This is a genomic window from Streptomyces sp. NPDC006487 (genome assembly GCF_042870555.1).
Classification (GTDB): Bacteria; Actinomycetota; Actinomycetes; order Streptomycetales; family Streptomycetaceae; genus Streptomyces.
Window position 1 is genome coordinate 226,566 of the sequence record NZ_JBIAHN010000005.1, and the last position, 115,343, is coordinate 341,908.

At 73.3% G+C, this 115,343-nt stretch carries 83 protein-coding genes (2 of these 83 cut by a window edge); 60 read left to right on the forward strand and 23 right to left on the reverse strand.

Features of this window, described 5'->3' with window-relative positions:
- From ACFYM0_RS10465 to ACFYM0_RS10550, 18 genes are all read left to right on the forward strand, one after another.
- Positions 1-461, forward strand: the 3' portion of a protein-coding gene (locus tag ACFYM0_RS10465) for a hydrogenase maturation protein (protein WP_388498942.1). The gene continues 1,333 nt to the left of window position 1, outside the view; 461 of the gene's 1,794 nt are visible here — the last part of the coding sequence; its start codon lies beyond the left edge, outside the window; the stop codon is at positions 459-461.
- 97 nt (positions 462-558) lie between these two features.
- The gene (locus ACFYM0_RS10470; RefSeq protein WP_388498944.1) at positions 559-1,632 is read left to right on the forward strand and encodes a hydrogenase expression protein HypE; all 1,074 of its coding nucleotides are present in this window, start codon (positions 559-561) and stop codon (positions 1,630-1,632) included.
- 106 nt (positions 1,633-1,738) lie between these two features.
- Positions 1,739-3,523 (forward strand): nickel-dependent hydrogenase large subunit, encoded by a 1,785-nt coding sequence (locus ACFYM0_RS10475; RefSeq protein WP_388498946.1) that lies wholly within the window; start codon positions 1,739-1,741, stop codon positions 3,521-3,523.
- Positions 3,520-4,080, forward strand: a complete 561-nt coding sequence (locus tag ACFYM0_RS10480) for a hypothetical protein (RefSeq protein WP_388498949.1) — start codon at positions 3,520-3,522, stop codon at positions 4,078-4,080. Before ACFYM0_RS10475 ends, ACFYM0_RS10480 begins: the two co-directional genes overlap by 4 nt.
- Positions 4,077-4,733 (forward strand): DUF5947 family protein, encoded by a 657-nt coding sequence (locus ACFYM0_RS10485; RefSeq protein WP_388498951.1) that lies wholly within the window; start codon positions 4,077-4,079, stop codon positions 4,731-4,733. The genes ACFYM0_RS10480 and ACFYM0_RS10485 overlap by 4 nt, the downstream gene beginning before the upstream one ends.
- Positions 4,730-5,422, forward strand: coding sequence for a DUF6084 family protein (locus ACFYM0_RS10490; RefSeq protein WP_388498954.1), 693 nt, complete (start codon positions 4,730-4,732; stop codon positions 5,420-5,422). The genes ACFYM0_RS10485 and ACFYM0_RS10490 overlap by 4 nt, the downstream gene beginning before the upstream one ends.
- Complete coding sequence (locus ACFYM0_RS10495) at positions 5,419-6,846, forward strand: hypothetical protein (RefSeq protein ID WP_388498956.1); 1,428 nt, start codon at positions 5,419-5,421, stop codon at positions 6,844-6,846. The genes ACFYM0_RS10490 and ACFYM0_RS10495 overlap by 4 nt, the downstream gene beginning before the upstream one ends.
- A complete protein-coding gene (locus ACFYM0_RS10500) occupies positions 6,843-7,403 on the forward strand; it encodes a hydrogenase maturation protease (RefSeq protein ID WP_388498959.1) in 561 nt (186 codons plus the stop codon). Before ACFYM0_RS10495 ends, ACFYM0_RS10500 begins: the two co-directional genes overlap by 4 nt.
- Positions 7,400-7,504, forward strand: coding sequence for a DUF6893 family small protein (locus ACFYM0_RS10505; protein ID WP_388498962.1), 105 nt, complete (start codon positions 7,400-7,402; stop codon positions 7,502-7,504). Before ACFYM0_RS10500 ends, ACFYM0_RS10505 begins: the two co-directional genes overlap by 4 nt.
- A 117-nt stretch (positions 7,505-7,621) precedes the next feature.
- A complete protein-coding gene (locus tag ACFYM0_RS10510; RefSeq protein ID WP_388498964.1) occupies positions 7,622-8,035 on the forward strand; it encodes a hydrogenase maturation nickel metallochaperone HypA in 414 nt (137 codons plus the stop codon).
- Between the two features lie 3 nt (positions 8,036-8,038).
- Positions 8,039-8,998 carry a hydrogenase nickel incorporation protein HypB gene (hypB, locus tag ACFYM0_RS10515; protein WP_388498967.1) on the forward strand — a complete coding sequence of 320 codons (960 nt, stop codon included), beginning with the start codon at positions 8,039-8,041 and terminating at the stop codon, positions 8,996-8,998.
- On the forward strand, positions 8,998-11,445 hold the full coding sequence (gene hypF, locus ACFYM0_RS10520) for a carbamoyltransferase HypF (protein WP_388498971.1): 2,448 nt from the start codon (positions 8,998-9,000) through the stop codon (positions 11,443-11,445). Before hypB ends, hypF begins: the two co-directional genes overlap by 1 nt.
- Positions 11,414-11,710, forward strand: a complete 297-nt coding sequence (locus tag ACFYM0_RS10525) for a HypC/HybG/HupF family hydrogenase formation chaperone (RefSeq protein WP_388498974.1) — start codon at positions 11,414-11,416, stop codon at positions 11,708-11,710. Before hypF ends, ACFYM0_RS10525 begins: the two co-directional genes overlap by 32 nt.
- Positions 11,707-12,849 carry a hydrogenase formation protein HypD gene (gene hypD, locus ACFYM0_RS10530; protein WP_388498977.1) on the forward strand — a complete coding sequence of 381 codons (1,143 nt, stop codon included), beginning with the start codon at positions 11,707-11,709 and terminating at the stop codon, positions 12,847-12,849. The genes ACFYM0_RS10525 and hypD overlap by 4 nt, the downstream gene beginning before the upstream one ends.
- A complete protein-coding gene (hypE, locus tag ACFYM0_RS10535; protein ID WP_388498980.1) occupies positions 12,842-13,906 on the forward strand; it encodes a hydrogenase expression/formation protein HypE in 1,065 nt (354 codons plus the stop codon). The genes hypD and hypE overlap by 8 nt, the downstream gene beginning before the upstream one ends.
- 102 nt (positions 13,907-14,008) lie before the next feature.
- The gene (locus tag ACFYM0_RS10540; protein ID WP_388498982.1) at positions 14,009-14,848 is read left to right on the forward strand and encodes a class II glutamine amidotransferase; all 840 of its coding nucleotides are present in this window, start codon (positions 14,009-14,011) and stop codon (positions 14,846-14,848) included.
- 37 nt (positions 14,849-14,885) lie between these two features.
- A complete protein-coding gene (locus ACFYM0_RS10545; RefSeq protein WP_388498985.1) occupies positions 14,886-15,299 on the forward strand; it encodes a glutamate-cysteine ligase family protein in 414 nt (137 codons plus the stop codon).
- Between the two features lie 313 nt (positions 15,300-15,612).
- Positions 15,613-16,074, forward strand: a complete 462-nt coding sequence (locus ACFYM0_RS10550; protein ID WP_388498989.1) for a DUF5133 domain-containing protein — start codon at positions 15,613-15,615, stop codon at positions 16,072-16,074.
- On the opposite strand, the gene ACFYM0_RS10555 is transcribed toward ACFYM0_RS10550, so the two are convergent.
- The 6 genes from ACFYM0_RS10555 to ACFYM0_RS10580 all read right to left on the reverse strand — a co-directional run bounded on the left by ACFYM0_RS10555 (position 16,020) and on the right by ACFYM0_RS10580 (position 20,646).
- The gene (locus ACFYM0_RS10555) at positions 16,020-16,544 is read right to left on the reverse strand and encodes a DUF6328 family protein (RefSeq protein WP_388498992.1); all 525 of its coding nucleotides are present in this window, start codon (positions 16,542-16,544) and stop codon (positions 16,020-16,022) included. The genes ACFYM0_RS10550 and ACFYM0_RS10555 overlap by 55 nt on opposite strands.
- A 423-nt stretch (positions 16,545-16,967) precedes the next feature.
- A complete protein-coding gene (locus ACFYM0_RS10560; RefSeq protein ID WP_388498995.1) occupies positions 16,968-17,972 on the reverse strand; it encodes a Ku protein in 1,005 nt (334 codons plus the stop codon).
- Positions 17,973-18,373: 401 nt separating this feature from the next.
- Positions 18,374-18,562: a hypothetical protein gene (locus ACFYM0_RS10565; protein WP_388498997.1), complete on the reverse strand. Its 189-nt coding sequence runs from the start codon at positions 18,560-18,562 to the stop codon at positions 18,374-18,376.
- Between the two features lie 138 nt (positions 18,563-18,700).
- Entirely contained in the window at positions 18,701-18,958 is a 258-nt protein-coding gene (locus ACFYM0_RS10570; protein ID WP_388498999.1) for a hypothetical protein, read from the reverse strand.
- 44 nt (positions 18,959-19,002) lie between these two features.
- A complete protein-coding gene (locus tag ACFYM0_RS10575) occupies positions 19,003-20,022 on the reverse strand; it encodes a D-alanyl-D-alanine carboxypeptidase family protein (RefSeq protein ID WP_388499001.1) in 1,020 nt (339 codons plus the stop codon).
- A 468-nt stretch (positions 20,023-20,490) separates the two neighbouring features.
- Entirely contained in the window at positions 20,491-20,646 is a 156-nt protein-coding gene (locus tag ACFYM0_RS10580) for a CsbD family protein (protein WP_388499355.1), read from the reverse strand.
- Positions 20,647-20,826: 180 nt separating this feature from the next.
- On the opposite strand from ACFYM0_RS10580, the gene ACFYM0_RS10585 reads away from it, so the two are divergent.
- Positions 20,827-21,093, forward strand: a complete 267-nt coding sequence (locus ACFYM0_RS10585; RefSeq protein WP_327257336.1) for a DUF4235 domain-containing protein — start codon at positions 20,827-20,829, stop codon at positions 21,091-21,093.
- 364 nt (positions 21,094-21,457) lie between these two features.
- Here ACFYM0_RS10585 and ACFYM0_RS10590 read toward each other — a convergent pair whose 3' ends face one another.
- A complete protein-coding gene (locus ACFYM0_RS10590; protein WP_388499357.1) occupies positions 21,458-22,771 on the reverse strand; it encodes an AI-2E family transporter in 1,314 nt (437 codons plus the stop codon).
- 370 nt (positions 22,772-23,141) lie between these two features.
- On the opposite strand from ACFYM0_RS10590, the gene ACFYM0_RS10595 reads away from it, so the two are divergent.
- On the forward strand, positions 23,142-24,776 hold the full coding sequence (locus ACFYM0_RS10595) for a phospholipase D family protein (RefSeq protein WP_388499004.1): 1,635 nt from the start codon (positions 23,142-23,144) through the stop codon (positions 24,774-24,776).
- Between the two features lie 18 nt (positions 24,777-24,794).
- Here the strand turns inward: ACFYM0_RS10595 and ACFYM0_RS10600 are convergent, their stop codons facing one another.
- From ACFYM0_RS10600 to ACFYM0_RS10610, 3 genes are read right to left on the reverse strand one after another with little or no spacing between them, the layout of a single operon-like run.
- Positions 24,795-25,379 carry a hypothetical protein gene (locus tag ACFYM0_RS10600; protein ID WP_388499007.1) on the reverse strand — a complete coding sequence of 195 codons (585 nt, stop codon included), beginning with the start codon at positions 25,377-25,379 and terminating at the stop codon, positions 24,795-24,797.
- A gap of 1 nt (position 25,380) precedes the next feature.
- Positions 25,381-25,923 carry a hypothetical protein gene (locus tag ACFYM0_RS10605; protein ID WP_388499010.1) on the reverse strand — a complete coding sequence of 181 codons (543 nt, stop codon included), beginning with the start codon at positions 25,921-25,923 and terminating at the stop codon, positions 25,381-25,383.
- Positions 25,902-26,504, reverse strand: a complete 603-nt coding sequence (locus ACFYM0_RS10610) for a metallophosphoesterase (protein WP_388499012.1) — start codon at positions 26,502-26,504, stop codon at positions 25,902-25,904. The genes ACFYM0_RS10605 and ACFYM0_RS10610 overlap by 22 nt, the downstream gene beginning before the upstream one ends.
- Between ACFYM0_RS10610 and ACFYM0_RS10615 the strand changes: the two genes are divergently transcribed.
- A complete protein-coding gene (locus ACFYM0_RS10615) occupies positions 26,391-26,903 on the forward strand; it encodes a DoxX family protein (RefSeq protein WP_388499015.1) in 513 nt (170 codons plus the stop codon). The two genes, ACFYM0_RS10610 and ACFYM0_RS10615, sit on opposite strands and share 114 nt — an antisense overlap.
- A gap of 41 nt (positions 26,904-26,944) precedes the next feature.
- On the opposite strand, the gene ACFYM0_RS10620 is transcribed toward ACFYM0_RS10615, so the two are convergent.
- Entirely contained in the window at positions 26,945-27,577 is a 633-nt protein-coding gene (locus ACFYM0_RS10620) for a pyridoxamine 5'-phosphate oxidase family protein (protein ID WP_388499019.1), read from the reverse strand.
- Positions 27,578-27,811: 234 nt separating this feature from the next.
- On the opposite strand from ACFYM0_RS10620, the gene ACFYM0_RS10625 reads away from it, so the two are divergent.
- From ACFYM0_RS10625 to thpD, 6 genes are all read left to right on the forward strand, one after another.
- Positions 27,812-29,812, forward strand: a complete 2,001-nt coding sequence (locus ACFYM0_RS10625; RefSeq protein WP_388499021.1) for a hypothetical protein — start codon at positions 27,812-27,814, stop codon at positions 29,810-29,812.
- Positions 29,813-29,816: 4 nt separating this feature from the next.
- A complete protein-coding gene (locus tag ACFYM0_RS10630) occupies positions 29,817-31,295 on the forward strand; it encodes an ABC transporter substrate-binding protein (protein ID WP_388499024.1) in 1,479 nt (492 codons plus the stop codon).
- 331 nt (positions 31,296-31,626) lie between these two features.
- Complete coding sequence (gene ectA / locus ACFYM0_RS10635) at positions 31,627-32,205, forward strand: diaminobutyrate acetyltransferase (protein WP_388499027.1); 579 nt, start codon at positions 31,627-31,629, stop codon at positions 32,203-32,205.
- A gap of 80 nt (positions 32,206-32,285) precedes the next feature.
- On the forward strand, positions 32,286-33,554 hold the full coding sequence (gene ectB / locus ACFYM0_RS10640; protein ID WP_388499029.1) for a diaminobutyrate--2-oxoglutarate transaminase: 1,269 nt from the start codon (positions 32,286-32,288) through the stop codon (positions 33,552-33,554).
- Between the two features lie 41 nt (positions 33,555-33,595).
- Positions 33,596-34,000 carry an ectoine synthase gene (locus ACFYM0_RS10645; RefSeq protein WP_388499031.1) on the forward strand — a complete coding sequence of 135 codons (405 nt, stop codon included), beginning with the start codon at positions 33,596-33,598 and terminating at the stop codon, positions 33,998-34,000.
- Between the two features lie 84 nt (positions 34,001-34,084).
- Positions 34,085-34,987 (forward strand): ectoine hydroxylase, encoded by a 903-nt coding sequence (gene thpD, locus ACFYM0_RS10650; RefSeq protein ID WP_388499033.1) that lies wholly within the window; start codon positions 34,085-34,087, stop codon positions 34,985-34,987.
- A gap of 87 nt (positions 34,988-35,074) precedes the next feature.
- On the opposite strand, the gene ACFYM0_RS10655 is transcribed toward thpD, so the two are convergent.
- A complete protein-coding gene (locus ACFYM0_RS10655) occupies positions 35,075-35,467 on the reverse strand; it encodes a hypothetical protein (RefSeq protein WP_388499035.1) in 393 nt (130 codons plus the stop codon).
- A gap of 531 nt (positions 35,468-35,998) precedes the next feature.
- Between ACFYM0_RS10655 and ACFYM0_RS10660 the strand changes: the two genes are divergently transcribed.
- The 3 genes from ACFYM0_RS10660 to ACFYM0_RS10670 all read left to right on the forward strand — a co-directional run bounded on the left by ACFYM0_RS10660 (position 35,999) and on the right by ACFYM0_RS10670 (position 38,738).
- Positions 35,999-36,712 carry a S8 family serine peptidase gene (locus ACFYM0_RS10660; protein WP_388499036.1) on the forward strand — a complete coding sequence of 238 codons (714 nt, stop codon included), beginning with the start codon at positions 35,999-36,001 and terminating at the stop codon, positions 36,710-36,712.
- A 254-nt stretch (positions 36,713-36,966) separates the two neighbouring features.
- Positions 36,967-38,145: a lipase family protein gene (locus tag ACFYM0_RS10665; RefSeq protein ID WP_388499037.1), complete on the forward strand. Its 1,179-nt coding sequence runs from the start codon at positions 36,967-36,969 to the stop codon at positions 38,143-38,145.
- 179 nt (positions 38,146-38,324) lie between these two features.
- Positions 38,325-38,738: a rodlin gene (locus ACFYM0_RS10670; RefSeq protein ID WP_388499039.1), complete on the forward strand. Its 414-nt coding sequence runs from the start codon at positions 38,325-38,327 to the stop codon at positions 38,736-38,738.
- Between the two features lie 150 nt (positions 38,739-38,888).
- Here the strand turns inward: ACFYM0_RS10670 and ACFYM0_RS10675 are convergent, their stop codons facing one another.
- On the reverse strand, positions 38,889-39,347 hold the full coding sequence (locus ACFYM0_RS10675; protein ID WP_388499040.1) for a GNAT family N-acetyltransferase: 459 nt from the start codon (positions 39,345-39,347) through the stop codon (positions 38,889-38,891).
- 260 nt (positions 39,348-39,607) lie between these two features.
- Between ACFYM0_RS10675 and ACFYM0_RS10680 the strand changes: the two genes are divergently transcribed.
- The 8 genes from ACFYM0_RS10680 to ACFYM0_RS10715 all read left to right on the forward strand — a co-directional run bounded on the left by ACFYM0_RS10680 (position 39,608) and on the right by ACFYM0_RS10715 (position 59,686).
- A complete protein-coding gene (locus tag ACFYM0_RS10680) occupies positions 39,608-40,882 on the forward strand; it encodes a peptidoglycan-binding protein (RefSeq protein ID WP_388499043.1) in 1,275 nt (424 codons plus the stop codon).
- A gap of 355 nt (positions 40,883-41,237) precedes the next feature.
- A complete protein-coding gene (locus ACFYM0_RS10685; RefSeq protein ID WP_388499044.1) occupies positions 41,238-41,816 on the forward strand; it encodes a class I SAM-dependent methyltransferase in 579 nt (192 codons plus the stop codon).
- 23 nt (positions 41,817-41,839) lie between these two features.
- Entirely contained in the window at positions 41,840-42,631 is a 792-nt protein-coding gene (locus ACFYM0_RS10690) for a class I SAM-dependent methyltransferase (RefSeq protein WP_388499046.1), read from the forward strand.
- Positions 42,632-42,673: 42 nt separating this feature from the next.
- Positions 42,674-43,324: a DUF6308 family protein gene (locus ACFYM0_RS10695; protein ID WP_388499049.1), complete on the forward strand. Its 651-nt coding sequence runs from the start codon at positions 42,674-42,676 to the stop codon at positions 43,322-43,324.
- A gap of 770 nt (positions 43,325-44,094) precedes the next feature.
- Positions 44,095-47,250: an amino acid adenylation domain-containing protein gene (locus ACFYM0_RS10700; protein ID WP_388499052.1), complete on the forward strand. Its 3,156-nt coding sequence runs from the start codon at positions 44,095-44,097 to the stop codon at positions 47,248-47,250.
- A gap of 131 nt (positions 47,251-47,381) precedes the next feature.
- On the forward strand, positions 47,382-53,090 hold the full coding sequence (locus ACFYM0_RS10705; protein WP_388499055.1) for an amino acid adenylation domain-containing protein: 5,709 nt from the start codon (positions 47,382-47,384) through the stop codon (positions 53,088-53,090).
- On the forward strand, positions 53,087-56,479 hold the full coding sequence (locus tag ACFYM0_RS10710) for a condensation domain-containing protein (protein ID WP_388499058.1): 3,393 nt from the start codon (positions 53,087-53,089) through the stop codon (positions 56,477-56,479). Before ACFYM0_RS10705 ends, ACFYM0_RS10710 begins: the two co-directional genes overlap by 4 nt.
- 90 nt (positions 56,480-56,569) lie before the next feature.
- Positions 56,570-59,686 (forward strand): AMP-binding protein, encoded by a 3,117-nt coding sequence (locus ACFYM0_RS10715; RefSeq protein ID WP_388499059.1) that lies wholly within the window; start codon positions 56,570-56,572, stop codon positions 59,684-59,686.
- Between the two features lie 120 nt (positions 59,687-59,806).
- Here the strand turns inward: ACFYM0_RS10715 and ACFYM0_RS10720 are convergent, their stop codons facing one another.
- A complete protein-coding gene (locus tag ACFYM0_RS10720; protein WP_388499061.1) occupies positions 59,807-60,235 on the reverse strand; it encodes a hypothetical protein in 429 nt (142 codons plus the stop codon).
- Between the two features lie 439 nt (positions 60,236-60,674).
- Complete coding sequence (locus ACFYM0_RS10725; protein ID WP_388499064.1) at positions 60,675-61,037, reverse strand: transglycosylase family protein; 363 nt, start codon at positions 61,035-61,037, stop codon at positions 60,675-60,677.
- Between the two features lie 436 nt (positions 61,038-61,473).
- Between ACFYM0_RS10725 and ACFYM0_RS10730 the strand changes: the two genes are divergently transcribed.
- Positions 61,474-62,688: a 4-hydroxybenzoate 3-monooxygenase gene (locus ACFYM0_RS10730; protein WP_388499066.1), complete on the forward strand. Its 1,215-nt coding sequence runs from the start codon at positions 61,474-61,476 to the stop codon at positions 62,686-62,688.
- A 108-nt stretch (positions 62,689-62,796) separates the two neighbouring features.
- Positions 62,797-64,587, forward strand: a complete 1,791-nt coding sequence (locus tag ACFYM0_RS10735; protein ID WP_388499069.1) for a methyltransferase — start codon at positions 62,797-62,799, stop codon at positions 64,585-64,587.
- A gap of 67 nt (positions 64,588-64,654) precedes the next feature.
- Here ACFYM0_RS10735 and ACFYM0_RS10740 read toward each other — a convergent pair whose 3' ends face one another.
- Entirely contained in the window at positions 64,655-64,987 is a 333-nt protein-coding gene (locus ACFYM0_RS10740) for a hypothetical protein (protein ID WP_388499072.1), read from the reverse strand.
- Positions 64,988-65,281: 294 nt separating this feature from the next.
- Here ACFYM0_RS10740 and ACFYM0_RS10745 point away from each other — a divergent pair, with 294 nt between their 5' ends.
- The gene (locus ACFYM0_RS10745; protein ID WP_388499074.1) at positions 65,282-68,569 is read left to right on the forward strand and encodes a BTAD domain-containing putative transcriptional regulator; all 3,288 of its coding nucleotides are present in this window, start codon (positions 65,282-65,284) and stop codon (positions 68,567-68,569) included.
- A 258-nt stretch (positions 68,570-68,827) separates the two neighbouring features.
- Here ACFYM0_RS10745 and ACFYM0_RS10750 read toward each other — a convergent pair whose 3' ends face one another.
- Entirely contained in the window at positions 68,828-69,010 is a 183-nt protein-coding gene (locus ACFYM0_RS10750) for a hypothetical protein (RefSeq protein ID WP_388499077.1), read from the reverse strand.
- Between the two features lie 331 nt (positions 69,011-69,341).
- On the opposite strand from ACFYM0_RS10750, the gene ACFYM0_RS10755 reads away from it, so the two are divergent.
- The 6 genes from ACFYM0_RS10755 to ACFYM0_RS10780 all read left to right on the forward strand — a co-directional run bounded on the left by ACFYM0_RS10755 (position 69,342) and on the right by ACFYM0_RS10780 (position 86,506).
- Positions 69,342-70,742, forward strand: a complete 1,401-nt coding sequence (locus ACFYM0_RS10755) for a helix-turn-helix domain-containing protein (RefSeq protein ID WP_388499078.1) — start codon at positions 69,342-69,344, stop codon at positions 70,740-70,742.
- Positions 70,743-70,890: 148 nt separating this feature from the next.
- On the forward strand, positions 70,891-77,292 hold the full coding sequence (locus tag ACFYM0_RS10760) for an amino acid adenylation domain-containing protein (RefSeq protein ID WP_388499080.1): 6,402 nt from the start codon (positions 70,891-70,893) through the stop codon (positions 77,290-77,292).
- Entirely contained in the window at positions 77,289-78,101 is an 813-nt protein-coding gene (locus tag ACFYM0_RS10765) for a thioesterase II family protein (protein ID WP_388499083.1), read from the forward strand. Before ACFYM0_RS10760 ends, ACFYM0_RS10765 begins: the two co-directional genes overlap by 4 nt.
- A 51-nt stretch (positions 78,102-78,152) precedes the next feature.
- Positions 78,153-79,193 (forward strand): TauD/TfdA family dioxygenase, encoded by a 1,041-nt coding sequence (locus ACFYM0_RS10770; RefSeq protein WP_388499086.1) that lies wholly within the window; start codon positions 78,153-78,155, stop codon positions 79,191-79,193.
- 5 nt (positions 79,194-79,198) lie between these two features.
- A complete protein-coding gene (locus ACFYM0_RS10775; RefSeq protein ID WP_388499089.1) occupies positions 79,199-81,082 on the forward strand; it encodes an amino acid adenylation domain-containing protein in 1,884 nt (627 codons plus the stop codon).
- A gap of 12 nt (positions 81,083-81,094) precedes the next feature.
- Positions 81,095-86,506 (forward strand): condensation domain-containing protein, encoded by a 5,412-nt coding sequence (locus ACFYM0_RS10780; RefSeq protein ID WP_388499092.1) that lies wholly within the window; start codon positions 81,095-81,097, stop codon positions 86,504-86,506.
- 91 nt (positions 86,507-86,597) lie between these two features.
- Here ACFYM0_RS10780 and ACFYM0_RS10785 read toward each other — a convergent pair whose 3' ends face one another.
- The gene (locus ACFYM0_RS10785; RefSeq protein WP_388499095.1) at positions 86,598-86,975 is read right to left on the reverse strand and encodes a DUF4440 domain-containing protein; all 378 of its coding nucleotides are present in this window, start codon (positions 86,973-86,975) and stop codon (positions 86,598-86,600) included.
- 302 nt (positions 86,976-87,277) lie between these two features.
- Between ACFYM0_RS10785 and ACFYM0_RS10790 the strand changes: the two genes are divergently transcribed.
- From ACFYM0_RS10790 to ACFYM0_RS10835, 10 genes are all read left to right on the forward strand, one after another.
- Positions 87,278-94,462, forward strand: coding sequence for an amino acid adenylation domain-containing protein (locus tag ACFYM0_RS10790; protein WP_388499098.1), 7,185 nt, complete (start codon positions 87,278-87,280; stop codon positions 94,460-94,462).
- On the forward strand, positions 94,459-94,665 hold the full coding sequence (locus ACFYM0_RS10795; RefSeq protein WP_388499101.1) for an MbtH family protein: 207 nt from the start codon (positions 94,459-94,461) through the stop codon (positions 94,663-94,665). Before ACFYM0_RS10790 ends, ACFYM0_RS10795 begins: the two co-directional genes overlap by 4 nt.
- 152 nt (positions 94,666-94,817) lie before the next feature.
- Positions 94,818-95,294: a cobalamin B12-binding domain-containing protein gene (locus ACFYM0_RS10800; protein WP_388499102.1), complete on the forward strand. Its 477-nt coding sequence runs from the start codon at positions 94,818-94,820 to the stop codon at positions 95,292-95,294.
- The gene (locus tag ACFYM0_RS10805; protein ID WP_388499105.1) at positions 95,291-96,694 is read left to right on the forward strand and encodes a methylaspartate mutase; all 1,404 of its coding nucleotides are present in this window, start codon (positions 95,291-95,293) and stop codon (positions 96,692-96,694) included. The genes ACFYM0_RS10800 and ACFYM0_RS10805 overlap by 4 nt, the downstream gene beginning before the upstream one ends.
- Positions 96,695-96,794: 100 nt before the next feature.
- Positions 96,795-97,778, forward strand: coding sequence for an asparagine synthetase A (locus ACFYM0_RS10810; protein WP_388499106.1), 984 nt, complete (start codon positions 96,795-96,797; stop codon positions 97,776-97,778).
- A complete protein-coding gene (locus ACFYM0_RS10815) occupies positions 97,775-99,091 on the forward strand; it encodes a glutamate synthase-related protein (protein WP_388499108.1) in 1,317 nt (438 codons plus the stop codon). Before ACFYM0_RS10810 ends, ACFYM0_RS10815 begins: the two co-directional genes overlap by 4 nt.
- Complete coding sequence (locus ACFYM0_RS10820; protein WP_388499111.1) at positions 99,088-99,477, forward strand: hypothetical protein; 390 nt, start codon at positions 99,088-99,090, stop codon at positions 99,475-99,477. Before ACFYM0_RS10815 ends, ACFYM0_RS10820 begins: the two co-directional genes overlap by 4 nt.
- A 44-nt stretch (positions 99,478-99,521) precedes the next feature.
- A complete protein-coding gene (locus ACFYM0_RS10825) occupies positions 99,522-100,790 on the forward strand; it encodes an MFS transporter (protein WP_388499114.1) in 1,269 nt (422 codons plus the stop codon).
- Positions 100,791-100,801: 11 nt separating this feature from the next.
- Complete coding sequence (locus ACFYM0_RS10830) at positions 100,802-101,512, forward strand: 4'-phosphopantetheinyl transferase family protein (protein WP_388499116.1); 711 nt, start codon at positions 100,802-100,804, stop codon at positions 101,510-101,512.
- A 199-nt stretch (positions 101,513-101,711) separates the two neighbouring features.
- Complete coding sequence (locus ACFYM0_RS10835) at positions 101,712-105,680, forward strand: AAA domain-containing protein (protein WP_388499118.1); 3,969 nt, start codon at positions 101,712-101,714, stop codon at positions 105,678-105,680.
- Between the two features lie 75 nt (positions 105,681-105,755).
- Here ACFYM0_RS10835 and ACFYM0_RS10840 read toward each other — a convergent pair whose 3' ends face one another.
- On the reverse strand, positions 105,756-106,412 hold the full coding sequence (locus ACFYM0_RS10840; protein ID WP_388499120.1) for a response regulator: 657 nt from the start codon (positions 106,410-106,412) through the stop codon (positions 105,756-105,758).
- Positions 106,413-106,459: 47 nt separating this feature from the next.
- Positions 106,460-107,662: a sensor histidine kinase gene (locus tag ACFYM0_RS10845; RefSeq protein WP_388499122.1), complete on the reverse strand. Its 1,203-nt coding sequence runs from the start codon at positions 107,660-107,662 to the stop codon at positions 106,460-106,462.
- A gap of 397 nt (positions 107,663-108,059) precedes the next feature.
- On the opposite strand from ACFYM0_RS10845, the gene ACFYM0_RS10850 reads away from it, so the two are divergent.
- Complete coding sequence (locus ACFYM0_RS10850) at positions 108,060-109,031, forward strand: PP2C family protein-serine/threonine phosphatase (protein ID WP_388499124.1); 972 nt, start codon at positions 108,060-108,062, stop codon at positions 109,029-109,031.
- 37 nt (positions 109,032-109,068) lie between these two features.
- Here ACFYM0_RS10850 and ACFYM0_RS10855 read toward each other — a convergent pair whose 3' ends face one another.
- The 3 genes from ACFYM0_RS10855 to ACFYM0_RS10865 all read right to left on the reverse strand — a co-directional run bounded on the left by ACFYM0_RS10855 (position 109,069) and on the right by ACFYM0_RS10865 (position 114,220).
- The gene (locus ACFYM0_RS10855) at positions 109,069-111,663 is read right to left on the reverse strand and encodes a SpoIIE family protein phosphatase (RefSeq protein ID WP_388499127.1); all 2,595 of its coding nucleotides are present in this window, start codon (positions 111,661-111,663) and stop codon (positions 109,069-109,071) included.
- 271 nt (positions 111,664-111,934) lie between these two features.
- Positions 111,935-113,176 carry a hypothetical protein gene (locus ACFYM0_RS10860; RefSeq protein WP_388499129.1) on the reverse strand — a complete coding sequence of 414 codons (1,242 nt, stop codon included), beginning with the start codon at positions 113,174-113,176 and terminating at the stop codon, positions 111,935-111,937.
- A gap of 198 nt (positions 113,177-113,374) precedes the next feature.
- Positions 113,375-114,220, reverse strand: coding sequence for a YhjD/YihY/BrkB family envelope integrity protein (locus ACFYM0_RS10865; RefSeq protein WP_388499132.1), 846 nt, complete (start codon positions 114,218-114,220; stop codon positions 113,375-113,377).
- 211 nt (positions 114,221-114,431) lie between these two features.
- Here ACFYM0_RS10865 and ACFYM0_RS10870 point away from each other — a divergent pair, with 211 nt between their 5' ends.
- Both ACFYM0_RS10870 and ACFYM0_RS10875 read left to right on the forward strand, forming a co-directional pair.
- Complete coding sequence (locus tag ACFYM0_RS10870; RefSeq protein WP_388499360.1) at positions 114,432-115,109, forward strand: GAP family protein; 678 nt, start codon at positions 114,432-114,434, stop codon at positions 115,107-115,109.
- Positions 115,110-115,267: 158 nt separating this feature from the next.
- Positions 115,268-115,343, forward strand: the 5' portion of a protein-coding gene (locus tag ACFYM0_RS10875; protein ID WP_388499134.1) for a potassium channel family protein. 467 nt of this gene lie beyond the right edge of the window; the window shows 76 of its 543 coding nt (coding positions 1-76); its start codon is at positions 115,268-115,270; the stop codon falls past the right edge of the window.

Sequence of the window (115,343 nt, forward strand, 5' to 3'; positions counted from 1 at the left end):
CCGCCGCGGCGGAGCACCAGACCACGGAGGCCCTGCCGCTGAGTGCCGAGGCGGCCCGGCGGCTGGGCCTGGTCGACCGGACGGTCGCCTGCCCGCCCGCGGAGTTCGCGGGCCGGGCCGCGGCCCTCGCCGCACGGCTCGCCGGGCACCCCGCCACCACCTCCCGGATCGCCGTGAAGAAGGCGCGGCGGGAGCGGGACGAGGAGCAGCGTCCGCTGGCTTCCTACCGGGCGGCCGAGCTGGAGCGGATGTGGCAGACCTTCTTCGACCCGCAGGCCCCGTACCACGCGCTGCGGCGGGCCTTCGTGGGGAAGGTGCGTCCGGGCGAGACCCCGCCGCACCTCGCCCGCGCCGTGCCGGCCCGGCGCGGTGCGCCGCTGTCCGCGCGACCGGGCTCGTCGCCGGACTCCGTCACCGGACCGGGTGTACATGACGCGGCACCGGTCCGCGGCGGGTGCTAGCAAGAAAGGTGGGGCCGATGAGCCCCTCGCGGTGAGGGGCCCCCTTGCGGGCCCCGCCGCCGCTCCTCCCCCTCCCCCTCCCCAAGGAGGCCTCCGCATGGACGCAGCAACGCCGGCCCCGGTGACGGACGACCCGGCAGCGGACGACCCGTTGATCCACATCCTCTGGATCAACGCGGGCCTGAGCTGTGACGGTGACTCCGTGTCCCTGACCGCCGCGATGCAGCCGAGCATCGAGGAGATCGTGACCGGGACGCTGCCCGGGCTGCCCCGGATCGCCGTCCACTGGCCGCTGATCGACTTCGAGTGCGGTCCCGTCGGGGGCGCGGACACGTTCATCGAATGGTTCTTCAAGGGCGAGCGGGGCGAGATCGATCCCTTCGTGCTGGTGGTCGAGGGCTCCATCCCCAACGAGAAGATCAAGTCCGAGGGCTACTGGTGCGGTTTCGGCGACGATCCGGCGACCGGCCAGCCCATCACCACCAGCGAGTGGATCGACCGGCTGGCGCCCAAGGCGCTCGCCGTGGTGGCCATCGGCACCTGCGCCGCATACGGCGGCATCCACGCGATGGAAGGCAATCCGACGGGTGCGATGGGCCTGCCCGACTACCTGGGCTGGGACTGGAAGTCGCACGCCGGGATCCCCATCGTGTGCGTGCCGGGCTGTCCGATCCAGCCGGACAACTTCTCCGAGACCCTGACCTACCTGCTCTACCAGGCGGCCGGCTCGGCCCCGATGATCCCGCTGGACGACAAGCTGCGGCCCACGTGGCTGTTCGGCAACACGGTGCACGAGGGGTGCGACCGGGCCGGCTATTACGAGCAGGGCGAGTTCGCGGAGACCTACGACTCCCCCAAGTGCCTTGTGAAGCTCGGCTGTTGGGGTCCAGTGGTGAAGTGCAACGTACCCAAGCGCGGCTGGATGAACGGCATCGGCGGCTGTCCGAACGTGGGCGGCATCTGCATCGCGTGCACGATGCCGGGCTTCCCCGACAAGTTCATGCCGTTCATGGACAAGCCGCCTGGCGCCACCGTCTCCACCAAGGCCAGCGGCGCGTACGGCGCGCTGATCCGCAGGCTGCGGGCGATCACCCTTCACACCGTCGATCAGGAGCCCAAGTGGCGCCACACGGGCGAGAAGCTGACGACGGGATACCGCCCGCCCTGGTGAACCGGGCCCGACGGCCACCCGCCCGCTCCGCACTCCTCTCCCCACCCGCTCCCCTCTCCACCCGCTCCTCCTCCACCCGCGCTGATGAAGGGCCACGGCAGACACGATGGAACCGAAGACGAAGGCGGCCGGCGACGGCAGCGGCCTGGTCGAGATGGCATGGGATCCGATCACCCGGATCGTGGGCAGTCTCGGCATCCACACGAAGATCGACTTCAAGCAGAAGCGGGTCGCCGAGTGCTACAGCACCTCGTCGGTCTTCCGTGGCTACAGCGTCTTCATGCGCGGCAAGGATCCCCGTGACGCGCACTTCATCACCAGCCGCATCTGCGGGATCTGCGGCGACAACCACGCCACGTGTTCCGTGTACGCGCAGAACATGGCCTACGGGGTGAAGCCCCCACACCTCGCCGAATGGATCATCAACCTCGGCGAGTCCGCGGAGTACATGTTCGACCACAACATCTTCCAGGAGAACCTGGTCGGGGTCGACTACTGCGAGAAGATGGTCCGCGAGACCAACCCCGGGGTCCTGGAGCTGGCCGAACGGACCGCCGCCCCGCACGCGGGCGAGCACGGGTACCGCACCATCGCGGACATCATGCGCTCGCTCAACCCCATCGAGGGCGAGTTCTACCGCGAGGCCCTCCAAGTCAGCCGGTACACGCGGGAGATGTTCTGCCTGATGGAGGGCCGCCACGTGCACCCCTCCACGCTCTACCCGGGCGGTGTCGGCACCATCGCCTCGGTCCAGCTCTTCACCGACTACATGAGCCGCCTGATGCGGTACGTGGAGTTCATGAAGAAGGTGGTGCCGCTGCACGACGACCTGTTCGACTTCTTCTACGAGGCCCTGCCCGGCTACGAGGAAGTCGGCCGCCGGCGTGTCCTGCTGGGCTGCTGGGGCGCCCTCAACGACCCCGAGTACTGCGACTTCACGTACGCCAACATGACCGACTGGGGACGGAAGATGTTCGTCACCCCGGGCGTGGTGGTGGACGGAAAACTGGTCACCAACGACCTCACGGAAATCAACCTGGGCATCCGCATCCTGCTGGGCAGCTCGTACTACGACGACTGGCAGGGGCAGGAGCAGTTCGTCACGCACGACCCGCTCGGCAACCCGGTGGACCCGCGCCACCCGTGGAACCAGCACACCATCCCGGCCCCGCAGAAGCGGAACTTCGACGACAAGTACAGCTGGGTGATGTCGCCCCGCTGGTTCGACGGCAAGGACCACCTGGCGCTCGACACCGGCGGCGGTCCCATCGCCCGGCTCTGGTCCACCGCACTGTCCGGCCTGGTGGACGTCGGCTACGTCAAGGCCACGGGGCACAGCGTGGTCATCAACCTGCCGAAGACGATGACCAAGCCCGAGACGACCTTCGAGTGGCAGATCCCCAAGTGGAGCAACGCCCTGGAACGCAACCGGGCCCGCACCTACTTCCAGGCCTACGCGGCGGCCATCGCGCTGCACTGCGCCGAGAAGGGGCTCGCGGAGGTGCGCGCCGGACGCACCCAGACCTGGGAGAAGTTCGAAGTGCCGGACCAGGCGGTAGGCGTCGGATTCACCGAGGCCGTACGCGGTGTCCTGTCGCACCACATGGTGATCCGCGACGGGAAGATCGCCAACTACCACCCGTATCCGCCGACTCCGTGGAACGCCAGCACCCGGGACACCTTCGGCACTCCCGGTCCGTACGAGGACGCCGTGCAGAACACGCCCATCTTCGAGGAGAACCCCCCGGAGAACTTCAAGGGAATCGACATCATGCGAGCGGTCCGCAGCTTCGACCCCTGTCTGCCGTGCGGGGTGCACATGTACGTCGGCGGCGGCAAGACGGTCAAAACCATGCACGTGCCCACCGGCCTGAGCGGACTGGGCGGATGAGCGCCGCACGCGCGGGCGCCGCGGGCGCCGCGGGCGCCGCGCCGGACGCACGACAGGCCGGGCAGCGGGTGGACGAGGTCCTCGACCGGCTCGCCGCCACGGGCGACCGGGCGGCCTGCGCCGCCGCCGAGGAACTGGTCCGGGGCCTCATGGAGTTCTACGGGGCGGGGCTCGCCCGGATCACGCAGCGGCTCGGCGACCACGGCCTGGCCCCGCTGCTGGACGACGAGCTCGTGGCGAGCCTGCTGGCCCTGCACGACCTGAACCCCGAGGACGTCCACGTCCGGATCGGGCGGGCGCTGCGGTCCGCTCCGGAGCAGACGGAACTGCTCGGCTTCGACCCGGCCTCGGGCGTACTGCGGCTGGGCGTTCCCGCCGGCGGCGGCTGCGGCTGCGGCGGCTCGGAGACCGATCCCGACGGCGTCCCGCGCGGTGTGGCGGACGCCCTGGCGGCCTTCGCACCCGAAGTGACCTCCGTGGAGGTGGAGCAGGCGTCCCCCGCCCCGGCCCTCCTCCAGATCGGCGCCCGCCCGCAGACCCCGGCACGGGTCCGGTGAGCGCGCCGGCCCCGGCCGCGCGCGGCCTGCGCCGGTTCGCCGGCGCCCGCCCGCCGCGCCCCGAGACCTGCGAACTGTGCGCAGTGGCGGTCGCCGAGGACGGGCACCGCCACCTGGTGGAGACCGAACGGCGGGCCCTGGTCTGCGCGTGCACCGCCTGCGCACTGCTTTTCGACCGGCCCGGCGCGGCCAGCGGCCGGTTCCGCGCCGTACCCGACCGCTACCTCACCGACCCGGCGCATCCGCTGGGTGACGGCGCCTGGGAGACCCTCCAGATCCCCGTCGGGGTGGCCTTCCTGTTCCGCAACGCCGCACTGGACCGCCTGGTCGCGCTCTACCCGAGCCCCGCCGGGGCCACCGAGAGCGAGCTCGACCCCGAGACCTGGCAGCGCGTGCTCGGCGCCGGGCGGCTGGCCGGCCTGCTGGAGCCCGACGTGGAGGCACTGCTGCTGCACCGCGCGCAGGGCCGTACCACCTGCCACCTGGTCCCCATCGACATCTGCTACGAGCTGGTGGGCCGGATGCGGATGCTCTGGCAGGGCTTCGACGGGGGCGCGGAGGCCCGGGAGGCGCTGCGCGTGTTCTTCGAGCGGGTGGAACGGCGGGCCCGGGTGCTGGCCCCGGATCCGGTGGAAGCGGGGCGGCGGCCGTGACGGACTTCGACTTCGCCTGCACGGGGGTGCGCGCCGATCCGTACGCCGCCGGACCCACCCTGGTGTTCCGGCTGCGGCTGACCGCCTCGCCCGGGGTGCGCGTGCACGCCGTCGCCCTGCGCTGCCAGCTCCGTGTGGAGCCGGCCAAGCGCCGCTACGTCCCGGCCGAGGCCGACGGTCTCGCCGACCTCTTCGGCGAACCCTCCCGCTGGGGGTCCACCCTTCAGCCGGTGCAGTTCGCGCTGGTCTCGGTGATGGTCCCGAGCTTCACCGGGGAGACCGAGGTCGACCTCGTGGTGCCGTGCAGCTACGACATGGACATCGCGGCGACCCGGTACTTCGCCGCGCTCAAGGGCGGTGACGTCCCGATGCTGATGCTGTTCTCGGGGACGGCCTTCACCGGGGCGGGCGGCTTCCACGTGGAACCGGTGCCCTGGGACCGCGAGGCCTCGTACCGGATGCCCGTGGCCGTATGGCGGGAGATGGTCGAGCAGCATTTCCCCGGGTGCGGCTGGCTGCGTCTGCCCGCCGACACGATGGCCGAACTGCTCGCCTTCCGCTCGCGGCACGCACTCCCCTCATGGGAGGCCACCGTGCGCGTCCTCCTGGACGCCGCGGCCGGGCCGGCGCCCGCCCCGGTCCGGCTGGGGACGCCGCCGCCGCTCGTCACCGAGAGGACCGCGCCGTGACCACGACCGCCCCCGGCCCCGCGGGCGCCGTCGGCGCCGCGGACTCCCGCTTCGCCACGGCCCGGCAGGTGGCCGACGCCGTCCTCTTCGAGGGGTACGTCCTGTACCCGTACCGGGCTTCCGCGGCGAAGAACCGGATGCGCTGGCAGTTCGGCGTGCTCGTGCCGCCCGCCTGGGCTCCCGCGCACGGGGAGCACTCCTTCCAGCGGACCGAGATCCTGCTGGAACCCCGGGGCGCGGCGACGCTCCATGTGGAGCTTCGCTTCCTGCACGCGCAGCGCCGCACGGTCCAACGGGCCCGCGCCGACGGTTCGTTCGAGGAGGTCGCCGAACTCCAGCTGACAGACCGAGTGCTGGTCCCCTGGGACGAAGGGACCGAAGAGCGGATCGAGTTGTCCGTCGCCTTGGCCGAACTGACGGGCACGGAAGCCGTCTTGCCCTTCGACCGGCCCGCCCGCGAGGAGGTGGAGCCGGTCCTCGACTCCGACGGCCGCACGGTCGGCCGCCTGGTGCGGCGTACGGAGCGGATCGACGGGCTGTTGCGCCTGCGCACCGCCGAACTCGAAGGCCCCTACCGGGTGTCGAAGCTCACCGCGGTGGTGGAGAACACCAGCCCGTGGTCCCCGGCGGATCCGTCCGCGACCCGGGAGGAGGCACTGCCCCGCTCCCTCGTCGCCGCCCACCTCCTGCTGGCGCTGGACTCCGGGTCCTTCCTGTCGATGACCGACCCGCCCGAGTGGGCCAAGGGGGCGGTCGCGCGCTGCGAGAACCGCCACACCTGGCCGGTACTGGCGGGCCAGCCCGGCAGCACGGACGTGGTCCTGTCCTCCCCCATCATCCTGGAGGACCACCCGGCCATCGCCCCGGAGAGCGCCGGGGCCATGTACGACGCCACCGAGATCGACGAGATCCTGGCCCTGCGCACCGCCGCCCTCACCGACCAGGAGAAACGGGAGGCCCGCGGGACGGACCCCCGGGCGGCCGCCGTGATCGAGCTGGCCGATTCGATGCCGCCCGAAGTCCTGGAGCGCCTGCACGGGGCCGTACGGGGCCTGCGCGACATCACCGGTGAGGCCGCCTCCCAGGACGCGGACGCGCTGTTCCGGCCCGGGACGCCCTGGTGGGACCCCGCCGGGGCGGACTCCGCCGCACCTGTACCCGAGCACGTGACGGTCGACGGCGTACGGGTGGGCGCCGGAAGCCGTGTGGTGCTGCGCCCGGGGCTGCGCCGGACCGACGCCCAGGACCTCTTCCTCCAGGGCCGCACGGCCCGGGTGGAGGCGGTCCTGCACGATGTCGACGGAGGGGTTCACCTCGCCGTCACCGTGGAGGGCGACCCGGGTGCCGACATCCGGCGGGAACAGGGCAGGTTCCTGTACTTCCAGCCGGACGAGGTCACCGTCGCCCCCGAGGGGCCGGCGTGAGCGGCCGCACCCCGATCGGCGGCCGCACCCTGATCGCGGGCATCGGCAACGTCTTCCTCGGAGACGACGGCTTCGGCGTCGAGACCCTGCGGGCCCTGTCGGCGCACCCGCTGCCGCAGGGCGTGGAGGCGGTGGACTTCGGGGTGCGCGGGGTCCACCTCGCCTACCAGTTGCTGGACGGCTACGACACGGTCGTCCTCGTCGACGCCACCGCGCGCGGCGGCGCCCCCGGCACCCTGTACCTGATCGAGGTCGGTGAGGAAGACGTGGGCGCCGCCCCGGGCGCGGCCGCTCTCGACGGCCACGACATGTCGCCCGCCACCGTCCTCGCCCTGCTGGACACCCTGTGCGCCGGAACGGGCGCGCAGGCGCCCGGGCGCGTGCTCGTCCTCGGCTGCGAACCGGCCTGCGTCGAGGAGGGCATCGGGCTGAGTGCACCCGTGGCCGACGCCGTGCCCCAGGCCGTGCGCGCGCTCCTGGACCTGCTCGGGCACGGGGAGCCGCACGCCCCCGGAGCGGAGGACCCGAACCGCCGAGAACTGAGGAGTACCCCATGAAGAAGGCAGTCGTCGGCGGAGCCGCCGCATTGGCCCTGGTCGCCGCCCTCAAGCAGCTCCTGCCGGACATCAGGCGCTACTTGCGCATCCGCCGCATGTGAACGCGTACGCCCCGGCCTCCGAATGGAGTACGGGGCGTACCGGTTCCCGGCGTGCCCGGCCGCGCCTCCCCGGTCCTGCCGGTGTAATAGCCCCCGGCAGGACGGAGACCGAATCCGATGCACGAGATGTCGATCGCCATGGCCGTCGTGGGCCAGGTGGAAGAGGCGGCCCCGGAAGCCGGCAGCGCCGTGAGCCGAGTGGAGCTCCAAGTGGGCGAGTTGGCCGGAGTGGTGCCGGACGCACTCGGCTTCTGCTTCGAACTCGCCTGCGCCGGAACGGTTCTGGAGGGGGCCGAGCTCGTCGTCCGGTCCGTGCCGGCCCGCGCGCGCTGCGGCGCCTGCACGGGCGACTGGGCCGTGGGGATGCCCCCCGACCTGTGCTGTCCCACGTGCGGACGGGCCACGGAGGTGGAGCTGCTCTCAGGGCGCGAGCTGCGCATCCTGACGGTGACCTGGGAGGACGCGCAGTCCGCCGAGGCCGCCGCAGCCGCCGTCGCCCCCTGCCGCGCCCCGATCTCCGAGGAGGCCTGACCCATGTGCCGAGTGGTCGACCTGCAACAGGCGGTACTCGCCAAGAACGACGGGGCCGCGCGGGCCCTGCGCGCCGAACTCGCCTCCCGCGGCACGACGGTGGTCAACATGCTGTCCAGTCCGGGCAGCGGCAAGACCGCGCTGCTCGAACGGGAACTGCTGCTCGCGAGGGAACGCGGGGTGGCCGTGGCCGCCCTGACCGCCGACCTGGCCACTGAGAACGACGCGGTACGGCTGGCCCGTTCGGGGGCCCCGGTCAAGCAGGTGCTCACCGACGGGCTCTGTCATCTGGAGGCCACGATGCTGGGCCGCCACCTGCACGGCTGGCTGCCCGAGGAGACACGGCTGCTCTTCGTCGAGAACGTCGGCAATCTGGTCTGCCCGGCCTCGTACGACCTCGGGGAGTCGCTGCGCGTGGTCCTCGCCTCCGTGACCGAGGGCGAGGACAAACCGCTGAAGTACCCCACGGCCTTCGGGCTGGCCCAGCTCGTCCTCGTCACCAAGACCGACATCGCGCGGGCCGTCGAGTTCGACGAGGCCGCTTTCCGGGCGAACGTCCAGCAGGTCAACCCGGGGGTGGAGGTGGTACTCACCTCGGCCCGCACCGGCGAGGGTCTCGGCCTCCTGCTGGACCGGGCGCAGGCGGTCGGAAGGGGAGCGGCGGCGCACACGCCGGTGATGGCCGGCGCCCTTGCCTCGGCGCGGAGCGGCGCTGAAGGCGGCGACCACCTCGCCGGGCCCGGGCCCGGGCCCGGGCCCGGCGAGGGCAGCCGCACGCACCGGACGGCAGACGGGCACGACCACGATCACGGGCACCGGCCGGAGCACGATCACGATCACGGGCACGGACACCGGGCGGAGCACGATCACGGCCACGGCCACGGCCCGGAGCACGAGCAGAGGCACGCCCCGATGCCGGCCCGCACCCCGGCGGCAGCGCCGACGCACGGGCAGACCGGCTGATGGAGTCCGTCCAGCGCCGCCGGGTCACCGTGCAGGGTGTGGTGCAGGGCGTCGGCTTCCGGCCGTACGTCTACGCCCGCGCCACCGGGCTCGGTCTGGCCGGACACGTCACCAACACCCCGGAGGGAGTGGTGACCGAGGTCGAGGGAGCGGCCGCCGCCGTCTCCGCGTTCTGCGAGCGCCTCGCGGCGGACGCACCGCCGCTGGCCGTGGTGGAGGCCGTCGACCACTGTGAGGTGCCGGTGGTCGGGGGCGCGGGATTCGCGATCATCGCCTCCCGGAGGGGCGGCCCGGCCAGGACGCTGGTCTCCCCGGACACGGCCACGTGCGCCGCCTGCCTCGCGGAGCTGGCGGATCCCGGCGACCGCCGCCACCGCCACCCCTTCATCACGTGCACGCACTGCGGCCCCCGCTTCACGATCGTCACCGGTCTGCCCTACGACCGCGCGCACACCACCATGGCCGGCTTCCCGATGTGCCCCGACTGCGCCCGCGAGTACTCCGATCCGGCCGACCGCCGGTTCCACGCGCAGCCCGTCGCCTGCCCGGCCTGCGGTCCCCGGCTGCGGCTGCTGGTCGCCGGCGGCGGGCGGGACCCGTACGAGCTCACCGGTACGGATCCGGTCGCCGAGGCACGCCGCATGCTGGCCCGGGGCGCGATCCTGGCGGTCAAGGGACTCGGGGGCTACCACCTGGCCTGCGACGCCACCCGTCCGGAGGCCGTGGCGGAGCTGCGCCGGCGCAAGTGCCGGGGCGACAAGCCGTTCGCGGTGATGGCACGCGACCTCGCCGAGGCGGAGCGGCTGGCCCACATCGGCCCCGAGGAGCGTGCCCTGCTCACCGGCGGTGTCCGGCCCATCGTGCTGCTCCGCAGGCGGGCCGGGGGCCCCGGACCGTCCGAGGAGGTCGCCCCGCGCAGCCCCGACCTGGGCGTCATGCTCCCGTACACCCCGCTCCACCACCTGCTGTTCGGGCTTCCCGGCGACCCGCCGGGGCCCGGGCTGCTCGTCATGACCAGCGGCAACCTCGCGGGTGAGCCCATCGCCACCGGGGAGGACGAGGCCCTGGCGCGGCTGGCCGGGATCGCCGACGGCTGGCTCACTCACGACCGGCCCATCCACGTACCGTGCGACGACTCCGTGGTGCGGGTCTGCGACGGCGCCGCGCTGCTGGTCCGGCGCTCGCGCGGCTACGCCCCGCTGCCACTGCCGCTGCCGTTTCCGGTTCCGGCCACGCTGGCGACGGGGGGCGACCTGAAGAACGCCCTCTGCCTCGGGGAGGGCCGCCGGGCCTGGCTGTCCGCACACATCGGCGATATGGACGACCTGGCCACCCAGGTCGCCTTCGAGCGGGCGGAGGGGCAGCTGGAGTCCGTCACCGGGGTCTCGCCCGTCCTGCTGGCCGCCGACCGTCATCCCGGGTACCGGTCGGGCCGGTGGGCGGTCCGCAACGCGGGGGGCCGGCCGCTGGTGCGCGTACAGCACCATCACGCGCACGTCGCGTCCGCATTGGCCGAACACGGCCTGGACGGCGGCCACCGGGTGATCGGCGTCGCGTTCGACGGCACCGGCTACGGTGACGACGGCGCGGTCTGGGGCGGAGAGGTGCTCCTCGCCGACTACGCCGGGTACACCCGCTTCGCGCACCTCGCGTACGTGCCGCTGCCGGGCGGCGACGCCGCGGTGCACCGCCCGTACCGCATGGCCCTGTCGCACCTGCGGGCCGCGGGGATCCCCTGGGATCCCGACCTGCCGTGTGCGAGCAGCTGCCCGGAGGACGAATTCCGTCTCCTGTCACGGCAGTTGGAGCTCGGACTGAACTGCGTTCCGACCTCCAGCATGGGCCGCCTCTTCGACGCCGTGTCCTCGCTGGCGGGCATCTGCCAGCTCTCCGGGTACGAGGCCCAGGCCGCCATGGAGCTGGAGTCCACCGCGCTGGGGTCGGCCGCGCCGGAGTACGTCGCGCCCGAGTCGGCCGCGCCGGGGGCGGCGGGGCGGGCCGCCCCGGATCCCGAGCCCCGCCCGTACGCCTTCGCCCTGAACTCCCCGGCTCCCGGCGGCGACGGCCCCGTCACCGCGGATCCGGCGCCCCTGCTGGTGTCGGTGGTGGCCGACCTCCGGGCGGGGGTGGATCCGTCCGTGATCGCGGCCCGCTTCCACGCCGCCGCCACCGCGCTGGTCGCCGACCTGTGCGTCCTGGCGCGCGAACGGCACGGGCTGGACACGGTGGCGCTGACCGGCGGGGTCTTCGCCAACACCTTGCTGTCCTCGGCCTGCGCCCGTGCGCTGCGCGAGCGCGGCTTCACCGTACTGCGGCACCGCCAGGTCCCGCCGAACGACGGCGGGCTGGCACTCGGTCAGCTCATGGTGGCGGCCGCGCGCGGCGTCACCGACCCCCCACAGCGAGGAGAGGCCCATGTGCTTGGCGGTACCCGGCAGAGTGCTTGACATCGCGGAGAAGGACGGCACCCGCATGGCCACGGTCGATTTCGGCGGCGTGCAGAAGGAGGTGTGCCTGGAGTACCTTCCCGACCTCCAGGTCGGCGAGTACGCCATCGTCCACGTGGGCTTCGCCCTCCAGCGCCTGGACGAGGAGTCCGCCCGGCAGACCCTCGAACTGTTCGCCGAACTCGGCATGCTCCAGGAGGAGTTCGGGGATCCGTGGGAGCTGGCGGCCGACGCCGCCGACGGTGACGAGGGAGGACCGCGGTGAAGTACATCGACGAGTTCCAGGATCCCGCCCTCGCCCGGCGGCTCCTGGACGAGATCCACTCCGCCGTGACCCGCCCCTGGGCACTGATGGAGGTGTGCGGCGGCCAGACCCACACCATCATCCGGCACGGGATCGATCAACTTCTGCCCGATCAGGTGGAGTTGATCCACGGACCGGGATGTCCCGTCTGCGTGACCCCGCTGGAGGTCATCGACAAGGCGCTGGAGATCGCCTCCCGGCCGGGCGTGATCTTCTGTTCCTTCGGAGACATGCTCCGCGTCCCCGGGACCGGCCGCGACCTGTTCCGGGTCCGCAGCGAAGGCGGTGACGTACGGGTCGTCTACTCCCCCCTCGACGCCCTGACCATCGCCCGGCAGAACCCGGACCGGGAGGTGGTGTTCTTCGGCATCGGCTTCGAGACCACGGCCCCGCCGAACGCGATGACGGTCCATCAGGCGAAGCGGCTGGGCATCCACAACTTCAGCCTGCTGGTCTCCCACGTACGGGTTCCCCCGGCCATCGAGGCCATCATGCGCTCCCCCAGCTGCCGGGTGCAGGGCTTCCTCGCCGCCGGGCACGTGTGCAGCGTGATGGGGATGGCGGAGTACCCGGAGCTCGCGGCACGGTACCGTGTGCCGATCGTGGTCACGGGCTTCGAGCCGCTGGACATCCTCGAAGGCGTACGGCGGACCGTGCTGCAGCTCGAACGGGGCGAGCACGCCGTGGAGAACGCCTACGAGCGGGCCGTCCGCCCGGAGGGCAATCCCGCCGCCCTCGCCATGCTTGAAGACGTCTTCGAGGTCACGGACCGGGCCTGGCGCGGGATCGGGGTCATCCCGGACAGCGGCTGGCGCCTGTCCGAGCGCTACCGGGAGTTCGACGCCGAGCACCGTTTCTCGGTCACCGGGATCACCACGCGGGAGCCCGCCGAGTGCCGCAGCGGCGAGGTGCTCCAGGGGCTCATCAAACCGCACGAGTGCGAGGCCTTCGGCACGCTGTGCACGCCGCGCAACCCGCTCGGCGCCACGATGGTCTCCAGCGAAGGCGCCTGCGCCGCGTACTACCTCTACCGCCGGCTCGACCTCCAGGCCGCGCCGGCCTCCCCGACGACGCCGCTGGAGGCGAGCCCCGTTGGCTGAGACCGCACCCCTGGACATCACCGGCTGGACCTGCCCGGCCCCGCTGCGCGACCATCCCCGGGTGGTGATGGGCCACGGCGGAGGCGGCGCGCTGTCCGCGGAGCTCGTCCAGCACCTCTTCCTCCCGGAGTTCGGCGGCCCCGCCCCGGCCCAGCTCGGGGACTCCGCCGCGCTCTCCCTCGGAGGCGTGCGGCTGGCCTTCTCCACGGACTCCTACGTCGTGCGCCCGCTGTTCTTCCCGGGCGGCTGCATCGGTGACCTCGCGGTCAACGGCACGGTCAACGATCTGGCCATGTCGGGGGCCGAACCGGCCTACCTCTCCTGCGGGTTCATCCTGGAGGAGGGCGTCGAGATGTCCGTCGTCTCGCGGGTCGCCCGCGCGATGGGCGAAGCGGCCCGCGCCGCGGGCGTGGAGGTGGTCACCGGGGACACCAAGGTCGTGGAGAGCGGGCACGGGGACGGCGTCTACATCAACACCGCGGGCATCGGCCTCATCCCGGCGGGGGTGGACCTGCGCGCGCAGCGGGTCGTGCCCGGAGACGTGGTGATCGTCAGCGGTGAGATCGGGCTGCACGGCGTGGCCATCATGAGCGTCCGCGAAGGCCTGGAGTTCGGGGTGGACGTGGAGAGCGACTGCGCGCCGCTGGGGGGCCTCGTACGGAGCATGCTCGCGGTCACTCCGGACCTGCACGTCCTGCGCGACCCCACCCGGGGCGGTCTGGCCGCCGCGCTCAACGAGATCGCCACGGCCTCCGGCACCGGCGTCCTCGTCCACGAAACCCGGGTGCCCGTGCCCCCGGCCGTCGCGAACGCCTGCTCGATCCTCGGCCTGGACCCGTTCTACGTGGCCAACGAGGGCAAGCTCGTGGCCTTCGTACCGCGCGAGCACGCCGAGGCCGTGCTCGACGCGATGCGGGCGCATCCGCTGGGGCGCGGGGCGACCGTGATCGGCGAGGCCGTGGAGGCCCACCCGGGCATGGTCGTGGCCCGCACCCGGCTGGGCGGCACCCGCGTGGTGGACCTGCCGATCGGGGAGCAGCTGCCGCGGATCTGCTGAGCGCGGCCCCGGCTCCGCCGCGGCACCCCGCCGCGGCGGAGCCCAGGACCGCGGCCGCGTCCGGGGTTAGGCTCGGAGCAGGCCGCGAAGGGGATGGTCCGCATGTGCCGCTGGCTCGCCTACTCGGGTTCGTCCATGCTGCTAGACGCCGTGCTCTACCGGCCCGAGCACTCGCTGATCAACCAGAGCCTCCACGCCCGGATGGGCGTCGAGACGACGAACGGCGACGGCTTCGGGATCGGCTGGTACAGCGGGAACGGGGACGGCACGCCCGCCGTCTTCCGGGACGTCGCACCGGCCTGGAACAACCGCAACCTGCGCGAACTCGCCGCGCACGTGCGCTCGCCGCTGTTCTTCGCGCACATCCGTGCCTCGACGGGTTCGGCCGTGCAGCAGACCAACTGCCACCCGTTCCGCCACGGCCGGTGGCTGTGGATGCACAACGGGGCCATCGCGGACTTCCACCGGCTCCAGCGCGACCTGTGCATGGCCGTCGACCCGGCCCTCTTCCCGTCCATCGAGGGGTCCACCGACTCCGAGGTGATGTTCTACCTGGCGGTGACCTTCGGGCTCGACCAGGACGTGCCGGGGGCGGTGGCCAGGATGACCGGGCTCGTGGAGCGGCTCGGCAAGGAGCACGGCGTCGCCGATCCGGTCCAGATGACCCTGGCCATCAGCGACGGGGAGCGGCTCTGGGCGTTCCGCTACTCCAGCCGGGGCGCCTCCCGGTCGCTCTTCTACAGCAGCCGCGCCGAGACCGTGCGCCACCTCCACCCCGAGGTGGAGTACCTCCACGAGATCTCCGACGACTCGCGCATCGTGGTCTCCGAGCCGCTCGGGGACCTGCCCGGTGTGTGGAACGAACTTCCCGAGGCCAGCTACACGGTGATCCCGTCCGTCACGGACCGGGAGTACGTGCCCTTCGTACCTGCGCTCGGCTGACGGCCGCACCGGGGCCGGCTCGCCGGCGGCTTCCCACGTGGGCGTCGGATCCGAGGGGTACCGGATGGGCCCCTGGCTGCCCGTGCTCCAGGCCCTCGCGGCCTACTCTCCCTTCGACCGGGGCAGGGACTCCGGTTACGCCAGCCGGCGAGCCGTGGAGCACGCCCGCTGGCCGGCCGTCGGGCCCGCCCCCGTCCTGGACGAAGCCGGGTACGAACACTGCGCCGAGGAGCTCGTGCGCAGCGGCACCGTGCTGGACCGGCGGATGATCTACTGGTACGCCCGCCCGTCCGAGCACGTGCCCACGCCGGAGATCCGCGTGGCCGACGTGAACGCACGGATCGGCACGGTCGTCCTCCTGGCCCGGCAGCGCGCCGCGCACCGGCGTCAGGGACGGCTCAGCCGCGTCCGCGTCGTGGACGGCCTCGTGGAGGCGGTGGCCGCGGGCTGAGGCCGCCCGGCCCGGCTGGCCTGGCGCACGCGGGTCCGCGGCCCACGCCCGGGGCGCCGCCGGGCCCGAGCCGGTCGGCCGCACGGGTCATGGAAGTTGTTCGGGCCCTGAACCAGCGCGCCGCGCGGCCCGTGCTCAGACGGCGGGCATACCGTCCCTACGCGGACCACCGCACCGCCCCCACCGCCCCGGACCGGAGGAACCCGTGCTGACACCCGGAGAAACCACTCCCCCGACCCGACTGGCCCCCACCGCGCGGACGCACGGGCACCCCGTGCCGGCGCCGGCCGGCAACCGGGCCGTCGGGATGCTCATGGCCACGACCCCCTGCTCGGCCCGCGACGCGCTGCGCATCCTCGCGACGGCCGCGGATCTGGCCGACGTACCCGTAGAGGACCTGGCGGCCGCGGTGACCGGCGCCTCCTGCGGCACCGGCCTGCCCGCCCGCCTCGAACGCGCTCTGCGCCGCGCCGTGGAGGCCGCCCGGACCCGCGGGACGGCGGGTGGTCCCCGTGCTGCCGGGCTCGCGCCGAACCCCACCCGGACCGAGGAGGTGCTGACCCGGCTGCGCGGTTGTCAGGCCCGGCTCGCGGCCTCGCCCCAGGACCCCGCGGCCCTGCGGGCCATGGACGACACCGCGTACACCCTGTGCGCGCTCATGGGCAGGCCCACCGTCTTCGAAGCCATCACCGCGGCGGAGGAACAGCTCGCCGCCACGCCCTACGAGTCCCGCTCGGGGTCCTCGGGATCCTCCGGGTCGACGCTGGCGGTGTAGCGGACGCGTGCCCACAGGGGCAGCACGAACCAGCACAGCACGTACCAGGCGAACACCCCACCGACGAGCCACGTCGCCAGGGCGTTGCCGGTCGCCACCCTGAGGACGAGCAGCAGGGCCGAGGTGCTGGTGGCCAGGAGCAGCAGAAGGCCCGTGAAGGTCAGGCGCGCGGCCCACGCGACGGCCTCGGGCTTGATCCTGCGCCCCGAGACGAGACGGTGGAAGGCGACGGGGCCTATCAGGGCGCCGGTCGCCAGGGATCCCAGGACCACCGTCACGACGTAGATGGTCTTCTCGGTCTGCGGGAGTCCCGCGAACACGGGGGCGAAGGCCACGGTCAGCAGGAATCCGAACAGGATCTGGACACCGGTCTGGGCGACCCTGATCTCCTGGACCAGTTCCTGCCACTGCCGGTCGGCGCGTTCCTCCGGCGACTCGTCACGTCCCTGCTGATCCGTCCCGTTCGCCATCGGCCGCCTCCCTGGTGAAAGTTCCTCGGGACCCGTCTGCCCCCGAACCCCGACGTCATGTCCGTATGTCCGTCCGCACCGCCACCGAGCCGGCGCCGGGTGGGACGACGCGCCGGAAGGCCGGTGCAGGGGAGCGTCCGGGCAGGACAAGGGGACCCGTACGACGCTGTGGGTGGCCTTGGCCGCCGATCTCGTCATCCGCGCCGGCAAGGGCGGTCGCCCACGGACGGGCCCTACCTGGTCGGGGGCGCCGGCGGAGGTTCGGGCATCGGCTCCGGCTCGGGGAGGGGCACCGGGACCGGCCTGGGCGTGTGCGGTGCGGTCACGTTCGTCATGGTGACTCCGCCTCCTCGCGAACGGTGGGTGCGCTCCGGTGTTGCACGGGGGCGCCTGCCCGCTCCGGCCCGGCCCATTCCCGCCCGGTCATGCCGCCTTGCGCGGGCGGCGGCCGGACCCCGACCCGGAGGCGGTGGCGGCGAGGGCGTCGCGGAGTTCGTCGCGGGTCATGGCGGAGCGTCCGGGGATCCCGGCCGCCGCGGCCTTCTTGTAGAGCTCCGCCTTGGTCATGTGCTGCGGGTCCTTCGGTCCGGCCGCCCCCCGCTCCTGCTCCCGCGCGCGTTCCGGGGGCTTCCCGTTCTTCCCCCGGGCTCCCGCCGCGGCCCGCTCGACGCTGGCACGCAGCGCCTCGGAGAGGTCGACCACGTTGGTCGACTCTGCGGCGGGCTCCGCCTTCTCCACGCTCTCCCCCGCCCGCTTCGCCTTGATCAGGGCGGCCACCTTCTCCCGGAACGTGTCGTGGAACTCCTCGGGTTTCCACTCCATGCTGAGTGCCTCGACCAGCTGCTCGGCCATGCGCAGCTCCTTCGGCGCGGCCTTGGCCTTGCGCGGCAGGGAGTCGATCTCCGCACGCGGATCGCGGATCTCGTCGGCCCAATGGAGCGTGTGGCAGGTGAGCAGGCCGTTCTCCGCCTTGACGGCCACGAGGTATTCGTGGCTGCGCATCACGAACCTGGCTATCCCGGCCTTATCCGCCTTGGCGAGTGCCTGCTCGACGAGGCTGTAGATCTTCCCGTATTCCTTGCCCTTCGGCGCCAGGTAGTACGTCGCGTCGAAGAAGATCGGATCGACTTCGGCCGGATCCACGAACCCCTCGATGTCGAGCGACCTCGACCGGCCCGGCGCGATGTCGTCCAGCTCCTCCGGCTCCACGAGCACGTAGGCGTCGCCGTCGTCGAAGCCCTTGACGATCTCCTCGAAGGGCACCTCCTCGCCGGTCCGTTCGTTGACCCGCTTGTTGCGAACCCGGTCGGAGGTGCCGCGCTGCAACTGGTGGAAGTGGATCGTGTGGCTGTCGGTCGCCGTGTAGAGACCCACGGGCAGGCTGACCAGCCCGAAGCTCAGTACTCCCGCCCACACCGGTCGCGCCATGACCACCACCGCCGTTCTCTGTCGCGCGCTCCCCGCACTCCGGCCCAGGGGCTCCGCAGCCGTCGCGTAGTACCGGCACTCGTTCCCCCGTCTCCTCGACGCCGGGCATGTCCAGCGCGTGCCAGGCGTCCGGGCTCGGCGGCCGGTACGTTACGGGCTCGCCCATGCACCCCTCGGGCGCGGCGGCCATGCCTGCGATGCCGGCCGTGGCGGCGCTGAGGTCGGTGCCGCGGCCCAGGACGGCCAGCCCAGTAGGAGGTCGTGCGCAGGAACGTCGTGGGCACGACCTCCTCGACGAAGCACTGGTCGGCTTCCGTGCGTCCTCGCTGCGAGGGACAGCGTGTAGGAGGCGATGACGGCGGCCTGCGCGCGACCCGAAGGCACGGTATCGACCGGCATGTTCATCCGAGTCGCCGCCCTTCGTCGCCCCCGGGCACGGCGCTCGTCGCCTCCGCCCGCGAGGTGCGGCGCGGCGTCTGCCCGAACAAGCGGTCCATCTGCCCGCGCACCGCTTCGAAGTCGTCCCAGTAGTTCCGTGCCGTCTCCTCGGAGCGGCCTGTCTGCCTCTGGCTCTGATGCGTCCCCTTCACCGTTCTCTCCCTCGGCCCGCGGTCTGCGCTGACCCCCTCGGTCACGTCCGGCGCCTACCCGGAGAGGCGGCACGCACACACGGGGCGGGCCGGCCCCGCGGAGATCATTTGCGGCGGGACGCGGGACGTACCCGGGGCCTACTCCTCTTCGGCGGCGGCCCGGTCGACGCGTTCCGGGTCGCACGGTGGCGAGCCGGAGCCGGTTCCCGTCCGCGACGGAGCGCCGGGCGGGCGCCCGTGCTCGTCGACCATGGCGCCCTCGTCGGGCAGCAGCCCGGGGCGGTGACCGGCCTCGGGCCGGCCGGCCTCGGGCCGGCCGCCCTGAGCACGATGAGGGCGTACCTGCTCCTCGCGTCCCACACCGGGCCGCTGGCGCTTGGCGGCGTGTCCGCTCATGGCTGCCTCCTCCATCCCGTCCGCCCCTCCTGGTCCCTGATCGCCTACCCCGCCCGACCGCTACCAGACAGGGCGACCGCCCCGCCCGGCCCGACACCGCGCCCCGCGCCGGTGGTGGGCCGCGTCAGGGACGGGTGCGCGGACGCCCCGAGCGCCTCGAGTTCGTCGAGCGGTGCACGCTGGACGGCTTCGACCAGACGGCGGCTGTGGGCCCAGACGGCCGCCCGGGCGCGGACCGGGGAACAGCCGCTGCGCTGCGCGAGCACGGCGCCGAGGACCAGTCGGCGGCTGCCGTCGACCTCCTTGTGGGCGGCCCACAGGACGTTGCCTCCGGCCGGGGTGCTGGTGCCCGTCTTCAGCCCGGCGACACCGTGCCGGCCGAGCAGCCGGTTGGTGGTGCGCGCCTCGCCCCGGTTTCCCGGGAGCGTGATCGAGGGGGTGGCGACGATGGTCCGGAACAGCTCGTCCCGCATGACCGTGCGGGCCAGGACCAGCAGGTCGCCGGCCGTGCTGGTGTTCCCGATGTCCATGCCGCAGGAGCCGGTGAACCGGGTACGGGCCATGCCGAGTTCCGCGGCCGCCTCGTTCATCCGGCGCACGAACTCCTCTTCGCGGCCGGCGGTCCGGCGGGCGAGGAGCCTGGCGATGTTGTTGCCCGAGGGGATCAGCATGTACGCGAGCAGCTGCCGCAGGGGGAAGTCCTGCCCTTCCTCTACGGGCACCACCGATTCGACCGTGGAACCGGACTCGCGGGCGGCGGCCCTGTCGACGCGGATCGTGGGGCCGGGGTCCCGCGGGCCCAGGGGATGCTCCCGCAGCACCACGTAGGCGGTCATCACCTTGGTGATGCTCGCGATGGGCACCGGGCGCTGTTCCCCGACCGTCCCGAGGGAGCCGATCCCCTCCACCTCCACGCTCGCCTGGCCCTCGTGGGGCCAGGGCAGCGGCGCCGCCGACACCGCGCGGCGGGCGGCGGCGACGGCCGCGTCCCCGGCGCGGCAGGCCGCGAGCCGGCCCCGCCCGGGCAGTTCGGCGGAACGGCGGAGGAAGGCGTGGACGGACATGACACTCCCGGATCGGGTTCGCGGTGGGGGCAGTGCCCCGCCGCGCCCGGAACGGTCCGGGCCCCGTCGTCCGGCAGCGGAGGGCACACACCGCAGCATGGCCGCCCCACGCATCGAAACCCCGACCGTCGTCCATCGGCGGACGCTCACCCGTGTACCGGTTCCGCGGAGGACCACCGCCCCGGCGGCGCATCGCGCCCACCTCACGGTCCGGCCGCCCGGATTCCGGCGGGGGTCTGCCTGCGGCGGACCCGCGGCCGGCTGAGGGACGCGGCGCACCCACATCTCCCTGCCGTGCCAGGCCGTCTCTTTCGGATCTTGCCGGGCCCGCGACGCCCGGCACCGCGCCCGGCCGCACGGCCGGGGCGACCCCGTACATCCAGTACGGGGTCGCCCCGACAGCACGCCCAAGCAGGGCACCAGACACCGCGAACTCGGCCGGCAAGATCCGAAAGAGACGACCTGGTCCTAGTCCTTGAGGACGTCCTTGGCCTTCTCCTTGGCCTGGCGTGCATCACCCTTCATCTGCTCCGCACGGCCCTCGGCGGTCAGGCTCTCGTTCCCGACCGTGCGCCCCACCGCTTCCTTGGCCTTGCCCTTCGCCTGTTCCTTCTTGGCCTTCATCTTCTGCTCACCCGACACGGCTCTCACTCCGATCGCTGGCGATCATCTGACGTGGCGCGTCTTTCCTGATACCCCTCCGGTAAACCCGCCCGCTCGTAAATCCGCCCGCTCGGCTCCGCGCGTTAGCCGCGAGCGGCTCGGGGCAGGCGCCGGGGGAACGGCAACGGAGCGGAGGCAGTGGTGGAGACCTCGAAGATCGCCTACAAACCCGTGGGGCTGGCACTCGGCGCCACAGGGGGGCTGCTGGCCGGTCTGGCCTTCAAGCAGATCTGGAAACGGCTCGGCCACGAGGACGATGCGCCGAGCGCCACCGACGAGGACCGTACGTGGCGGGAGATCCTCATAGCCGCGGCCCTCCAGGGCGCCGTGTTCGCCGCGGTGAAGGCCGCGATCGACCGCGGCGGCGCGGTGGCCGCCAAACGCCTGACCGGCACCTGGCCCGCCTGAGGCGGCGCCGGCCGGTGCAGGTGTCGTGCCGCCTGCCCTTGGTGTCTTCCGGCCCGGCGTCCGCCCGGGCGGGGGCGGCTTGATCCGGCTCGGAACCGATGGTGCCGGACCCGCTCACGCGACCGGGTCCGCGCCGTTCTGGTGACGCGGGTGCGCGTTCGGCCGGTCGTGGGCCGGGACAAGCGGGGGACCGTCGGCCCACGCAGCCGGTTCACGTGCCGCCGCCGCACGATGTCCGGCTCCGGCGGCGACCACGCGCGCGGCATCGTCACAACCGCCAGGTCGGGCACTGTGGAGCGGTCGCGGTTGACCCCTCGCGCCGCCCTCCCGCCAGGGTGGCGGCGGCTCGGCCCGCGGCTGGTGATCAGCGGTCCGGGCCGTCCTGCGCCTCAGCCTTCGGATCCGCCGCCGGATCCTGCGGCGCGGCGCCGGACGCGGGTGCCGGGGGCCCCGCTCCCGTGACGGCGCGGGCGGGGTGGGCGCGTAGGTGGGTGATCACCGTATTGGCCACGGCGACGAGCGGGACCGCCACGACGGCCCCGCCGATCCCCGCGATGGTGCCGCCCGTGGCGACGGCCAGGACCACGGCGAGCGGGTGGACCCGCACGGCCCGGCCCAGGATGAACGGCTGGAGCACGTGTCCTTCGATCTGCTGCACCACGAGGACGACCATCAGCGCCATCAGGGCCGTGAATACCCCTTCGGTGACGAGCGCCACCACGACCGCCAGTGCGCCGGAGACGACGGCGCCGACGAGCGGCACGAAGGAGGACAGGAAGATCACCACGCCGATCGGAACGGCGAGCGGAACGCCCAGGAAGTAGATGCCCACGCCGATGAAGACCGCGTCGATCATCGCGACGATCATGGTGCCGCGCACATAGGCGGTGAGGGTCCGCCAGGCGGGCGGGCCGGCGCCGGCGACCCCCGGACGGGCCGCCGCGGGGACGAGCCGCAGTGTCCACTGCCAGATACGCCTGCCGTCGTACAGCAGGAAGAGGGTGGCGAACATGGCCAGCAGCAGTCCGGTGATCACCTCCACCAGGACGGTGACGCCCTGGAGGCCGGTGGAGGTGATCTCGCTCGTACTGGTGCCGATGGTGTCGCTCAGACTGTCGGCGATGTCGTTGATCTGCTGTTCCGTGACGTGCAGCGGACTGTCGACCAGCCATTGTTTGAGCTCGCCGATGCCCTCCTGAACCCGGTCCGAGAGGTTGTCGAGGTTGTCGAGCACCTGCCAGACGACGAACCAGCCGACCAGTCCGAGCATCACGAATCCGCAGGTCGCGGTCAGGGCCGTCGCCGCGCCCCGCGACAGCCCACTCCGGTGCAGCCGGGCGACGGTCGGCTGGAGCAGCGCGGTGACCAGCAGCGCGACCACGAAGGCGAGGGCGACGAGCCGCACCGCCCCGATGACCCGCATCAGCACCCAGACGGTGGCGGCGAGCACCAGGAAACGCCAGCCGGCCTCCGCCGCCACCCGTACCCCCCAGGGCACCGCGGCCGCTGGATCCCGGCCTCCGGGGCCGGGCGGTCCGTTCGGCGCCTCCGGCGGACCCGGTTCCTCCCATGCCGCGGCGGCCTCCGCCTCACGTTGGGCATGGAGCCGGGCCCGGCGCTCGCCGAGGCCGGCGGCGCCCTTCTTCACGTGCCCGAGCCATCCGCGCACTCTGGGCAGAGGTCGCTCCACCGTGGGGTTCCTCCGATTCGTCGCGTAGGAGACCTTCCTCCAGGCTGGGCCGTGCGGGGCCTTCCGGCACCCCGGAACCGGGCCGGCTGGGGGGTCAGACCGGGTGTCGGGGGTCGATCGCCCGGACGTCGCCGTACCGCATCAGCTCGGGCACGTCCCGCAGCGCCGGGGAGACCTCGGTGGGCCCGGCGTCCGGCACCGGCCGGCCGCGGCCGTGACGACGTGCACGGGGCAGTCCAGGGCGTCGGCGAACGCGTCCGGTTCCGTTTCCGCCACGACATCTCCTTCCGGGCCGTGCGGCCACCCGTCCCGAGTGGAAAGGTGGGAAGCGGGTACCCGTGCAGGAGGAGGTCCCACCATGCCCGCCTCGGACTGGCTCCTGGCACCTGGAGAACGCGGCAATGCGGCCACCCGGCTGGAGCATCGCCGGGCGGACGGGAGCGCGTGGTCCGAGGGCAACGAGGCCCGTCCGCTCGTCCACGGCGCCACGTACTTCGCCGAGCTCCTCGCACGGGTCCGGGCGATGCGCGCCGGCGACCAGATCCTGTTCACCGACTGGCGCGGCGATCCCGACGAGCGCCTCCGCGGACCCGGTACGGAGATCGCGGCCGTACTGGGTGCGGCGGCGGGGCGCGGTGTCATCGTCAAGGGCCTGCTGTGGCGCTCCCATCTGGACGGCTTCCGGTTCAGCGAGGAGGAGAACCGGTCCCTCAGCGAGGACCTGGAGGCGGCGGGCGGTGAGTGCCTGCTCGACCTGCGCGTGCGGCCCGGCGGCTCGCACCACCAGAAGATGGTGGTGCTGCGGCACCCGGGCAGCCCGGAACGCGATGTCGCCTACGTCGGCGGGATCGATCTCTGCCACAACCGCAACGACGACGCCGACCACCGCGGGGACCGTCAGTCGATGCCCCTGGCACCCCGGTACGGTCCGCACCCCCCGTGGCACGACGTCCAGCTCGCCCTGAGCGGGCCGGTCGTCGGCGACGTCGAAGCCGTCTTCCGCGAGCGCTGGGAGGATCCCGCGCCGCTGAGCCGCAGTCCGCTGATGCGCCTGCGCGAACTGCTGGCCCGGGAGGACACCCACGCGGACGCGCTGCCGCCGCAGGAGCCCGATCCCCCGCCGTGCGGCACGCACGCCGTCCAGGTGCTGCGCACCTATCCGAACCGTCTGCTGCGGGGCTACCCCTTCGCCCCCGACGGCGAGCGCAGCATCGCCCGGGCCTACCTCAAGGCGCTGAAGCGGGCCCGTACGCTGATCTACGTGGAGGACCAGTACCTGTGGTCCCCTCGCGTCGTGGACTGCTTCGCCCAGGCCCTGCGTACGTGCCCCCGGCTGCGGCTGGCCGCCGTGATCCCCTCCGTTCCGGAGCAGGACGGCTTCCTCAGCGGGCCCATGAACCTGATCGGACGGATCACCGCCCTGGAGGAGCTGCGCCGCGCCGGAGGTGACCGGGTCGCGGTGTACGGCCTGGAGAACCATGCCGGGACCCCCGTCTACGTGCATGCCAAGGTGTGCGTGATCGACGACGTCTGGGCCGCCGTCGGGTCCGACAACGTCAACATGCGGTCGTGGACGCACGACTCCGAGCTGAGCTGCACCGTCCTCGACCGGGCCGCCGATCCGAGGCCGCCGAACGACCCCGGCGGACTCGGAGACGGGGCCCGTCCGTTCGCGCGGGAGTTGCGCCTGGAGCTGATGCGCGAGCACCTCGACGCGGGTGACGGGGAGGAAGCGCGGCTGGCGGCGGACGGACTGCCGGCGGATGTGCTGTGCGATCCGTCGGCCGCGTTCGACCGATTGGGCGAAGCCGCCGCGGCGCTGGACGCCTGGCACGCGGCCGGGTGCCGTGGCCCGCGTCCTGCGGGGCGCCTGCGCCGCTACGTCGCTCCGCGGCTGCCGACCGTCCGGCGCCTGCTCGCGACCCCGCTGCACCATGCCCTGGTGGACCCCGACGGCCGCCCCGCCAGGATGCGGCTCCGCGGCGGTTTCTGACACTGCGGTTCACCGCGCTCAGGTCTTGAGCAGGCGGTTGAAGAAGGAGCGGTAGTGCTGCAACGCCTGCCGCAGGTCCTCCGTCTCCACTTCCTCGCCCCGGCCCCACTGGGCCTCCAGCTCCTGCTTGTGCGCGGCGAAGGTGCCGGCCAGGGTCTGCATGACTTCGGCCACCAGGGTGTCCGCGGACCTGACCGCGTCCTGGGGATCGTCGACGAAGCGGCCCTGGATGTCGCTCCACGACTGCCGGAACTCCTGCGTGTCGGAGGCACCGAGGAGGGGCTCGGAGTCACCCTCGGGAGCTCCGCCGGGGGGCGCGTCCGCTCCGGCCGGGGCGACCGTACGGTCTTCCTCCGGGGGCGGGGTGACCTCGTCGCGCATCTCGTGGTCCCCGTAGCCCTCGCGGTTCCCGTAGCCCTCGCGGTCCTCGCTGACTTGCGGGTCCTCACGGCCCTCGGGGGTCTCGCGGACCGCTCGGTCCTGGGTGGCCTCGCCCGGGTACACCGGGGCCGCCGATTCGTCATGGGTCACGGGGCGTGCCAGGTCTTCCGTGGTCAGGCCGGTTTCGGTGGTCCGGCCCTCGTTGTCCGCACGGTTCTCCATGTCACCGGTTCCTTTCGTCCGTCAGCAGCTCCGTGAAGAGGGCGCGGTAGTGCACCATCGCTCCCCGGAGTTCCTCGGTGGTCGCCCGCCCGTCGGCGCTCCGTACCTTGACGTCGTGGGCGGAGCGGTAGTGGTCCAGGGTGCCCGCGTGTTCGACGGACAGGTGGCTCAGTTGCCGGCCGTAACCGTCGGTCGGGTATCCGCGCTCGCTCATCAAGCGGGACACCAGCTCGTCGGCCTCGGCCACGGAGCCGTCCGGCCGGTCCACGAAGTGTTCCTGAACGGTGGTCCACTCGTCCGCGTACTGGCGCCGCCGCTCGGCGGGGAGCTCCTTGAGGTCAAGCCGGTCGTGCCGCTGCTCGCGGGCGCGCAGTTCGCGCTCCGCGGCCAGGGCGCCGCCCTTCTCCTCGACGGTCCGCTCGTACTCGGGCCCGAAGCGGTCGCGAAGGTGACGCCGGCGCGCCAGCACGGTGAAGGTCACGGTCAGCGCCACGACCACCACAACGGCCGCAACGATGATCGCTATGAGTGTGTTGGTAGACATTGCTGCCTCCATCCAGGGCTTCCACAGGGTCGTCGCCCCCTTCGGCTACCCGCTGGGAGAAGGCCAAACCTGCACGCGTCGCATATGCCGCGCCCGGCGACGCCGCAGGTCCGCCGTTCGCCGGGCGGACGGTTCACCTCTTCCACCTGCCGACCGAATGGCAGCACCTCGCTGGTGACGCCATGGGCGCGGTGTCCCTGCTGCTCGCCCTGCTCAAGAACTCCGAACGCCGGGCCGGGCACGCGGTCCTGCGCAAGCTGGACGCCATTGCCAACGCCTGCCTTCATCTCCGGTTCGCCGAACTCGCTGCCGCTGCGCCCGGAGAAGCCGCCGCAGAAACCCTTGGTCCCTGCGACGCCCACGGTCGTACCGGCGAGGCGCAGGGCGACTCCGTCGCCCTCCAAGACGTGGACGCCCGCCGCCTTCAGCTCCCGGGTGACCTCCTCCTGCCGGTCGCTCTGGTAGTCGTGGTTCCCGAGGACCGCGACGACGGGCACCGCCAGCCCGGCGACCTCCGCGGCCACGACCCGCGCCTCCGCCGGGGTGCCGTGCCGGGTGAGGTCGCCGGCCAGCAGCAGCACGTCCGCACAGGCGTGGGCTTCACTCCGGGCAGGCGCAGCGCCATCGCCGCCGGAATCGGCGAGGCGGGTGGCGGAGCCCTGCTCGCGCTGGGTCTGGCCACCCCGGCGGCGGGCGCGGCCGCGGCCGGTGCCATGGCAGGGGCCGTCGCGGTCCACGCTCCCGCCGGCTTCTTCGCCCAAGGAGGCGGCTTCGAGTACCCGGCACTGCTCGGCACCGTCGCCGCCTGTCTCGGCGTCACCGGGCCGGGGCGCATCTCCCTGGACCACGTCAGCCGCCACCGGCTCGACCGGCCCGCCGTCATCGTGGTGGCGTTCGCCCTCAGCGCGGTCGCCGCCACCGTCGTCGTCAAACGGCGCGTCGCCGCGATGGAGGCCCGGGCCGGAGGCGGCGAGGACTGATCCGGCCCGCCCGCGGCGGACGGCCCGACGGCTCCGCTCCCTCAGATGTACATGTTCTTCTCGTCGTACGAGGGCCCGTAGTAGCGCTCCAGGTCCTCCAGGGACTCCTGCGTGCGCTCCAGGCTCTTGGAGATCCTGGCCCTCGACGGAGCCGCCCCGGGGTTCCAGGTCTCCGGCTTCCACAGGGCGGAGCGTACGAAGGCCCGGGAGCAGTGGAAGTAGACCTGCTCGACCTCGACGAGGAGGGCGAGCGTGGGGCGGTGCCCCTTGACGGTGAGGTCGTCGAAGAAGGGCGCCTCGCGCAGCAGCCGGGCCCGGCCGTTGACGCGCAGGGAGTCGCCGCGGCCCGGGATCAGGAAGAGCAGACCGACGTGGGGGTTGCCGAGGACGTTGTGGTAGCCGTCCGCCCTGCGGTTCCCCGGGCGGTCCGGGATCACGAGGGTGGTGTCGTCGAGGACCTTGGCGAAGCCGGGCGGATCGCCCTTGGGCGAGACGTCGCAGGTGCCGTCGGCGGCGGAAGTGGAGATCAGGCAGAGCGGTGACAGGGCGAGCCACTGCCTGTGATGGTCGTGCAGGGTCTGCCGCTCCTTGCCGACCGCCACCGCGGAGGGTTCGCCGAGCAGCTCGCGCAGCTCCCGCTCGGTGCCGATCTCCTCGAACGCCTGTGTGTCCACTGCCCGCCCCCGCCTCCCGGGCGGCCGGTGCGCCGCCCCCTGCTGCGACTATGCCACGGGCGTCCGTGGCAGAAGGTCGGCCCGGGCAGGCCCGAAGACCGGTCCCGACGAGCAGGCCCGAAGACCGGTCGCGATGACCGGAATCGAATCAAGAGGCGGAAACCCCTGTCTGACTCCGGCTCCGGATGGCAGGCTCTAGTCCTCGAAGCGTCGTCCTGGGGGGGATCACACGTCATGGAGCCGGGTACGGGCATGGGCCTGCGGGGCCGCAGCGGCATCCTGTCGCTGGTCGACGCGTGCCTGAAGGAGAACCCGGCGGCCGAACGGCCCCTGACCATGCTCCTCGGCCCGGCCGGCAGCGGTGCCAGCGAGGCGCACAGCGCGCTCATGGAGCGCTTCGGGCCCGACTACCCGTTCGCCTTCGTCAACTTCGGCGGGGCCCAGTCCCTGCTGCCGCGCTACGCCCTGGGACTCCTGGCCCGCCAGCTCGAGCGCAAGCTGCCCCGCTACGGCCGCTCCCACTTCCCGCTGCTCAGCCTCGGCCTGCTCGCCTCCGACCAGGAGCTGCGCATGCGCAACCTGATGGAGGGCAGGCGGGCGGTGCAGCGCCAGCTCGACCGGTTCCAGGAAGAGAACGAGGCGCGGCACGGCGACTACCTGGCCGCCTTCTTCGAAGTGGGCATGGGCGCGGTCGGCATGCCCGAAGGCGCCTCCAGCGCCGCGCTCGCCCTCTTCCAGGACGCCCTGCGGCGCGGCCGCCGCACCGTGCCCGGCCTGCTCGGCGGCCGGCTGGGCAACCGGCTCACGTCCGGGGCCCACTGGTACGGACGCCACCCCATGACCCGCAGCGCGGACCCCATGGAGGCTCTCGTGGAGCTCAACCTGTGGCGCCACGAAGGCGACGAGAACGAACAGGAGCGGCTCGACCTGGTCCTCTTCTCGGCCTTCCTCGAGGATCTCAGACGCAACACCGCCCGCAATTTCATGCCCCGCTCCTACCTGCTCCTCCTGGACAACTCCCACACGGAGTACGGCCGCCACTTCCTGGACCTGTTACTGCGTTCCCGGCACGACCAGACCGTCGTCGCCGGACACGACAGCGATCCGCTGACCGTGGTCGCCAGCTCCAACCGCTGGCTGCCCCGCTGGGGTCCGGCCACCGGGGACTCCTGGCCCTGGCAGTTGCGCGGCCCCGACCGGGCCTCCCTGGCCGACTGGCACGCCCACCGGCCGCCCCGCGACAGCGAGGACAGCTGGTGGTACCCGCTGCGCCTGCGCGACCTCAACCTGGACGAGGTGCGGATCCGGATTGAGCTCCAGCTCGGCGGGAACAGCGACCTGGCCCCGCTGACCCGTCTCACCCCCTTCGTGCACCGGCTCACCGGAGGGCTGCCGCGCGCCGTCCACCAGGTGCTCGACGTACTGCGCCAGGCCGGGGCGCTCCCGGACTCGGGCCCCCAGCAAGACCGTTGGCTGCGCACCCTGCCCGACCGGCCGCTGCGCACCGGGGAGAACTCCGCCACCCTCGCCGACACCGCCCTCGGGCATCTCCTGCGCGATTTCGACGGGACCCAGCGCGCGGCCCTGGCCGAATGCTCCGCCGCCCGGGACTTCTCCGTGGCCACGCGGCTGCTCAGCACCGACGACTCCCTGTTCGGCGAGGTCCGGGCGCGCTGGCTCCTGACCGGACCCGTCGCCATGGTCCCCGTACTCCACCCGTGGCTGCGCCGGCTGCTCCTGTGGCGGCTCGCGGCACGCCCCGAGGGGTGGGAGGCCGCGCACGAACTCCTCGCGGAGCACTACCGCTACGAGGGCAAGCCGGTCCAGGAGATGTACCACCAGCTCGCCCGCGGGCGGACCGAAGAGGTCACCGCCCACCTGACGCGGCGATTCACCGCCGTGCCGGCCGCGCAGTGGATCTCCGAGTTCGATGCGATCACCTCCGCTCCGAACCGCCTCCCCGCGGGCAGCGGGCCGCTGGAGCTCCTCTCCGGGCTCGTTCCGCGCCGGCCCGGGCGGGTGATGGACACCGAGTCCGTGATCCACACGCTGGTGACCACCCGCTGGGTGTGGACCGATCCGCTGGCCGACCCCGCCATGCGGCTGGGGAACCTGATCGCCGACGGCTACACCCAGCTGTCCCAACTGCGGAGGAACGACATCGTGGCCCTGTTCAACGAGGCCGAGCGGTACCGGCTCTGGCGCGATCCCCAGACCGCGGGCTGGGAGGGCTGAGCACGTGCCCAGACTCGAGTGGCCCCTGCACGTCGTACGGCGCGTCGCGCTGGCCACCGCGGCGGCCGTCACTCTCGTGGCCGCGCTCTGGCTGGGCGTGGGCTGGCTCCAGGACCGCCAGGCCAGGTGCGCCGACGGGGTCGTCGAACGGGGACCGGACCACGAGTGCGTGGGCGTGAGCGACGGCTCCTACGTCTTCGCTCCGCACCTCGACGCCGTCAGCGCGAAGATCGAGGCGGAGAACCGCCGGGTACTCGCCCAAGCGGACAAGGAACCGTACGTCAGCGTCGCCTACTTCACCTCGTTCACCACCAGCGCCGCGGACAGCAACTCCGCCGAGGGCGTCCGGCACGAACTCCAGGGCGCGTACCTGGCCCAGTACCGGCACAACCAGGGCGACTTGGCCGCGACCCCCAAGATCAGGCTGCTGATAGCCAATCCGGGCAGCAAGTCCGCGCAGTGGAAGCACACCGTCGACGCGCTGATCGCCCGCAAGGACTCCCCGGACCGGCTCGTCGCGGTGGCCGGCCTCGGCCCCAGCACCAACGAGAACCTCGCGGCCATCAAGCGATTCTCCGAGAACGGCATCGCCATGGTCGGCGCCACCATGACCGCCTCGGACATCAAGGACATCAACGGCTTCGTCCGGATCGCCCCGACCAACGAGGACCAGGCGTACGCGGGAGCCGCCTACCTCAAACGGCGCGGTGTCACCACCGGCGTCGTCATCCAGGACGTGGCGCAGGGAGACCTCTACTCCACCACCCTCGGCAAGGCCTTCACCAAGGCGTTCCATGACGGGGGCGCACACAAGCTCGTCGCCGAGAGCATGACGTACGACTCCTCCGTCAGCAGCGCCTGGCAGAACGAACTGCGTTACATGCCGAACCAGTTGTGTCAGCAGCGACCACAACTGGTCTATTTCGCGGGCCGCGGCCTGCACCTGACCCGGTTCCTCGACGCGCTCGCCAACCGCAGCTGCACCGAGCAGAAGTTCACCGTGTTCACCGGGGACGACACGACCAACCTGAGCCCCGAACAGCTCGCCCGCGCCGCCGAAACGGGCATCGAGGTCCTCTACACCGGCCTCGCCCACCCCGACATGAACCGCGCGGCGCCGCAGGCGGTGTCCGCACCCTCCGCGAGGAACTTCCAGCCGGGCGGACTGATGGACCAGTGGTTCCCGCAGGATCCCCGCGAGGACGGCGGGGCCCTGATGGGCCACGACGCGGTCCTCGCGGCGGCCCACGGCATCCAGATGGCCGCCCGCTGGCAGGGCGAGGTGGCCGGCGACGCGGTGGCCCGGATGTTCCACCAGATGGACGGCACCCAGCAGGTGGCCGGGGCCAGCGGATTCGTCTCCTTCCAGAACAACGGCAATCCGCGCAACAAGGCCGTCCCGATCCTGCGCCTCAACGCCAAGGGCCAGGTGGAGCTCGTCGAAGTCTCCGCGGCGGAGGGCAAACCGCCACAGGGACAGTGAAGCGCCGGACAGGGCGGGGCAGGGCGCGGCGGGGCAGGGCAGGCCCGGCCCCGCCCTGTCACATCTCACCGCGCAGCCGTGATCGAAACCCCCGACCAGCCGAGGAAGACGTCACACTCGAGCGGAAAACGTGAGACAGGGCAAAGACGTTATCCGCTCGTTATAAATTCGAGGGTCGGGTGGAGATATCCACATATTTCAGGAAACATCGGCCGCGTTGCCCCTGCATTCCTGATCCCTGGAGGACGCCTCCACCTATCACGATCAGCACCCCCTTCGTAACCCCTTGGGCCCGTGCAATCCGCTCCGTCCCTGGGTAACTTCGGCCCGCATGACTGCTCATGCAGAACTGGCCCATTACCGGAAGACCCCGCCGTCCACTCCGTCCACTCCGTCCGCTTCGACCAGCTCGATCACCTCGACCACTCGCATCGACCGCCCCCGCCCCGGTGACGGCCGCCTCCTGTGGCGCCTCGCCCGCGATTCGAGGACGCTGGACCTCAACTCGGCGTACAGCTATCTGCTCTGGTGCCGTGACTTCGCCGGCACCTCCGCGGTGGCCCGCGACTCGTCCGGGCGTCCCGTCGGATTCGTCAGCGGATACCTGCGGCCCGACAGCCCCGAAACCCTGCTCGTCTGGCAGATCGCCGTCGACGAATCCGTCCGCGGCCTGGGCATCGCCGGGGCCCTGCTCGACGGCCTCTCCGCCCGGGTGGCGGCGGAGCACGGACTGAGCTCCCTGGAGACCACCATCTCCCCCGGCAACCTCGCGTCGGAGCGCCTGTTCGCCTCGTACGCCGCACGGCACGGCGCCACGCTCACGCGCAGCGTGCTGTTCGCCCCGGAGGAATTCCCGGACCGCGGGTACTCCCCGGAGGTCCTGCACCGCATCGGGCCGCTCCACTTCTGATCCCGGGCCGGACATCTCGCGCCGAACTCCTGGCGCCGAACGCCCCGTACGCACCACCCCACGCTCATTGGAGATTCCCCTTGACCATGACCGAGCCGCTCCTGTCCGTCTTCGAGACCATGGAGTCCGAGGTGCGCAGCTACTGCCGTGCCTGGCCCGTCGTCTTCGAGCGCGCCTCGGGAAGCCGGCTGTACGACGAACACGGCTCCGGCTACCTGGACTTCTTCGCGGGCGCCGGTTCCCTGAACTACGGCCACAACAACCCCGTCCTGAAGCGGGCCCTGCTCGACTACCTGGAGCGGGACGGCATCACGCACGGGCTCGACATGGCGACGACCGCCAAGAGGGCCTTCCTCGAGACCTTCCGGTCCCACGTCCTCGAACCGCGCGCACTGAACTACAAGGTGATGTTCCCGGGGCCCACCGGAACCAACGCCGTCGAGGCGGCGCTCAAGCTGGCGCGGAAGGCCAAGGGCCGCGAGTCGGTCGTGTCCTTCACCAACGCCTTCCACGGCATGTCGCTCGGCTCCCTCGCCGTCACGGGCAACGCCTTCAAACGGGCCGGCGCCGGCGTCCCCCTGGTCCACGGCACCCCGATGCCCTTCGACAACTACCTCGGAGGCAAGGTCCCCGACTTCCTCTGGTTCGAGCGGCTGCTCGAGGACCAGGGCTCCGGCCTCAACCACCCGGCGGCCGTCATCGTCGAGACGATCCAGGGCGAAGGCGGGATCAACGTGGCGCGCGCGGAATGGCTCCGCGCCCTCGCGGACCTGTGCCGGCGCCGCGACATGCTGCTGATCGTCGACGACATCCAGATGGGCTGCGGCCGGACCGGCGAGTTCTTCTCCTTCGAGGAGGCGGGCATCACACCCGACATCGTCACGCTGTCGAAGTCCATCAGCGGCTACGGACTCCCCATGTCCCTGTGCCTGTTCAAGCCCGAACTGGACCTGTGGGAGCCGGGCGAGCACAACGGCACCTTCCGCGGCAACAACCCGGCCTTCGTCACCGCGACGGCCGCCCTGGAGACCTACTGGGGCGACGGCGTCCTGCGCGAGCGGACCCTCGTCCAGGGCGCGCAGATCGAGAGCGCGCTGCGCGAGCTCTGCGGCGAACACGCCCGGCCGGGCGCGACGTACCGGGGTCGCGGCCTGGTCTGGGGCCTCGAGTTCGCCCACAAGGAGCGCGCTGCAGCAGTGTGCCAGAGGGCTTTCGAGCACGGGCTCCTCGTCGAGACCTCGGGCCCCGTGGGCGAGGTCGTGAAGCTGCTCCCGCCGCTCACGGTCACCGGCGACGAACTCGACGAGGGCCTCGGCATCCTCGCCCGATCCGTCCGCGAAACCGCCTGACCGGCACACCGCCACCCGCCACCCACACGAAGGGCACCACCATGATCGTCCGATCGTTCCGGGACCTCGAGGGAACCGACCGCCACGTCAGGGCGGCATCCGGCACCTGGGAGAGCAAGCGCATCGTCCTGGCCGGGGAACGCGTCGGCTTCTCCCTGCACGAGACCGTCCTGTACGCCGGCACCGAGACGTCCATGTGGTACGCGAACCACGTGGAGGCCGTGGTCTGCACGCAGGGCGAGGCCGAGCTCACCGACGAGGAGACGGGCCTGACGTACACGATCACGCCGGGAACCATGTACCTCCTCGACGGCCACGAGCGGCACACCCTGCGCGTGACGCACGAGTTCCGCTGCCTGTGCGTCTTCAACCCGCCCGTGACCGGCCGGGAGGACCACGACGAGAACGGCGTGTACCCGCTGCTCACCGAGCCCGACCGCGGCTGACGTACGCGAGAACGCACGGACCAGAACGCACAGACCAGAACGCACGGACCACAGAAGATCCAGAGAGGAGAGGCAGGCACCGCCATGACCTCCGCACCCACACGCACGGTGAACGACCTGTATCCGACCCGGGGCCCCGAGGAGGTGCTCACCGGCCGCGCGGACCCCGTCGTCTGGTCCGAGCCCGGTACGCCGGGCCCGATATGGGCCCACGAGCTGGAGAGCTACGAGCGCGACGGGTTCCTGTCCGTCGAGGAACTCATCGCGCCCGACGAGACGGAGGTGTGCCGGGCCGAGATGGACCGGCTGCTCCGTGACCCCTCGACGCTGGCCGACGACCGGTCCATCGTGGAGCCGAAGTCCCGGGAAGTGCGCTCCGTCTTCGAAGTCCACCGGATCAGCGAGGTGTTCGCGGCCCTCGCCGCAGATCCGCGCGTCGTGGGGCGCGCGCGGCAGATCCTGGGCTCCGAGGTGTACGTGCACCAGTCCCGGATCAACGTCAAGCCGGGTTTCGGCGCCAGCGGCTTCTACTGGCACTCCGACTTCGAGACCTGGCACGCGGAGGACGGTCTGCCGCACATGCGCACCGTGTCGGTGTCCATCGCCCTGACGCCGAACTACACCACCAACGGCGGCCTGATGATCATGCCCGGCTCCCACCGGAGCTTCCTGGGCTGTGCCGGTGCGACGCCGAAGGACAACTACAAGAAGTCCCTCCGGATGCAGGATGCGGGCACCCCGTCGGACGAGGCACTGACCACGTTCGCCTCGGCCTGCGGCATCAAGCTCTTCACCGGCAAGGCCGGCTCGGCCACCTGGTTCGACTGCAACGCGATGCACGGGTCGGGTGACAACATCACGCCCTACCCGCGCAGCAACGTGTTCCTCGTATTCAACAGCGTCGAGAACCGCCCGTCGAAGCCCTTCGCCGCCCCGGTGCGCCGACCCGGGTACATCGCCTCGCGCGACTTCACCCCGCTGCGCTGACGCCTCCGCACGGGCCCAGCCCGACCCGGCACCTGCCGGCCCGACCCGGCACCTGCCGGGCCGGGCCGGGTCCGTCCGCCCGCCCGGCTACGCGGTGGGCGTGATGGTCAGGATGTTCCCGGTGATGCGCGCGACGAGCCGCATCGCGAATCCGTTGTCGGTGAGGGTGTCGACGGACTCCTTCGGGCCGTCCGGGGCGTCGGCGATGGCGAGTTGCGCGGAGATCCACTTCTTCTGCCGTGCGGTCGCCTTTCCGTCCAGCACGATGTCCGCACACTCCGCCAGGGTGGTCGCGACCTTCTCCGACGTCGAGTTCAGGGCCATGCACTCGACGCGATGCGCCCGGCCGTCGTCATCGCTGTTCGCCCGCACCCAGAGCGTGAACCCCTCCGGAAGGATCCGCTTGGCCTCGTACGGTCCCTGCCCGTAGCGGCCCGAACGGTGAACCTCCATGCCCCACCGCCCGGCGACCTTGCTCATGATCACATCAGCGCCGGGACCGGGGAACGGCGGAGAGCTGAACGACTCCGTCGGCGAGGGTGAGGGCGTGGCGGACACGGACGGCGACGGGTCAGGGGTGGCTGCCGACTTGTCCGACTGGCCGTCACCGTCCGTGCAGCCGCTCAGCAGAAGCACCGAAGCCGTTAGCAGGAGGCCGGCCGCACGTGTGCGGAGCGGGATGTCTGCTGATCCGGTCCGGCTGTTGTGGTCGCTCATGGGGCCGCACCTTAGCCCGATCAGCCGAAGCCCCGCGCTCCGAGCTGCGCGTACGTACCGGCCAGGTGCTGGGTGTCGCGCCGCCGGCGCGGGGCTGCCGGGACCCCTACCGGGGTCTGCGGTGCTGCGTAGACTCCACCCGCATGACTGCGGGGATGGGCGCATCGGTGCTGGTCGGACGGGATGCGGAGATTCGGGCGATGCGTTCCGCGCTGGCCCGGCCGCCCGCCGTGGTGCTGATCGAGGGCGAGGCCGGGATCGGCAAGACGCGGCTCGTGCGCGCTCGACGACGCCGTGGCCGGAGTCATCAGCGCGGGCATCCCGGTGGCCGTCGCCGCGGGCAACGACGGCAAGGACGCGTGCAACACCAGCCCGGCTCGGCTGCCCGCGGCCATCACCCTCGGCTCCACCGACAGCAACGACGCCCGTTCCGGCTTCTCCAACTACGGCTCCTGCCTGGACCTGTTCGCCCCCGGCGGCTCCATCGTCTCCACCAAGATGGGCGGGGGCACGCAGACGATGAGCGGCGCCTCGACGGCCACTCCGCACACGGCGGGAGCAGCGGCGATCCACCTCTCGGCGCACCCCGACGCCACCCCGCAGCAGGTGCGCGACGCGCTCGTGGACAACGCGCAGTCGGGTGTGGTGACCGGGGCCGGTTCGGGATCCCCCAACAAGTTCCTGAACGTGACGAAGCCCGGCACGCCCACCCAGCCCGGTGAGCCGGTCGCGGACTTCGCGGCCCAGTGCTCGGCTTCGGCCGCCTCCTGCTCCTTCTACACCTCGGCCTCCAAGGACTCCGACGGCTCGATCGCCTCGTACAGGTGGAAGTTCGGCGACTCCACCACGGGCGCCGGCGCCACCGTCGCCCACCGCTACCCGGCCGGGCAGCGCGGCTACACCGCCGAGCTGACGGTGACCGACAACTCGGGTCTGACCGGGACCGCTTCGCGCCGCATCGACTGCTACGGCTTCGGTACCGGCCAGTCCCTCTGCTGCGTCTCCTGATCCTTCCCTCACGCAGACGGCGACCCGGCCCTCCCCCTCCCCGGGGAGGGCCGGGTCGCGCGCGCCGCCACCGCCGGCCGACCGGCCGGAGAGCATGGACGTTGAAAGCGAACGCGGCTAGCGTCTCGCGCATGGACCCGGAGCGTTCCGCACGGCCCAGCAACATCCATACGCCGCGCAGCTGTTACGGACGCGGCAATCGTGCGGCAAGGCCGGTCCGGGCAGTCCGCTGGGCCGCCGTCGGTGTGATCGCCGTGGCACTGACACTGTCGGGCTGCACCCGCAACGGTGGGCACCAGGTCCCCGAGCGACCGACCGTGTCGGCACCCGTGCCCGAGGGCGACGCGTTCTACGACCCGCCGAACCCGCTGCCCCCGGGCAAGCCCGGCACTGTGATCCGCCAACGCCCGTACGCGCCGCCGGAAGCGAAGCTGACGCTGCCGTCGCGCACCTTTCTTGTGATGTACCTGAGCACCGGAACCGACGGCGAGCCGGTGGCCGCGAGCGGGCTGGTGACCGTTCCCGACGGCCCCGCACCCGCGGGCGGACGGCCCGTCGCCGCCGTGGACCACGGCACCATGGGCATCGGCTCGGCGTGCGCCCCGTCCCGCATGCCCGCCTTCGCCGGCCTGGAGGACGGCAGCTCGGTCGCGAAGCTCCTCGCGCGCGGTTTCCTCGTCGTGCAGCCCGACTACATCGGACTGGGGGTGACCGGGGTCAGACACCCGTACCTGAATGGCAGGTCCGCCGCGTACGCCACCCTCGACATGCTCCGCGCCGCCCGCGGGATCGACCCCGGGGCGGGCGCGACCGCGCTCGTCTACGGTGGATCGCAGGGCGGGCACGCGGCTTTGTGGAGCGCGCACCACGCCGCCGAGTACGCCCCGGACATCGACCTCAAGGGTGTGGTCGCCAACGCACCGGCGGTCGGATTCGAGTGGATGCCCGCCCTGTTCGCGGCGCAGAACGAGACCGCCACCCCCTACACCGGGATCCTGCTGACGCTCATCGACGGGGCCTCGGCGGCCGACCCGGCGGTCAAGCCCGCCGACCTCCTCACCCCCGCGGGCCTGGCCGCGGCGGAGCGAGTCTGGACACAGCCCTGCATGGCCGGCGACTCCGATCTCCCGCCCGCGACCGACATCCTCCGGCCCGGCGCCGATCTGGGACCGCTCAACGCCGCCCTCAAGGCCAGCGCCACGGGTGAAGTCGCCGTCAAGGTGCCCGTGCTGTTGCCGCAGGGCGGAAACGACGTGCTGAGCAACCTCAACCAGACACTCGCCCGGGAACTGTGTGACAAGGGGGTCAGTCTGGAGTTCGCGTACTACCCCGACCAGGGGCACACCATCAGCGACGGCCCGCTGGACGATGCCATCGCCTGGATGGACGCCCGGCGCACCGGTACCCCGATGGGCGCGACCTGCGTGTTCTGAGCGGGCGCGCGTCGGCGGTGCGCTCCGGCGGGGCGAAGTGCGGTGTGCCGGCCCGTCCGTCGAGCGGGTCCGTCCTGCGTGCAAACGGGTGACTTACCGCCACGTGTGCCGGCCACAGGCGTTCCCAGGGCGGAACAACCAACGGGTACCGCCCCGCTCCAACGAAGGATTTCCAGGTAATGCTGAAGAAGATGATGGTCACCGCAGTCACCACGGCCGCCGCGATCGGCGCCGGCGGCGCCATGGCCGCTCCGGCCATGGCCATCGGCAATGACAACGGGATCAACACCGTCAACGGCAACGGTGCCGTGCAGGCGTACGGCAACCAGAAGACCCACGGCGCGATGAGCCCCCAGCTCTCCGCGGTCCAGGGCACGCTGAACAAGCCGTGCATCGGTCTGCCGGTCAAGGTCAACGCGCAGTCGCTCGTCGCCATCCTCGCGAACGTGGGCGTCCAGGACATCAACGTCCTGTCCAACCCGCAGAACCAGCAGTGCACCGAGAACTCCACCCAGGCCAAGGGAGACGAGGCGCTCTCCCACATCCTGGACAACATCCCGGTCCTGTCGGGCAACCTGTCGGCCGGAAGCTGACGGCCCCGCCTCAGACCGACTGACCCGGCCCGGCCGCGGACGCCTGCACGAGCGCTCCGCGGCCGGGCCGTCGGCCGCCCGGGACCCGGCCGGTCCGGAACACGGCCGGTCCGGGCCCCGGCCGTCCGGCCCTCGGGCGACGCCCTTCGATCAGCTGGCCGGAGCCATGTCGTAGGTGACCCACATCGTACGAGTGGCCACTTGGTCGTACTTGGCCCGGGCGCGGTGGTTGTCGTCGGCCGTGATCCAGCGGACGACGCTCCAGCCGCGTTCGGCGGCGATCTCGCCCAGGGCCGCGAGCAGCCGATCGGCGGCGCCGGATCCGCGGTGTGCGGGGTCGACGAACAGGTCGTCCAGGTACCCGCCGGTGGTGGCCGACAGGGGACGGGCGAACGGACGGTAGTGCGCCAGGCCGATCAGCCGGCCGTCCCCGTCCTCGGCGACGAGGGCGTTCACTTCGTGGGCAGGGTCGTTCACCCACGTCCACACGCGTGCGGCGGCCTCCTCTGTCTGCTCGACCCGGTAGAAGTCCGCGTAGCCGCGGTACAGGGCGCGCCACTGCGGGAAGTCCGCGTCGCGGACCGCGCGGACGGTGATGGTGGTCGACATGATGCGTACTTTCGTCGTCGGGAAGGGGCTTCGGCAAAGGATCATGCCCGGCCCGCCCGATCCCCGGCATCGCCCGAATGTCGAATCCCGCGCTCCCCCGGGGACGCCGCGTCCATTTCCAGGACCGCCGCGCCGAGTACGGCCCGGCGGCCCGTCCGACATGCCGGACATCGCCGCGCGGGATCTGAGCCCCTCCCGGCCCACCATGGAGCATGATCGACTTAGGTATTTATGCCCCTACATGGAGGGATTTGCCACTCATGCCCCTGATCGCCTTCACCGAGATACGGCCCGCGGCGGACTGCCCCTGCCCCGGGTGCCGTTCCGAGCGCCGCTCCACCGCCGCCCGGCACACGCCGCGCGGGCGGGTCCGGGCACTGGCCGTCGCCACCGTCGCCGGAGCGTGCGGCCTGGCCGTCACACCGGGGATCGCCGCAGCCGCACAGGCCGTCGAGACGGGGCGCACCCCGTTCCCCGACGGCACGCAGTCCACTCCGCAGGGACCGTCCGGCCCACTGGTGCGGGACTCGGCGAAGCGCCTGGGCGCGCCGGGGGCCGCCACCGCGGCCGCCGCGACCACCACCACCCGTGCGGACATCATGCGCCGGGCACAGCAGTGGGTCGACGCGCAGGTTCCGTACAGCATGAACGCCTACCGCAACGGCTACCGGACGGACTGCTCCGGCTTCGTGTCGATGGCCTGGGGCCTCGGTTCCAACCAGTGGACCGGCAGCCTGGACCGGTTCGGGCAGCGCATATCCACGTCCGAGCTGCGGGCCGGCGACATGCTGCTGTTCCACAACCCGTCCGATCCGGGCGCGGGATCCCATGTGGTGCTCTTCGGCGGCTGGGCCGACGGGTCCATGACGCGTTACACCGCCTACGAGCAGACCCGGCCGCACACCCTGAAGCGCACGAACCCGTACGCGTACTGGAACAACTCCTCGCGCTACGTCGCCTACCGCTACACGGGCCTGCGCGAAGGCGGTGGCGGGGAGGGTACCGGCGCGTTCCCCGGGGCGCGCGCCTTCGGCCCCGGAGCCGACAACGCCCACGTCACCCGGCTCGGCGAGATGCTCGTGGCGCGCGGCGGCGGCCGCTTCTACGCCTCCGGGCCGGGACGCGTGTGGGGCCCCGCGGACCAGGCCGCGACCAAGGCCTTCCAGGAGGCGCAGGGGTGGCGCGGTGCCGAGGCCGACGGGATCCCGGGGCCGGCCACCTGGGCCCTGCTCACCGGCGGCAAGGGGCGGAACATTCCCTCCGCGGGCGACGGATCCGCGACCGGCCCCGCCTTCCCCGGCAGGCAGTACTTCCGCCCCGGTCAGGCCGATGACCACGTGACCCGACTGGGCCGCCGCCTCGTGGAGCGCGGCTACGGGCGGCACTACTCCGCAGGTCCCGGGCCCCGTTGGTCCGAAAGCGACCGGCGCAACGTGGAAGCCTTCCAGCGGGCACAGGGCTGGCGCGGCGCGGAGGCGGACGGGTACCCGGGCCCGGAGACCTGGCGCCGCCTCTTCGCCCCGACCGGCCGCTGACCCCGTTCAGGGCTCCACCCACTCCCTCCGCGCCCTCCCCGCCCCTCCCCCGCGACGTCCGCGGCGCGGGGGGCGGGGAGGCCGTACCGGCCGCGACCACGTCAGATCCCGGCCGGTACGTGTCCGCCGCCGGGGGGCTGGGGAACCTCCGCGATTCGGCCAAGGTCCCTTTGCGTCAGTGCCGTTGCGGGAGACGGGTCGGTGTAGTTCCCACCGTCCGCCGCGCCCGCCGTTCCGGGATTTCCCGGCCGTCCGAAAAACGTGCGTTCGAAGGACCGGGGCCGTCGTTGACCTCACGACAGCATCCGAACGCCGAGCCAGGGGCACCGATGAGCGCATCCCGCGAAGGAGCTTCATGACGGGCACCTCGACCGCCGCGTACTGGGATCCCTTCTGGGCCCAAGGCCGCCGGTACCGCCGGCTCGACGACCCGGAGACACGGCTGCTCGACGCGCACCTCGGACCCGGCCGGGGACGGCCTGCCCTCGACATCGGCTGCGGCGACGGAGCCTTGACCCGCCACCTCCACCACCAGCTGGGATACCGGGCCACCGGGATCGACTGCTCCCCGAGCGCCCTCGCACTCGCCGCCGCCCGGGATTCCGCGGACGGGCCCGGACCGCTGTGGAGATGCGCCGACATCGGGGCCGGCGGCCTGAGCGCCTTGCCGGAGCCCGCGTACCCGGCCATCACCTGCCGCCTGGTCTACCGGTGGCTCGACGACAAGGGGGCGTTCGTCCACCGCGTCCGCCGTCTCCTGGTACCCGGCGGGGTCTTCTGGGTGGTCGCCGAGATCGCCGGCCGCCGGAAGGACACCGACCCGTTGCAAGGCCTCGGGATCAGCCCGGCCGAGGCCGAGCTCCTCACCGCGGGCTGGTCCGTCGTCCGGACCCACGACCTCGACGTACTCCGCTGCTACGCCCTGCGCCCCTGACCCGACCCACCCTGCTGGAGGACATGTTGATGGACGTCGAGGCGCGGACCGCCGAGATCTGGACCGCTTACGGGGCGCACCAGCTGACCGCGTGCCCGGACCTTCCGGAGATCGAGCGGTGGGACTGGGGCATCGCGGACACCGGGCCCGGCATCGAGAGCCTCGGGAACGTGAGGGGGCTTCGCGTCCTCGACCTCGGCAGCGGGCTGGGCCGCCATGCCGCACGCCTGGCCGCCCTGGGCGCCGAGGTCACCGCCGTCGATGCCTCCTCCACCCAGCACCAGCGCGCGGTCACCCGGTACCCGAGCACTCCCGGGCTCCGCTTCGTCTGCGCCGATGCCGTCTCCCACCTGCGGGACGCGGCCCCTTACGACCTGATCTACTCCGTCAACGGCCTGCCCTACCTGGACCCCCACCGGCTCCTTCCCGCACTGGCCAACGCCGTCAGGCCCGGCGGACGCCTCCTGTTCTCCGCGTTGCACACCAACTCCGCAGGCGCCGGCCCCTCGACGGCCGTCGCACCGCGCCCGGAGAACTTGCGACTTCCGGGCACCACCCGGACCCATCCCGTCCACATGTGGGTCCTCACCCCCCGACTGTGGGAGGACCTCCTGACCGGGCACGGCCTCACCGTGCGGACGATCACGGCGATCGACGCACCGCAGCCGGACAACGCCGCCTCCTACCGGCTGTACGAGGCCCTGCGCCCACCCCGGGCGCCGGGCCTTCCGCTCGGCCATCCACCCGCGACATCCCTCAGGACAGCCGACCACACCAGCGAACTGCGCGAGGATGCCGCTCAACCACCGGTCTGAACAGGGAGAGTTGCCATCACATCTGCCGGCTTCGCGCAGCGGTTGCGTGCGCTGCTGTCCACCGCGGACGCGGCCGCCGACCTCAGGCGGTACTTCAACGACGAGCTCGAGGGTGCCGCGCCCGCCTTCACCGGCTCCCGTTTCGAGCACCTGGACGGTGGGGGTGACCGGGCGGACATCGCCGACGTCGTCACTGCGGCAGACCTGATAGCCGTTCAGACGCTGTCCGTTCAGGTGCCGCCCGCGGCAGCACTTGCCTTGCTGGAGGGCCCCCTCGCCGGGGAGCTTTCCGTCCTGCTTGGCCGAATACCCACCGATCTCGAGATGGCGAACGCGGAGCCCGGGCTGCTGGAGCCCGGATCCCCGGCCGACCGGGCCTGGCACCTCCTCGAAGGGCAGAGGGGGCTGGGCTGGGTGACGACCAACAAGCTTCTGGCGCGCAAGCGTCCACGTCTTCTGCCGGTCTACGACCAGGTGGTGCGCTGCGCAGTCGGACGACCGCGGTCCTTCTGGCTGTCGCTGCAAGGCGCACTGGCCGCGGACGGCAACGCGCTGCACGAGCAGCTGCTCTCACTGCGGGACGGCGCCGGTGTACCGGGGACGGTCTCGGCCCTTCGGACCTGTGACGTAGTTCTGTGGATGAGCCATGCGGCAGGCCACAAGGAGAAGGATTGCGCGGGCGTACCAGCCTGACTCTCCCCACGCCCTCCGCATGCCACCCTGTTCAACGCAGCGTAACCATCACCACACCTGCACGGGAGGCTGCATCGCATCCCGACTTCTACGTTCCGGCCGCATCCGGCCTCCCCGCAGGCCCGGGGGTGGTGCAGAGGGTCTGCACCGGAACTCGGCCACCGGCTCCGCCCTGCCCGGCATCCGCCGGATGCCCTCCACCGGCCTCATCGGGACCGCCGGCGACCGCCAGGACGGCTCATCCGGCTGCCGCCACCAACACGGCATCCGTCACACTGCGTGCATCACGTCGCGGGTCTTCCGAACGGCTTCCCCGGGCCCTGCCCGGCCCGCCGTCCGACCGTTCATTTTCAGCCACTGACGATCCCTCAGGGGAAGCGCACCTAGGGATGTTTGGGCGGACGCCGGTACAGATCGGCGCACGCATGGGACCGATTCCGGGCTGCGGACGGCCCTTGACGGTGAATGGGCGTTGTGCGAATCTCTCGACAGGTCTGGACCAATTGTCTTCATCGGGCGGGGGCCCGAGCCACCGGATGTGCCGGGGAATCCCGGGATGCCCGTCGGTCCTGACCACTCACGGCCGTCGGCCGGTCCCCGGGGGAGGGCCGGACGCCACACAGAGGCCGGAACCTCAGCGAACCCGGGCTCCGCAGCCTGTCGTCGGCCTCCGAAGCCCCGACGTGCGGTAGCCCGTGCCCAATGCCGCGTCCGCACGCTCACCCGTGCTGCTCCTCCACCCTGCTCCCACGTCCTAAGTGAGCCGCCGAATGTCCGAAGTCCTCCCCCTGCCCGACCGCACCCCGGCCTCACCGGCCCAGCAGGGCGTCTGGCTCACCGATCGGCTGGGACTGGCCCGCGAGGCGTTTCACATGCCGGTGCGGATCTCCTTCGACCGGATCGACACGGCGGCGCTCGCCCGCGCCGTGGACGCTGTGACCGAGCGTCATCCGGCCCTGTTCGCCCGGCTGGTCGAGCGTGACGGCCAGGTGTGGCAGGAGCCCGCGGCGCGGCGGCCCGACCTGGTGTGCGTCGAAGCACCCGGGGACGAGGCCGACTTGGAGAAACGGCTCGAAGAGGAGGCCGCTCGTCCCTTCGTCCTGGAGACCGGCCCGCTCAGCCGCTTCACCTTGCACCAGCGCGCCGACGGCAGTGCCGAACTGCTGTTCACCGCCCACCACTCGGTCTTCGACGGAAACTCCAAGGACGTCCTGACCAGGGACCTCGCAGCCGCGTACCGCGGTGAGGCCCCCCTTCCCCCGGCCACCGCACCGGCGGCGCCGACCGCGCCGACCGCGCCGGCCGCGGATCCGGGCAGCGTCCAGAGGGCTGCCGAGTGGTACGGGCCGCGCTGGGCCGCCGCCACCGAGCCGGTGCTGCCCGGCGTATCGCGCACCCCGACCGTCGCCGGAGCGGGCGAGACGGTCGAATGGCGTCTCACCGGCGCCGAGGTCGCCGAGTTGGCCGCCGCAGCCGACCTCGGCGGTACCACGGTCTTCGAGTTCCTGCTCACGGCCCTGCACGGGCTGCTGCGCCGATACGGCGGCGAAGCGGTCCCGGTGTCCGTTCCGTTCTCCACCCGGACTCCCGAACTCCGTGACGAGATCGGCCTGTTCGTCAATGAGCTGCCCGTCCACGCGCCCGAGGACGACGCGTCACAGTCCTTCACCGCCTTCGCCGCCGCCGTCCGGGCCGAGTTGCGGGCCGGCTACCCGTACCGCAGCGTGCCCTTCGGCGCCGCCGTAGCCGCGCTGGGCCCCCGCGTCGGCCTGGCCGCGGTGTCGCTCGGATACCGCCGGCGCGGCCCGGACCCGGACTTCGCCGGCACTGGTGCCCGGATCGCCTGGGCCGTGCACAACCGCACCGCCCGCAACACCCTCCACCTCCAGGCCGTCGAAGCCCCCACGACCGGAGTCGCCCTCGACGGCGGCATCGACTTCAGCCTGCAGTACGACCCGGCCGTGCTGGCCCCGGACACCGCCCGCCGGATCGCCGGCCACTACAGCACCCTGCTCGCCGGCGCGGTCGCCGACCCCGGCGCCCGGCTGCTCGACCTGCCGCTCCTGGGCGCCGCCGAGTTCCGCGCCGTCACCAGCACGCCGAACGCCACCGCCCGCCCCTATCCGGCGGACCGGACCGTGCTCGACCTGATCCGCGCCCAGGCCGCCGCGACCCCCGAGGCGATCGCGGTCAGCGCCGCCGGCCGCCATGTGGGTTACCGCGAACTACTGTCCCGTGCCGACGAGTTGGCCGTGGCACTGCGCGCCGGCGGGGTCAGACCCGGCGACCTGGTCGCCCTCCACCTGGACCGTACCGCCGACCTGCCCGCCGCGCTGCTCGCCGTCCTCGCCACCGGCGCGGCGTACCTGCCGCTGGACCCCGGCTATCCGGCCGAGCGCCTCGCCCTCGTCCTGCGCGATTCCGGAGCCGTCCTGGTGCTCGCCGACCGCGAGCCCTCTCCCCTGGTCGCCGCCGCGGCTCCTGCCGTCCTACGGCTCCCGGCGCCGTCGGCGCAGGAACCGGCCGGGGCCGCCCCGGAGGCCACCCCGGAGGCCACCCCCGAGGCGGCCCCCGGTCCGGACGACGTGGCGTACGTCCTCTACACCTCCGGCTCCACGGGCCGCCCCAAGGGCGTCGCGGTCGGACACCGGGCCCTGGTGAACCTGCTCACCTCCTTCGCCGACCGCCTCTCCTCGGGCCCCCGGCACGCCTGGCTCGGCTTGACCTCGCTCTCGTTCGACATCTCCGCGCTGGAGCTCTACCTGCCGCTGATCACCGGCGGCCGCCTGGTCCTCGCCCCGGACGGCCTCGCCGTCGACGGACCCGGCCTGCTCGCGCTGATCGGCGCCGAGGGCGTCACCCACGTACAGGCCACCCCGTCCGGATGGCGGGTGATGCTCACGGCGGGGAGCGCGGCCGACGCGCTCGGCTCCGTCACCGGCCTGGCGGGGGGCGAGGCGCTGCCGCTGCCGCTCGCCCGTGAGCTGCGGGCGCGCACGGCCCGGCTGTTCAATGTGTACGGGCCCACCGAGACCACCATCTGGTCCACCTGCTCGGAACTCCCCTCCGCGCCCGAGCACGTCAGGATCGGCGCCCCGATCGCCAACACCCAGGTCTACATCGTCGACGAGCAGCTGAGGCCCACCCCGCTCGGCATCCCCGGAGAACTGCTGATCGGCGGGGACGGGGTCGCTCACGGCTACCTCGGCCGACCTGAACTCACCGCCGAACGCTTCGTGCAGAGCCCGTTCGGCCCGCCCGGCGCCCGGCTCTACCGCACCGGAGACCGCGCCGTCCGGACGCCCGACGGCGAACTCGAGTTCCTCGGCCGGATCGACGACCAGGTCAAGATCCGCGGCCACCGGGTCGAACTCGGCGAGATCGAGTCCGCCTTGCTCGAGCACCCGGCCCTGGCCCAGGCCGCCGTGGCCGTCCGCACCGAGGAAGACGGCGAGCCGTTCCTGGCCGGCTTCCTGGTCCCGGCCGCCGGCGCCCGGCCGCCCGCCCCCGCCGAACTGCGCGACCACCTGATGCGCACGCTGCCGGCCGCGATGGTCCCGCAGCGCTGGCTCACCATGGACCGTCTGCCCCTCACCCCGAACGGCAAGCTGGACCGGCGGGCCCTGCCGGTCCCGCCGCGCGAGGCTCCGGCGCCCCAGGCCGCCGACGCGGACGCCGGTGTCGACACCGACACCGATGCGGGCGACGAGACGACCGGAACGGTCCGCCGGATCTGGGCCGAGGTGCTGAACCTGCCCGACGTCGGCCCCGAGGATGACCTGTTCGATCTCGGCGGGCACTCGCTGACGGTGATCCAGATCGCCTCCCGAATCCGCGACGCGCTCGGCGTGGAACTGGACTTCGACGTGTTCTTCGACGTCCCGACCCCGGCCGGCATCGCCGCCGCCGTCCGCGAGCGCCTGTAGGCCCTGCGCCCCCGTACGCCGGGCACAGGCCACTCGGCCCTGCCCGGCCCGGCCCGGGCCGGGCCGGCCGCACTCTCCGATTCCCCCGCCTTCCCCCGCCTTCCTCCGCCGTACGCCCGAACAGGAACTCGATGACGGATACCCAGGACCTGCCCGCCGACTGGTCCGCAGCCAAGCGCGCCCTCCTCAGCCAGCGACTGCGCGGCGCCGCGGCCCCCGCGCGGGTGGTGGACCCCCGCCCGGTGGACACCGCACCTCCGCTGTCCAGCGGCCAGGAACGGCTCTGGTTCATGGACCAGTTCGCTCCCGGCTCCACGGCCTACACGCTGGCGCCGGCCCGCCGGCTCCGGGGCCCCTTCGACCGCGCCGCGCTGGACGCCGCGCTGACCGACCTGGTGGCCCGGCACGAGAGCCTGCGGATGACCTTCCGCACCACCGAGGCCGGCACCGCCGAGGTCCGGGTGGCCGATCCGGCACCGTTCGCCGCCCAGCACCTGGACGCCGTGGCGGACCCGGATCCGCAGGCGCGTGCCGCCTCCGAACTCGGCGCGCTGATCGCCGAACCCTTCGACCTCCAGGCCGGCCCGCTGCTGCGTGCCCTGGTGGTCCGGATCGCCGAGGACGACCACGTACTGGCCCTGGTGATGCACCACATCATCTGCGACGGCTGGTCGATCGACCTCCTCAACCGAGAGCTCGACCTCCTCTACGCCCACCACGCCCACGGCGCCCCGGCCGAACTCCCCGCGCTCCCCGTCCAGTTCGGCGACTACGCGGCCTGGCAGCGGGACCGTCTGGAGAGCGGGCAGCTCGCCGCCTCGCGCGAGCACTGGCGCACCGAACTCGACGGCGTCCCGGCCCTGGAGCTGCCCTCCGACCGTCCCCGGCCACCGGTGTTCACCTTCGGCGGGGCCGCGACCGAGTTCCACTGGAGTTCCGAACTTTCGCGCCGGATAGCCGAGTTGGCACGGTCCTACGGCGCCTCCACGTACATGGTGCTGATGGCCGCGTTCCAGGCTCTGCTGGGCCGGCACTCCGGCCAGCGCGACTTCGCCGTCGGCTCCGCCGTCGCCGGCCGTCTCCACCACGAACTCGAAGGCGTGGTGGGAGCGTTCGTCAACATGCTGCCGATCCGCGCCAGGCTCTCCGCCGACCTCGACTTCGGCCGGCTGATCAGCCGGGTCCGCGAGACCACGCTCGACGCGTACGCGCACCAGGAAGTGCCGTTCGAGCAGATGGTCGGCGATCTCGCGGTGGAACGCGACGTCAGCCGCGCCGCCGTGTTCCAGACCACCTTCGCCTTCCAGAACTACGGCGACCGCGCCACCACCCCCACCGCCGGCCTTTACTCCGAGGGCTTCGGCTACGAAGCCACCACCACCCACGCCGACCTCGCCCTCTACATGCGCGAGGAGCCGGACGGCGGCCTCTACGGTCTGTTCACCTACCGCACCGACCTCTTCGACGCCGGCACCGTCGAGCGGCTCGCCGAGCGGTTCGAGCTGCTGACCGCGGCCGGTATCGCCGATCCCGCACTGCCGGTCGACCGGCTTCCACTGCTGAACGCGGCCGAGCGGACGGCCGTGCTGGAGACCTGGGCCACCGGTCCCGCGCTGCCGCAGGGAGGTCCCGCCACACTCACCCAGGCGCTGGCCCGGACGGCGGACCGGACACCGGAGGCGCCCGCGCTGGTCTTCGAGGACCGCACGCTCACCTACGGCGACCTCGACCGGCGCGCCACTGCCATGGCCCGGCGCCTGCGGGCGCTGGGCGTGGGGGCGGACGACCGGGTGGCCGTCTGCCTGGAGCAGTCCCCCGAGCTGGCGATCGCCCTGGTCGCCGTGCTCAAGGCCGGCGGCGGCTACCTGCCGCTCGACCCCGAGCAGCCCCCGGCCCGGCTCGCCCACCTGGTGGCCGATGCCGGAGCCAGGGTCCTGATCACCGACGCCGTACTGCGACCGCGGTTCGGCGACCACCCGGCCGTCGACCTGCTGACCGGCGACAACGGGGACCGCTGCGACAGCCAGGACGGCAACGCGGCGGAGGGGGACGGGACGCCCCTGGAGGAGGTCTCGGGCCCCGACCACCTGGCGTACGTGATCTACACCTCGGGCTCCACCGGTACGCCCAAGGGCGTCGCCGTACAGCACCGCCAGATCCTCAACTACCTCGCGGGCGCGGGCGAACGGCTGCGGATCGAGCCCGGGGCCTCCTACGGACTGCTGCAGTCGCTCGCCTTCGACTTCAGCATGACCATGCTCTACCTGGCGCTCACCACCGGCGGCCGGGTCCACCTGCTGCCGCGCCGGATCGCGGGCGTGGAACTGGCCGCGGAGATCGAGCGGGCCGGCATCGACCACCTGAAGATGACGCCGTCCCACCTGGCCGCGCTGACCGCCGACGCACCGCTCGAGCGGCTGCTGCCGCGCCGCACGCTGGTCCTCGGCGGCGAGGCCAGCAGCTGGTCCTGGGCGGCGGGCATCGCCGCACTGGGCCGGTGCGCCGTGTTCAACCACTACGGGCCGACCGAGGCGACGGTGGGGATCACCGTCCACGAGGTCACCGCCGACGGCCTGAACGCGCCGGGCAGCACCCCGATCGGCAGCCCGCTCGCCGGCGGGCGCTGCTACGTGCTGGACGAGGCCCGCAGTCCCGTTCCGCCGGGCGTCACCGGTGAGCTGTATCTGGGTGGGGACCGGCTGGCCCGGGGCTACCTCGGGCGGCCGGACCTGACCGCCGAGCGCTTCCTGCCCGATCCGTACGCCGATCCGTACGCCGACCCGTCCGGGGCGACGCCGTCCGGGGCGGAGCTCGCCACGGCCGACCCGTCCTCCACCGGCCCGTCCTCCACCGACCGGGACGCCCCGGTCAAGGGCGGCCCGCGGATGTACCGCACGGGCGACCTGGCGCGCTGGCGCACGGACGGAACCCTGGAGTACCTCGGCCGCGGCGACGACCAGATCAAGGTCCGCGGCTACCGGGTCGAGCCCGGCGAGATCGAGGCCGCGCTGACCGCCCTCCCCGGGATCACCCAGGCGGTGGTCCTGGCCCGCGGCGAGGGCGTCAAGCAGAACCTCGTCGCCTACCTGGAGCGCCCCGCCGGCGGCGAACCTCCGGCCGCCGCCGAACTGCGCGCCGCCCTCGGCGAGGTCCTGCCGGACTACATGGTCCCGGCCCGCTACGTGGTGCTGGAGCGACTGCCGCTGCTCGCCCACGGCAAGGTCGACCGCAAGGCGCTGCCGGCGCCCGCGGACGGCCCGGCCGCCGGCGCACACGTCGACCCCGAGGGCGTGACCGAGCAGGTGATCGCCGCCATGTGGGCGGACCTGCTGGACCTCCCGCGGGTCGGCGCGCTGGACGACTTCTTCGAGCTCGGGGGCCACTCCCTGCTCGCCACCCAGGTGGTCGCCAAGATGCGCCGGGCCTTCCCCGACCTGGCCACCCCGGTCGGCGTGATGGACCTCTTCAAGCACCCGACGGTCCGCCGGCTCGCCGAGCTGGTGGCCACCCCCGAGGCGGACCGCGGCCCGCGCCGGCTGCTGCACCTGCTCACCCCCGAACGCCGCGAGGCGGCCGCCACCGTGGTCTGCGCCCCCTACGGCGGCGGCAGCGCACTGATCTACAAGCCGCTCGCCGACGCCATGCCGGCGGACTGGGCCCTGCACTCCATCGCCGTCCCCGGGCACGAGCTGGGCGAGGAGGCGATGGACATCGACGAGGTCGCCCGGCTCTGCGCCGAGGAGATCGTCACGAACGTGGCCGGACCACTGGTGCTCTACGGGCACTGCGGGGTCGGCGTCCGGCTGACCGTGGAGATCGCCCGCCGGGTGGAGGCGGCCGGCCGGGAGATCGACGCCGTCCACCTCGGGGGCATCTTCCCGTTCGCCCGTCCGAAGGGCCGCGGCGCCGCGATGGCCGAGCGCTTCGCCGAACTGGCCACCCGCCTGCGCAGCGACCAGGGCATGATCAACGCCCTGGCCGCGGCGGGGCTGGACGTGGACGAGGTGGACGAGGACCAGCTGCGGCTGATCGTGCACAACCGCCGGGTCGGCACCCAGGGCGCCGAACGCTACTTCGGCGAGCTGTACGAGAGCGAGGGCGGCGCCATCACGGCGCCGGTGATCGCCGTCTGCGGCGACCGCGATCCCGCGACCGAGTTCTACCAGGAGCGGTTCCGCGAGTGGCACCGGATCACCGGGACCGCCGCCGTGGTGGTCCTGGACGAGGCCGGGCACTTCTACCTCAAGTACCGCGCCGAGGAGTTGGCCGACATCCTGACCGGGGTGCACCGCTCGATCGCCGCGGGCGAGGAGGCGCGCCACGAGCACACCGCCGACGCCACCTGGTGGCTGGCCGGCCTCTCCCGCGACGCCACCGGGACGGATCGCGCCCCCGAGCCGGAATCCGACCCCGAACCCGGCTCCGAACCCGGCCCCGAATCCGGTCCCGGACCCGGGAAGCCGGGGAAGTCCCGGAAGGCACGCGTGCGCCGCCCGGTCCGCCCGACCATGGGCCGCTTCCTGGCCATCGCCACCGGCCAGCAGCTCTCGATGATCGGCTCGGCCCTCACCGAGTTCGCCCTGCCGATCTGGATCTACCTGCAGACCGGCTCGCTGTTCCAGCTCGGCATGCTCGCCGCCTTCGGCCTGGTACCCGGCATCGTGGTCGCCCCGCTGGCCGGCGCCATCGTCGACCGCGGCGACCGCCGCCGGGTCATGCTGTGGGGCGACGTCGCGGCCGGCTTGACCCAGGCCGCCCTGCTGGCGCTCTACCTCGGCGATTCGCTGGAGATCTGGCACTGCTACGTGATGATCTCCCTGCTCTCCGCCGCACTCGCCTTCCAGCGCGTCGCCTGGGGCTCGGCGGTACCGCAGCTGGTGCCCAAGCGCTTCCTCGGACGCGCCAACGGTGTGGTCCAGATGGCCTTCGGCCTCGCCCAGTTCCTCGTACCGCTGATCGCCGTCGGAATCCTGCACGTGATCGGCCTCGGCGGCATCCTCGTCTTCGACGTCGTCAGCTACCTGGTCGCCACCGGTGTCACCCTGGCGGTGCGCTTCCCCGACGTGATGGCGGCCACCCGCCGCGAGAGCGTCGGCGCCGAAATCCGGGCGGGCTTCCAACGGGCTCTGGGAAGCCGGCACTTCAGAGCCATGCTGTTCTGGTTCGCGGCGCTGAACATCTTCCTCTCACCGCTCTTCCTGCTCATCACTCCGCTGGTGCTCTCCTTCTCCTCGACCGCCGCGGCCGGCTGGGTATCCACCGCGGCCGGCCTGGGCGCCGTGCTCGGCGGCCTCACCCTGCTGGTCTGGGGAGGGCCGCGCCGGATGCGCCTGCGCGGCGTCCTGCTGGCCGCCCTCGGCCTCGCCGCCGCCTGCGTCGTCACCGGCCTGCGGCCCTCGGTGACCGTGGTCGCCGCCGGAGCGTTCGGCATGACCTACGGGCTGGCCCTGCTCAACGGCATCTACGCGACGGTCATCCAGACCAAGGTGCCGATGCGCTTCCACGGCCGGGTGATCGCGGTGAACACCCTCGTCGCCTGGTCCACCCTGCCGATCGGCTTCGCCCTGGTCGCCCCGGCCGGACCCGAGCTGCTCCAGCCCCTGATGGACGAGGGCGGCGCGCTGGCCTCCAGCGTCGGCGCGCTGATCGGCACCGGCGACGGGCGCGGCATCGGCCTGCTCTACCTGGTGTTCGGCCTGGCCATGGCCGCTCTGGTCCTGATCAGCCTCTGCATTCCCGTCCTGGCCCGCTTCGACCGGGAAGTCCCGGACGCCGAGTCCGACGACCTGATCGGCCTGGAAACCCTGCAGGCCCGCGCGAAAGGCGAGATGAACGCATGACCTCCCCGACCCCGATCTCCCGCCATCCACTGACCGACGAGCAGCGACGGCTCTGGTTCCTCCAGCAACTGAACCCCCAGGACGCCGGGTTCAACATGTACCTGAACCGGCGCTGGAGCGGGCCGATCGACCCGCGGGCCCTGAGTGCGGCGCTCACCCGGCTCACCGAGCGGCACGGGGTGCTGCGCACCCGGTTCGCCCTGGACGGCGAGCATCCCGTCCAGCTCGTGGGGCCCGTACGGGACGTCGAACTCGCCCTGGTCCCGATACCGGACGCCGCGGAGGAATCCTTCACGGCGGCCTGCGCCCCCTTCGTCAACGCTCCCTTCGACCTGGGCGAGCGCCCGCCGCTGCGGGCCGTCCTGGTCAGCGCCGGAGAGCACGAGCACGCCCTGAGCGTGGTGGTCCACCACATCGTCTCCGACGGCTGGTCGTTCACCGTGCTGTGGCGCGAACTGCTCGCGCTGTACCGCGAGGAGATCGGCGAGGGCGAGGCCGAACTGCCGGCGCTCAAGCTCCAGTTCGGCGAGTTCGCCCTCGCCGAGCGGACCAGGCTGGACGGCGGCGCCGCCGAGGAGGCGGTCCGCCACTGGAGCGGACGACTGGCCGGTGTCACCGCCCTGCGGATGCCGCTGGATCACCCCAGGCCCGCCGAGCCCGCCCACCCGGCCGGCTTCGCCGACCTCGCCCTCGGCCCCGATCTCGTCGCCGGACTCGACGCCTTGGCCCGTGAGCAGCGCTGCACCCCGTTCATGGTGCTGCTCGCCGCCTACCAGAGCGTGCTGGGCCGCTGGAGCGGCTGCGACGACTTCGCCGTCGGCACCCCGCTGGCCGGCCGGAACGAGACCGCCCACGAGGCCCTGCTCGGCTACTTCTCCCGCACCGGGGTGATCCGTGCGGACCTCACCGGCGGTCCCGATTTCCGCACGGTGCTGCGCCGGGTGCGGTCCGCCACGATGGCGGCTCTCAGTCATCAGGACATCCCGGTCGAGCGGGTGGCCGCCGAGCTGGGGCTGCCCGTGCTGCCCGGCGTCGGCCCGCTCTACCAGGCGGTGTTCGTCCACCAGAGCCAGTACGAGCTGGCCGGCGCCGACGAGCGGACCTCGCTGCCTTCGGGCGTCCGGACGGCGAGCATGGACTCCGGCTTCGACCGGGCCAAGACCGATCTGCTGCTGGACAGCTGGCGTACCCCGGACGGCGGGATGACGCTCTCGTTCTGCTTCGACCGGGAACTCTTCGAGCGCCCCACGGTCGAGGCCCTGGGGCGCCGGGTCCGCGACCTGCTCGCCCGAGTCGTCGAGGACGTCGAGGTCCCGGTGCACGGAGACTGGCTGCTGACCGGCGAGGAGCGCACCGCGCTGCTCGCGCTCGGTGCCGGACCCGCCGTCACCGAGGACGCCGGCCCGATCCTGCGCGGCTTCGCCGACCAGGTCGCCGACCGCCCCGACGCACCCGCGCTCGAATGTGCGGGCAGCGTCCTCAGCTACGCCGAACTCGACCGTGCGTCGGATGAGTTGGCCCGCCGCCTGGGCCCGGTGAACGGCCGTGCCGTGGGCGTCCGGATCGACCCCTCCTTCGACCTGGTCACCGCCCTGCTGGCGATCTGGAAGGCCGGCGCCGGCTACCTGCCGCTCGACCCCGCGCACCCGGCCGAGCGCCAGCGGCTGATGCTCGGCGAGGCCGACGCCGCCTTGCTGCTCACCGGAGGCGAGCGTCCGGACTTGGGAGTCCCGGTGCTCGTGGTCCCGGTGCTCGTGGTCCCGGTGCTGGAGGTCCCGGTGCTGGAGGTCCCGGTGCCGGGAGTACCGGTGCCGGGCCTCGGCGATCCGGACCCCGGCACCGACCGGGCCGGGGCAGGAGCCAGGGCCGGAGCAGGAGCCGGAGCCGGCACCGCGGGCATCGGGTCCGGGAGCACCGTGCCCGCAGGGACCGCACTGCCCGGGAGCGACCCGGGCGGCCTCGCGTACGTCCTCTACACCTCGGGCTCCACCGGCGCTCCCAAGGGCGTCGCCATCGAGCACGCCTCGCTCGCCGAGCGCGTCCGGTGGATGGCCGGACCGGAGGGCTACGGGCTCCGGCCGGGCGACCGGATCGTCCAGTTCGCCTCCATCGGCTTCGACACCCACGCCGAGGAGATCTGGCCCGCCCTCACCGCGGGCGCCTGTGTCGTCCTGCTGCCCGGCGGCGGCCGGATGCTGCCCGACCTGCTGCGCAGCGAGGCCGGACGGTCCGTCACCGTACTCGACCTGCCGACCGCGTACTGGCAGGAACTGGTGTCGCTCGGCGACCAGACCCCGTGGCCGCCGGCGCTGCGCCTGGTGGTCCTCGGGGGTTCCGAGGCGCACGCCGTCACCCTCGCGCAGTGGCGGGAGCGGCACGGCGACACCGTCCGGCTGGTCAACACCTACGGCCCCACCGAAGCCACCGTCATCGTCACCGCGGGCGAGCTGGCGGGCGGCGGCCCCGACGGTGATGTCGGCGCCCGTCCACCCGGTGGGCCCGGCGCCGACCGGCGCCCGCCGCTCGGCCGTCCGCTGCCGGGGGTGCGGCTCTACCTCCTGGACGAGCACCGCGGTCTGCTGCCCGCCGGCTCCGAGGGCGAGCTGTACATCGGCGGCACCGGCCTCGCACGCGGCTACCCGGCCCGGCCCGACCTCACCGCGGAGGTCTTCCTGCCGGATCCGTTCACGCAGGTCCCGGACGGCCGGATGTACCGCACCGGCGACCGCGCCCGGTGGCGCACCGACGGGCAGTTGGAGTTCCTCGGCCGCGCCGACGGGCAGGTGAAGATCCGCGGCTACCGGATCGAGCCCGCCGAGATCGAGGCCGCCCTCACGGCCCATCCGGAGGTGGGCCGGGTGGCCGTGCTGGTCCGCGACGGCCGCCGGCTGATCGCCTACGCCGTCCTGCGGCGGGACGCCGGGCAGCCGTCCGGAGCGGCGCCGCGGGCGGTCGAACTGCGCGAGTACCTGGCGCTGCGGCTGCCGGCCTTCATGGTGCCCGACGCCGTGGTGCTGCTCGACACCCTCCCGTTGAACGCCAACGGCAAGCTCGACACCACGGCCCTGCCCGACCCGGACCAGGTGGGCGCCGCCGCGGGGTACGTGGCGCCCCGCAGCGATGCGGAGGCCCTGGTGGTCGACCTCTGGCAGGAGGTGCTCGGCGTACCGAAGGTCGGCGTCCTGGACGACTTCCTCGCCCTCGGCGGGGACTCGCTCCTGGTCACCCGGGTCGCCGCCCGCATCCGGGCCGGCGTCGGGCTCGACGTGTCGATCCGCGACGTCTTCGACAGCCCCACCCCGGCAGCCCTGGCAGCCCGGATCGAGGCCCTGCTGATCGCGGAGATCGATGCCCTCAGCGAGGAGGAGGCCACCGGCCGGCTGGCCTGACGCCGCCTGCCCGGACGCCTGCCTCACCCTCTTCTCCCCCTCCCCCTTGCTCTCCCCCGAATCACACCGGAGCTCGCCATCGCCACCACCGTGCCACCCGCCGCGACAACCGTCCCGGAGCTCCTCGACGCCCGGGCCGCCGAACACCCGGACCGCGTGGCCCTTCAGGTCGTCGGCGGCGGGGAACTCAGCTACCGCCGCTGGCGCGAGGAGGCGCTGCGCGCTTCCGTCGGGCTGGCCGCCGCCGGGGTCGGGCCGCACGACCGGGTGGTGCTGCGGTTCTCCAACGCACACTGGGAGCGGTACGCCGTCGGCTTCCTGGCCGTCCAGTACGCGGGCGGGGTGCCCGTCCCGGTCCGTGAGGACCTGTCCGAGACCGATGCCGTCGCCCTGGCCGCGCTGGCCGGAGCCGGCACGGTCCTGCGGGAGGGGGAGCGTGAGGGTGAGGGGGAGGGTGAAGGCAACCCGTCCACCATCCCGGGACTGGTGGACCTGCGGCTGGGCGTCCTGCTGGCGGCGCACCCCGAGGTGCCGGCAGGCCCGCCGCACCGGGTCGGCCCGGCCGACCCGGCCCAGGTGATCGGCACCTCCGGCACCACCGGCGCGCCCAAGGGCGTGCTCGCCGCGCACGGAAACCTGACGGCGGGACTCGTCACCCACCCCCGCCGCCGCGCCTACGCGCACTCGCGGCACGCCCTGCACGCCTTCCCGATCGGGACCAACGCGGGACAGGTGATGCTGCTGGGCGCACTGACCGCCGCGCCCACCACGCTCAGCCTGCCCCGCTTCGACGCGGACCAGTTCGGCATCGCGGTCGAGAAGTTCGGGATCGGCACCGCCTTCCTGGTGCCCTCGATGGCGATCGAACTGGTCAACGCCGGCGCCGCCGGGCGGTACGACCTGAGCAGTCTGCGCCTGGTCAACTCCTCCGCCGCCGCACTGCCCGTACCGGTGGCGGCCGCGCTGGCAGCGGCGCTGCCCGGTGCGACGCTGGTCAACACCTACACCTCCGCAGAGGCCTCGCCCGCGCAGATCTCCACCGTGGTCGACACGCGCCGCCCCGGCTCGCTGGGCCGCCCGGCGGACCCCCGTGACATCCGGATCCTCGACGCGGACGGGCTGCCGCTGCCCGCCGGGCAGACCGGCGAGGTCTGGCTCCGCCAGCCCGGACCGCCCCGCGGCTACCTGGGGGCCGCCGGGGAGAGCGCCCGGGTGTTCCGCGACGGCTGGGTACGGATGGGCGATGTCGGCCGCCTCGACCCGGACGGCTACCTGTACTTGGTCGACCGGGAGAGCGACGTCATCAAGAGCGGTGCGCTGAAGGTCTCCACGCTGCGGATCGAGGAGGTGCTGCACGAGCACCCCGGGGTCCGCGACGCGGCCGCGCTCGGCCTGCCGCACCCGGTGATGGGCGCCGTCCCGGTGGCGGTCGTGGTGGCCGGGCCCGGCGGTCTGGACCTGGACGAGCTCCGGCTGTTCCTGAGCGCCCGGTTGAGCCGGCCCGAACTGCCGGTCAGGATCCTGCTCGCCGACGGCCTGCCCGGCAACCCGAGCGGCAAGGTGGTCAAGCACCGGCTCCGCCCGCTGTTCGACGCGCCCGCCGAGTCCACGGGTCCCGCGGTCGCGCCGGCCTCCCCGACGGAACTGCGGTTGGCCGGACTCTGGCGGCGCCTGCTCGGCCGGCCGGTCACCGACGTGGCCGCCGAGTTCTTCGCGCTCGGCGGTGACTCGTTCCGAGCCGTCCAGCTCGCCACCGCCATCAGCGGCGAGTTCGGGATCCGGGCGAGCACCGCCATGGTCTTCGAGCGGCCCTCGCTGCGGTCCCAGGCCGCTTGGGCGGACCATCCCGACCGGCTGCGGAAGCCTGCCGACGGGATGGACGCCGAGCTGTCCGCAGGGGTGTCCACCGGGACGGAGACGACCGTCACGCCCTACCTGGCCGCGCTCCGTGCGCAGCCGCACGCCGTCGCGCTCACCTCGCAGCAGGAGAACTTCTTCCGCTGGATGGCCGAGGCCCCCGGGCGGGACGCCGGCGCGGTGACGGCGCTGTTCCGGGTGACCGACCGGCTGGAGCCGCAGACCCTGGGCCTGGCCCTCACCGAGGTGGTCCGGCGTCATCCGGCGCTGCGGACGCGGTTCGAGGCGGCGGGGGAAGGGGTCGTACGGGCGGTGCTGGACGAGGAGCCCCGGGTGCGGATCACCCTGACCCCGGCCCCCGGGGCCACGGACGCGGAGGTGGACGCCCTGCTGCTGGCCGAGCGCGACCGTCTCACCGACCTGGCCCGGGACCCGATGGCGCGCCTCCTGGTGGTCAGCCGGTCGGAGACCGACCACGTGGTGCTGGTGGCGGTGCACCACATGGTGTCCGACGGCTGGTCGGTCGGTGTGCTGCTGGCCGACCTCGGGGTGTTCTACTCGGCGCTGCGACGCGGACGATCTGCCCCGCCCGCCCGTACGGGCCCGGGCTACCAGGAGTTGGTGGACTGGGCGAACGCGCACTGGCCGGCCTCGCGGACTCACTTCGGATCCGCGCTGGCCGGGGCGCCGGAGGCCGTGGAGCAGTTCGCCGGCCGCCGGGCGGTGGAGGAAGTACTCACCCAGGCGCACGAGTTCGAGGTGTCGGCGCCGTTGGCGCAAGCATTGCGGGCCCGGGCGGCCGAGTTGGGCGCCACGCCCTTCCTGGCCGTCACGGCGGCCTGGACCGGACTGCTGGCGAGCCGCAGCGGCCGGCCGGACCTGGTGGTGATGACCCCGGTGCCCGGCCGCCCGCGCCCGGAGGCCGAGCGGACGGTGGGCTGCTTCGTCCAGTCGCTGCTGCTGCGGGTCGACGCGAGCGGGGGACCTGGTTTCGCCGAGCTGGTGGACCGGCTGCGGACGGTCTACAGCGAGGCACTGGACCACCAGCTGTACCCGTTCGCCGAGTTCAGTCCGGCCGTCCCGTTCGCGGCCTGGCTCCGCTACGAGGCGTGGGCCGCGCCCGCCCAACTGCCCGGCCTGGCCTGCGCGCCCTGGGAGCTGCCGCGCGGCAGCACCGTCCCCTGGCCGCTGCCGGGCGGCGACCGGGGCGTGCCCGAGCTGACCGTGGTCGAGCAGCCGGACGGCGGCCTGCGGTGCTGGCTGCAGTACAACGCGCTGGCCTTCGACCTCCCCGTCATCACCGAGCTGGCGGCGGAGTTCACCGCCGCACTGACCGCCGCCTGCGGGTGACCCGCTGCCGGGTCTGGACTTCGTCGACCGGATCCGGATGCCGTGACCGTCAACCTCCCTCCGGGCCGGAGCGGGGCGCCCGTACCACCGCGCCCCGCTCGGCGGTGCGTCCGGGTCGGGTCAAGAGCACTGCAGGCCGGACTGGGCGCTCGCGACGGCCGTGTCGAGCTTCTGCAGGTCCGGGGTGAGCTTGGTGAGGACCTCGGCGCCGGTGGTGTCGCCGGGCAGGTCCTCGTACGTCTTCTTCACACCGTCCGCGGCGGACTTCACCGCGTCCTTCTGGGCGGCGTTGAACTGCGCGGTGGACTCGGCGACGGTCTTCCAGTCGTCCTGCACGGCCTTGTGTGCGTCCTTGATCTGGTCCTTGGTGGCCGTCGCCGGGTCGAGCGCCCGCAACTTCGCGTTGTCGGCCTTGAGTTCGGTCAGACTGCTGCACAGCTCCGTGGTCGCGTCGTCGGTGGGCGCGGCGGCGAAGGCCGAGGCGGCCCCGCCGGCCACGAGAAGCGCTGCGGCGGCCGTGCTCACGGCCGTGGCGAGAAGTCGGTTCATCTGTGATGCACCCCTTCGGGGAAGACGCCCCCCGGTTCAGCCCCCACTCGTACCAACCTGGCACAGGGACCCCGAGCCCGCATCCGCACACCACACCCCCGACCCACCGGAATTCCCGACGAAACCGCAGGTCAGTGGGGATGCGCGGCCGGTCGGATCCCGCACGCGGCCCGGTCGGCCGGGCCGTCCGCAGGAGGCTGTGGGGCCGGCCGTCACTTGCGGGCACGGTGCCGGCGTGCGATTATGCCCCCCCCATCGGGCCCTTCGAGAACACCGTGCCGACCCCCGGTCGTCTCGCCGAGCCCACCCCGCCCTGGCACGAGCCGTCGATGGCCCGGCCAACCGACGGGCGCCGGACGTCAACAACCGGCGATCTTGCGGATGCTCGGTCGGGGCGGATCCAACAGGGCCACTGCGCGGCCCTGTTGGATCGTGAGCCTCAGACGCGGCGGGCGCAGGTCCAGGCCCCCATTCCCTGGATCTTGGCAAGCCTCCTCGCCGTGGCGATCTGCTCCGCCTTGGTGGCGAGGTCGGCGCGCGGTGCGTACTTGCGACCTCCTGCCGCCTTCCAGCTCGACTGGGTGAACTGCAATCCGCCGTAATGGCCGTTGCCGGTGTTCGCCCGCCAGTTCCCCCCGGATTCACACCTGGCGATGGCATCCCAGTCGGGGCTCTGTTTGGAGTGGACCGCGGCGGCATGAGCCCCGGAGACGTCCAAGAGGGAGGTCGCCAATACCACGATCAGAACGAGCAGTTGACCGATCCTGTTCCGGCTTCGCCGGTCCTTTCGGTAGCGCGACATCAGTCCTCCTTCGCTGTTGGGGCCGAACCTGCCGCGAACAGCGGGCGGGCCCGCGTACGACCGCCTTCCGGTCGTGGCCACAGCACAGCACGGACCGTCCTAATTCCAGGCGCACTTACGACCGGCGAAGGGGCAACGCCACCCGAACGGACGCTCTACGCCCCTCGCACAGCCGCAATCACCCTCCGAAAACGAAAACGATGGTCACTTCTCCCCCATCCGCGAAGCCAGTTGCTCCCGGATGGCACGAATTGCCGCCCAGAGGTTTCAGTCGCCGATTCCTGGAAATTGTCGGACCGCCTTAATTTCGCAGGGAGTTGACGAACCCTGGCGGCCGAATTCCAATGACAGGCGATCCGGTGATTTTCATCCTATTGCTGCATGTGGGCTACTGGTGATCTTCGTCAAGATTTTCCGTGCTTATGATTCCGGCGCTATGACAGAAAGTCAGAATTTTCGAGGGTTACGCGCCTCGGCCGATGTGGTCGTGCTCGGCGCCGGCCCCGCGGGCCTGGTGCTCGCCAACCTCCTGCTCGGCGCCGGGATCGACTGCGTCGTTCTCGAGCGCGCCGACCGCTCGCACGTCCAGACCCGGGCCCGGGCCGGGTTCCTCGCTCCGAACACCGTGCGGATCCTGGACCGCCACGGCCTCGCCGACGGGCTGCACCGGCACGGGCGCACCCACGGTACGTGCGAGTTCCGTACCGGGGACGGCAGCTTCCGCCTCGACTACGGCTCCCTCGGCCGGGGCGAGCGGCACACCGTCTACCCGCAGCAGAACCTGGTCACGGACCTCCTGGCCCACTACCTCGACGCGGGTGGCAGGGTCCACTTCGCGACCGAGGCACTGGCGGTCCACGACGCCGACGGCGTCCGGCCGTACGTCACCACCCGGGAAGCGGACGGCCGCCCCACCCGATGGGACGCCCGGTACGTCGCCGGCTGCGACGGCCGCCACGGAGCGTCCCGCCGCTCGCTGCCGCCCGAGGCGCTCCGCCACCACCACGACCACGGCGTCAGCTGGCTCGGTCTGCTCGCCGAGGCTCCACCCAGCCTCGACGCCGTCGGCTACGCCGTCCACGAGCGCGGATTCGCCGGCCACATGGCCCGCAGCCCGCAGGTCACGCGGTACTACCTCCAGTACCGGCGCGGTGCCCCCGCCGACGCCTGGTCCGAGGAGCGGATCTGGGACGAACTCGACCTGCGGATGGGCGCTGCGCAGCACGGTCCGCTGCTCAGGGGGCCGATCATCGAGCGCGGCGTCGTCGACCTCGCGTGCGACGTGGTCGAACCGCTGCGCCACGGCTCGCTCCTGCTCGCCGGCGACGCCGCGAGCCTGACCGCGCCGGCCGCCGCGAAGGGCGCGAACCTCGCCGTACTGGGGGCGGAGATCCTGGCCGGTGCCCTCGCCGAGACCCTCGCCGGAGGGGACGGCGCGGCCCTGGACCGCTACTCGGCACAGTGCCTGGCGCACATCTGGCGCGCGCAGGAGTTCACCCAGTGGATGACCGGGCTGCTGCACGCGATCCCGGCCCGGGACCAGTCAGAGGGATCGTTCTTCCAGGCTTCCCTGCGGCGGGCCCGCCTCGACTCCTTGCGCACTTCCCGCGCCCACCAGGACTGGTTCGCCGAGAACTACGTCGGCATGTGACCACCGCTTCCCCCCGCACTGCCCCCTTCCCCGATCACCGCACAGCCGATCCACCATGCCCCGCTCCCCCGGAGCACCCGCCCCAGCACCATCCGAGGAACCTCCGCGATGACGACGACCCTCCCCGCCGAAGCGACGCGCCCCGCCGGATCGCCGCTTCGAGGCGAAACGATGCCTCCCGACGACACGGCCCGCCTGCGTGCCGCCGTCTCCTTCGTGCGGGAACACGACACCGCCACCCTGTTGCCCCTCCTGCTGCCCGGGCTGAGCGGCCCCGAACTGGAGTCCCTGGCCCCGCACTGCCGCTTCGCCCACGCCGGTCTGCTGCTCTTCCCCACCGACCCGCAGGACCTGCGCCGCCGACTCGCCGCCTGCGGGCTCGCCGTCGACACGCCGTCCCGGCCCAGCGTCGTCGTTCGGGAACGGCTCGCCCGGCGCCACCGCCGTGACCTGGCCGAGCTCGACGTCCGGATCCTGCGCCCCCGCGTCCAGGGGCCGGCCGGAGAGCGCCGCGCGGTGGAGGTCTTCGCCCTGACGGTGCCCGCGCACTCGGACCTGGAAGCGATCGCCGCGCACGAACGCGCCCGGGGCCACGAGGCCCACCTGGCCCTCGAACTGGAGCACCCGGATCCGCTGGTGCTGCGCGGCCTGTGCGCGGTGCTCGCCCGGCACGGCGCCCGCCCCGACGGCGGCGGGTACAACCCGCACGAGGACGGCACCGTCCTCTACTTCACCACCCCCGCGGCCGGGGCCTCGGGGTACCGCCGCCTGGAGCTCTACACGCCCGGCGACCACCGGGACGCCCTCGAGGACCACCTCCGCGCGTACCCCCGGGAGCGCCCGGACGCGGGCCGGCCCGCCGAGACGCTCCTGCGCCTCCTCACCGGAGCATGGACCACCCAGGCCCTCGCCGCGTTCGCACGCCTGGGCCTGCCCGACGCCATGGACCCGCACACGGCCACCGGCACCCGGGAACTCGCCCGCCGCACCGGCACCCGGCCCGAGAACCTCGCCACGCTCCTGCGCTACCTCACGATGCTCGACGTCGTGGCGGCGAACACCGCGCAGGCCGTGGAGACCGAGGACGCCGCCGCAGAGGAAAGCTTCCGCCTCACCCCGCTCGGAGCCCTGCTCCGCGCCGACTCGCCCGACACGATGCGCCCGCTGGCCCTGATGTACGCGGGCCCCTTCTACCGGTCCTTCGCCGCCCTCGACCACACCGTACGGACCGGACAGCCGGCCTTCGACCACCTCTTCGGCGAGAACCACTTCGACCACTTCGCACGCGACCCCGAACTCGCCGACCTCTTCGACCGTTCCATGGCCGCCAGTTCGCGCATGTTCCGTCCGCTCCCCGCCCATCCCGTGATCGCCGGCGCGGCCCGGGCATCCACCCCGCGGACCGTCGTCGACGTCGCCGGTGGCAACGGCGAACTCCTCGGGCGCATCCTGACCGCACACCCGGGCCTGCGGGGCACGCTCCTGGAGCGCCCGCACGCCGTCGAGGCCGCCCGCCGCTCGCTCGACGCCGCGGGCTGTGGCGACCGCTGCGACTACCGCAGCGGCGACTTCGCGGACGTACCGCACGGCGGCGACGTGTACGTCCTCTCCCGCATCCTGCACGACTGGGACGACGACCGGTGCCGTGAGATCCTGCGCCACTGCGCCCGCGCGATGCCCGCCCACGCCGACCTGCTGATCATCGAAAGGCTGCTGCCCGCCGACGGTTCCCCCTCACTGGCCACGGCCTGGGACCTCCACATGATGTGCAACGTCGGCGGTCGCGAACGCCGCGCGGAGCACTACGCCCGCCTGCTCGCCGACGCCGGACTGGAGCTGCTCGACCACACCCCCCTCCCCTTGGAGGCGTACGTCCTGCATGCCCGCAGGGCCCGGTAGCCGTCGGGCGACGTGGCGGGGACGAAGGTGGAGGACGCCCGTCGGGGTCTTCCCCGGCGGGTCGTGATCAGCGCGGCTGGGTGGAGTAGTAGCGCCGGCAGGCGCGGAGCATCCCCTCGTCGGAGAGGGTGAACACATCGACGAAGTCCCGCTGCTGCGGGGCGATACGTCCCATCGCGACCACGCAGTCCCCCTCGGCGACGATCCGGGTGATGTGGTGCCGTGCCCCATCGCCCGGGGGCGCTTCCAGGTCGGGTCCGAGGCTGCCCCCGTGCAGGAGGGACCCGTAGCCGTCGACGTCCCCGCTGTCGAGGTAGTGGTACGCGAGGCGGACGTGGTCGACCCCGGAGTCGGTGATGACGGGGCTGGGCGGGATCCGCCTCGGGTGCCGGCTGGTCATGGGGGTCCTTTCGTACGGCCGCCTCCCCTCCGGGGGCGGCAGGTACACCGTCCTCCAGTCGTGCAACTCGGGGCTATCCCCGCCCTATCACCGGCGCCTGGACCCGCGGGGCCGCCCCAGACCGCGATGGCCTGAACTGCACGGTCCCGTTCATCGCCACGAAATCTCCACACCATGGACAACCGCAGACGTGTTCGGGAAGACTGACCTCCGCTCCACCCGTCTTCCCTCCCGGCTCGACCGCGTCGTGCATGCGGTGCGAGCGGGATCAGGCATGCCCCAGCTGGGAGTCTCATGACCGTTTCGCCCGGCGGCGTTCCGCCAACCCCTGACTCGGTGGTGTTCCGGCTCCTCGGGCCGTTACAGGTGACCGGTCTCGGCGGCCCGGTACGCGTTCCACCCGGCCGGCAGGAGGTCATCCTGGCCGCGCTGCTGCTCGAAGCGAACCGGGTGGTGAGCACCGACTACCTCGTCGACCTGATCTGGGACGACGAACCCCCGGACACGGCCCGCACCCAGGTGCAGATCTGCGTGTCGCGGCTGCGCAAGCTGTTCAGCACGGCGGTGATCCCGGCCGCGATCACCACCCGGCCGCCGGGGTACGTCCTCAAGACGGAGGGCGACCTCGTCGACGCCGCGCTGTTCGCCCGCACCGTCGCCGAGGCGCGCGCGCTGGCCAAGCAGGGCGCACTGGGCGGTGCAGCGGAACTGCTTCGCACAGCAAGCGAGTTGTGGCAGGGAGATTGCCTCAGCGGAGTGTCCAGCGAGACCCTTCGCAGCAAGGCCCTGCAGTTGGACGAGGAACGGCTCACGGTGGCCGAGACCCGGATCGGGCTGGAACTGGAACTGGGCCGACACCACCAGCTCGTCGGTGAGATCCAGCTGCTCGTACGGGTCCACCCGCTGCGGGAGCGGCTGCGCGGGCAGCTGATGCTCGCCCTGTACCGCTCGGGGCGGCAGGCGGAGGCTCTGGAGAGCTACCGGGTCGGGCGCGAACTGCTGGTGGAGGAGCTCGGCCTGGAGCCGGGATCCGAACTGCGGGCGCTGGAATCAGCCATCCTTGCGGGCGAGGTCGCCCCGCCCTCCCGTCCCGGGGCCGGCGGCTACGGCGCCGAGAGCGCGGACCCGGGTACGGGTACGGGTGCCGCTCAGGCCTCCGCCGGTCCCTCCGCGGCGGCGCCGGTCCCGGCCCCCGCGGTCCCGGCTGCCGTCACGGCCGGCGTCACGGCCGGCGACGCACCCGGATCGGAGCGGCCCGCCCCCCTGCCGCCCGCGCTCCCTCCCGTACCCGGGGCCGCCTCGTACCGGGAGGAGATCCCGCGCCAACTCCCCGCCGACACGTCGGATTTCGTCGGGGACGAGGACCGGATCGGCCGGATCGAGCGGACGCTGCTCGGAGAGGGCGGCCGGGCGGTCGGGCTCGCCGTGGTCGTCGGGAAGCCGGGCACCGGCAAGTCCACACTGGCGACGCACATCGCGCACCGGCTGAGCGAAGGCGGCTTTCCCGACGGCCAGTTGTACTGCGACCTGCGCGGAACCGGTACACCCGCGACCTCCTCCGAGGTACTCGGCCGGTTCCTTCGCGCACTCGGCATCCCCGGGGCCGTGATCCCCGAGTCACAGGACGAGCGCGCCGAGATGTACCGCACCCTGATGGCGTCGCGGCGGGTCCTGGTGGTGCTCGACGACGCCGCGTCGGAGAGCCAGATCCGCCCGTTGCTGCCGGGAAGTTGCAGCTGCGCCGTGCTCGTCACCAGCCGGGTCCGGCTGACCGGCCTGCCGGGCGCGCACCGCGTGGAGCTCGACGTGATGAGCACCGAGCACGCGCTGGAACTGCTGGTACGGGTGATCGGCGAGGACCGGGTGAAGCGCGAGGGGGTCGCCGCCGAGGCACTGATCCGCACGGTGGGCGGACTGCCGCTGGCCCTGCGCATCGTCGCCGCCCGGCTGGCGGCCCGGCCGCACTGGACGCTGGCCTCGATGGTGCACCGCCTCGCCAACGAACGGCACCGCCTCGACGAACTGACCCACGGCGAGATGACGATGCGGGCGAGCCTCTCGCTCACGCACGACGGGCTGGCCGCGGCGGACCGCCGGCTGCTGCGGCTGCTGAGCCTCGCGAAGGGTCCGACCCTCCCGGGCTGGCTGGCCGGGGCGCTGCTGGACGACGACCGCCCCTTCCCCTCCGACCTGCTCGAACCACTCGTCGACGTACAGATGCTGGACGTCGTCGGGGTCGAGTCCACCGGCGGCTTCCGCTACCGCTTCCACGAGATCATCCGGGTGTTCGCGCGGGAGCAGCTCGCCGCGCACGACGAGCCGGCCGCGCAGACGGCGGCGCTCGGGCGGATGCTGGGCGGCTGGCTTTCGCTGGCCGAGCAGGCCCACCGGCGCATCTACGGCGGTGACTTCACCGTGCTCCACGGGAGCGCACCGCGCTGGGAGCCGCCCGCCCCGTGCGTGGACGAACTGCTCGTGGATCCGCTGGAATGGCTCGACAGCGAGCACGCGAACCTGGTCCAGGCCGTCGAGCACGCGGCGGCGGCGCAGATGGACGAGCTGTGCTGGGACCTGGCGACGACGCTGACGACGCTATTCGAGGGCCGGGGCTACTTCGACGACTGGGAGCGCACGCACCAGCTGGCACTGGAGGCCGTCCGGGCGGCCGGCAACAAGCGCGGCACGGCGGCCCTGCTCGGTTCGCTGGGCGTGCTGTACCTCGGCCGCAGCCAGAAGGAGGAGTCCCGGGCTGCGCTGACCTCGGCGCTCGGGCTGTTCCAGGAGCTGGGCGACGCCCACGGGCTGGCGCTGTGCCACCGCGATCTGGCCCTGCTGGAGCGGATGCAGGGCAACGAGGACCGGGCGCTCACCCTGTACGACCGGGCGCTGCGGGATTTCGACCAAGTCGGTGACGTGGTGGGCCGGGCCATCGTCCTGACGCAGAGCGCACAGATCTGGATGGTGCGCGGCCAGGTCTCCGCCGCGCAGGACCGGCTGGACGAGGCGCTCGGCATCTACCGTTCGGTGGGGTACACGGGCGGGCAGGCCAGAACCCTGCGCAGGGCGGGCCAGCTGTCGCAGGCCCGTGGCGAACACGAGCGCGCGGTGCGCACGTTCACCGAGGTGCTCGAGCTGTGCCGGGACACCGGGGACGTGATCGGCGAGGGGCACCTGCTGCGGGACCTGGGCCACGCGCACGCCGAACTCGGCCGGGGCGAGGCCGCCCGGGGCTTCTACGCGCAGGCACTGTCGGTCCGCGAGCAGATCATGGACCAGGGTGGGGCGGCGCTGGTGCGGCTGGATCTGGCGAGGCTGCTGGTGGCGAGCGGGGGCGCCGGTGAGCGCTCGCGGTCGCGGGAGCTGCTGGAGAGTTCGGTACGGGTCTTCCGCGATCGGCGGATGGACTCCGAACTCGCCGAGGCGATGCGGCTGCTGGGTTCGGCCGCGCTGCCGGCCCGGCCGGTGGTGGTCCAGGCGGCCGGTGAGGTCATCGGTGGTGTTCATCCGGACCCGGCCGTGAGAACGGCCCTGGGCCTCGGGGTTCCTCACGCACCGGCGAGCGGTGCGGCGGCCGGGGTCTGACGCGGAGGTCCGACGCCGGGGGTCTGACCCGGGGGGCTACCCGGGGGGCCGGCGCTGGGGGCTGAACCGGGGGGGCTGGCGTCGGGGTCTGAACGCTCGGGGTCTGACCCTGGGGGGCTACCCGGGGGGGCGACGCTGGGGGCTGAACCGGGGTCCGGCGCTGGAGGTCGACGCTGAGGGTCTGGCTCGCGGGCTGACACCGGGGTCTGGCCCTGGGGGGCCTACGCAGGTGTCTGTCGCCGGGGCCCTGCCGGGACGTCAGTCCCACGGGTTGGTGTCCGTGGTGGTGCTCGGCGACGGGGTGGCCTGCGGGGCCGGGTTGCCGGCCGTGGTGGCGGGGGCGACCGGGCCGTCGGCCTGGGCGACCTGGGCGCCGAGCACCGCGGTGGCGGCGATGGCGACGGTGACGAGGGCGGTGCGGAAGGCGGTGGCGAGCGTCATTTCTGAGTCCCTTCGTCGGTGCGCTCCGGGTCTTCCGGGGCGCTTCCTTCGTTCTGGGACAGACATTAGGAAGAGCCGGAATCTCCGCACCGTCCCCAGCCCTATCCCCGCGCTATCACGGATCTCCACGGGCGGTGATAGCCGCCGGCCCGCCGGCCGATAGCGGCGGCCGGGGCCGTGCAAGCGGGCCCGCGCGGTGATAGGCGGGCCCACCGGAGGCGGTTCGTCCGGGGATGCCGGGGGGATAGCGCGCTGCCGACGATGGGAGTCAGGAACCGGGCCGCTTCACCCCAGGCCCTGTCGTTCCCCACCACCACCGCCGGGAGCGCACATGCACAGCACGGCCGTCGCCGCCGCAGTCCCCCTCGCACAGGAGGCCACCCGACTGGGAGTCCTGATCCGGGCCCACCGGCTGCGGATCGGACTCACCCAGCGGGAGCTGGCCGATCTGTCCACCATCAGCGTCCGCGCCATCCGCGATCTGGAGCAGGGCAAAGCGAGACGGCCCCGCCCCGAGACCCTGCGCCTGATGGCCGACGCGTTGCGGCTGGGCCCGCGGGCCCGGGCCTCGCTCGAGGCGGCCGTCCAGCGGGGGCGGGCGACCGGTGCGGGCTGGGAGCAGCCGCCCGCCCCACCGACGGCCCTGCACCCGATGGTGGGCCGGGAAGCGGAACTGGCGGGGCTGGAGCGAGAGCTCTCCTCGGGCGCGGAGCGGCTGGTCCACCTGGTGGGGCTGGCCGGTGTGGGCAAGACACGGCTGGCGCTGGCGGTGGCCGAGCGGCTGCACGCGGCCGGGATGCCGGTGCTCTGGCACGCGTTCCCCGGTGCGGCGGCCGACCACCTGGGCTGCGCGGACGGCGAGCCCGCGGCCCGGGTCGCGGCGGCGGTCACCGAACTGCTCGCGCCGGCGGACGGGGAGCGCCACCCGGGGAGTGGTCCCGGTGCCGGTTCCGGATCCGCCGCGGGCTCGCGGGGTGCGGTGGACTCGCTGGCGGAACTGCTCGGCGATCAGGCCGTGTTGCTGGTGCTCGACGGTGTTCCGGCGGGTGCGGCCCGGTGCGACCGGCTGACGGGCCTGCTGCGCGCCTGCCCGGGGCTACGGCTGCTGGTGACCTCCGACCAGCCGTGGGAGGTGCCCGGTGAGCGGATCTTCCTGCTGGCCCCGCTGGAGGTCCCCGCCGCCGGCGCGGTGGACGCGTCGGCCCCCGCGGTGAGGGTGTTCCTCGAGCACGTCCGGCGGGTGCGCCCGGAATTCGCCCCGACCGCGGCCGACGCGGAGCGGGCGGTGTGGGTCTGCCGGTGGCTGGACGGGCATCCGGGGGCACTGGCCTCGGCCGCCTCCTGGCTGGTCGTCTGCGATCTCCCCGGGCTGTGCGACAGCCTCCGCGAGGACCCGGTGGCCCTGCTCGACCACCTGGGCGGCCGGCCGGGGGCCGACGGCTTCCGCGGTGTGCTGCACCACCGGCTGGACCGGCTCTCGCCCGCCGCGCGGGACCTGCTGGGGGCCCTGTGCGGCCGGGCCGGGGAAGAGTTCGAGCTGGCCGGGATCACCGCCCTCACCGGCGGCGGTCTGGCGGAGTCCGGCCGGCTGCTGCGCGAGCTGCTGATCAGCGGTGTGGTGCGGGCCGCGCACGAGGGTGGCAGCTCCCGCTTCCGGGTCCTGGGTCTGGTCCGGGCCGCGTGCCGGGCCGCCGCCCGGGAGCCCCTTGCGGCTGCCGCCACTGCCGCCTGAACTGCTGGCCGAGTGCCGGAGCAACTGCCGCAGGCCCCGGGGGCCCGCCGGTTGGATGGCGTACGGCCGGACCGCACGGCAGAACCCGGACCGGGGTCCGGACCCCGCTCGACCGCCCGCCACGGAGACCATTTTGAGGAGCACCGGCATGTCCCCCAAGCCCGCTGAACCGAGCAGCACCGCGCACGGGCCGGTCGCTGCGCGGCTGCCGCTGTCGGCGGCGCAACGCGACATCTGGATGGCCCACGGACTGGACGCCTCGGGCTGCCGCTACAACATCGGGGAGTACCGCGAGATCCTGGGCGACCTCGATCCGCAGCTCCTCTCCCGGGCCTGGTACCAACTGGCCCGCGAGGCCGACGCGCTGCGCATCCGCGGGACAGGTGCGGACGAGGACGGCGGCCTGTGGCAGCTGGTGCGGGCCGAACCGGGCGACCGGCGGCTGGAGTTGCTGGATCTGAGCGGCGAGGCGGACCCCGCGGGGGCGGCCCGGGACCGGATGGACTCGGAGCTGGCCCGGCCCTTCGACCTGGTGGACGGCTGGCTGACCCGGCACATCCTGATCGACGCGGGCACCGCCCCCGGCGGCGAACGGCGCTGGTTCTACTTCCACGCCTTCCACCACCTGGCCGTCGACGGACTGGGTGTCGCCCTGATGGACCGGCGGCTGGTGGAGCTGTACGAGCGGGGCGCGGCCGGGGAGCCCTGGGGGCCGAGCCCGTTCGGGACGCTGGAGGCCCTGTTCGCCGAGGACGCGCGGTACCGGACCTCGCCCGAAGCGGCGGCGGACCGGGCACACTGGGCCGGGCACCTCGCGGGGCTGCCGCAGACCCCTCGGCTCGGCGAAGGCCGCAGCGGCGGACCGGCGCCGGGCGCGCTGCCCTTCGTACGGCGCACCGTGGTGCTGCCGCCGGACCGGTCGGACCTGCTGCGGGCGGTGGCGCGGGACCGGCGGGCACCGTGGACGATGCTGGTGATCGCGCTCGTAGCGGCCTACGTGCACCGGGTGAGCGGTAGCTCCGAGCCGGTGCTCGGGCTTCCGGTGACGGGGCGGCGGACCGAACTGGCCCGGTGCACACCGGGGATGATGTCGAACGTGGTGCCGCTGCGGGTGCCGGTGGCGACCGACGGGACGCTCGCCGAGCTGTTGGCGGCCGTGGTCAAGGAGACGCGGCAGGGCCTGGCGCACCAGCGCACCCGGTACGAGGACATGTGCCGGGACCTGGGTGTCGGCGAGTCGGAACGGCGGATCACGGCGCCGCTGGTCAACATCATGGCCTTCACCCCGGGGATGCGGTTCTGCGGTTTCCCGACGACGCAGCACAATCTGAGCAACGGTCCCGTGGAGGACCTGGCGGTCGGTGTCTACGACCTGGGGCCCGAGGGCGGCCTGCGGATCGACTTCGACGCGGCGCCGCAGGTCTGCGACCTCGCCGCGGTGGCCGGGCACCAGGACCGGTTCCTGCGGTTCGTGACGGCCGCGCTGGACTCCGCGCTCGACGTTCCTTTGTCGGAGCTGGAGTTGCTGGGTGATGTCGAGCGGCGCCAGGTGCTGGAGGAGTGGACCGGCCGCCGCGCCGGCATCGGTGAGGAAACCCTCGTCGACCGCTTCGAGGAGCAGGCCCGCACCCGACCCGAGGCCCTCGCCCTCGTCTTCGGCGACGAAGAACTCACCTACGCCCAACTCGACACCCGCGCCAACCGGCTCGCCCACCACCTCGCCCAACACGGCCTGGGCCGCGGCGACCTCGCCGGCGTCCTCCTCGACCGCGGCACCGACTTCGCCACGGCCCTCCTCGCCGTCCTCAAGACCGGCGCCGGATACGCCCTCCTGGACCCCGAGTTCCCCGACGAACGGCTCGCCGGGACGGCTGTCGAGGCCGGTCTGCGGGTGCTGGTGAGCGACGGGACGCACCGTGCCCGGGTGGGCGGCGGGCCCTGGGCGACCGTACTGGTGGACTCCGAAACGGAGATCATCGGCCGGCAGCCGTCCGGCCCCCTCGGCATCCGGCTGACGCCCGCCGACCCGGCCTGCGTGATGTTCACCTCCGGCTCGACCGGACGCCCCAAGGGCATCCTGTCCTCCCACCGCAACCTCGTCTCCACCGTCACCGCCCAGACCTACGCGAACTTCGGACCGGACGAAGTCTTCCTCCAGTGCTCCCCCGTCTCCTGGGACGCCTTCAGCCTCGAATTCTGGGGCGCCCTCCTCCACGGCGGCACCACCGTCCTCCAACCCGGACAACGCCCCGAACCCGCCGCCATCGCCGCACTGGCCCCGAGCCGGGGCGTCACGATGCTCCAACTGTCCTCCAGCCTCTTCAACTTCCTGACCGACGAACACCCGGACGCCTTCGCCACCACCCGGATCGTCTACACGGGCGGCGAACCCGCCTCCCCCACCCACGTCCACCGCCTCCACGCCCGCTACCCCTCGCTCACCATCACCAACGGCTACGGCCCCGCCGAATCCATGGGCTTCACCACCACCCACCCCATCCCGGTCACGGACGAGGCGGAGGCCACGGTGTCCATCGGCCGGCCGCTCACCAACAAGCACGCCTACGTCCTCGACACGCGGCTGCGCCCCTCCCCTCCCGGCACGACCGGCGAGCTGTACCTGGCCGGCGACGGACTGGCCCACGGCTACCTCGCCCAGCCCGCCACCACCGCCACGAGCTTCGTCCCCAACCCCTACGGCCCACCCGGCTCCCGCCTCTACCGCACCGGCGACCAAGCCCACTGGGACACCGACGGAAACCTCCACTACACCGGCCGCACCGACACCCAGATCAAGATCCGCGGCTTCCGCGTGGAACCCACCGAGATCGAGACCGTGCTGACCGGGCACCCGCGGATCGCCCAGGCCACCCTGGTGCACACCACTCACCTGACGGCCTACGTCACCCTCGTCCCCGGCCCGGAGCTGGGCCCGGCCGAGCTGAAGAGCTGGCTGCGCGAGCGGCTGCCGGAGCACATGGTCCCGGCGCAGTTCGCCGTGCTGGACCGGCTGCCGCTCACCCCGAACGGGAAGATCGACAAGCGGGCCCTGCCGGCCGTCGAGCTTCCGCTGACCGCCGGCGGCCGCCAGCCCCGTACGGAACTGGAGGAGATCGTCCGGACCCTCGTCAGCGAGGTACTCGGCTCCCCCGCCCCGCTCTCCATCGACGACGGCTTCTTCGACCACGGCGGCCACTCGCTGCTCGCCGCCCGGCTGGTCAACCGGATCGGCGCCACCCTCGGCGTCACCCTCACCTTGCGCGACGTCTTCCAGCACCCCACCCCGGCGGCGCTGGCCCGCCAGGTGACGGCCGCATCGGGCCGGCCCGTGCTGCCGCCGCTGACCCGGGCCGCCGTGCGGCCGGAGCGGCTGCCGCTGTCCTTCGCCCAGCAGCGCCTCTGGCTCGTGTCGGGGCTCGAGGAGCAGGGGACCTCGTACAACGTGCCGATGGCGGTCCGGCTGGACGGCGCCGTGGACGTGGCGGCGCTGCGGGCCGCCTTCGGCGACCTCGTCGGCCGCCACGAGCCGCTGCGGACCAGGTTCACCACCGTGGACGGCGACCCCCGGCAGCTCGTCGACCCGGCGGGGCCGGCCGTCTTCGAGGTCCGTACGGTGGCCCCGCAGGACCGGGACGCCGAACTGCTTTCGGCCGCCCGGCACTCCTTCGACCTGGCCGCCGAGCATCCGCTGCGGGCGACCCTGCTGCGGACCGGGGAGACCGAGTCCACCCTGCTCGTCCTGATGCACCACATCGCCACCGACGGCCAGTCGCTGCGCCCGCTCTTCGAGGACCTGTCGGCCGCCTACGCCGCCCGCCGGGAGGACCGCGCCCCCGACTGGGCCCCGCTGCCCGCGGACTACGCCGACTACGCGCTCTGGCAGCGCGCCGCGCAGGCGGACGGCGGAGTGCTCGAAGGGCAGCTGGCGTACTGGAAGTCCGCGCTGGCCGGGCTGCCGGAGGAGCTCGCTCTGATCCCCGACCGGCCCCGGCCGGCGGTGGCGGGGCAGCGCGGCGGGGCGGTGCGCGTCGACTTCGGGCGCCGGCTGCACAAGCGGATCGTCGAGCTGGCGCGCGCCGAGAGGTGCACGCCGTTCATGGTGGTGCAGGCCTCGCTGGCCGCGCTGCTGACCCGGCTGGGCGCGGGGACGGACATCCCCCTCGGCTCACCGGTCGCCGGGCGTACGGACGAGGCCCTGTCGGACCTGGTGGGGTTCTTCGTCAACACCCTCGTGCTGCGGACCGACACCTCGGGCGATCCTGCCTTCCGGGAGCTGCTGGCCCGGGTGCGGGCCGCCGACCTCGACGCCTTCGCCCACCAGGACGCCCCCTTCGACCTGGTGCTGGAGGCTGTCAATCCGACGCGTTCGCTGGCCCGGCACCCGCTGTTCCAGATCTGCCTGGCCCTGGAGTCGGGCCCTGCGGTCACCCCGGACCTCCCGGGCCTGCGGGCCGGGACCGCGGAGCCGCTGGTGACGGGGGCCGTCAAGTTCGACCTGGAGTTCCTGCTGCGGGCCGAGCCGGACGGGCCGCTGACGGGCGCGGTGCTGTTCAGCTCGGACCTCTACGAGCGCGCCACCGTGGAACGTCTCGCGGACATGCTGCGGCGCACCCTGGAACACGTCGTGGCCGCTCCCGACGTTCCTTTGTCGGAGCTGGAGTTGCTGGGTGATGCCGAGCGGCGCCAGGTGCTGGAGGAGTGGACCGGCCGCCGCGCCGGCATCGGTGAGGAAACCCTCGTCGACCGCTTCGAGGAGCAGGCCCGCACCCGACCCGAGGCCCTCGCCCTCGTCTTCGGCGACGAAGAACTCACCTACGCCCAACTCGACACCCGCGCCAACCGGCTCGCCCACCACCTCGCCCAACACGGCCTGGGCCGCGGCGACCTCGCCGGCGTCCTCCTCGACCGCGGCACCGACTTCGCCACGGCCCTCCTCGCCGTCCTCAAGACCGGCGCCGGATACGCCCTCCTGGACCCCGAGTTCCCCGACGAACGGCTCGCCGGGACGGCGCGGGACGCGGGGGTGTCCGTCCTCGTCACGGACTCCGGGCACCACGCCCGGGTGGCCGGACCGTGGGCCTCCGTGCTGGTGGACTGCGAGGCCGAAGCCATCGGCAGGCGGGCCGCCACCGGCCCGGGCGTCGCCCTGACCCCGGCCGACGCGGCCTGCGTGATGTTCACCTCCGGCTCGACCGGACGCCCCAAGGGCATCCTGTCCTCCCACCGCAACCTCGTCTCCACCGTCACCGCCCAGACCTACGCGAACTTCGGACCGGACGAAGTCTTCCTCCAGTGCTCCCCCGTCTCCTGGGACGCCTTCAGCCTCGAATTCTGGGGCGCCCTCCTCCACGGCGGCACCACCGTCCTCCAACCCGGACAACGCCCCGAACCCGCCTCCATCGCCGCACTGTCGCGCCGTCACTCCGTGACCATGCTCCAGCTCTCCTCCAGCCTCTTCAACTACCTCACCGACGAACACCCGGACGCCTTCGCCACCACCCGGATCGTCTACACGGGCGGCGAACCCGCCTCCCCCACCCACGTCCACCGCCTCCACACCCTGCATCCGGCGCTCACCATCACCAACGGCTACGGCCCCGCCGAATCCATGGGCTTCACCACCACCCACCCCATCCCGGTCACGGACCGTCCGACTCCCACCGTGTCCATCGGACGGCCGCTCACGAACAAGCACGTCTACGTGCTGGACACCCACCTGCGCCCCACACCGCCCGGCGCCACGGGTGAGCTCTACCTGGCCGGTGACGGACTGGCCCACGGCTACCTCGCCCAGCCCGCCACCACCGCCACGAGCTTCGTCCCCAACCCCTACGGCCCACCCGGCTCCCGCCTCTACCGCACCGGCGACCAAGCCCACTGGGACACCGACGGAAACCTCCACTACACCGGCCGCACCGACACCCAGATCAAGATCCGCGGCTTCCGCGTCGAGACGACGGAGATCGAGACCGTCCTCACCACGCACCCGGATATCGCCCAGGCCACCCTCTCGACCCACCCCGACCACCACAACACGCCCCAGCTGACGGCCTATCTCGTCGCGACCTCACCCGGCCTCTCGGGGCAGGACGTCCGGCTCTGGTTGCGCACGCTGTTGCCGGACCACATGATTCCGGCCTTCGTGGTCCTGCTGGACCGGCTGCCGCTCACCCCGAACGGGAAGATCGACAAGCGGGCCCTGCCCGTCCCCGAGGCCGCCGCCACGGCCGGCGGGCGCGCTCCGCGCACCGAGCTGGAGGCGTCGGTCCTCGCGCACTTCGCCGACGCCCTGAACACGACGGCGCCGCTCTCCATCGACGACGGCTTCTTCGACCTCGGCGGCCACTCCCTGCTGGCCGCCCGCCTCACCAACCGGATCGGCGCCGACCTCGGCGTCACCCTCACCCTCCGCGACGTCTTCCAGCACCCGACGCCCGCCACCCTCGCGCAGCGCATCGAAAGCCTGCGCCGGTCCGCCCCGGCGGCCCCCCGCCGGGCCCGGCCCGCGCTGCGGCGCCGCACCCCCGACCAGGAACGGAGTTCCTCATGAGCAACGACACGTACCCGGACCTCACGCCCGCACCCGACGACGTGGTGTGGGACCTGCCGGGCGACGGCCCGCAGCGGACCTCGCTGCTGGTCCTGCCGCATGCCGGCGGCAACGCCCACGCGTACGCCGAATGGCGCCAGTACCTGCCCGCCGACGTCCGGCTGCTGATCGGCCAGTACCCGGGCCGGGGCGCCCGCTTCGCTGAGGACCTGCCCCGTACCATCGCCGACCTGGCCGGCCCGGTCGTGGCCTCCCTGCCCGCGGGAACCACCGACGACCTCGTGGTGCTCGGGCACAGCATGGGCTCGCTGGTCGCCTTCGAGGTGGTACGCGCCCTGCAGGCGGCGGGCCGGACCCCGCGGGCCCTGGTTGCCTCGGCCTGCCGGGCCCCCTTCCTCGCCAACCCGTGCGCGGTCCACCCCGAACTCCTGGACGACGACGAACTGGTCGCCGCCATCAAGGAGCGCGGGGGCACCGACGACGGCATCCTCGACGAGCCGGAGCTGCGGGAGATCATCATCCCGTCCATCCGCGCCGACTTCGCGATCGACGACGTCTACCGCTGCGAGGAGTCCGAGGCCCGCGTGGACTGCCCGCTGACCGTGATCGGCGGGGACGCCGACCCGGTCGCGCCGGCCGCCTCGCTGGACCGCTGGGCCCAGCTCACCGACCACCCCTTCGCCTCGTTCGTACTGCCCGGCGGCCACTTCTACTTCCAGCAGCAGCTGCCTGAGTTCTTCGCCGTCCTCGGCCCCGTCCTCGACTCCGTCGCCGTCGGCGGCCGGGCCACGGCCGGCTCCGCCGCCTGACCGCCCGCGCTCCCCCTTCTTCTCGCCTCCGCACCCTCTTAAGGACCTTCCATGACCACGTTCGCAGACGCCCCCGCCGAGACCGGGATCCGCCCGATCCGCGAGGCCGGCAAGCCCGTCGTCGTCCAGACCCCGGCCGGCGCCGACCTGGAGACGGCAGTCGCCTGGCTGAACGCCCACCGCGGCGACATCCAGGCCGAGTTGCACCGCTCGGGCGCCGTCCTGCTGCGCGGGCTGCCCGTCTCGGACGCGGCGAGCTTCGCCGCCGCCCGCGACGCTCTGATCCAGGAGCGCGCCGGATACAAGGAGAAGGCGACCCCGCGCACCGACTTCGGCGAGGGCGTCTTCTCCTCCACCGACCTGCCCGCCGTCCAGCCGATCCGGCTCCACAACGAGAACAGCTACACCCTCGACTTCCCCGGCGTGCTGCTGTTCGGCTGCGTGATCGCCCCCGAGGAGGGCGGCGCCACCACGGTCGGAGACATGCGGGAGGCGCTGCGCCTGCTGCCGCCGGAGCTCGTGGAGCGGTTCGCCCGGGCCGGCTGGCTGCTCGTGCGCAACTACTCGGAGCTCGCGGGCCTGCCCTGGTACAAGACGTTCGCGACCGAGGACAAGGCCGTCGCGGAAGCCTACTGCGAGGAGAACACGGTGGGCTACGAGTGGGTCGAGGAGGACGACTCCATGATCACCCGGCAGCGCCGGTCGGCGATCGTCACCCACCCCGCCACCGGCGAGCAGACCTGGTTCAACCACTTCGCCTTCTGGAACAGCCGCACCCTGGACCCCGACGTCCGCGAAGTGCTCGTGGAGACGTACGGCGAGGACGGCCTCCCCTTCAACACCTACCTGGGCGACGGGACCCGCCTGACCGACGCCGAGGTCGACGCGATCAACGACGTGTACGACCGGGTCACGGTCCGCGAGACCTGGCAGCAGGGGGACCTGATGCTCGTCGACAACATCCTGTGCGCCCACGGCCGCGAGGCCTACAAGGGCGACCGCAAGATCCTGGTCGCCATGGGAGAGCCGGTCGCCCTGGCCGACTGCGCCCCCGCCACCCAGCCGTCCACCACCGTCTTCGCCGGGGAGTGACCACCATGACCGCCGTGCTTCCCGAGCGTTCCCGTACCTCCGAGTCCCTCCCGGGCGACGCCCCGCGCGCCGTGGCCGACCTGCTGGACCGGCTCGCGCTGGTCCCCGCGGCGCGAACCGCCGTCGTCGCGGCGGACCGCGAGCTGACCTTCGGCGCACTGCGCTCCGAGGCCATGCGGATCGCCTCCCGCCTCGCGGCCCGCGGCATCGGCCCCGAGAGCGTGGTCGCCCTCGCCCTGCCGCGCGGCGCCGGCCTCGTGGCCGCGCTGATCGGCACCCTGACCGCGGGCGCCGCCTACCTTCCGGTCGACCCGAAACTGCCCGCCGACCGGCGCCGCTACCTGATCGAGGACTCCGGCGCCGACCTCGTCGTGACGGCCGGCCGGGACCCCGAATTGCTCGGCGCGCCGCTCGGCGCCGGTACCGAGCACCTGTCCCTCGCCGAACTGACCGCGCCGGACGGGACGTCCGATCCCGCCTACGCCCCGGTTGCCGTGTCCGCCGACACCCTCGCCTACGTGATCTACACCTCCGGCTCGACCGGCCGCCCCAAGGGGGTGGAGATCGGCCGGGCCGCCGCCTCCGCGCTGCTCGCCGAGCTGGAGGGCGCGCAGATCGCGGCCACCGACGGCGGCCGGGTCGGCTGGAACGCCTCCCCTTCCTTCGACGCCTCCGTGCAGCAGTGGGTGCGCGTCTGCCGCGGCGACACCCTGGTCATGATCGACGAGGAGACCCGCGCCGACCCGGCGCTGCTGGCCCGATTCGTCGACGAACAGGCCCTGACCGACCTGGACATCACCCCCTCGCACGCCGAGCCGCTGCTGGACCTGCTGAGCGCGGACGGCGGGCCCCGCCCGCTGACGCTCCTCATCGGAGGCGAGGCGGTCGGCCCGGAGCTGTGGCGGCGCCTCGCGGAGAAGGGGGCGCAGGGCGTCCTGCGCACGGTGAACCTGTACGGGCCCACCGAATGCACGGTGGACTCCACGGCGGGCTGGATCGACGGCGCCGACGAGCCGCACATCGGCAGCGTGCTGCCCGGACTGCGCATGCGGGTCCTCGACGAGAAGCTGAACCCGGTCGCCGAGGGCGGCAGCGGGGAGCTGTACCTGGCGGGCCCCCGCGTGGGCCGGGGCTACCGGCGGCGGCCCGCCCTGACGGCGGAGCGGTTCACCGCCGACTCCGGCGGGGACGCCGCGTACGGCGGGCGGATGTACCGCACCGGCGACCTGGTGCGGCTGCTGCCCGACGGGCGGCTCGGCTATCTGGGCCGGGCCGACGGACAGGTCAAGCTGCGCGGGCACCGCATCGAACTCCCGGAGATCGAGGCCGCGCTGACCGCGGTCGACGGGGTCGCGGAGGCGGCCGTCCTGCTCCTCGACGAGGTGCACGGGGCGCCCGGGCTGGTGGCGTACTACCGCACCGCGTCAGACGGGACCGAGGTCACCGAGGGAGCACTGCGCGAGCGCCTGGGGGCGGAGCTGCCCGCCTACATGCTCCCGGCGGCCTTCGTCGCCCTGGACCGCTTCCCCACCACCACGAACGGCAAGCTGGACCGGTCCGCTCTGCCCGCCCCGGCCGCCTCCTCCCCGGAGCAGGCCCCGGCCGCCGAGGGCCTGACCCGCTCGCAGGAACTGATCGCGGGCGTCTGGGCGGCGGTGCTCGGCGCCTCCCGCATCGGACCCGACGACAACTTCTTCAAGCTGGGAGGGCATTCGCTCCTCGCGATCAAACTGGTGTCCCGGGTGCGGGCCGAGCTGGGCGTCGCCCTGCCGGTGAAGGCGGTCTACGCCAACCCCCGCCTGCGGGACCTCGCCTCCCACCTCGACACGCTCGTCGCGGCGACCGCCGACGCGGCCGCCGGCACGAGCGCCGCGCGCCAGGACAGTTAGGACAGTCAGGACATGACCGAGATCCCGTTGTCGTTCGCCCAGCGCCGGCTGTGGTTCCTGGGCCGGCTGCACGGACCGTCCGCCACCTACAACGCCCCCGTGGTCGTCCGCCTGGACGCGGTGCCCGACACCGCGGCCCTCGGCGCGGCGCTGGCCGACGTGGTGGAGCGGCACGAGGTGTTGCGGACCGTGCTGCCGGCCGGGGCCGACGCGCAGCCGTTCCAGCGGGTGCTGGAGACGGCCGCCGTACCGGGGCTCACCACCGCGGACTGCACCCCCGGCGGCCTGGACGCCGCCGTCGCCGCGTTCACCCGGCAGGCGATCGACATCACCACCGAACCGCCGCTGCGCGCCCGGCTGTTGCTCCCGGGCGACGGGACCTCGGTACTCGTCCTGCTCATCCACCACGTGGCCACCGACGGGTGGTCCGTACGCCCCCTGCTGCGCGACCTGTCCGAGGCGTACGGGGCCCGCCTCGCGGGCCGGACACCGGACCGGGAGCCGCTGCCGGTCCAGTACACGGACTACAGCCAGTGGCAGCACGAGCTGCTCGGCGACCCCACCGACCCGGACGGCCTCGCCCACGAGCAGGTGGCGCACTGGCGGGAGGTCCTGGCCGGTGCCCCGCAGGTCATCGCCCTGCCCACCGACCGGCCGCGCCCGGCGGAACCGTCGGGCCGGGGAGCCACCGTGACCTCCGGGCTGGACGCGGCGGGCCACCGCGGGCTGCTCGCCCTGGCCCGCGGCCACCGGGCGAGCCTGACGATGGCCGCGCGCGCCGCGCTGGCGGCGGCGCTCTCGGCCACCGGGGCGGGCGAGGACGTCGTGATCGGGGCACCCGTCGCGGGCCGCCCCGACGAGGACCTGTACGACCTGGTCGGCTTCTTCGTCAACTCCCTTGCCCTGCGCACGGACCTGTCGGGCGACCCGTCGGTCGGCGAGCTGCTGGGCCGGGTGCGGGACGCCGACCTGGCGGCCTACGAGCACCAGGAGCTGCCCTTCGACCTGCTGGTGGAGCGGCTCGCACCGGAACGGGCCCTGGGACACCACCCGTTCTTCCAGGTGATGCTGACGGTGGACGCGGGCACCGGTTCGTCCGCGCCGGTGGAGCTGGCCGGCGGGATCCGCGGCCGGCTGGAGGACGTCGGCCTGGACGCGGCCAAGTTCGACCTCACCTGGTACTGCGCGGAACGGCACACGGCGGACGGGGCCCCCGACGGGATCGACGTCGCCCTCCAGTACGCGGCCGACCTCTTCGACGAGGACACGGCGCGGCTGCTGCTCGAGGTGTACGTGCGGGCCCTCGGCGCGTTCGCCGCCTCGGCGCCGGACCCGGACCGGCTCCTGGGCGAGCTGGACCTGGTGACGGCCGGGGAGTCGCGGGTGCTGGCCGCCCGGCACGCGGCGGCCGTCCCGGACGCGGCCGCTCCGGCTCCGGCCGGGCCGGTGCGCCGCGACGTCCTGTCGCCCCGCGAGGAGATCCTGTGCGGACTGTTCGCGGAGGTGCTGGGCCGCGAGGCGCAGGACCCCGACGCCAACTTCTTCAAATCGGGCGGGCATTCGCTGCTGGCGAGCAAGCTGGTCAACCGGATCAGGGGCGCGCTCGGCCTGGAGCTCGGCATCCGCGACCTGTTCCTGGCTCCGACCCCGACCGCGCTGCACCGCCGCCTCGCCGAACTGGGCGGCGCGGCCACGAGCAGGCCGTCCCTGACGGCTGCGGCCGGCCGGCCGCAGCGGCTCCCGCTGTCTGCGGCGCAGCGGGCGCTGTGGCTGCTGGACCGGATCGAAGGGCCCTGCGCGACCTACAACGCGCCGCTGGTGCTGCGTCTGGCGGAGGTCCCGGACCGGGCGGCTCTCGCGGCCGCGCTGGGTGACGTGGTGGGACGGCACGAGGTGCTGCGCACCGTGTACGGCTCCGAGGGCGGCGAACCGTACCAGCGGGTGATGGACACGGACGGGACGGGGGCGACGGGGTCAACCCGCCTGGAGGTGACGCGGTGCGCCCCGGAGGCGCTGGAGGGGCTCGTCGCCGGCTTCGGCCGCGAGCCCTTCGACCTCGCGCTGCGGCCGCCGCTGCGGGCCCGGCTGTTCCTGCCGGGGGACGGCACCTCGGTACTGGTGCTGCTGGTGCACCACATCGCGACCGACGGGTGGTCGATCGCCCCCCTGCTGCGGGACTTGGGCGAGGCGTACGAGGCGCGGCGCTCGGGCCGGCCCCCCGCGTGGCGGGCGCTGCCGGTGCAGTACGCCGACTACGCCCTCTGGCAGCGCGAGCTGCTGGCGGATCCGGCGGGGCTGCTCGGCTTCTGGAAAGCGGCGCTGGACGGCATGCCGGCCCGGACCGTCCTGCCCGTGGACCGGCCCCGCCCGGCCGAGCCCTCGGGGCGCGCGGTGACGGTCTCGGCGGAGCTGGACCCCGCGGCGCACCGGGCGCTGCTCTCCCTGGCACGCGGGCGCCGGGCCAGCCTGTTCATGGTGGCCCGCGCCGCACTGGCGGCGGCGCTGTCGGCGGCCGGGGCCGGGGAGGACCTGGCGATCGGCACCCCGGTGGCGGGCCGGCCCGACCAGGACCTGCACGACCTGGTGGGCTGCTTCGTCAACTCCCTGGTGCTGCGCACCGATCTGTCCGGGGACCCGGCGGTCGGGGCGTTCGTCGAGCGGGTGCGCGACACCGACCTGGCCGCCTTCGACCACCAGGACCTGCCCTTCGACGTACTGGTGGAACAGCTGGCCGAACCGGGGCGGGCACTGGGCGAACACCCCTTCTTCCAGGTGATGCTGACGGTGCAGGAGGCCGCTGACGACACGGTGCGGCTCGGCGGCGTCCGGGGACGGGCGACGAGCACCGACCTCGGCGCCGCGAAGTTCGACCTTTCCTTCCACTGCGCCGCCCGGCGGGGCGCGGACGGCTCACCGGACGGACTGGACGTGCACGTGCAGTACGCCGAGGACCTCTTCGACGGGGAGACGGCGCGGCTGCTGCTGGAGGTGTACGTACGGGCGCTGCGCGCGTTCGCGGCGTCCGCGGAGACCCGGCTGGGCGCGCTGGAACTGGTGACGGCCGAGGAGGGGGCGGGCCTCGTCCGGCGCCGCGAGCGCCTCGCCGCGGCCGCCCTGGCGGCGCAGGGGCCCGCGGTGGCCGCACCCGTGGCGCTCTCGCCCCGTGAGGAGATCCTCTGCGGGCTGTTCGCCGAGGTGCTGGGCCGCGAGGAGATCGGCGCCGAAGCCAACTTCTTCAAGTCGGGCGGGCATTCGCTGCTGGCCAGCAAGCTCGTCAACCGGATCCGGGCGGTGCTCGGGGTGGAGGCGGGCATCCGGGACCTGTTTCTGGCCCCGTCGGCCACGGCCCTGCACCGGCGGCTGGCCGCGGCGGGCCCGGCGGGGTCCCGGCCGGCCCTGGCGCCCGCAGAGCGGCGGCCCGAGCGGCTTCCGCTGTCGTACGCGCAGCGCCGGCTGTGGTTCACCGACCAGCTGGAGGGGCCGTCCCCCGCCTACAACATCGCCCTGGTGCGCAGGCTGGACCGGCCGCTGGACCCGGCGGCGCTCGCCGACGCCCTGGCCGACGTGGCGGCCCGGCACGAGGTGCTGCGCACGGTGTACGGGGCCGAGGGCGGCGAACCGTACCAGCGGGTGCTGGAGCGGGCCCGGCCCCAGTTGGAACTGGCGCGACCGCAGGACGTCTCGGCCGCCGTGGACGAGGCGGCGGCGCACGTCTTCGACCTGACCCGCGATCTGCCTCTGCGGGCCTGGCTGTTCCTGCCGGACGGGGAGGGCCCGCAGACCCTGGTCCTGCTGCTGCACCACATCGCGGCCGACGGCTGGTCCACGGGGCCGCTGCTCGCGGATCTGGCCGCGGCGTACGAGGCACGGCTGGCCGGGCGGGCTCCCGGAGCACAGCCGCTGCCGGTGCAGTACGCCGACTACACCCTGTGGCAGCGGGAGCTGCTGGCCGAAGCCCGGCCCGAACTGGACTTCTGGCAGCGGACCTTGACCGGTCTGCCCCCGCTGATCGATCTGCCGGCCGACCGGCACCGGCCGGCCGAGCCCTCCGGGCGCGGGGCGCTGACCGCTTTCGCGGTGTCCGCCGACACCCACGCCCGCCTGACCCGCCTCGCCCACGCCCAGGGCGCCACGCTCTTCATGGTGGTGCAGGCGGCGCTCGCCGCGGCCCTGACCCGGCTCGGCGCGGGCACGGACCTCGCGCTCGGCACGACGGTGGCCGGGCGCGGCGACGACGCCCTGTCGGGTCTGGTCGGCTTCTTCGTGAACACCCTGGTCCTGCGCACCGACACGGGCGGCGACCCGACGTTCGAGGAGCTCCTCGGCCGGGTCCGGGAGGCGGGCCTGGCCGCGTACGCGCACCAGGACCTCCCCTTCGACCTGCTGGTGGAGCACCTGAACCCGCACCGGTCCGCGGCCCACCACCCGCTGGTGCAGGTGATGCTCCAGGTCAACCGGGCGGACGGGGGCGCGGACGCCGCCGCCGGGGGCCCGCTGGCGGGAGTGGAGCTGCCGTACGGCTCGGCGACCGCGAAGTCCGACCTGACGTTCGCCCTGACGGAACGCCCCGACGGCGGCCTGTCGGGCGTGCTGGAGTACGCCACCGACCTGTACGGGGAGGAGGGCGCCGAGCGCCTGGCCGGGCTGCTCGTGGCGGCGCTGGAGCTGTTCGGCGCCGAGCCGGGCCGCCGGGTCGGCGACCTGCCGGCGCCGGCCGACCGGCGGGGTGCCCGGCCGGTGGCCGGCGGCTACCGGATCGATGTGGAGCACGTCGCGGCGGTGCTCGCGGCGCACCCGGCGGTGGCCGGGGCGCGGGTCCGCGTGCTCGAGGACCGGCTGGTCGCGGAGGTACTGGACCGTGAGGGCCCGGCCGGCCCCCTGACGGAGGCGGCCCTGCAGGAGTGGGCGGCGGAGCGGCTGCCGGAATACGCGATCCCCTCGGCGGTGCGCCTCCTCGCGGGGGCGGCACCGGACCAGGAAGCGGCGCGGGGACCGGCGCGACCCGCGGCGGGGTCCACTGCGGGGTCCACGGCGCAGGCGGCGGGCGAGGCCACGGCGCAGGCTCCAGCCGGCTCCGCGGCGCACGCTTCGGGCCGGACGCCCGCTGCGGACGGCGACGACCGGCGCGGCGACGACCGGCTGGCTCCGGCACTGCTGCGGCTGTTCGCGGAGGTGCTGGAGCGTGGACAGCTCGGCCCGGACGACAACTTCTTCAAGTCCGGCGGGCATTCCCTGCTGGCGGTGCGGCTCGTCAACCGGATCAAGGCGGAGCTGGGCCGGGAGCTGACCCTGCGCGAGGTGTTCCGGAACCCGACGCCCGCCCGGCTGGCGGCGCTGCTGGCGTCGGCGCCCCCGGTCCCGCCGACCCCGCCGCCGGCCCTGCGCCGCCGCACCCGTGCGGGCTCCCGGGTGCGCCAGCCGTAGCGGCGACGCGGCACAACACCCTTTCCCCTCCCCGGAATCCGCACGTGAGGCCCTCCCCGACAGCCTGCCGGGGAGGGCCTCTCCGTGGCGGTCACCCGTCGGCGGGCGGGACGGGTGTGGCCTGGTGGTAGTACATCCGCCACGTGGTGGCGGCGCCCTGCCTGCGCCAGAGCGAACTGCGCCGTGCCCGGTTTCCGTCCAGGGTCGTCTCGTAGGTGAGGTGCACCAGCCCGGGTGCCAGAAGGACTCCGGTGAAGTCGGCGGGCTCGTGGCGCGGACGCCCTTCTTCCGCACCGTCCAGCTCGGGCAGCGCGGCGAGCATCTCGTCATACGTCCACCGCCGCCCCGACGCCCCGACCTCCACGAACTCCGGGTCCAGCAGCTGTCGGGCAAGCGGGCGTGATGCCCGCACCCCGGGGTCCATCAGACGCAGCTCGCCCGCGATCGCTTCGCGGACCTCATCCGTCATGCGGTCCTCATCCCTCATGCGGACCTCATTCGTCACGCGTACCTCATCCGGCTCTTGGCTCACGCAGGCATCGTCGCCCAGGTGACCGGGCCCCTCGCAACCGAGTTGCCACGTACAGAGCAGGGCTCGTCGGGGACGTGCGCTCCGGGCGACCGGCCGGACCCCGGGTGACCGGCAGTTCGGGGCGGCAGTAGAGCGAGCCCGGAGCTGCCGCGGGGACTGCCCGGCGGGGCGGGGCGCGGTGCCTAGCGTGGGGGCACGGACTCCGCTCCGCATCCCATCCCCCGCCTGGAGGCTCCGCGATGCCCTCGACCGCCCCCACCGCCTCCGCCGTCCTGGACGGCGGACCGGCGATCACCCCGGCGCCCCGTGTGCTCGACCGGATCGACGCCCGGGTCGCCGACGGCGCCGAGCGGCTCGCCCTGGTGCACGGCGAGCGCCGGATGACGTACGGGCAGCTCGCCCTCGCCGTGGCGTTCCGCGCCGAGGAGCTCGCCGCCGAGGGCGCCGGGCCCGGCCGGCTGGTGGCCGTGCACCGGCCGCGCGGGATCGACGCGGTCGTGGGGCTGCTGGCCGCCCTGCGGACCGGCGCCGCCTACCTGCCGCTGGACCCCGCCGCACCGGCCGCCCGTACGGCCGCCATCCTGGCGGACTGCGCCGGGCAGGACGTCCGCCCGGCGGAGGGCGAGTCCGTCCTGCCCGGTCCCGGTGTCCCGCAGGACGCCGCGTACGTGATCTACACCTCCGGCTCGACCGGAACCCCCAACGGGGTGGTGGTCGGGCAGGACGCCCTGGCCCACTTCACGGCCGGGGCCACCGTCCGCTACGGCATCACCGCCGAGGACCGGGTCCTGCAGTTCGCGCCGCTGCACTTCGACGCGAGCGTCGAGGAGGTGTTCCTGACCCTGGGCGCCGGCGCCACCCTCGTCCTGCGCGACGAGGAGATGCTGGACGTACCCGGGCTGCTGGCCGGGTGCGCCGCGCACGGCGTGACCGTACTGGACCTCCCCACGGCCTATTGGCACGAGCTGGCCCACGCCCTCGCCGCCGGGATCGCCGAACTCCCCTCCACCGTCCGCACGGTGGTCATCGGCGGGGAGGCAGCCCTGCCCGAGCGGGTGGCCCAGTGGTGCCGGGCCGTGGACCCGGACCGGGTGCGGCTGCTGAACACGTACGGCCCGACCGAGGCCACCGTCGTCGCCACCGTCGCCGACCTCTCCCGGCACCCGGGCGGTCCGGTGCCGATCGGGGAGCCGCTGCCGGGCGTGCGCGCGGCCGTCGTGGACGGCGAGCTGTGGCTGCTCGGCGGAGGTCTGGCCCTCGGCTATCTCGGCCGGCCGGAGCTGACCGAACGGCGCTTCGCGGCGCTGGGCGCCGAGCGCGCGTACCGGACCGGTGACGTGGTGTTCGTCCGTCAGGACGGACAGCTCGGCTTCCGGGGGCGCGCCGACGACGAGGTCAAGATCAACGGTCACCGGGTGGACCCGGCGTCCGTCGAGTCGGTGCTCACCGCCCACCCGGGGGTCCGCGAGGCCGCCGTCGTGCCGCAGGAGACCGCGGACGGAGTGAAGCGGCTGGCCGCCTTCGTCGTCGCGGATCCGGAGGTGGACGCCGACGCACTGCGCGCCCGGGCACGGGCCCACCTGCCCGCCGCCGCCGTGCCGTCGGTCATCACGCTGGTGGAGGCCCTGCCCCGCACCTCCTCCGGCAAGATCGACCGCAAGCTGCTGCGTGCCGCGCCCTCCGGGGACCGGGCTGCCGTCGCGTCGGTGTTCGACGGGACGGTCCTGCCCTCCGAGGACCGGATCCCGCTGTCCTTCGCGCAGCGCCGGCTGTGGTTCCTGGCCGGGCTGGAGGGCCCCTCCACGACCTACAACCTCCCGCTGGTGCTGCGGCTGGACGCCGTCCCAGACCGGGACGCGCTGACCGCGGCCCTCGCCGACGTCGTGGAGCGCCACGAGGTGCTGCGCACGGTGTACCCGGCCGTCGACTCCGAGCCGTACCAGCACGTCCTGGAACCGCTTCCGGTCCCGCTCGCGGTGACGGAGTGCGCGCCGGGCGAACTCGACGCACTGGTCGCACGGTTCACCGCCGGGACCTTCGACCTCTCCTGTGAACTCCCCATCCGCGTCCGGCTGTTCATCACGGGCGACGGGGTGGCCACCCTCGCCCTGCTGACCCACCACATCGCCACCGACGGCTGGTCGGTGGGCCCCCTGCTGCACGACCTCGGCGAGGCGTACGCGGCCCGGCTGGCCGGCGACGCACCCGGCTGGGAGCCGCTGCCGGTGCAGTACGCCGACTACACCCTGTGGCAGCACGAGCTCCTGGAGGATCCGGCCGCACTGCTGGACCACTGGCGGGCCGCCCTGGACGGGATGCCGACCGTACTGGACCTGCCCGCCGACCGGCCGCGGCCCGCCGAGCCCACCGGGCGGGGCGGCGGACTCACCGCGCGGCTGGACGCCGACTCGTTCCGGCGGCTCGCCGCGCTCGGCGAGGAACGGGGCGCCAGCCTCCTGATGGTCCTCCAGCCGGCCCTGGCCCAGGCACTGGCCGCCGTCGGCGCGGGAACGGACGTCCCGATCGGAACCCCGGTCGCGGGCCGCGGCGACGAGGCGCTCGACGGCCTCGTGGGTTTCTTCGTGAACACCCTGGTGCTGCGCACCGACGTGTCGGGCGACGTCCCGTACGCGGAGCTCGTGGACCGTGCCCGGGACGCCGACCTGGCCGCCTACGCCCACCAGGAACTGCCCTTCGACCTGCTGGTGGAACACCTCGCCCCGGACCGCTCGCTCGCCGTCAATCCGTTCTTCCAGGTGATGCTGACGGCCCAGCAGCAGGACGCTCAGACCTCGGAGCCGGCCGGCGCACTCACCGGCCGGTTCGTGGAACCGGGCCTGGAGGCAGCCAAGTTCGACCTCAGCGCCGCCTGCGTCGCCGCACCGGACGGCACTCTGGAGGTGTGGTGGCAGTACGCGGCGGACCTCTTCGACGAGGAGACGGCGCGGCTGCTGCTGGACGTGTTCGTACGGGCCCTGACCCGGGCGGCGGCGGACCCCGGCGGGCCGCCCTCCGCGAGCCCGCTGCTCGATGAGGCGGAGCTGCGGGGCCTCGACGGGCGCCGGACCCGCGTGGCCCTCGCCCGTGCGGCGCAGGCGGAGGCCGAGGCGGTGCGCGCGGCGCAGGCCGCGCCCGCCGGCGGCCCGGCCGCCGAAGGGGTGCTCTGCTCGCTGTTCGCCGAGGTCATCGGCATCGACCGGGTGGCCCCGGACGACAACTTCTTCTCGATCGGCGGCCATTCCATGATGGGCGTGCGGCTGGTGAACCGGATCCGCGCCGTGCTCGGCCTGGAGGCCCGGATCCGCGACCTGTTCCTCGCACCGACCCCGGCCGGGCTGGCGCTGCGCCTCACCCGGGACGGTGCGGGCACCGGACGGGCGCCGCTGGTCCCGGTGGCGGAGGCCGACCGGCCGGAGCGGGTACCGCTGTCGTACGCGCAGCGCCGGCTGTGGTTCGTCGACCAGTTGGAGGGCCCGAGCCGCTCCTACACCATCCCGTTCGCCCTGCGCCTGGACCGGCCGCTGGACCCGGCCGTGCTGGCCGAGGCCCTCGCCGACGTGGCCGGGCGGCACGAGGTGCTGCGGACCGTGTACCCGGCGGTGGACGGGCAGCCGTACCAGCGCGTACGTGAGTCGGCGCGGCCGGTGCTGGAACGGATCACGGCGCCGGCCGGCGGACTGGAGGCGGCGATCGACGCGGCGGCCGGGCACGTCTTCGACCTGGCGGCCGAACTCCCCTTCCGCGCCACGCTGATCGACCCCGCGGACGGACGCGCGCACGGAGACGGCGAGGGACACGGGGACGAGCACGGTGACAGCGGCGGCGACGGAAGCGGACAGGTGCTGGTGCTGCTCGTCCACCACATCGCCGCCGACGGCTGGTCGACCGGCCCCCTGCTGGCCGACCTGGCCGCCGCCTACGGGGCCCGGCAGGACGGGCGGGCCCCCGGCTGGCAGCCGCTCCCCGTGCAGTACACGGACTACACCCTGTGGGAGCGGGCGGCCCTCGACGGCGGGTCCGCGGCCGGACACGTCGCCCACTGGAAGCAGGCCCTGGCCGGCGCGCCCCCGGTCCTGGAGCTGACGGCGGCCCGCACCCGGCCCGCGGAGGCCACGCACCGGGGCGCGGCGACCCCGCTCGCCCTGGACGCCGATGTGCACGCCCGGCTGGAGCGCCTCGCCCTGGACCACGGGGCCTCCGTGTTCATGGTGGTCCAGGCGGCCCTGGCGGCGACGCTGACCCGGCACGGCGCCGGCACCGACCTGCCGCTGGGCACGGTCGTGGCGGGGCGTGACGACGAGGCGCTGAACGACCTGGTCGGCTTCTTCGTCAACACGCTGGTGCTGCGCTGCGACACCTCCGGCGACCCCCGGTTCGCGGACCTCCTGGAGCGGGTCAAGGACACCGACCTCGCCGCGTACGCCCACCAGGACCTCCCCTTCGACCTGGTGGTGGAGCAGCTCAACCCGGCACGCTCCACCGCCCACCACCCCCTGGTGCAGGTGGTGGTGCAGGTCCATCCCGCGGAACCGGCGGCCCCGGCGGACGCGGCGCTGTCCGGGACCCCGCTGGGGACGGCCTCCGGGTTCACCAAGTTCGACCTGACCGTGTCGCTGCGCGAGACGCGCACGGCGGACGGCGCCCCGGACGGGCTGGAGGGCGTACTGGAGTACGCGACGGACCTCTACGACGAGGGGACGGCGGCCCAGCTGGCCGCGCACCTGGCCCGCACGCTGCGGGCGGTCGCCGAGGACCCCGGGCAGCGCATCGGGGACATCGCCCTCCTCTCCGCCGAGGAGGAGTTCCGCCTGGTCACCGAGTACAACGACACGGCGACCCCGCGGGAGGCCTGCGGGCTGGTCCACGAGCGGTTCGCCGCCCAGGCCCGCCGCACCCCGGACCGGATCGCGGTCTCCTACGAGGAGGAGACGCTGACCTACGCGGCCCTCGACGCCCGCGCCAACGCCCTCGCGCACCGGCTGCTGGCGGCCGGGGTGCCCCGCGACGGGGCCGTCGGCGTCCTGATGGACCGTACGCCGGACCTGCTGGTGGCGGTGCTCGCCGTACTCAAGTGCGGGTCCGCCTACGTCCCGCTGGACCCGCGGCTGCCCGACAGCCGGGTGCGCATGGTGATGGAGGACGTGGCGGCGCGGGTGCTCCTGACGCAGGAGTCGCACCGCGAGCGGCCCGCCGTGCTCCAGGAGGCGGCGGCCGGGGTCCTGGTGATGACCGCCGCCCCGTCGCCCGAAGGCAGCGGGTCCGGGGCGGGTGCGGGGACGGAGGCCGCGGCCGGGGCGGACGCCTCCGATCCGGGGATCGCCGTGGGCGAGGACGCCCTGATGTACGTGATGTTCACCTCCGGCTCGACCGGCCGGCCCAAGGGCGTCGGCGTCACCCACCGCAACGTGGTGGAACTGGTCACCGACCGCTGCTGGAACCGGGCCAACCACCGCCGGATGCTGGTCCATTCGGCCATCGGCTTCGACGCCTCGACCTACGAGCTGTGGGTCCCGCTGCTGAACGGCGGACAGCTGGTCATCGCCCCCGGCGACGGCACCGACGTCGCCGAGCTCGACCACACCGTCCGTACCCACGGCGTGACCGCGGCCTACTTCACCATGGGCCTCTTCCACATCATGGCCGACGAGGGCCTGGACACCCTCAAGCTCCTCGACGAGGTCTGGACCGGCGGTGACGTGGCCTCCCCGAGCGCGCTCCAGCGGGTTCTGGACCACTGCCCGGAGACCGTGCTCGTCCACTCCTACGGCCCGACCGAGACCACCTTCGCCTCGCACCAGCAGCGGATCCCGGCGGGACGGGGCACCCTCCCCGGCGTGTTCCTGGGTGCGGCCCTGGACAACACCCGGGTCCACGTCCTCGACGAGCGGCTGCGGCCGGTCCCCATCGGGGTGGCCGGCGAGATGTACATCGCCGGCACCCAGGTGGCCCGTGGGTACCTGGGCCGGCCGGGGCTGACGGCCGAGCGGTTCGTCGCCGACCCGTTCGGCGCCGACGGCGGCCGGATGTACCGCACGGGGGACCTCGTGCACTGGACGCCCGAAGGCGAACTGCGTTTCGTGGGGCGGGCGGACGGCCAGATCAAGCTGCGCGGCTTCCGGATCGAGCCCGGGGAGATCGAGTCGACGCTGGCCCGCCATCCCGGCGTCGGGCAGGTCGCGGTGGTCGTCTTCGAGGACGGCCCCGGCGGCAAGCGGCTCGTGGCGTACGCCGTGCCTCGCGCCGGCCACGGCCTCACGGACGAGGGGCTGTTGCGCTGGGCGGCGGGCGAACTCCCCGAGCACATGGTGCCGTCGGCGGCGGTGCTGCTCGACTCCATCCCGCTGACCGTCAACGGCAAGCCCGACCGCAAGGCCCTGCCGGCGCCCGCACTCGCCGTACGCCCCTCCGGGCGGCCCCCGCGCAATCCGCGCGAGGAGATCCTGTGCGGCCTGTTCGCCGAGGTGCTGGGCGTGGAGGGGGTCGGCATCGACGACAACTTCTTCGGCCTGGGCGGGCATTCCCTGCTCGGGGTGCGCCTGGTGAGCCGGATGCGGACCGTGCTCGGGCTGGAGCGCGGGGTGCGCGACCTGTTCCGCACCCCGACCGTCGCGGGCCTGCTGGGCGACGAGCCCAGCGACTTCGACCCGATGGGCGTGGTGCTCCCGCTGAGCACCGGCGGGGCGCGGCCGCCGCTGTTCTGCGTCCACCCCGGCACCGGGGTCGGCTGGCCGTACGCGGGCCTGGCCCAGCACCTGGGCCCGGACCAGCCGCTGTACGCGATCCAGGCACGGGCGCTGAGCGAGCTGGGCCACTCCCCCGCATCGGTGGAGGAGATGGTCGCGGACTACCTCCCGCTGATCCGGGAGGTCCAGCCGCACGGCCCGTACCGCTTCCTGGGCTGGTCCTTCGGCGGCACGGTGGCCCACGCCCTCGCCGTACGTCTGGCCGAGCTCGGGGAGCGCACCGAGCTGCTGGCGATGATGGACGTCCACCTGCTGCCCACCGAGCCGGTGCGGCGGCGGATGACCCCGGCGCAGAAGCGGGACATGCTGGTCGGCGACGCTTCCGAGGAGCCGGCCGACGCGCCGTTCGACGTGGACGCTCTGATCGGCCTGGTACGGCTGAAGGACCCGGTGCTCGGAGCCTTCTCGGACGAGGAGATCCGCTCCGTGATCGGGGCCTCCATCAACCACGCCGAAATCATGAACCTGTACGCCCCGCGCCCGGTCGCCACCGACATGCTGTTCCTGGCGGCCATCGAGGACGGGGAAACGGAAAACACTCTCGCGCAGCACTGGATTCCCTATGTGGAAGGCAGCGTCGAGAATCACATCATCGGGGTCCCGCACACCAGAATGGGCGAACCCGAACCGCTTGCCCTGATCGGCCGTATTCTTTCCGAGAAATTGAGGAGCCTGTCATGACCAATCCTTTCGACGACACCGAGGGCACGTTCCACGTCGTGGTCAACGCCGAGGGGCAGCACGCCCTGTGGCCCGTCTTCGCCGACGTTCCAGCAGGCTGGGACGTTGTGTGGGGCGCCGGCACACGGACGGACGCGCTCGCCTACGTGGAGCGGAACTGGACGGACATCCGCCCCAAGAGCCTGGTCGCCCAGTACGCCTGACCCCACTCGAACCGCTCAGGAAAACCGTGTCCCGCACTGCGGGGCGCGGTTTTCCGTTTTTTCCGAACGCATCCCTCCGGGAGTTTCCACCGCCCCCATACTGCCGGTCCAACTTCCCCTCGACCGGGCCACCTCTTCCTATATTCATCCGTATGCGACGACGGAATGTGAAAATCCTTCTCACGGGTACGGCTTCGGATTCCCACACATGGAACCTGGTCTATCTGCAGCTGCTCCTGGAGGAGCTCGGGCACCCTGTCTGCAATCTGGGGCCCTGTGTGACGGACGAGCTCCTGACGGCGGCCTGCGCGGCCGAGCAGCCCGGCCTCGTGGTCATCAGCACTGTCAACGGGCACGGCTACCGGGACGGGCTGAGCGCCGTGCGCGCCGTGCGCCGGGCCGGCCTGACGCTTCCCGTCGCCATCGGCGGCAAGCTCGGCGTGGCCGGCGCGGCCGACCCGGAGCAGCGCGCACGGCTCCTCGACGCGGGCTGCGACGCCGTCTTCGACGACGGTGACGTCACCGCCCTGAAGTCCTTCCTCGCCGCCCTCGGCGCGACCTCGCCGACCGGCCGGCACATCGTGCCGAGGGCCACCCCGCGGGCAGCCGCCCGGCAGGCCGTCGCATGACCGCCGCCACGCTCGCCGCACCGAACGTGGCCGCCCCGTCCGCTTCCACGTCTTCCACGTCTTCCACTGCTTCCACGTCTTCCTTCGGCGCGTTCGTCGCGGACGCCGCCGCCTCCGGGCAGCTGGTCGTCCAGCCGCGGATGGGTTTCGGCGATCCGCGCCGGATGCGGGCCGGTCTGGAACGCACCAAGGCCGCAGTGGCCACCACCGTCGGCACCCTCACCATCGACAGCTACACCCGGGTCGGCGACCACGCCGCGGCGCGCGACGCCCTCGCCGAGGGCACCCCGCTCAACGGCTACCCGATCGCCACCCACTCCGCCGAGCTCACCCGGAACCTCCTCGCGGGCGTGCTCGACGCCGGGTTCCCCGTCCAGGTACGGCACGGCTCGTCGCGGCCGGAGGCGATCGTCCGGGCGCTCGCCGCCGCCGGACTGGACGCCACGGAGGGAGGGCCGGTCTCGTACTGCCTGCCCTACGGGCGCACCCCCCTCGCCGAGTCCGTGAAGAACTGGGCGCACTGCTGCGAACTGCTCGCCTCGCTCGTCCAGGCGCCGCGGACGGCGCACGTGGAGAGCTTCGGCGGCTGCATGCTCGGCCAGCTCTGCCCGCCCGGGCTGCTGGTCGCCATCAGCCTGCTGGAGGGCCTGTTCTTCGTCCGGCACGGCATCCGCAGCGTGTCCCTCAGCTACGCGCAGCAGACCGACCCCGGGCAGGACGCGGAGGCGGTACGGGCACTGCGCCGGCTGGCCTCGGAGTTCCTGCCCCCGGACGTGGACCGGCACGTCGTCCTCTACACCTACATGGGCGTCTTCCCGCACACCGAGCGCGGCGCCACGCGACTGCTGGAGGCCTCGGCCCGGCTGGCCGTCACCTCGGGGGCTCAGCGGCTGATCGTCAAGACGGCCGCCGAGGCGCACCGGATCCCCACCGTGCTGGAGAACGTCCGCGCCCTGGAGACGGCCGCGGCGACGGCCGCCCTGACCGGGCCGCCGCGCGAGGCGGCGCGGTCGGCGGACAGCGAGGTGTACCGGGAGGCCCGGGCCTTCGTGGAGGCCGTCCTGGAACTCGGCGAGGACCTCGGGAAGGCCCTGCGCACCGCTTTCGCGCGGGGAGTCCTGGACGTCCCGTACTGCCTGCACCCCGACAACGCCGGGCGCTCGCGCAGCTTCGTCGACGCGGGCGGACGGCTGCGCTGGTCCGAGACGGGCGCGATGCCCGTCGCCCCCCACCCGGTGCGCGGCGGACGGGTCCCGGGATCCGTCCGGTCGATGACCTCGGACGGGCTGCTGGCGGCGCTGGGCCGGGTGGCCTCGCAGTACGACGGCCCGCCGGCGCCCGGTTCCGCGGGCTCCAGCGGGCCCCGGGCCGGGGCTCGAGCGGCCAGGGCCCCCGCGTGAACCGCCCCGACCGCGGAGCGCCCGGGTCCGGTCCCCGTCACGCACGCACGCACGCACCCGTACGTCACGACCACGAACAGGTAAAGGAACAGGACCCGACATGGACTTCTCGACCCCTCCCCCGCTGGGCGAGCACCTGCGCTCGCCCCAGCTGCGGTCCGCGATGCTCGTCCAGCAGGAAGCCCTCCACGCGGCGCGGCAGTTCCTGCGCGGCGAGGGTTTCGTGGAGCTGCTGCCGCCCCTGGTGGGCCCCGTCACCGACCCGGGCGGGCGCGGCGCGAAGGCGCTGGACGTCGACTACTACGGGCAGCCGTACAAGCTGATGACGAGCGCGATCCTCTACAAGCAGGCTTCCCTGAAGGGCTTTCCGCGCCTCTTCTACATCGCCCCGAACGTCCGGGTGGAGCCTCCCGAGACCGCCGGCACGGGCCGCCACCTGGTCGAGTTCCACCAGATCGACGTGGAGATGGCGGGCGGCAGCCGGGCCGACGCCCAGGAGATCGCGGCCGGCCTGCTGACCAGCGTGGTCGACCACGTGTGGACGGCCGTCCCCGAGGTGCTCCGTGAACTGGGCCGGGACGATCTGGACTTCGCCGAGCTGCGGTCCGGGAAGTTCGACTCCTGCACGCACGAGGAGGCGGTGGCCCGGCTGATCGGGCAGGGCCACCCGCAGAGTCCGGACGCGGAGATCGACTGGGAGGGCGAGAAGGTGCTCTCCCTGGAGGCCGACCGGCCGTTCTTCATCGACGACTACCCGAAGGGTTCGCGCGGCTTCTACGACCGCGAGGACCCCGAACGCCCGGGCGTGCTGCGCAACTTCGACCTGATCGCCCACGGCGGGTTCGGCGAGCTGGTCAGCGGGAGCGAGCGGGAGTCGGGCTACGCGGCGATCGTGACCCGGATGCGCGAGAGCGGCGAGAACCCGGCCAAGTACGCCTGGTACCTGGAGCTGGCCCGCGAGGGCATCGAGCCCAGCGCGGGCTTCGGCATGGGGCTGCAGCGCCTGGTGCGGTACCTGACCGGGCTCGATGCCCTCTGGCAGGTCAGCGCCTACCCGAAGCTGCCGGGGGTGATCGCGCCGTGAGCTCACTGGGTGCGCCGGGCTTCCCGGAGCGGGCGGTACGGGCCAGGGCCCGGGCGGGCACGGCCGAGGTGTTCCCGGCGGCGGACGCCTACGGGGCGGAACTCTTCGGGTCGGCGGCCGACGGGTACGGGGACGGGGCCTGGTCCCCGGGAGCCGCCCCCGACGCGTTGGACGCGCTGCGGATCGCGCCGCCGGTGTTCATGCCGCGGCGGCTGGAGAAGCTGATCGACCTGGGCCGCGAGCCCTCGTACGAGGACGTGGACCTGGGCACGTCGATCGGCGGGTTCACGGCCCGACTGCCGCTGTACCTCTCGGCGTTCGGCTCCACCCGGGCCGGCAGCGGCGACCTCGGCGTGGCGGCCGGGCGGCAGGCGGCTCAGCTCGGGATCCCGATGGTGATCGGCGAGAACATGGTGCCGGTGCACGGGTACGCCCGCGGCGGCGACGGCGGGGCCACCCGCTCGGCCCTGCTGGAACGGGTGGCCGCCTACGCGGAGTCCGTCCCGGACGGGATCGGCGGCGTCGTCGTCCAGCAGTCCACCGAGGACGCCGACTCCGAGGTCTGGAACCTGCTCTACAGCGACCCGGGGACCCGGCCGCTGCGCGACTCGGGCCGGCTCGGCTTCGAACTCAAGGTGGGCCAGGGCGCCAAGCCCGGGCTCGGCGGGATGACGGTGGTGGGCGCGCCGGAAGCCGGCCGGCTGGCCGGGCAGTTCGCCGTCCGGGACCTCCTGGGCGATGCCGACGGCAGGCGGCTGCGGTGTGCGACGCCCGGCACCTTCACCGAGGAGATCGTCCGCCAGCAGCTGCGGTTCATGCGGAACAACTTCCCGCTGGCCCGCACCTGGGTGAAGTTCCACCCGGGCCGGGACATCGCGGCGGCCACCGCCACCGCCTGGGCGGCGGGCGCGGATGCGGTCACGGTGGACGGCGCCGAGGGCGGCACCGGCTGGGCGCCGAGGGTGTTCCTCGACCAGGTGGGGCTGCCGCTCGGGGAGTGCCTGCGCCGGATCGGCCGCCCGGCGGGGGACCTGCTCGCGACGGGCCGGATCTGGGAGGGCGGCCGGGCGGCACGGGCCCTGGCCCTGGGCGCGACCGCGGTGGGCCTGGGCCGGGCTGCGCTGCTGGCGGTGGACGAGGACCCCGAGGAGGGCCTGATCCGGCTCGTCGAGGCCTTGGCCCTGGAGCTGCGGCTGCTGGTCAGCGCCCTCGGGAAGTACCGCGTCGCCGATCTGGACCCGGCCGACCTGTGGTCCCCGGACACCCCGGTGCCGGGAGCCGTGCCGGCCGTCGCGCTCGGGAGCCCGTCATGAGGGCGCCCGGCCCGGCCCGGCCCGCCGTTCCCGCCGTCGCCGGCCCGCTGTCCGGGCGGGACGTCCCGAGGCCGGTGCCGGGCGGCCGGCTCGCGGGGCCGCCCGGGCGCCGCCGGCGTGCGGCGTGCGTCCGCGGACGGTTCCGGCTCTCGGAAGTACCGGGGGTCAGTGCGGCCGCCGTCCCCGCGGCGGGCCCGGCCGCCACCGCCGCCGCGGCCACGGCCGCGTACCGGGCGCTCGGAGCGGCGGGCCTCGGACACCTCGGGGGCCGCCTGGAACTACGGACGTACGGCGGCGCCCCCCGCGGCTCCGACCTGGCGCGCGCCGCACGGCGGGCCGTGGCCCTCGCCCTCGCGGGCCCGCACCGCCACGGTGACCGGCGATGAACCACCCCACCCCTCCCTCAGCCCACACAGAGAACAGGTGCACCATGGACACCCCCGTAGAGCAGGTTCCGCAGGCCTCCCCACCGGTCCAGTGGGGCCGGGTCGGCTCCCTCGTCGGCGGCCAGGCCTCCGTGCAGCTCGGCAGCTTCGCCCTGCTCATCGCCATGAACTGGACCGCCGTCGAGCTGGGCGGGACCCGTGCGGTCACCCTGCTGATGCTCGCCGCGACCGTGCCCCGCGCCCTCATGCTGATCTTCGGCGGGGCGGTGGCCGACACCCTCGGGCCGCGTTTCATCCTCCTGCGCACCACGGCCGCCCGCGTCGTCCTGCTCGCCGCCGGCGCCGTGGTCACCGCCACCACCCACCAGCTGTGGCCGCTGGTGGTGATCGCGCTGATCGAGGGCATCCTCCTGGGCCTGGCCGGACCGGCCTCCGGCGTCCTGCTGCCGATGTTCGCCCGCGGCGACCAGCTGGCCCGCGCGAACTCCCTCTACGCGATGGTGCTGCGCGTCGCCCCCATCCTCGGCGCCCCGGCCGGAGCGCTCCTGATCACCGTCGGGGAGCTGTGGCTGGCGATGCTGGTCGGCGCCGTCACCGGAGCCATCTGGCTCGGCTGCCTGCTGCACGTCACCCACGGCTTCGTCCGCCCGAAGCCGGAGCCCGGCGTCTCCCTGGTCAAGCGCTCCGGCGACGGTTTCCGGCTGCTTGCCGCCCACCCCCGGCTGCGCTGGATGTTCGTCGCCGCCCTCTGCCTCGACCTCGCTTTCAGCTGGCCCGCGGAGGTGGCTCTGCCGCTGCTGGTCTCCGAACGCGGCTGGGGCGTCAGCGCCGTGGGCGTGGTGCTGGCGGCCTTCAGCGTGGGCGCGCTCGGCTCCAGCGCGGTGGGCGCCGCGATGGCGCACCGCATCCCGATGTTCGTGCGCCTCGTCGTCACCGGCGCCGGCCTCGCCGCCGGAATCCTCGTGATGGCCCTGATGCCGTCCGTGGTCTCGCTCACCGCCGTCGCCGCCGGAGTGGGACTGCTGTCCGGCCTCAACGGCCCCGCGATCGTCACCCTGTACCAGCAGTCGGCCCCCGAGGACCGGATGGGCGCGGCGATGTCCACCCTCGCCCTCGCCGGAATCGGCACCGCCCCCATCTCCATCGCCGTCTTCAGCTCGCTCTCCCTCGTCCTGGGCATCCAGACCACGTGGCTGTTGTGCGGCGCGATCGCCTTCGTCTCCCCGGTGGCGGCGGTACTCGCCCTGCGCCACCCCGCACGGGCCGAGGAGCCTGCGCCGGTGGAGCAGATCCCCGTCCCCGCGGCCGCCTGAGGAGGTCCCCCATGTCCGTACTGACCCGGCAACTCCTGGTCCCGGAAAGGCTGTCGGACCCCGGTCCGGCGCAGGCCGCCCTGGTGGCCGCGAGCCCGCAGCTGTGGCTCGTGGACACCACGGACTACCGGGTGCACGCCGCCCGGCACGCCCCCGGCACCCTGGACGCCCAGGAGCTCGCCCGCGCGGCCGAGTTCGTCCAGGCAGCCGACCGGGACGCGTACGTCTGCGCGCACGTCGCGCTGCGGCGGCTGCTCGGCGCGTACCTGGGCATCGTCCCGCGCGAGGTCACCGTCGAGCGGGCTCCGTGCGCACACTGCGACGAACCGCACGGACGCCCCGTGCTCCCGGGCGGGGCCCTGCACTTCTCGCTCTCGCACTGCACCGACATCAGCCTGCTGGCGTTCGCGACCGCCCCGGTCGGGGTGGACGTGGAGGAGCTGGTGGCACCCCGGACCATCCCGGAACTGGCCGACGTCCTGCACCCGCGGGAAGCCGCCGAACTGGCGGCCCTCTCCCCCGGGGAGCGCTCGGCGGCCTTCACCCGGGTCTGGACCCGCAAGGAGGCCTACCTCAAGGGCCTGGGGGTCGGGCTGTCGGAGAACCCGGCCGCGGACTACGTCGGTTCGGGGGCCGAGCCGGCCCGCCTGCCGGGGTGGACCCTGACCGACGTCCTGGTCCCGGCCGGCCACTGCGCGGCCCTCGCCCTGCACACGCCGTGACCCGGCGGGCCCGGGGCGGCCCGGCCGGCCGGTGTGCTCCCCGCGCCCGGTCGGCCGAACGGGCCCTGTGCGCTGCGGCGTTCGAGCACGGGCGGACCGGGCGGCCGGAGCGCGGCCTGCTGACGGTCCGGTAGATTCGGTGACGCAGCTGATCTTCAGGGGAGCGGCGGGTGCCGCGCGTACGACACGGGGGCAATGAGTGCGGAGCAGTGACGCGCAGGACCATCGGCGCAGGGCCCTGCTCGAGTGCTGGCGCGCGATCGAGCTGTTCAGTCCGCCGACCATCCCCGCGCTGCCCCGGCGGCGCCCCTCCGCACGCTCCGCGGCGAGGGACGAGTACGTCGTCGACCTCACCCCGGAGCCGGGCCGGCTGCCGCCGCTCCTGCCGTGGGCCGGGGACCACCCCCAGACGGGGGCGCGGCGGGCACCGCACCGTTGGATGTGGCGGCACGAGGTCTACTGCGGTGTCTTCGAGCTGGAGTTGCTCCGCCAGGCGATGATCGCGGTACTGCCCGCGGGGACCGATCCGGACCCCGGCGTGCCACAGAGCGAGCTGGTGCTGTCGGATCAGAGCGCGATGTTCGCGCTGGTCCTGGACGAAGAGGGCCGGCCGCTCGAGGACACCTCCGTGATCTCCGCATGCGGCTGGGCGACGGGGCGTCTGTTCGATCCGGGACCGTCCGCGGCGGGGTGGCTGGACGGCTTCGAGGAGCTCGACGACGCGTTCGGCACCGCGATCGACGATCTCACCGCCACCGCGATCCCTTACGGTCCCGCCGCACCGGCCGCGGGTGCGGCGTACGAGCGCACGCCCGGCTCCGGGACCGGGCCGGAGGCCGGCCGCGGGAGCTGGCAGCGGCTGCTCGCCGAGATCCTGGGCGGCGCTGCCGTCGGCGCGGTCGGGGCCCTGTTCGGCGAGGTCGCCGGCGCCGCGTTGCAGGGCGCGGCGGACCCCCTGGTGCGCCGCGCCGCGGACTGGGCCGCGGCGCGCCGTCCTGCCGAGGAACAAGCGGAGTCCGGGCGGCCCGTGCGCGCCGCGGGCGCCCCCGAAGGTGCGCCCGCCGACGGTCCCGACACGCCGGCGGAGTCCGGGACGAGCGCCGACACCGGTCCCCGTGCGCTCGGGTTCGCCGATCTCGTCGCCCTGACCGCGCAGATCGCCGACCTGTGCGGGGTACGCGACCACCTGCGGCCGCAGGTGGTCCGGGTGCGCAGCAGGCTGGTCCGCCGGCCGGTGGACCCGGGGAAGAAGGCCGCCGTCGCGGCCCCGTTCCTGAACAGTCTGCTCCCGCCCGACCTCGCCCGGGTGTCCGCGGCGTTGGACGAGGGCATCGGCCCGGCGCTGGCGGCGTACCTGACCGAGCTCGACTCCGTGGCCGTGGGGGCGCGGACGGATGTCCGCCAGGAACGCGGGGTCGTCCTTGACGGGGTCGCTCCGGACCTTGTTCCGGCCGGCCGCTGGCCCGCACCGGCGCGGTTCCCGCTCGCCCTGAGCCAGCAGTTCGCGGTCGACCGCATGCTCGCCGACCGGGCGGGAAGCGAGGGCGGGATGTTCTCCGTGAACGGCCCGCCGGGCACGGGCAAGACCACGATGCTGCGTGACCTGGTCGCCGCCCTGGTCGTGGAGCGAGCGGCGGTGCTGGCCTCCTTCGACCGGCCCGGTCAGGCGTTCACCGGTCCGCCGTGGCGTGGCCGGGACCGTCAGGGTCGACACCCCCGCTTCGTGTCGCGGCTCGACCCGCGGCTGACCGGGTTCGAGATCGTGGTCGCCTCCTCCAACAACGGCGCCGTGGAGAACATCACCGCCGAACTGCCCGGCATCGGTGCGCTCGGCGAGCACTGGCACGGCGGCCCCGACCACTTCTCCGACCTTGCCTCCGCGCTCCTCTGCGGCCCGGCCTGGGGGCTGGTCGCGGCGGTGCTCGGCAACAAGTCCAACCGGAAGGAGTTCGGAAACCGGTTCTGGTGGGGCCAGCTGCCGGAGAAGGAGACCGAGGCCCGCTCCGACGCGGGACTGCCACCGCTGCGCGGCATGGAGAGCATCCTGCGCGACTGGATTCCGCCCAAGCCCCCGCCCGCCGGCCAACGTCCGGTCGTCCCGGCGGGCCAGGCCCCGGCTGCGCCTGCCGCACCCGCCCACCCCGTGCCCTCGTGGACCGGGGCCGTCGCCGCGCTCCGGGCCGCCCAAGCCGAGGTGGAGCGGCTGCGCTCCGGGCGCGCCCGGCTGGCCGGGTCCCTGTCCGCCGTCGAGTCCCCGTCGGCCGGGCAGCGGATCGCGGACCTGGAAGCCGACGTGTCCAGGTCCGACGGGCAGGTCGCCGCCGCCGCGGCGGTCCTGGACCGGGCCGCCGCCACCAGCGCCGCCGCCCGGACCGCCACCGCGCGGGCCGAGGCCGGACACAGGGCGGCTTCCGAGCACGTGCCACGGGCCCGCCAGGAGCTGGCCACCGCCCGCGCGGACCTGTCCGCCGCCCGTGAACTGGCCGCGCAGCAGAGGGAGTACGTGAGCGCGCTCACCGCGCGCCACGACGCGCCCCCAGCCACGGAGCGGGGCCTGCGCGGCGGACTGCGCCGCCTGCTGCAGAGTTCCGCCGACCGGCAGGCCGCCGAACGGCAACAGGAGCACTCCCAGGCCGAGATCGCCTACTTGCTCGTCCAGCAGCGCACCGCGCTCGAGGACTCCCTGGAGCAGGTCGCCGCCGCCGCGCGCACCGAGTCCCTGGCCGCCACCCGGCAGACCCGGTCCGGCGCCGACCTCGACGAGGCCGCTGCCGGTCTCACCGCCGCCCTCGCGTACGAACGGGCGGCGAGCGCGCGGGAGGCCGCGGCGGCCACCGCTCTGCGGCAGGCCCGGCAGGCCGCCGACTCGTCCCGCCGCGGCCTGCGCGCCGCCGTGTCCGAACTCGACGGCCGCCACCGCGAACTGCGGGAGGCGGCGCGGGCCCTGACCTCCTTGCCGCTCGGCTGGGCCCACCTCGACGAGGCCGACCAGGAGTTGGGCTCGCCCTGGTCGGACGAGGCCTGGTCGACCGCGCGCAGCGACCTGTTCCTGCGCGCCCTCGACCTGCACCGTGCCTTCGCCGCCGGGGCCGCGAAGAAGATCCGCGGCAACCTCCAGCTCCTCATGGAGCTGATGGCCGGTACCAACGGGCACGTTCCCGACGAGGAGGTCGAGCGTGCCTGGCAGACCCTCTTCCTCCTGGTGCCCGTCGTCTCCACCACGTTCTCCTCGGTCGGCAGCATGTTCGCGCGCCTCGGTCGGGAGTCGATCGGCTGGGTCCTCGTCGACGAGGCCGGACAGGCCACCCCGCAGGCCGCCGTCGGCGCGCTGTGGCGCGCCCGCCGCGCCGTCCTGGTCGGCGATCCGCTCCAGCTCGAACCCGTCGTCACCATGCCCACGGCCCTGCAGCTGCGGCTGCTGCGCGCCCACGGCGTCGACGAGCACTGGCTTCCCTCTGCCACCTCCGCCCAGGCCGTCGCCGACCGGACCAACCGCTACGGCACCTACCTCCCGTCCCCGGAAGCCGACGACGAGCACGTCTGGGTGGGTTCACCGCTCCGCGTGCACCGCCGCTGCGAAGATCCGATGTTCACGGTCAGCAACGAGGTCGCCTACGGAGGCCTCATGGTCTACGGCACCGAACCCAAGGCGTTCCCCGATGCGGAACGCGGCGGCCTGCTCCCCAGCCGCTGGCTCAACACCGACGACCCGGCCCGCCCCTCCGACGCCCCGTGGGGCGAACGCGACCGCCGGGCCTTCGAGTTCGTCCTCGACGGTCTGCACCGGCACGGCGTCGAGGTCGAGCGCGTGCGCGTGATCGCCCCCTTCCGGGCCCTCGTCGCCGAATGCCAGAGGGTCTGCCGCGGCCGTGAGGGCTGGACGTCCGAGCTGATCGAGGAACGCTGCGCCACCGTCCACCGGGCCCAGGGCAAGGAAGCCGACGTCGTCGTCCTCGTGCTCGGCGGCGGCCGTCCCGGCGCCCGCGAGTGGGCGGCCCGCACCCCGCACCTCCTCAACGTCGCCGCGAGCCGCGCCAAACGCCGCCTCTACGTCATCGGCGAGCGCAGCCTGTGGGCCCCGCTCCCCCACTTCGACGTCCTCGCCTCCGAGCTGCCGCAGTTCCACCATGTCCGCGACCGCGCCACGTGGCCGCCGGACACCGAGTGAGCGCTCAGCGGGTGTGCACGTGTTCGGTGCGTTCTCCTTTGCGCACCGTGCTGAGCTTCGGCTACACCGGGTGCGTCACGTCGTCACGAGCCCGGCTTCGTAGGCGAACACGACGGCCTGCGCGCGGCTGGTGAGGGCGAGTTTGGTCATGCAGCGGTGGACGTGGGTCTTGATGGTCGCCGGGCTCAGGACGAGCCGGACGGCGATCTCGCCGTTCGACATCCCGGCGCCGACGAGGGTCAGGACTTCCCGCTCCCTCGGGGTGAGGGCATCGGCCGGGTGTGAGGCCGTCGGCGGCGCCGCGGGCCGGACGGCGCAGAGGGCGAGGAGTTCCTGGAGGGCGGCGGGACTCAGGAGGGTGTCGCCTGCGTGGACGGTGTGGATCGCGGCGATCAGGCGGTCGGGCGGGGTGTTCTTGAGGAGGTACCCGCCGGCTCCCGACCGCAGGGCCTGGAGGACGTAGGAGTCCAGGTCGAAGGTGGTCAGGATGATGATCTTGGGCGGGTTCCCGGGTGCGTTCTCCAGGATGTGCCGGGTGGCGGCGATGCCGCCGATGCCCGGCATGCGGATGTCCATGAGGATGACCTCGGGACGGAGTTCGGCCGCGGCGACGATGGCCGTTTCGCCGCTTTCGGCCTCGCCGACGACCGTGATGCCGGGCGCGGCGTTCAGGAGCGCGACCAGTCCGGACCGGACGAGGATCTGGTCGTCGACGACGAGGATCGTGGGCATGAGCTGGTTTTCCCCCGGGGCACGGCAGCAGTGACCGGCGGCCGCGATCACTGGTGGTTCGGTATCGGCAGGGTGAGGTCGACCTGGTATCCGCCCTGGGGGCGGGGGCCGGCAGCGACGCTACCGCCGTAGATTGTTGCCCGCTCCCTCATGCCCATCAAGCCGTGACCTGGGAAATCTCGCTGTGCGGGCAAGGATTGGCCGGTTCCGTCATCCGTGATGCGCACGCTGAGGCCCGACGTGTCGTGGCGGAAGGTCATCTCGACGGCGGCGTGGTGAGCGTGTTTGAGGACGTTGGTGAGGGCCTCTTGGACGATGCGGTAGACGCACATGTCGATGCCCGCGGGAAGGCGGGTGGGGACCTCTCCCACGACCCGTACGGCGACTCCGGCCGCGTTGACGCGTTCGATCAGGGGCGGGAGTGCGGCCAGTCCCCGCGGTTGTACGTCGTCCTCGCCGGGACGGGAGCCGGCCCGTTCGGTGCCGTGCCGCAGGACGGTCAGCATGCGCCGCATCTCGTCGCCCGCCTCGCGGGCACTGTCCGCAGCCGTGTGGAGGGCCTGGCGGGCGGCGGCCGGGTCGGAGGTGAAGACGTAGTCGGCCACCCCCGCCTGGATGGAGATGACGGAGACGTGGTGGGCGATGACGTCGTGGAGTTCGCGGGCGATGCGCATGCACTCGTCGGTGACCGCGCTGCGCGTCCTCTCCTCCTGTTCGTCCTTCAGTTGCCGGGTGAGGGCGGCCAGGCGTTCGCCGCGTTCCGCGAAGCGGCGGGAGACGTCACCGGTGACCCAGGTGACTGCGGCGGTGGACGTGACGAACGCGACGCCGAGGCCGCCGATCCCGGGCTCCAACAGACGGGTCCCCCACAGGAGTACGAGCCAGGTGACCACTGCGGCGGGCACGGAGACGGTACGGACCCGACGGGAGGCGACGGTGTAGCAGGCCAGGCCCAGCCCGCACACGGTCACGGCGGGATAGTGGGCCAGGGTCAGGTAGACCAGGTCGCACAGCACGACCCAGACCAGGACGGGGACGGGGAACCGGCGGCGGACGGCGAGGGGGAGGTAGACCGCGCACACCAAGCCGTAGGACCACAGGTCGTTGTCGCGCCAGTACCCGTTGGGGTCGGGCCAGTTGTGAAGCATGGCGACGGAGATCCCCAGCGAACCCAGCGCGTAGACCACGTCCGCTGTCTGGGCCAGGAGCTGAAGGCGCGGGATCGTGAACGGGGCGGAGGGTCTTGTCATGGCCGCAGCCTAAACACCGCTCATCCGGTGACCGCTCATCCGGTGACCGCTCCGCCGGAGTGCGGCCCCGCCCGGCAGCCGGAGGTCAGGCCGGCCGACCGGTCGGTCATGATCATGCCGAGCGACCGACCGGTCACGGGCGGGCAGGTCCCTGCCGCGCGCCGAGGCGGTTCCCGCCCGGTCCAGCAGGCCGGTGATCGGGTCCGGCGCCCGGGAGCGGGCCCCGGGCCGGTTCGCCGGAGTGCCGTGCCTCCATGAGGTGGATACTCTGGGAATTGTGATCGAGTCTGGACCGCCGCGGCACCGTAGGCGCCCAGGCCCGGGAAGCCTTGTACGGCTGTCGCCGGTCATCCTGACCGTCGTCATCGCCAGCCTGGCCTACACCACACCGCCGGACATGGCCTTCAGCCGCCTCCTTCCCGCGGCGCCGGCCCTGGCCGCCGCGATGTGGCCGGTCCTGCCCACCGTCCTGCTCGGGACGGTCTGCCTCCTTCTGATGATCGGCCTCAGCCTCGTTTTCCCCGATCTGGGTACCTGGTGGACGGCCTCGGGAATCATCGCGGTCACCGTGGCCGCCGCGTACGGGAGCCACGTCCGGCTCCAGCGCGAGCGCACCCTCTTCCAGGTGAGGCTCGTCGCCGACGCCGCGCAGCAGGTGGTGCTGAGCCCCATGCCGCGCCGCTTGGGCAACATCGAGATCGAGTCGCTGTACCTCGCGGCCGCGGCGGAGGCCCGCATCGGCGGGGATTTCTACGAGGTGGTCGACACGCCTTTCGGGATCAGACTGCTCATCGGTGACGTGCGCGGCAAGGGCCTGCCGGCCGTGGGAGCCGCCGCCGCGATCGTCAACGCCTTCAGGGAGGCCGCCTTCGGCGAGGCCGCCATGGTCAACGTGGCACGCAGGCTCGACGCCAGCAGCACCCGTTACAACTCCGCGTTCCCCTCCGACGGGGCGATGGAGCGCTTCGCCACGGCCCTTCTCGTCCAGATCCCGCACGAGGGCGGACGGATCGACATCCTCAACTGCGGACACCCCCCGCCGATGCTCCTGAACCGCAGGAGACTTCGTGTCCTGGAGTCCGCCATTCCCTCGCCGCTGATCAGCCTCGCGGAGCTGGTCGGCGATCACTACAACGTCGAGACCTACGACTTCGCCCCCGGCGACCTGCTGCTCCTCTATACCGACGGGATCGCCGAGGCCCGCGCCCGCGACGGCGAGTTCTTCCCCCTGGCAGCCTGGCTGCGCCGGCAGCCGCCGACGCCGCCCCGCGAACTGCTCACCGCTCTTCACCGCGATCTTCTCCACTACAGCAGAGGACGCCTCGACGACGACGTCGCGGCCCTCGCCGTTCGTCTGTGCGAGCCCTGAGGGATCCTCCGATATCCCTGTCCGCCCACGGCCCCGCTCAGTGTTCCGGCAGCGGCTGCTCGGACCAGATGATCTTCCCGGTGCGCGTGTACCGGGTGCCCCATCGGCCGCTGATCTGAGCCACCAGGAAGAGTCCACGACCCCCTTCGTCCGTGGTGGCGGCGTACCGCAGGTGGGGTGAGGTGCTGCTGCCGTCGGAGACTTCGCAGGTCAGCAGCCTGCCGTCGTTCAGCAGCCGTACGCGGACCGGTGCGCTGCCGTGCCGGATGGCGTTCGTGACGAGCTCGCTCAGTACGAGTTCCGTGCCGAAGGCGAGCTCGGAAAGGCCCCATTCCTCGAGCTTCTCCACGGCGCGGGCCCGCACGCCCCCCACGGCGGTCGGCTCGAACGGCACCTCCCAGTCGGCGATGCGGTCCGTGGCCAGCGCGTGCGTCTGCGCGATGAGGACGGCCACGTCGTCCTTCGGGCGTACCGGCATCACCCCCTTCAGGACCGCCCGGCAGGTCTCGTGGGGCCCCGGGCCCGCGTGCGAGAGTGCCGAGCGGAGCAGCTCGAGCCCCTCGTCGATGTCGCGGCCCGGGGTCTCGATCAGGCCGTCGGTGTAGAGCACCAGCTGCGAGCCCTCGCTCAGGTCCAGCTCCGCCGACTCGAAGGGGAATCCGCCGAGCCCCAGCGGTGCGCCCGGGGGCAGGTCGGGCATCACCGCCGATCCGTCGGGACGCACCACGAACGGTGGCACGTGCCCCGCGCGGGCCATCGTGCACCGCTGTGTCACCGCGTCGTACACGGCGTACAGGCAGGTCGCGCCGATCAATTCGCCGTCGGTGCCGCCACCCTCCCCGCTCTGGTCGATGTACTGGACGAGGTCGTCCAGGCGCGCCAGCAGCTCGTCCGGAGGAAGGTCCAGGGACGAGAAGTTGAGCACGGCCGTACGCAGCTGGCCCATGGTCGCCGCGGCGCGCAGTCCGTGGCCGACGACGTCACCCACGACCAGGGCGACCCGGCTGCCGGGAAGCGGGATCACGTCGAACCAGTCGCCGCCGACGCCGGAGTGGGCGGGCAGGTAGTAGTGCGCCACCTCCACGGCGGTCTGCTCGGGCAGCTCGCGCGGCAGCAGGCTGTGCTGGAGCGTCACGGCCAGGGCGTGCTCACGGGTGTAGCGGCGGGCGTTGTCGATGGTGACGCCGGCCCGCGCCACGAGCTCTTCGGCGAGCGAGAGGTCCTCGTCGTTGAAGGGCTCCGGTTTCCGCGAGCGCCAGAAGTTGGCCACGCCGAGCGTGACCCCGCGGGCCGTGAGCGGGGCGGTGATCAGGGAGTGGATCCCGAACTCTACGATCTTCCGGGTCCGCCGCGGGTCCTGGGCGTGCCAGCCGGGCGCGTCGGCGAGGTCGGGCACCACCTCGGCCCGGCCGCTGGCGAAACCGCGGGCCTGCGGTGTGGACGGCAGGAAGTCGATCAGCCTGCCGCGCGGATAGAGGGGCGCATCGTCGCGGATGCCGCTGACCCCGGTACGGCGCAGCTCCGCGTCCGAGGCGGGCTCGTCCCCGTGGAGCACGCTCTCGGCCAGATCCACGGTCACGAAGTCCGCGAAGCGCGGCACTGCGACGTCGGCGAGCTCCTGGGCCGTCCGCTCCACGTCGAGGGTGGTGCCGATGCCGGTGCCGGCGTCGTACAGCAGCTTCAGCCGTCTGTGGGCCGCGTCGGCCCGTGCGCTGAGCACGCGCATTTCGGTGGAGTCACGGATGGTGACGGCCGCTCCCTCCGGCCCGCCGCCGGGCCGGGTCGGCCTCTGGCTGATCACCAGCAGCCGGTCGCCGGCCTCGTGCACCTCGTCGGTGGCCTCCCGACGGGAGATCAGGAGATCGGACACCTGCCGATCGAGACCGGGCAGGTCTTTGATGAGGGCCCCTTCGGCATCGGGGGCGAGCCGCAGGAGCCGCTTCGCCTCGTCGTTCGCGAGCAGGAGCCGACCCGCGCCGTCGGTGATCAGCACCCCCTCGCGGACGGCGTGCAGCACCGCGTCGTGGTGCTCGTACATCCGTGTCATCTCCAGAGGGCCGAGGCCGTGGGTCTGGCGCCGGAGGCGTCTGCTGATCAGGGCCGCGCCCCCGGTGGCCAGGGCGAGGCCGGCCGCGCTGACGCCGAGGATCACGGGGAGTTGCCGGTCGACGACGCCGGTGACGCTCTTCACGGTGAGGCCCGCCGAGACCAGTGCGACGACCCGGCCGTCGTCGGCGACCACCGGCACCACGGCCTGGATCTCGTTGCCCAGCGGACCGTGGACGCTCTCCGTGTAGACGTGGCCGGCGAGCGAGGGCGCGATCGTCCCCACGAACCGCTTGCCGATGCGGTCGGGCAGGGGGTGGGTGTAGCGGATCCCCTTGGTGTCCATCACCACGATGAAGTCCACCCCGGTGGCCTTGCGCGTCGACTCGGCGAGCGGCTGGAGGATCGCGGAGGGATCGGGCGAACGGAGGGCCTCTTGCAGCCCGAGCGAGCGGGCGAAGGTCTCGGCGACCGCCACGGACCGGCTGCGGGCCTCGCGGTCGATGTCGTGGCGGGACTGGAGCACCAGCGCCAGCACCGCACCTGCCGCGAGCAGCACCACGACCGCCACCTGCAGGACGAACACCTGCCGGGCGACGCTTCGCGGGCGATTGCCCTTCAGTGACCGCACCGACGTCCCCGGTACGGGTTACAAGGAGAGGTCACAAATCAGTTGTAGCATTCCCGGCCGCCCGTCGTTCGGCACCGGCGCATCACTGCGCGGGCCGTACACGATCGCGGGAACGTCCGGCGGCTCGTCGAGCGGCTCGTCCGGCACGTCCTCGACCCTGGTCCGGGCATCGCCCGCGGCCGCTTCGGCACGCTCCGTGACCCCGAATTGCCGTCTCCGCACCGGCCTACCGGGAAGGTGAGGGGGGCGGGCCGGCGTCCCCCGGCCCGTCCGTCCTCACGCCCACCCGGCCGCCGGCCGCCAGCAGTGCCAGTACGGCCAGGACGGCGAGCAGGATGAGGGCCAGGAGCAGGACCGTGAGCACCGTGGGGTGGTTCCACAGGGCGAACACGAGGGCGAGGACCAGCAGCACTCCGGCGGTGAGCAGGCGCCGGTGGGCCTGCACCCACGTGCCGACGCGGCCGGTGTGCACTCCGTGGGCGGCGCCCCAGCCCGCTGCGGAGTCCGCCGCGCGCTCCGCCGTGCCCCGCACACCGCGGGGCAGTCGGCCGGCACCGGACAGCCAGGCACCGAGGGCCACCACGATCCCGAGGACCAGCGCGGTGCGAAGGCTGACCCTGAGGAACCGCACGAGCGTGTCGAAGACCGCCGCCGCGGCCGCGGGCGACTGGACCTGCTCCGGAAGGTGGTCGAGGTAGTAGCGGCGGGCGACGACGAGGCCGATGGCGAGGATCAGGCAAGCGGCGGCCGCGCACAGCACGGTGGTGACCAGCGCCCTGCGCCGGCGCCGTGCGACCAGTACTCCGATGGTGCCGAGAACCACCGTGAGCAGGGGAAGCCAGTTGCCGAGTACGTCGAGGAGGTGGACGGCTCCTCTGATCTTCGCAAGCTTGTCGGACTGGAAGAGCACCATCTGCTTGTCGACCTCGGGGATCTTCTCGGCGGGTTCGAGCCCCGCCTTCACGAGGTCCTGCTTGAGCGTCTCCACGGCATCCCCGAGGTCGAGCGTGACGGTGCCGCCCTCGACCTCCACCGGGCCCCGGCCCTCGCCGGTCAGCGCCCGCACCACGGAGGAGTGCGCGGCACGGTTGGCGGTGACCCAGACCTTCTCGAAGCGGTCGCTCTCCACGAGGCGGGTCGCCACCTTGGTGACGGCCGTGTCGGCGGCGGCGTCCAGCTGCGGGCCCAGCGCCTTGACCGCGGTGCCCACGCGGGCCGGCAGCCCCTGGGCCTCGAGCCAGGCCGCCAGGTCGGAGGTGACCTGGGCGCCGTCGACGCGGACGTCGGCGGCCTCGGAGATGCGGTGCACCGCGGCCGCTTCGATCGCCGGGTCGGAGGCGAGGGGGGTGACGGTGGCAACGTACCGGTCGGTGTCCAGCACGATGTCGTGCACCCAGACCGTGAGGAGCGAGACCGGTACGAAGATGCACGTCAGTGTGATCAGTACCGCCGAAACCGCGCTCGTCACGATCCGCCGGGCACGCCCTCCACCCTTCCGAACCAGTGCGGGTGACCCATCTGACGGTTCGGGCGGCACACCCATGACGCTCCCTGGGGGGCGGAGACAAAAAAGGACCGGTTCTGGGCCATTGGACACGCCGGACCACGGTTCCGCGCGTTCGGTTGCGCCTGCGGTGGAAGGAGCCGGGCACCCGTGGGGCCGCCGTCACCTTGCCGGGGAGCTGACGGGCGTGCGGAGCCAGCGCATCGGCAGGGGCTCGCGGGCCACCACGTATCCGACGGCGATGGCGGCCGTGGCGACGATGAAGTAGACGATCAGCCAGGACAGCAGGACGAAGACCGAGCCGAGACCCCCGAACTGCCGCAGGCTGCGCTCCACGGCATGCGGCATGTAGATCCTCGACCCCCAGGAGAGCAACTGCGCCCCGGACGCGACGAGCAGGGCCCCGGGCAGCAGCGGCAACCACGGAATCCGGGCGCCGAGCAGGAGGTGCTGGGTCCACCACCACAGCAGCGTGTTGCCGGCCAGCGCGAGGAAGAAGCCCCCGGCCAGACCGGCGCCGAAGGCGTCCTGCAGCGCCCCCTGAAACAGCACCACGGCCAGGCATACGGTGAGCCAGGCCAGCCACCGCCAGGCGGCGAGCCTGGCCTTGGCCTTGGGCAGGTGCCAGGACCGCTCGCACGTCATCTGCATGGCCCGGCTCCACGCGGTCGCCGACAGCAGCGTCACCACGATCCCCACCCCGCTCACCGAGACCGTGTCGCCGGTGGCGGCGTACACCGACTGCACCTGGTCCAGCGCGGCGCCCTGGAGCCCCAGTGTCGTACGGAGGGACGTGACCACCTGCTCCCGGAGCGAGTCGGGGGCGAGCGATCCGACGACGAAGAGGGCGGGCAGCGCACCGAGAAACGCCTGTGCCGCCAGCCTGGTCGCACAGTCCAGGACGTTGACGGCGGCGAGCTGTTCGAGGATCCGGCCCAGGAACGGCGTGTGCCGGCGCATCCAACCGGGCACGGCGAGCCGGCGCGGCCTGCCCTCTGGTTCAGACACGGTGGACTCCTCACGAGGAACGGTTCGCGACGGCTGCGACCACCCTTCCACGAGAAGGGACGAAAGGGCTCATTTTCGACATTCAGCGGGAGCGGGACCCGTCCGCTCACATCGTTTGCGTCCGACCGCGTACAGCGCGACGGTGAACGCATGAGCCCTGCCCCTCCGACACGTGACGAACGATCGGTCCGGCACGGAGCGCGCGGCGGCCATGCTGCTTGACCTGTTCCTCATCGGCCTGGTCATCACGCTCTACCCGTTGCCGATCATGGCCTTCGTGCTGGTGCTGTCCGCGCCCAGGGGCGTGTGGAAGGGGCTCGTGTTCATCCTCGCGTGGCTCGCCTGCCTCGTCGCCGTGATCGCCGCCGTCATCCTCCTCACGGGTGGCGAACCGCCCCCGCCCCGGTCGCCGCCCTCCAACGCCGCTCACGCGGCGAAACTGGCCATCGGCATCGGGCTGGTCCTCTATGGCGAGCACCGGCGCCGCAGGCGCCACGATGTCCCCGTTTTCGCGGTGCCTTCCCGGTCCGATTCCTCCGGCGGCGGCGCGTTCGCGTCCCGGATGGACCAGGCCACCGCATGGTCGGCGGCCGGGCTCGCCCTGCTCCTGCAGCCCTGGGGCATGGTCGGTGCCGGAGCGGCCACCGTCGTCGAGGCGGACCTCTCCCTCAGCGGGTCGTATCTGGCCCTGACGGCCTTCTGCGTCCTCGCCACGTCCAGCCTCCTGGCCATGGAGCTGTCCATGGTGTTCGCGCCCGACAGGGCCGCGGTGGCGCTGACGAACCTGCGCGCGTGGCTGTCAGGACACAAGGACCGGGCCATCGTCGTCACCTGCCTCGTCCTCGGGCTGTGGCTGGTGGGCAGGAGTCTTTACGAGCTCACGCGCTGAACCGGGAGATGCGGGAGGTGTGGTCGATACGGGGAGCTGGGGGGGAGATGCGGGGGATGCCTGAGATGCAGGCCGCCGCGGCCGATGCTGCAATGGCTGCAGAGCTCTGCCCGCCAGAGGATGCCGAGGAAGATCCCGGTCCGGTGCGAGGAATGGTGATGAGCGACGACGAGAGGGGCGGGCTCCCACCGCGACGGCGCCGCCGCGTACTGGTGGGCTGTCTGCTCCGCTCGG

Coding starts and splice junctions, on each gene's coding strand:
- ACFYM0_RS10645 (WP_388499031.1), top strand. CDS start 33,596: ATGATCGTCCGATCGTTCCGGGACCTCGAGGGAACCGACCGCCACGTC.
- ACFYM0_RS10760 (WP_388499080.1), top strand. CDS start 70,891: ATGTCCCCCAAGCCCGCTGAACCGAGCAGCACCGCGCACGGGCCGGTC.
- ACFYM0_RS10700 (WP_388499052.1), top strand. CDS start 44,095: ATGTCCGAAGTCCTCCCCCTGCCCGACCGCACCCCGGCCTCACCGGCC.
- ACFYM0_RS10790 (WP_388499098.1), top strand. CDS start 87,278: ATGCCCTCGACCGCCCCCACCGCCTCCGCCGTCCTGGACGGCGGACCG.
- ACFYM0_RS10680 (WP_388499043.1), top strand. CDS start 39,608: ATGCCCCTGATCGCCTTCACCGAGATACGGCCCGCGGCGGACTGCCCC.
- ectA (WP_388499027.1), top strand. CDS start 31,627: ATGACTGCTCATGCAGAACTGGCCCATTACCGGAAGACCCCGCCGTCC.
- ACFYM0_RS10845 (WP_388499122.1), bottom strand. CDS start 107,662: ATGACAAGACCCTCCGCCCCGTTCACGATCCCGCGCCTTCAGCTCCTG.
- ACFYM0_RS10720 (WP_388499061.1), bottom strand. CDS start 60,235: ATGAACCGACTTCTCGCCACGGCCGTGAGCACGGCCGCCGCAGCGCTT.
- ACFYM0_RS10595 (WP_388499004.1), top strand. CDS start 23,142: ATGCCCGCCTCGGACTGGCTCCTGGCACCTGGAGAACGCGGCAATGCG.
- ACFYM0_RS10785 (WP_388499095.1), bottom strand. CDS start 86,975: ATGACGGATGAGGTCCGCGAAGCGATCGCGGGCGAGCTGCGTCTGATG.
- ACFYM0_RS10795 (WP_388499101.1), top strand. CDS start 94,459: ATGACCAATCCTTTCGACGACACCGAGGGCACGTTCCACGTCGTGGTC.
- ACFYM0_RS10755 (WP_388499078.1), top strand. CDS start 69,342: ATGCACAGCACGGCCGTCGCCGCCGCAGTCCCCCTCGCACAGGAGGCC.
- ACFYM0_RS10710 (WP_388499058.1), top strand. CDS start 53,087: ATGACCTCCCCGACCCCGATCTCCCGCCATCCACTGACCGACGAGCAG.
- ACFYM0_RS10505 (WP_388498962.1), top strand. CDS start 7,400: ATGAAGAAGGCAGTCGTCGGCGGAGCCGCCGCATTGGCCCTGGTCGCC.
- ACFYM0_RS10770 (WP_388499086.1), top strand. CDS start 78,153: ATGACCACGTTCGCAGACGCCCCCGCCGAGACCGGGATCCGCCCGATC.
- ACFYM0_RS10475 (WP_388498946.1), top strand. CDS start 1,739: ATGGAACCGAAGACGAAGGCGGCCGGCGACGGCAGCGGCCTGGTCGAG.
- ACFYM0_RS10745 (WP_388499074.1), top strand. CDS start 65,282: ATGACCGTTTCGCCCGGCGGCGTTCCGCCAACCCCTGACTCGGTGGTG.
- ACFYM0_RS10605 (WP_388499010.1), bottom strand. CDS start 25,923: ATGTCTACCAACACACTCATAGCGATCATCGTTGCGGCCGTTGTGGTG.
- ACFYM0_RS10510 (WP_388498964.1), top strand. CDS start 7,622: ATGCACGAGATGTCGATCGCCATGGCCGTCGTGGGCCAGGTGGAAGAG.
- ACFYM0_RS10540 (WP_388498982.1), top strand. CDS start 14,009: ATGTGCCGCTGGCTCGCCTACTCGGGTTCGTCCATGCTGCTAGACGCC.
- ACFYM0_RS10550 (WP_388498989.1), top strand. CDS start 15,613: ATGGCCACGACCCCCTGCTCGGCCCGCGACGCGCTGCGCATCCTCGCG.
- ACFYM0_RS10470 (WP_388498944.1), top strand. CDS start 559: ATGGACGCAGCAACGCCGGCCCCGGTGACGGACGACCCGGCAGCGGAC.
- ACFYM0_RS10625 (WP_388499021.1), top strand. CDS start 27,812: ATGGAGCCGGGTACGGGCATGGGCCTGCGGGGCCGCAGCGGCATCCTG.
- ACFYM0_RS10820 (WP_388499111.1), top strand. CDS start 99,088: ATGAGGGCGCCCGGCCCGGCCCGGCCCGCCGTTCCCGCCGTCGCCGGC.
- ACFYM0_RS10740 (WP_388499072.1), bottom strand. CDS start 64,987: ATGACCAGCCGGCACCCGAGGCGGATCCCGCCCAGCCCCGTCATCACC.
- ACFYM0_RS10480 (WP_388498949.1), top strand. CDS start 3,520: ATGAGCGCCGCACGCGCGGGCGCCGCGGGCGCCGCGGGCGCCGCGCCG.
- ACFYM0_RS10560 (WP_388498995.1), bottom strand. CDS start 17,972: ATGGCGCGACCGGTGTGGGCGGGAGTACTGAGCTTCGGGCTGGTCAGC.
- ACFYM0_RS10670 (WP_388499039.1), top strand. CDS start 38,325: ATGCTGAAGAAGATGATGGTCACCGCAGTCACCACGGCCGCCGCGATC.
- ACFYM0_RS10830 (WP_388499116.1), top strand. CDS start 100,802: ATGTCCGTACTGACCCGGCAACTCCTGGTCCCGGAAAGGCTGTCGGAC.
- ACFYM0_RS10825 (WP_388499114.1), top strand. CDS start 99,522: ATGGACACCCCCGTAGAGCAGGTTCCGCAGGCCTCCCCACCGGTCCAG.
- ACFYM0_RS10690 (WP_388499046.1), top strand. CDS start 41,840: ATGTTGATGGACGTCGAGGCGCGGACCGCCGAGATCTGGACCGCTTAC.
- ACFYM0_RS10810 (WP_388499106.1), top strand. CDS start 96,795: ATGGACTTCTCGACCCCTCCCCCGCTGGGCGAGCACCTGCGCTCGCCC.
- hypB (WP_388498967.1), top strand. CDS start 8,039: ATGTGCCGAGTGGTCGACCTGCAACAGGCGGTACTCGCCAAGAACGAC.
- ACFYM0_RS10570 (WP_388498999.1), bottom strand. CDS start 18,958: ATGAGCGGACACGCCGCCAAGCGCCAGCGGCCCGGTGTGGGACGCGAG.
- hypF (WP_388498971.1), top strand. CDS start 8,998: ATGGAGTCCGTCCAGCGCCGCCGGGTCACCGTGCAGGGTGTGGTGCAG.
- ACFYM0_RS10805 (WP_388499105.1), top strand. CDS start 95,291: ATGACCGCCGCCACGCTCGCCGCACCGAACGTGGCCGCCCCGTCCGCT.
- ACFYM0_RS10675 (WP_388499040.1), bottom strand. CDS start 39,347: ATGTCGACCACCATCACCGTCCGCGCGGTCCGCGACGCGGACTTCCCG.
- ACFYM0_RS10685 (WP_388499044.1), top strand. CDS start 41,238: ATGACGGGCACCTCGACCGCCGCGTACTGGGATCCCTTCTGGGCCCAA.
- ACFYM0_RS10840 (WP_388499120.1), bottom strand. CDS start 106,412: ATGCCCACGATCCTCGTCGTCGACGACCAGATCCTCGTCCGGTCCGGA.
- ACFYM0_RS10600 (WP_388499007.1), bottom strand. CDS start 25,379: ATGGAGAACCGTGCGGACAACGAGGGCCGGACCACCGAAACCGGCCTG.
- ACFYM0_RS10800 (WP_388499102.1), top strand. CDS start 94,818: ATGCGACGACGGAATGTGAAAATCCTTCTCACGGGTACGGCTTCGGAT.
- ACFYM0_RS10575 (WP_388499001.1), bottom strand. CDS start 20,022: ATGTCCGTCCACGCCTTCCTCCGCCGTTCCGCCGAACTGCCCGGGCGG.
- thpD (WP_388499033.1), top strand. CDS start 34,085: ATGACCTCCGCACCCACACGCACGGTGAACGACCTGTATCCGACCCGG.
- ACFYM0_RS10850 (WP_388499124.1), top strand. CDS start 108,060: ATGGCCTTCAGCCGCCTCCTTCCCGCGGCGCCGGCCCTGGCCGCCGCG.
- ACFYM0_RS10750 (WP_388499077.1), bottom strand. CDS start 69,010: ATGACGCTCGCCACCGCCTTCCGCACCGCCCTCGTCACCGTCGCCATC.
- ACFYM0_RS10705 (WP_388499055.1), top strand. CDS start 47,382: ATGACGGATACCCAGGACCTGCCCGCCGACTGGTCCGCAGCCAAGCGC.
- ACFYM0_RS10765 (WP_388499083.1), top strand. CDS start 77,289: ATGAGCAACGACACGTACCCGGACCTCACGCCCGCACCCGACGACGTG.
- ACFYM0_RS10730 (WP_388499066.1), top strand. CDS start 61,474: ATGACAGAAAGTCAGAATTTTCGAGGGTTACGCGCCTCGGCCGATGTG.
- ACFYM0_RS10735 (WP_388499069.1), top strand. CDS start 62,797: ATGACGACGACCCTCCCCGCCGAAGCGACGCGCCCCGCCGGATCGCCG.
- ACFYM0_RS10580 (WP_388499355.1), bottom strand. CDS start 20,646: ATGAAGGCCAAGAAGGAACAGGCGAAGGGCAAGGCCAAGGAAGCGGTG.
- ACFYM0_RS10870 (WP_388499360.1), top strand. CDS start 114,432: ATGCTGCTTGACCTGTTCCTCATCGGCCTGGTCATCACGCTCTACCCG.
- ACFYM0_RS10555 (WP_388498992.1), bottom strand. CDS start 16,544: ATGGCGAACGGGACGGATCAGCAGGGACGTGACGAGTCGCCGGAGGAA.
- ACFYM0_RS10655 (WP_388499035.1), bottom strand. CDS start 35,467: ATGAGCAAGGTCGCCGGGCGGTGGGGCATGGAGGTTCACCGTTCGGGC.
- ACFYM0_RS10525 (WP_388498974.1), top strand. CDS start 11,414: ATGTGCTTGGCGGTACCCGGCAGAGTGCTTGACATCGCGGAGAAGGAC.
- ACFYM0_RS10780 (WP_388499092.1), top strand. CDS start 81,095: ATGACCGAGATCCCGTTGTCGTTCGCCCAGCGCCGGCTGTGGTTCCTG.
- ACFYM0_RS10775 (WP_388499089.1), top strand. CDS start 79,199: ATGACCGCCGTGCTTCCCGAGCGTTCCCGTACCTCCGAGTCCCTCCCG.
- ACFYM0_RS10725 (WP_388499064.1), bottom strand. CDS start 61,037: ATGTCGCGCTACCGAAAGGACCGGCGAAGCCGGAACAGGATCGGTCAA.